Raw genomic sequence first — 115,343 nt, 5'->3', positions numbered from 1 at the left:
TGACCTGCTGGCTGATACTGGCTGAATTATTAAGCGAGTCATCCCACCAATCAGGAAGCAACTTTGAAAGGCCTTCAGCCAGACGAGCGTCAAGAGCGCTAACCCGGCGTAAAAAAGTATTAAGAGGTTTCTGATGTGTAGTTACAGTCATCTCATCCCCTCCTTTATTGTTCATTTTGATAGTTCGTTATGTGCACAGTATAACCGTAGCTTTTTCGCACCACACGCATTTTCTGGGAATCATTGCTACCATGCAGTTATCCATTATAACCTTCAGCGCACGCTCGTATCCCCATCACGCCTGCCCGCTTTGTGTAGTGGTTTTCACGCACCTGCATGAGATATGAAAAATCCTGCAAAAATGGGTGTAAAGACGGATAATGATCAGCGTTAATCTCAATAGATAGGATTTTCTGCTGCTTGGATACGAGTCAGGGAGATATTCATGATAAAAGACTACCTGATTGTGGCGTACCTGACGGCAATTGTCGCTTGGCCATTCACACTGGTGTTAATTGGTCTTTCTGCTGGAGCTGCACTCTATATGAGGCGCAGAGTGCTGTGCGTTGCCCTCGTCGTTCTGTTCATGCTGGTGGTCATCGCTGCGTGGCAGTTTGAACGCTACATGTAAAATCATACCGCCCTATGAAAATGCCTATATCTTATTTATAGGCAGAAACGGTGTGTGCTGGCTATGTATAAGCACAGGTGATGAGCTTTACCTATGAGTGAGTAAGACGCTACCACAGATATACGGCATGCTCGTGCTGACCTGTTCCCCGTTGATTAACACACCAAAAAGTCATTCATTATACGAGACGATGCAATCGAAAGAGCTTTTCGAAAAAGTCGGAGATCCTCGGCGCAGCACCGTCCCCGACCAACTCGTTCGCCCCAAATCGATAGATTTCATATCCAGCGAGACGTAACTCGCGATCAGCCGACACCATGTCTGCATACACCTTTAATGACGGATGATCGTTTTCCGTGAAATGGTGCTTTCCATCCACCTCTATCACGATACGCTGACACCCTGGGAGCAGTAGCAAAAAGTCCATGCGTTGACGCGGAAGAGGTAAGCGATGGCGCAGGGTTTTCATGACAGCAGGGTCATAATGAAGGTAGACCTGTGGAAGGAGCGCGGGCAGCGTCTCGCCAAGGACGTTTCTATAGGCCTTAAAATAAGTGGCAAAGAGCTTTCGCTCAGCATCTGAGGCCAGAGACTCTTGAAGTCGTGCTCCAAGGTTTGCAGCATTGCCCTCTGGGGAGATATCGTTCCACCAAGCGACAAGCTCGGACCAGAGAAGGCCGTTTGAGCCAATTGGCCGGTCATAGACCAAACAACTTTCTTCATTGGATAGAATGACGATGTCGTTGTTGATGGCGTCGGCGAAACCAATCTCCGGCTTCGGTCCCCGCGAGGCAAAGATCAGGTTCTTAGGTCGCCCTTCAACCCCACGCACGATAGGGCGAAACCCAAAGATTGGATGACCAGAGAGTTCACATTCCTCCGCTAGCTCATATCCGTCGCGCGCAAGGATCTCGTTAAGGGCAGTGACAGTCTGCAACTGTTCGTCTCCCGACCGGGAGAGAGGGTGAACAGCTTCTTCGAGCAATGCTCCAAACCTAGCAATGGAGCAAGTGAATGCGCCGATCTTACTAAATAGGTGTTCCACCGACCAGTCGCCGGGATTGACATCCATGTGCTGAGCGACTTGATCTCGTAAACTTCGGCCATTGCTTCCAAAAAGGTTTTCAAAAGGCGAGGAAAGGGGGAAATATCGTTCGACCACCTCTACCGTGCCACGTTCACCAGCGAGATCATCTCCGAACGCCCGAGCGATGTCTCGTCGTGTGATGTGGGACAAAGGCTGGTCACCGGCCTCAAGTACCCTACGGCCCAACTCATCGAGTGCGACATCTCCACGATGCGCGGCGAATTTAAGTGCGAAACGCGCCAATTCCGCCTGTGTAAGGTTTGCCAGCGCCAAGTCGATACGCTCTCGCTTTGAAAGGCCCTCACCATTTGCGACCACCAATCCGGCGATCTGCTGCGGTGCCTCACTAAGCTCTCTATGAGTCATCGTCTGCAGAATACGGGCAATCTGCCCGTAAAGATCACTAGCCACAGCTCGTTACCTCTTCCTTTGACACGACTGAAGCGAGCAAGCCGCCGTAGTCGTAGCTGGTAATACATTTTCTTCCTCTAACAAAGGGACGTGATTCTGGGCTATTACCCTCAGTTAGAACATACTTTCCTTCCAGTATTATGCATCAGCAGGTGGCCAGCGGAGCTTTCCGCGGCCAATTCGCAATACGTCCACCAGCCTGGTGTTGCCGGGCACGCGGCCCGAGAACAGGCTGGGCTTGGGGTCAACCGCCGACTTTTTGAATGCGGCAATCCGCGAATAGTCTGGCGTCGCCAGCCAAGTCCGTCCGTCCCCCTCGTCAGTGACGATCCGATAAAGACCAGCAATAGGGGCAGTCTCGGTATCAAGCAGACGCTTATAATGTTCAACAGACCATTTTTGAATGCCTGCTCTGAGGGCTTCGGTTCGGAAATGTGCCCATAGCGAGGCCGTGTCAGGTGTTGGCCAGTCGCCTGCGACGGTATAGGCCGTAATCTCGTCGGATTCAAGCCAAGCTCGCATCTCAAAAGGAGTTACAAATACAGGATTGGCACACTTGATCGCTGCCATAGCCGCGCGCCGTGATGGAAGGCCTGCACGGATCAACATCGCCATCATGAATTGCGGGACGCCTGTTTCAACAACTGCTGCCGCGCCACCAACCACCGTTTCCGGCGACCAGCCGAGAGACATTCGTCGGACACGGACAGCTTCTAATGCCCAAACCAAACGATAGGTGAAAGCCTCTTCAACGACCCGCATGTTCTGCGGTCCGATGTTAACAACATCTTCGCCAGACACCCAACTACGTAGGATGGCCTTCCAATTCGTCGGCAGCGCGTTCGCATTGTCGGGAACAAAGGGTCTCATGAACAGCAGACGTTCACCAAGGCCACCGAGGGTTTCGACAAGTTCGTTGACGTCACCGTTCAACGCAGCAGCGTCGGCACGATCGAGGAGATCAGCTAACTCGTCAGCCATGGCGTCAATGGTGAGACCAGCCTCAAGTCCAACGCCCATGGCAAAATGCCCCCGTCGCGCCTGAGCCGTGGTGGTCTTCCAGATGAGAGCGGCACGCGCTTCAAACACCTTCTTATGCAGTGGGATTACGTCCTCATCCTCGCGGGCGATCTGACGGGCCCAAAGTGAGCCTCTGAGTGCGTCATCCAAGAGTTTTGGAAGGTCGTTGCGATCAGCATCAAGCGCCTCGAGCAGACCGAACACGGTTGCATCGAGACGTTCGACGATCTGCGAGAGCGGCTCCTCGTCAATGGTTTCTTCCTTATCATCATCGCTATCAGCGCCTTCATCGTCGTCACCAGCTTCGTATTCGCCCCCAGCAGCTAGGCGTTCAGCGACAGCGGTTTCTTCTACGGGAGATCGCCAAGCCTCACGGGCGTTGGCGAGGTATTCCCAAGCATCATCTCGACCTAGGACACCTTCGCGAGACAGCCGAACAAGGATCTCGGCGACAATCTGGATGAGTCCGCTCTTCAGTGTGCGGGCCTTCGCAGAGACGACCAGCTCTCTCCATTCTTCCTTTCGCCAATTTATCTTGTCGAACATTACATGGACGATGAGGCCCTCGACGTCCACGAAGGCGCGACCAGCGCGCCCGGCCACATTCGCGAATTCCTCGCCTTTAATCTTCTCAGATGCACGATATAATGTTGGTACTAACAAGACAGCGGCGTTGAGATTGAGTCCCTGCGACAGTGTCGGCGACGCGACGATGACCTTCAGCACCCCCTCTGATAGTAAAACTTCCACCTCACGCAGGAACGGGCTCGGCAGCCGCCCGTGGTGGATTGCAACACCGACCCTCAAGCAGGCAACGGCGGGATGGTCTTCGCCCAACCATTCCTTACCGACCTCCAAAGCGCGTGCGATCAACGCATTATCCCCCAACAGCGAGTCCAGATAGCCACGCCTACATAGGTCCACTACCTGTTTGCCGTAGCTCTCGACCCAATTTGCTTGGGTGGAAAAGATCAGGGTTCGCTTGCCCTGTCCAGCGAATTCCCACGCCACGAACAAGGCGAGATGCGAATTCTTGCGCGGATAGGGCTTCCTCTCCCGACCCCGCGCCGGTTTTCGTACGACGAATTGGTCGAGGAACGGACCATTGTCATCGAGGTCAAGCCGGAGCAGCGCATCCTCGCCCCTCCATATTAGCGCGCCAAACCTCTGCCGTGTGGGGCGCCAGTCGGAACGCACAGGTTCACCCGGTTCGTCGGAGCGTATCCATGCGGTGAGATCATCGAGTTCGTCGCCACTCGGCAGAATAGCGGAGAGACAAACAATCCGACGTTCGCCCGCATCCGCGCGTCGAAGCAGACGTTGCACTAACGTTTCGTAGCGGATTTCGCGCTCGCTCGGGCCGATCATGTGCCCTTCATCGAGGACGATCAGACCGACATCATCGATCAGGGATGGGTCACTTCGCAGGGCGAAGTCGAGCTTCTCTGGTGTTGCGATGACGATTTCGCGGGAACGCAGGGCATCTTCATCGCCAGTTGAAAGGCCGCTGGCACCGTAAAGCGAGGAAACACTAAAACCGAGGGGCGCGAAGGTCTTTCTGAAGGATCGCTCGGTCTGGGCGGACAAAGCACGCAATGGCGTGACGATCAACACCCGCCGTTCTGAAGACAAAGTCATCAGCACGGCAATCTCGGCCACCCGCGTCTTGCCTGCGCTGGTCGGCAAAGCGACGACCAAATCGTCGGTGAGGTCCGTGGAACGCTGGGCCGCTTCCAATTGAGACGGCCATAGCTCCACCTCGGAAGTCTTGCGCGCATAGAGCGACGAGATAAACAGTTGACGCAGGTCTGGGTATTTGTCCTCTGCCCCCTCTGGCGGCTCGGTCGGCAGATTCTGATGTAGCGAATGCTGCCAAAGGTCATCAATCAGGTGGCGACAGAGGTTCGAGATCCACCACAAAGGAACATTCTCCGAATTATCTGCCAGACTAACCGCTACGGCGAGCAGTGCCCGTGCTTTCTCAATCGGCTCAGATTCACCTGTCTCGAGTGCGAAGTCAAAATGGGCCAAGGCTCTGCAGATTGTAGTATTGAGGATGGTCGCTAACACCTCATCAATGTCCCCGTTTTCTCCCCGTAGCACTTCGGCAATCTGTTCATCGTCGTGAGTCTCGTCGTCCAACCACCCGCGAACAAAAGTGCGTAATTGGCCTAGATCGCGCAGGATTAGATGTCGAATAGCCATCTCACCCGGTGATGCATTGAGATCCTGTGACATCTCGTTGAAAAGCGAATAAGCGACGGCAGAAAAGCCAGCCAAGTGATAGGCCGCGGCGGCGATAGTGCGGTGGAACCCGCGGCCTGGAGCCTCTGGATCACCATTGCGAATAAGAGCCTCGAAAGCATTGGCTGCGCGTTCGAATGCCTTACTCGTCAGATTCGAAGCCCCAGCCTGAGCACGCAGGGCCATCGCGCCCCGCAGCAGGGCGAAGCCATGTTCAGCAAGATCGGTTTCGATTGTCGCGCCGAACTGCGGCGCATTCGGTGGTAGTACGCCTTCCCTGCGCATCAACGACCAAGCCGTACCACGATAGAGGAGACGGCTAAGGATGCCATCGGCGGTTGCGGCCGCAAGGAATGAGGTCAGTTCGTCAATCGTCTCCAAGGTCTTCCGCCTCTTGATACATGGCTGCGATGAAATCCTGGTGATCTTCGATATGGATATTCACGACGTAATGGTCTCGATTGGTGCTCGTGGCATCGAGATCCTTTTTTAGTGACGCGTGGGGCCCGTTGCCCGACATAGTAAAGAGCATGTGATCAATACGGTCGGCGGGAAGCAACTTCAGGCCTACTTCGTCACGGAGACTGCGGCCTAGCTCGTTGTCATCAGGGTCTTGACTCTCCAACAGCCTATTGGCAACAAATAACAGAGAATCAGGCGTGCAACGACCATTATCGCGGTTGAGTACCTTGCGAGCGCTCGTGACCGTAGCTTTACCCAGCACCCTGTTACTTTTAGCTTCGCCTTTAAGAAGCCAGAGCTTCTCGCCATTACCGTCATATCCGGCACCAATAAAGTCGTCGCCGCGCATAGCCATGTTGCGGCCGTCCTTATAGCGGAGACGGCGTACAGGAACACGCAGGCCGATCTCTTCCTCAACCAACTCTGTCGCAAGAATCTCGCCAAGATCGCCTGAGCGACTTCTGGACGTCTGAGGCATAGCTTCGCTGAGGATTTTTGCGGCTACCTTGTATCCGAGCCGACTTACGTCCTCGACGATACGTTCGAGTCGGTCGTAATGGGAACGGATAATCTCAGCAAGGTCATCGCGGATATCGTCGCGGCCACCATCCTTTTCGACATAGATCCAGTAATACTTGCGCTGTTCCTGTTCTTTGGTTGAGTCACACCACTTCTCGTATAGCCCCACTATGCTCCCCCTAAAGTTTCCATGATTTACCGCGTGATTCACTTGACCTACGATACTCACACATCGCTATCAGTACCAAGAAAAACACCGCATTTTCAATGCAACAGTTTATCCTCAATCCACCTGATCGTTGGCCGATACCTCTCAATACCCCGGCAGATATGTCTCAGCGTCATAACCTGATAGCCAACTGAATAGCGTGATGACACTGTAATGACACGGAACTCTGAACACGCCCTCTTTCTCCAGCAACACTGCATTGTTGTAGCAGTCGATCCCATTAACTCCGCTATAAAAATTAAAAAGACAGGCTCACCTGTTCACCTTTAAATTTTTCTTATTTGTTTTCATTGGATTAAGTGATGATGGCTTCATCTTCAAGCTTTCACTACTGTTCACCTTAACACTTCACCTTATTAGATAATAAGGAATAAGGAATAAGGTGAACAGGTGAATATTTAATGAATAGTTAATAAAAAATATTCATCCGTTAACTCACTATTATTAATAGATTTTCAACAGGATGAATAGTGGTGAACACTTCACCTATAAACTTTATTTTGAGTCGAGTCACATGAGGGCATCCATTCTTTCGAGTCTTCGTTCAACATAACGTTTGACCGCAATCCTTGTTTTGTCCTGTGCCTCTGGTACGTCTTGTCATATTCCGCCATTGCTCCCGGCATATCTGTACCGAACCTGGTAAGCGATATCGGCTTGCTAAGCCCATTGGCCCGCATATAGGTAAGGTAAGCGTGGTACAGGTAACGACGTGGGTTAGACGGCATAATTTCAGCGTTCCCAATAAACATGCCGTCACAGACAACTGATGTTATCAGGTAGCCGCAAAAGTCCACCAGTGAATCCCCTTCACGTTTAATAACCAAAGCTTCCTCAGATTTCTGTTGTTCATACAGTAACCGCTTTGCTTCATCTTGATCAGCAAACTTGAACAGTAGATAACGAATTACGATCGCCAACTCGGCTTCTATTTTTTTGACCAGCATCGGATCACGTTCATTTTCCGGCACAACTTCGGAAAAATTGAAAATCACCCGGCGCCGGGAAATACCTCCGCTGCGATCGCTAAATGACATAGCATTATTGTTGACTGCCAGTACTACCGCAGAGATGCGAGTGGAGTACGGTGCCTTATGTTTCGGATCGATAGATACCTTGTCCCCGCCGGTTATCGCCTTGATGCCCGCGCCATCACCGGCATAACGCGTCATATCTGGCAGGATAATCAGCGAGTAACCAACCACCAGCGCACGATCCCGCGAATCCTCAAGCGCCTTCATACCAGCTGAAACCGTGTTGACTTTTCCCGCCAGCATTGTGCATATTTCCGCGAAAACGCTCTTACCACTACCCCCAGGACCAGTAACCTCAAGAAAAAGTTGCCAGTCGTAACGATTAGCCAGCACCATAAACAGCGCCGCTAATACGCGATCCGCTTTCCGGTTGTTGTTACCGACAGAACGACTCAACCATTTCCAGAGGTTTGGGGCATGGGTATCCAGCCTTTCACCTTCCACCTGAGCACTGAATGGTAATTCGCTTGCAATCAGAAGCCAGTCATCCTTGTTGTGCTCACGAAATTGAGCGGAACGGGTATCAAATACCCCATTACTGAACCCAATGAGATTACGGGCTGTAATCCCCATAACAGGTAGGCTTAACTTCATGGTTTCGACCGCTGACTTAATACCGTTCTGCGAATAGGCAGTTTTCGCATCAATAAAGATCTGCGCCATTGTTCGTTGTAGCTCTTTATCAGACACAGGCCCCCATACCACGCCGTTATAACAGTGAACGATATCGGAATCGGCATGTATCGCCAACGCGTCGTTGTAACGTGCCATGAGCACTTCTCCGCGCTGGCTTGCTCCCATACGAGAGAGGTCGGTAACTGCCATTCTCAACCATTCTTCAGGCGATGTGGACAAGGTATCCGGCAATATTGTAGAAGCGGGAAACACCCGGTTAATCCGGGGGGCGTCGCACAATAGAACCTTCAGGTTGTCGGGGCCGATGATATTGGCTACCAGTGCCATGCGATATTCGCGCTGTTTTCTGGTATCCGTTGCCAATAGTCCCTTATCGCATAACCACTCGTAAGTAGTTTGGTTGCTATCCACTAGTCGGTAAAGTTCCTTTGTCAACTGACCATACCGGGTAGTGGAGTCCTGATGTTGTTTCATCGCCAGTTCGGCATCTTCCCGTTCAACCTGATGGCCATTCACCCAGCGATATAGGCAGCTGTAAAGCGCATCAGACATAACTTCCTGCATTTGCATCTCTGCTGTCATGCTTGAGGTCTCCTGGTCATGGTGAACTTACCGATCAGAGGGTGGAACCAGTATTTACTACCGTATTTTCGCTTTGCCTCGCGAATGACGTTCAGTGCTGCCTCCCTGAATTTGACTTCATGGACAATAACTCCGGCCTTTTGCCGAAGCATCATTACGCCACTGTTCTGTGCTAATGCTTCTGCCTTGCTGGTGGATATCCCTATTTCTGTTGCCAGCATGATTAAAGGAGCCATCCCTTCAGGGATGGCCTCTCTGTTTTGCATGGCTGCTAATGCAAGCTCCAGCGATTTTACGCGTTTCACCAACTCATCATGTTGCGATAGGCTTACATGAATAGCTTCCAGGAAGTCTCTTTGAGCCGTAGGCGACTCCCCTTGATGTAGTTTTTGGGCGTGAGCGTGCCACGGCCCGATATCGTGCCTATTTAATTTGTTCATAATTAAATCTGGGAAAATAGTTTAGAAATGATAACGAGTTATGAGCTGACGTTTATATCCGCAAGAGGATGGGAATTATCCCCATCCCTGCCTATAACGTTTCATTTACTGACCAGTTTCTCTAAGTCCGACAACCTCCAGCGCAGGCGATTACCAATTCTTACTGGGCTTATCGGTCCTTTGCCATAGCACGCCCAGCAACGTAGCGTCTGCGGTTTCAGCCCTAGGAAGTCGGCGGCTTCATTAGTTGTTAATATCTGGCGTGTTGCAAATGCTTCTTGAGGTTGTAATGAGTCTGGCATCGTTCAGAGTTCCTTACTGTTGGGAAGTATTGAGAGCGATGTGAGTAGACAATGAGAACCATGGGTGGAGTAAACCCTGGACCATGGGTAGACTTTTTTATTAATTGATTTTTATACAGTTATTAATGGAGAAAGTTAAATCTACCCAGATATACGGGATTAAACCACCATGGATAAGGTAACAATTTGAGGTAGGGAAAACGCCAGAATAGCGTTGATTGACATACGGCGCGGGTGCTTACAAAGTGCTTACATGAAAGAAATAGTTAATGAAATTAACGAGAGGATTTATCGTAACTTATTGATTTAATGGTGCCGATAATAGGAGTCGAACCTACGACCTTCGATTCCAATGACGTGTTTCACAAGTCATTGATTCTTCGAACCGAATGCGCTGCTCCTGAAAGGCAAAACTGACACAACTGATCACAGTTGCCCCTGAATAATAGATCGGGGGAAAGATGAAATACAAGCCTAATGCGTATCTTGTTAAGGAAAACTCTTCGGTGTACTCCGTTAAAGTCACCATCCCGCCTTATATGCGCTCCTTGTTTGGGAATCGAACAGCGTTTATGCGTACAACTGGCACGTCCGATATTAGGGAAGCCAGGATCATTCGTGACAGAATCATGCACGAATTTTTCACTCTGCGTGAGCAACTCAAGCCTAAGCCGCAAGGAAATTGCGTTGATCGCGTGCTGAAAGAACTACGCTCAATTCACCAGTATGTAAACCAGAATGCGGGAATCGACTTTGCAACGGCTCGTGTTTGTCCTTCACTTGTCCAGTTACGTGATGAATTTATCGTTCAGCATAATGACAGGCGCAAGCTGTCTACGCTCAGTAAGTACATTAAAGCGGTTGAAGTTTTTACGGCTCATTTCCGATGCAAAGATTTTCGCTTGCACGACATCAACAGAACAATGGTCACAGACTGGCTCGACAGGGCAAAACAGGAGAAAGCTAGTCAAACGCTGGCTAATTATCTTGGTTGCCTGTCCCAGCTTGTGGCACTGGCTCAGAACCGCTATCACGATGCGCCGAAGGAGAATGTTTTTACAGGCCATAAGCTGGATGTACGCCATGATCGGGAAAGCTACGAACCCTTTAGCGGTGACGAACTGGCTAAGGTGTATGCGATGCTTGATGAAGAGATGAAAGCCGTTGCGATAGTGGGAATGCATAGCGGGATGCGCCTCAATGAAATTTGCTCTTTGCAAATCAGCAATATCAAAACAGTTGAGGGGATTTGGTGTTTCGAGGTGACGGAGGGTAAGACTCGCAATGCGGCTCGCTTGGTTCCGATTCATAGCCGATTGACGACACTAGTTAAAGACCTCATCCAGAACAACCACAACGGCTTTCTGTTCTACCATGCCAGCATTACAGAACGTGCAGACGGCAAGCGCTCAACGTGGCATACGCAGCGATTTACACGGGCTAAGCGTAAAGCTTTAGGAGAGCAGGGGACAGAGCGTAAGGTGTTTCATAGTCTCCGGGGAATGTTCGTCAGCCAACTTGATCGAAAGGGTGTACCTGAAGACAGGATCGCGTTGATTGTAGGCCATGAGAGAGGGAAAACGGAGAGTTTCAGAACCTACAGCAAAGGTGCAGGGATGAAGGAGCTATCAGAGTATATGGAGTTAGTAAGTTACGGTAGTATTCACTGAGTATAAGGGGCGCTATCCCCTTCACTTTGAAGGAGTGCAGGAACATGGATTTACAGGCATGGGATAACGTCATATCTATTGCTTCGAATGCTGTAACAGGTTTAAGCGTGCTTGGTGGCGTCATCTTCAGTGGGTTTAAACTTCAGGAGATGGTGAAAAACAAGAAAATGGAGCAAGCGTTCGCATCTGCGATAGCGCTTAAAGATGAGATCGATGCTACGAGGGGTCGTTATAATCGTATGCGTTTCGACCTTACGCGCATAATGACTTTTATCGACACGCTCGCACAGACAGGCCAAAGAGTCGATCAAGAGAGTTACTATCAGATTCAAGGTTCCTTAAGAAATATGGCGGAAAGCACTTTTCTTATTGGTAGCTGTTTCGTCAAAGTTAGGCACTATAACGTTGCTATCAAACAACCAGCCTGGGAACCATTCAACGCTCTTCTACACTCTGCTGGTGAAACGCAAAAAGCTATATCGAAATTAGTAAACCTCATCACGCAAGCCTTGCTTAAAGAGCAAATAACAGTGGAGGAATTCGAGACAATTCGTAAACTTTACGATGAACATGGTGAATGGATGAAAGGTGTCAATAACGCGATTGCCGGAATAGATATTATTAAGTTTGACGATTTCTTTGACTTCAGCAAAGTTAATAAATAAAGCCGGCATTAACCCGGCTCTTATATTTTTAGCTTTCGTTCATTAATGTAATACCATACAGCGCTTATCACTGACCAAGAATGCTTTGGTTAATCTGGAAGTTCTGATCATCAAATGCCCACTCAATGCGCTTATCAGCTACCGCCTCCACCATCACTCCAAATTCAGGAGATGGATTTACGGTAAGATTAAAATCAGCTTTTAAATCCGGGATAACAGGTTGATAACTCATAGCTGGCGTTGCTGGCATCATTTGATTATACCAACCACCATTTTGCACCTGTGATGCAACAGAAGAATCAGAACCAGAACTAACTATATTTTTAATCCGGCTTGCCATATCTAAAACACCCGGTGGCAGCAGTGATTCCCCAACAAATGTTGCGCCTTGCTGAAAAACATTCTGCTCTTCTGGTTTATCAGTTCCGAGAAGTCTATTTTTCCATTCAGTGATAATAGAAAGGACATCGAGCAAATCCTTAAAACCTTTCACAGTCTGAGCCGTCCCCATTCCTAAATCCTTCACCAAAGGCACCAATGAACCCATTTCAGAGGAAAGATTCTGTGTATTGATTCCAAGGTCTTCCAGTCCTTTACTAAACGAAGCGGCAAACTGATCACCTAATGATTCTTTAGCTTGGTTAAATACTGCTGACATCTCAGTCAGATTATTGATGGATTTCTGTTGAGCGGTCGTTAGTGCTAAATGAGAATCAACCAATTCATTTTGAATCTTGAGAAGATTTTCACCACCACTTGAAACAGAGTTCAATACATAGCTCATATCGTTAATTCGTTCACCAAAGTTAACAAATTCTTGTTGAGTTACTTTACCTGCATCTCTGAGACCACGCATAAATACAGCAAACTCAACTGGCGTTTTAAATGAGTTTAATTTGGCGACTGCCCCTTGATTGGTATATCCAAGACGTTGACGCATTACGTTAACGAGGTCTGATAGTTCCCCACCACCGGTAAAGTTGCCATTTTTATCCGTGTTACCAAAGGATAAATCACCCTGTTTATCTAACCAATCTTTGCTGATATCAGCATATTTTTCACGGGAGATGTCAAAACCTGTGGTAGCGAGAGAGGCACGGCGCAAACTCATATATTCAAGATCATTTCCGCCAAAACTTTGGATCATCTTCCTGCCCTGGTTCCGTTCAATGGCTCCCGCCAGTGTTCCAGAGATGATTTGATACGCCTGCTGTCCTAGGAATGCGGCTGCTGTCGGTCCTAACAACTGATCAACAGGAAGGATTGCAGATGCATTGCGTGCAACCCAACCAGATGAACCCTTCCTATGTGGTTGACCTGACTGTTTAGCCTGTCTCCGCTGTTGTCTTGCCAGTGCCTTTTGCTGGGTCATATGGATCGCCATTTGTTGGTTCATATCCCGGAGGGAGATAGCCCCTTGCTGGTACTGGCTCACCAGATTCTGCGCGTGGCGGGCAGCGGTAAATCTCTGAGCACCGTTTAACCCCTCAATTCTTCCAATGTCAAATAATGCCTTGCGCTCTTTTAATCGGGCATTTTCTGCTACTGAGGCTTGTTTCTGCTGTTGCTGCATCTGGATTTTAGCCGCTTTGCTCTGGGCTGCTGCCAGCTTTTTTTGCTCATTGGCTTTTGCTTTAGCATCTACAGCAGCCTGTTTTGCTGCTTGCTTCTGTTGTTTATCAATATCACGCTGTTGTTTTAATTGCTGTTGATGTACTTGTTTATCTGCTGCCTGTTTGGCCTTAGCTACCTGATTGTTTGATTTAGAAAATTCCTGTTGAAGCTTCTTCATGTCATTTCTGACTTTTTTCAGGCTGTTTAGGTCTGTTCGGTAAACTATTTTATTTACCAGAGTGCTGGCAGTAATCTGTGTTCCACTCATGTTTATTTACTCCATAAAGTAAAAAAGCCTCAACCCCGTAAAGGGCGAGGCTTTAGATTAATATCATCTTTATTTGTTTAATGCTGTTACCAGACTTCGAAATGGGCCATCGGGGTATTGTCTACATACCCTGGCACTCAGCGTATGTTTATTCAAGCAAACCTTATCCGCCAATTTTGTAATATTAAAAAGTCGAAACATTTCGCCGTCTGTGACTTCCAGAGAAAAAGTATTTCCCTGAGAATCTGTTAGTTCTATTCTTGCCATTTGTTTAATCTCCAGAGAAATATTAATAGGATATGGGCTGGTATTTGCTGCTGACCAACCCAATATTCAACAAGCAGCATTATTAGCGCTGCTGTGAAGATCATTAATTGGCAGTGATAATCAGACTGAAATTAGTACCGTGATTGACAGGTAATACCGACGCCTCTGATACTAGCTCCAATTCCCCGCGCTCTTTCTCGTACTGATAGGAGAAATATTCTTGAGTAATGCCAGACGCCGCTAAATTAGTATCAACTGAGGCAGGACCATACAGATGTTGATAAACGTTCGTGTTGCTCTGGAATACTGGCAACATGACCGCTGTACCGTCAGCGATAAACGGAGTCAGGAGCGGATCCGTAACCTTGATTACGTCGATGCTCAGTCCTGGCAAGGTGAAGGTTTGCACATTTGGCAAAACCTCTTTGCGCTGATAGACAATATTCATTTCGCTAAACGGGTCAACGTACTGGTAGGCGCTTTTCATGGAGGCGTGGAAACGCAAACTATTATAGAAACTTGCAGAGGCAAAACAGACGACACGGCGAACATCCGTCCACAAACCATCTGTTGCAGTGCTAATTTTATCCAGGAACCCGTTAAACACCTCTAGTGCATCGGTAGAGCCGTTGGACAGGGTAATAGTATCCGTCATCATCGGAGCATCGAAACTGTCCGCATAATCAATAACTGGCGCTTCCTGAGTGTACGGGGTCTGAACCAGCCCACGAAACAGAGCATCACCGTACGCAGCCTCGATATACCGTTTATAGGCTTTAGCATGTTTGAGGGTGTAATCGGCGACGATATCGAGCATGGTTTCCTGAACATCTGTCCCCGGTTTGCGTCCGGCTTTCTGGAAATCAACAGCGCTCACAGTATCCTCGCGGTGCAGATGCAGAAGCTCTACAGGGAAGCTGTTAGCAGGAGTCCGAGCCGTTGCGTCGTGTTCAAAACTGTAACGTTTTTTCGGTTGGTTCAGGAGAGTTTTGTTATCCTCAATCAGTCGGTCGAGCATAACGTAAATACCATTGCTCGAAGACTTATCGAAAATATTCAAATTCTGTAGCAGATAACCCTCGCTAGGGGCGACTTCAAAAATCGGGGCGAGGTCAACCATTTTATAGGCATCATATGAAAACATATTATTTTTCCTTTATTATTTTAGTTTGTGGATTATTTTAATCAGGTAGTCGGCAGATCATTGCCAGTGCTGAAATAAACAGCAGGATCAGCAGAAAGGAGTTCTTTAGCTTTTGCTACATCATCACAAACCAAACTGAAATCCTTAATATGGATATTCGTATTTGCTACCAGAACAGCGACAGGCGTAGCGTCAGCATCTTTATATTCAAGCACAACGTTTGCAGAGGTAGAAGCCGAACCGACAATTTCGCCACTATCATCAATTACAGTACCAGGGACACAATCTGGAATTTTGGGAAAAACTTTTACTTTTCGGCTATAGCCATTTAATTCACGGCTTAGAACGTCGCAGACGCTGAGATTAGGTTGTGGGAATTTAATTAATGCCATCAGGGACTCCTTTATTTTTAATAATCTGTTTTAGTTTATCTTGAGTAGTTTTATTTTTAGATTTATTTAAATCTTCGTCCTGTTCTACTACAGGAACATTTGCAGTTTTAGCGAGCTTGATTAGCTCGTTTGCCGTTTCGACGTCATCAACTAACAGTGTAACGGGGATTTTCCCGTCAAACGTTTTGACGCCTTTTGTAATTGTAACCATAAACTTAATTCCTTTTACTTTGCAAAGTATAAAAGAAAGGCCACAGAAATAGTGGCCTTGATACAGAAGAGAACATTGATTAACTCGAATTGAACTTTTGGAGGAACAATTCACAATATACACTCACGAAAAATATATATTGAGAATTGCCCCATTATCTATTGTGGTGGGTGAATGAGGCCCGGAGCAATAATGAGGATTCCCGAAAGTAAGCGAAATGCCAATAACGCCTATGTCTCTGTAGTATACAATATTCTAAGTATAGCATCCGTTGATTATTGTCTACATATTTATAATAACATTAAAACATTATTTTGTCAATAAATAGAGACTCTAAATAGAGACATTTTTAATATTTTTTAATTTTATTTATTTCTCTAAACCATTCCTGCAGTGTCTGGAGTTTAATATTATCCAAAGTTCCACTTCGATATTCTCTGTATTCATTTACACTATACCCTAATGTAACTAAACACTCCGCCATTTTTGCCAGATGGTCAGGTGATGTATTCGGATATTCATCCAGAAGAATTTCTAAAATGGAGTCTGCTGAATGGTGTTCCAGTTCCTCACCTGTTAAAACTCTAATGCTGTTTTCATCATATTTCAATCTATCCTCCAGTGTGTTCAAATATGCCTCTCAGAGCACCTGTATCGCATTCTGAGAGGTTTTTATATTTAGGTGATAGTTTATGGAGAAACTTGTTCAAACACGTTATGAATGGTTCTGGTGATAACAATCAGTTCCATCAGGTTAATATACAAAGCTGCATCAGCTTCCAGTAACCACTCCAAGAAGAAATCTGGATGCTCAGGCAGTTTATTCATCGCTTCTAGTAGCATCTGGTAGTTTGAATAATAGGCATCTGGGTCAATATAGCTATCAACCATCAGACTATGCGCCAGCGGGTAGTGCTGTTCTACAAATTCTTCTACTATATTTTTGTGTTGTTCAAAATCGATCATCTTTACTTCCTTTATTATTATTGTTTTTAGTCGGTGATGCCTGGTGCATCAAAATCTAATCCAAGATCATTTCCCGTAAAGTTTTCATTTTCCAAGCGGTTAAACTCAAGCCAACCTTCATACTCATTGATGTTATCAAATAAACATTCAAATTTGAGCGGCTCTCTATTGAATTTAAAACCTATATACCTCTGACGTGGTTTCCACGTCACACCATCCATAGAGTTAATTGTTTCTTGTTCTTCTGGTGTCAGTAGTGCAGATTCTTCGTAGAGTTTGATTATTTTTAGAGGTTTTAACTTCTTAGGGATTTTTACTTTTTTTGTTCTGCTGTTAAATCCGATTTCTGTTGATTCCTCAAATACTGTATTTCTAGCTAATGCCAACATTCCTCCCATTTTATTATTTACCTCCCCAGAGTGTTGGGGAGTTGAATCATTTAAGCTGCTTCATCACCGAGATGAAATGCGAGGATCTCGCTGTCTGTTCTGCCACGTTTCATTCCATCAAAAACGATAAATTGAACGTGATAATACTCGTCAAGGTCTGTTTCCTTAACATTTCTCGCACCTGCAATTTTCTTCACGAGAGAGTTAAATCTAACTTTATCTTTCGCAGCAACATCAAAGCCTTTATAACCAGTTTGTGCTAACCTGAGTTTGTAAACTTCGTTAGATTTATTTTCTATCTGGTGACGCTGGAAGTTGTATTGCCAGAGGATTTTGCAGACCTTTTCTACAGTCACAAAATAACGTCTAATTTTTCTACCCTGCTCACCGGGTGTTAACATCGCAATTGTTTTTGCATCTTCAATGGTAACGAAGGTTTCCTTTTTCTTTGTCTTTCCAGTAGGCACCATTCGACTAAAAGGCTCGTTATCAATTTCTTTTAATACTGACTCAACCCACTGATTAAACTTATTGCGTTTATATTGTTTTTCCTGCTGTGTTGAACGAGATTTTACGCTACCCGAAAGTTCGGGTATCGTTCCTGGCTTCTCTAACCCGTCCGGATTTTCGGACGGCTTTCCGGGTGGTGTATAATACGGTGTATCTAATGCTTCCCAAAGTTGATCTAAGCTTACAAGAACATTTTCTTCATCTTCAATCAAGAATGGAAATTGCTTCTTATAGTCCTCAATTACTTTTACTTGTTCGGCTGGTAGGTCTAAACGTTTTAATGCGGCGGGTAAGTTGTTAATGCTGACCTCAAAAGTTTTCTTTTTATTCAATGTTCCTCCTTTATTTTGAAAATGATGGGATATCACCATCATCATCTGATACAACAGAGTGCTGTATTGTAGGTGTTGCCTGTGCTTCTTTAGCCTCGCGCGGAATACCTTCTAAAATTTGCTCGACGGTTTTCACCTGGTATAGATTTGATGTTCCGTTTCTCGATGTTTTTGAGATCCATCCCAGAGATTCGAGCAGCGAGATGCATCTCCCAACAACCTGTCGGGAACCAATACCCAATTTGTTACCTATTTTTGTTTGTTCTGGATAAACCTCCTCGCATGTTTTGGAGAACCCCAGGAGATAACAATAAACTAGTTTGAGTTTGAGAATTGTGCTGCTATCGATGGTTTTTTCGTTGACGTCTGTTTTAATATCTAACGCCAGGATACGGTAATCAATTGCCAGAAATGGTGGTTCTTTTTCGTTCATTTAGTTCCTCATTGTTTAGGATGGTTTTTAGAAGTTGGCAGACAAGCGCCGGAATACTCGTCCCGGTTCGTTTGGCTTCTGCCAATAGCTGTTGGTATAACTCTGGTTCGAATCGAATATTCATCATTTTTTGCTCTCCTCTTTCCATCGTTCGAAAAGTTCAATTGCTGTTTTAAAAAGTGCCTCGCGTTCAGCATAGCCGCGTGATGCTGCAACATATTGGTTTTGTCGAATCTGATATAGTGTGGCGTTGCCAGTTTTCAGTGCTTCTACTACCTGTTCTACGGTAAAATATTTCAATGATCCTCCTTTAGACATAATAAAAATACACCTTGCAGCCATAGAATGGCTCAAAGTGCTTTGCGTTTTAGGTTTTTGCTTTCCTATATCTTTATATTACACGAACTAACGTTAGATGTCAATACATTCTTAGCATAGATTTTTACAAATGGAATAGTATCAAATTCCCTGTCCTGGTGTCAACCAGATTTACCAGCAATCTCATAACCCCCTCTAAAACGCGATACAACGCGTTCTGAGAGGTTTTCTCATCTCAGATGTACCATTTATCATTTTTATCATTTAAATCGCTTAGAGAGCGTTTATACAGGGTCTGTATTTGACATCAGTAAGCTGTGCTAAAGCGTAGATTAAATTTGAGGTACAAAATGAAATTGCGGAAGGGACACTATGTACCTCACTATTTTTCCCCTGCCGGGAATACAAAACTAACTTATGATCTAGTTTATAGACTAACTTATGATTATATATATATTATTAATTATAAATAATTAATATGATTTAGATCACTTTGTAAATTCTGACTTTTGGAACTTGTGATCTGATCTTCTCCCTGCGGGAGGTTTACCACGAATCAGAAAGTAAGAGATTAAAATAGGTTTATCATTTTTAATTGATTAGTTTCTGTATATGAGTGTTAAGAGTTTATCATATTAACAGGTTTATCGTTAATGTGGTAAAGTCTGTTACACCTGTGTCTGCATCACGAATGAAATGAAATGTAATGAAGTGAAGACACAAGTTATAGTCCCCGCGATATCAGCCAGAAATCATCTTTCGGGGACTAATACTATCCACGCGATAGCGGGAAGTTCTTAACTTATTAACTATAACTAGAGATAAAAGATATGATCTTATAAAGATTCTTATAGTTAATCTTATAATTATTCTTATTGTGTATCAGCGTTAATACACCCCCTGTATTACTGTTAATACACCCCCTGTATCGATGGTGATACAGGTACCTGTATCAGTGTTAATACACCCTATGGAACGGGGAATAAATCCCTATGGTGTGATAGGTAGGTTGTCTAACAGGGTAATAAAAATCTATTACCCCATTTATACAATTTCAATCTTAATCCTCTATTCTGGCTATATTCTTCATTAACGTGATCAGTATATGCCTAAAGTGTTGTTTATAATTGTGACTCTCCAGAGGAGTATCAACATCACTAAATTTATCATCAGGGCCAATTGAGAAGGAATAACGATATTCATCACTTAAATATTCTCGAGAGTAATTATCTGTCTCAAGCAATTGCAAATCAACAACAATAAATTTAATTCTATTTTTAATGGTTAATTGAAATTTTATATCTTGGTATACCTCGAATATTAGTTTACCACAGCCTTCATCATCTGCATGTATGACATTTATATCAACCCTAAAATTATCAAGCATTTTTTTAGCTTCTTGATAATAATAATTTTTACGCGTCTGGATGTTGCCACAATCATCGACAAGATCACGCATGCGGCCTTCGCTACGTCTAAAATCATTAATATCCATTATGGCCTCTTGTGTTGTGTGTGTAGTTCACGTTTAAAGTTAACTTTTAAATGTTAAAAGTAAATTGCTCAAACATTGAAATGTGATCATAACGACAGGTGAAGCAAAACAACTATTGCATATACTGCATATACATCACCGTAAACCAAATTTCGCTTGTTTTAGTTAACGGTTAATTTGCTAAACAACATTATCTCTTCTCTCATTGTTATAATGTAACAATTATAAAAATATCAATTATTGAATAAATTTTTCCTGTATAAATGATCAGTGCTTTAGGTGAGAATAATTCTTGATTGAGCGGTGATCAGAGAGGGTAATCTTGCTAATAGAATCGCGGGATTATGAGGATTATTACGTGGTGATCAGAGTGGTTAGATTACAATTTAGCAAACAGTAATCTAAGTTTATATGAATAAAACACTTTAAAATCAATTACTTACATGGTGTAACAGCTATCAAACAGGCGGTTGACCTGTTATATGCATGGTGTATTCAGTTCTTATGCAAGTAGTTATCATGCGGCATCATGATATTTTGAAATTATTAGCGTGGTAATCAATAATCGGATTGGCTTGCTTAGAAGCTCGGAAATAGAGCAAAAAACAACCAATTTTAATCGAATTAAATAGGTGTTAATTAGCGTTTAATTCCCTATAAATCCATCTGATATTTTTAGCCAGTTAGAGGGTAACCCCGTCCCCCGTTTCTAGGTGGGCAGGGCTAAAAGTGGGGGGAGAATAAAACCAAAGTAAAAGCAATCTAACTTTTAAACTAACCACTTGAAAATGATCTAAAAGTGATCAATCATAATCTTCATTATGTAATCTAGATTAGAGGGTGGTAATCATGTCTAAGACATCGGCAGTATCGCCAGAACAGGCTAAACAAATCGAGGCTGTATTGCGTCAGCGTAGCGAGGTTGCAGCAGATGCCTGGAAGCTAAACCTACAACTTGCATTGCGTATCAGCGACCTATTGTCGGTTAGGTATGATGATGTACAAGGGAAATTTCTCAGGCTCAAGGAGGGGAAGACGGGCAAACAGCGCGAGTTAGTCCTGAACACTGAGGCGCTAAAGGTGCTCAAGCGTCGCCGGAAACTGAATCCAGAGGATGTTTTTGTATTCCAGTCAAAATCCAATCGCGTGAAAGGGCAGGAGCCTAAACCAGTATCACGTGTATTTGTAGCTCAAGCCATAAAGGAGGCATCACAGGGGATTGTAGAGCCGGGGATTAGTGTCGCTACCCATTCAGCAAGAAAAACTCGCGCAAGAGCGCTATTGAAGGCTGGAACGCCTGTCGAAGTCATCTCACGGATGCTAAACCACAGCAGCCCGGCGGTTACTATGACCTACTTAGATATCACGCAGGATGAGGTTAATCTCACCTATCAGATGGTGATCTAAGTTCCTCACAGATAACGCAAGATAATTGTTAACTATATGTTGCATGTCTCCGCAAAACAGGACTGAGGTCAGCCCCTGCGCTTATGATGATTGCGCGGCATCACCCGCTTAATTAGTTCTACCGATGAAGAAATCAGCACTCGATCAAATTTTCATTTTTTTTTCTGATTTATTGACATCTTCTCCAGGCCTTATGCGGCGCGGGTTGGATGATTATTAACCTTCTGAAACCTCAATTTAACGTTAAAATCAACCCTTGTACTCAAGAGATTCCTTAATAGAATATTGCTTATGTAGTAGGTAGTCATGTTGATGCCACTACATGTAGTACCATTGCCTAAATTGCAGGCATAAAAAAACCGGGTTCATTTTCACAAACCCGGCTTGCATTGCATGACCAATAGGAGTCGCCAAACTCGTATGAATCTGTGCCTTGCCTTCATTTCTGACGGCTTGATTGTGCCAGGCAAAGAGGATCATGTAAACCCTAAAATAAACGCTCATAAGGAGCATTGCATGACCATTTGTAAACAGTCACACCGTTACAACACGCTTTTCATCAGCTTACCTCACGATCAAGGTGGCGAGGGCCGCCACAAATGTTGTGGATGCGCTTACGATCAGGGGTATCGAGCAGGCCTGGCTCGTACAGGGCAGCCCTGGGTTGATTTGGCGGCTCTTCCTGATAGTCAGGCGGGAACTGTTCGTCATAAAAGTCCTCAAGCCGCATTTGCTGAAGGTTACCGTAACGGTGTGCGTGATTCATACCTCATTGCGATGTAAAAGAAATAACTCTGAAACGAAGGGGAGATTCTCCTTCATTTCATGGTTATTAACATTCCTTGCTATTTGAAAGGTGCCATATGAATCATACTGTTATTCAAGGACATAATCGTCCTCAAAAAGAAGTCAGTGGGAATGAAATAATACATGGATTGTATCAAGGTGCTGTAAACGTGGTAAATGGTGAACTAACTATTGCTGGTATGCTGCAAGGCTCCTTACATGTTTCCACAGGAAGTAAGGTTATAATTATCGGTACACATCAGGGGTCAATAAGCGTTGAAAGCGGAGCATTAGTGATCGTTGAAGGTGGCCTCCAAGGCTCATCTCATGTGCATCGTAATGCAACGATAATCGTTGAACCTACTGGCCATTTACTTGGCTCTCTTAATAATCAAGGCACATTAGTTGTGCGCGGTATGATTGGTGGAGAAAGGAGTGGTCATGGTACGATTACTTTTGAAGGGCAGGGTTATATAATGCAGCCCCGGATAGAGAATGGTACCCACTATTACGATGTATAGTTTTATTCAGGCTGGGGGAGGTCCCCAGCCTTTTAAAGATATCGTTAAATGACCCCAAGTATCAATTGGAAAACTATATAAATCTCCTAGCCTCCAGGAGTATTTTCAACTCAGCCTCTTCTGCCTTCTTCCGTTCTAACCAGACTTTGCCCTCTGGTGTTACCAGAAACTTACGAGCATGGATTTTGCGATTGTTGCCGCTGATTTGTTCATGATATGGCTACGTGATGCATAGGAATGATACGAGGGGGCGTAATGCCCCCTTGCTTGTTAAGGAACTGGCACTACAGCAATAACAGAGAATCCAGCTACCGCCGTTGTCCCTGGTTTTGGGGAGCTAAGTCTTGCAGTATCTCTTCTTACTGCATCGTATATTTCATCTTGTGTTGGTTCGTTGTCAGATTGAAGTAACACTTCTTCCGATCTGGTTTCGTTACCGTCTCTGTGTTCGTAAGTGATTTTATACGTAACGCTCATCTTTTTTTCTCCGACTAGTATGTTCTTAAGTTTAAACAATAGCAGCCATAAAGCCCCGTTGGTGATACAGAAACAAGCGGAGCGTAGCGACGTCATCAGATTGTCAGAGTGATCACACTTATCAGGATAACCGTGTACCGTTAGGAGCGTGGCTGAAACGCTGATAGAGCTTGCATCTGGTTTGCAAGTACCAATATCACCATAAACCTGTTTATCCCTCAGTGAGGGGCATCGGGCTTAAATGCGTGTGATCAATCTGTTTCGGGATGGTTTAGAGACGTTGGCAGCGTCATTAGCTTCGAGTTGATAGCGGTTCGTGTAGACTGTTCACGCTTTGTACCTGTTCGAGCTTTACAACTACAGGCCGCTACGTGCTAACATCCCTGAATAGCCACTGTTAACCATAGCGGCAACTGTTGGTCATAGAATCCCTTAAAAGAAGATCGTAACTTGAGAAAGAAACACTCTTTAAGTGGTTGTTTTTAATGGATTTTGTTGTGTGAGTGCCGATAATAGGAGTCGAACCTACGACCTTCGCATTACGAATGCGCTGCTCTACCAACTGAGCTATATCGGCCCTGCAAGACGTGCTGACGAGCGTAAGCACGGGATAGAAGGTTAAAACTAAGTGGGTGATGCGTCAATGCCCTTGCGAATCAAACGGCTACTTTTGCATCACCCAATTAGCATTAAGCACGAATGGTATCGTCGCCGAAACCAATCCACTTATAGGTCGTCAGGGCTTCCAGGCCCATCGGGCCACGCGCGTGCAGCTTCTGGGTGCTGACCGCCACTTCCGCGCCGAGGCCAAACTGGCCGCCGTCGGTAAAGCGGGTAGAGGCGTTGACGTACACCGCCGAGGAATCCACCTCGTTGATAAAGCGGTTCGCGTTGCCCAGGGTGCGCGTCAGGATGGCGTCGGAATGCTGGGTGCCGTGCTCGCGAATATGCGCTACCGCTTCATCCTGATCGGCCACCACCTTCACGTTCAGATCCAGCGACAGATACTCATTGTCATACTGCTCCGCTTTCACCGGCTCTACGCTGGCCGGGCCGTTTTGCAGCGCGGGCAGGGAGGCCGCATCGGCGTGCAGGCTGACGCCGCTTTCCGCCATCTGCTTGCTCAGCGCGGGCAGGAAGCGTTCGGCGATATCCTGATGCACCAGCAGCGTTTCGACCGAGTTACAGGCGCTCGGGCGCTGCACTTTGGCGTTAACGATAACCTTCAGCGCTTCGGCCACGTCGGCGGAGTGGTCGATATAAATATGGCAGACGCCGATACCGCCGGTGATCACCGGGATCGTCGACTGCTCGCGGCACAGCTTATGCAAACCTGCGCCGCCGCGCGGGATCAGCATATCGATATACTTATCCATCTTGAGCATCTCGCCGACCAGCGCGCGATCCGGGCTCTCAATCGCCTGCACGGTGGCCGCCGGTAAGCCGCACTCCTGCAGCGCCTGCTGAATCACTTTCACCGTGGCGGCGTTGGTGCGCCAGGTCTCTTTACCGCCGCGCAGAATCGCCGCGTTGCCGGTTTTCAGGCACAAAGAGGCGACGTCGACGGTCACGTTCGGACGGGCTTCATAAATTACGCCCACCACGCCCAGCGGCACGCGGCGACGCTCAATGCGCAGGCCGCTGTCCAGCAGGCCGCCGTCGATCACCTGACCGACCGGGTCCGCCAGGCTGCAGACCTGACGAACATCGTTAGCAATCCCGCTCAGGCGCGCCGGGTTGAGCGCCAGGCGGTCAAGCAGCGCTTCGCTCAAACCGTTGGCGCGCGCTTCCGCCAGATCCTCAGCGTTAGCCCGCAGGATCGCGTCGGTCTGCGCTTCAAGATAGTCGGCAATCTTTTCCAGCACCCGGTTCTTTTCGCGGCTGGAAAGCTGCGCGAGTTTGTACGAGGCCGCTTTGGCAGCAATGCCCATTTGTTCCAGCATTTTCAGCTCCTTAACGGATAATCATGTCGTCACGGTGGACGGCGACCGGGCCGTATTCATAGCCCAGAATGGCATCGATCTGCTGCGAGTGCTGCCCGGCGATGCGGCGCAGCGCATCGCTGTTATAGCGGCTGACGCCGTGGGCGATATCGCGGCCTTCAAGGCTGCGAATGCGGATCACTTCGCCGCGCGAGAAGTTGCCGGTGATGGTTTTAATCCCTTTCGGCAGCAGGGAGCTGCCGCGTTCGAGAATTGCCTGGGTCGCGCCGGCGTCCACGGTAATTTCGCCCGCCGGCGGCGCGCCGAAAATCCAGCGCTTACGGTTTTCCAGCGGCGACTCCTGGGCGTGGAAGCGGGTCCCGACGGAGATTCGCTCCATCACGTCGCCAATCACCCCCGGACGGCTACCGGCGGCGATGATGGTATCGATGCCCGCGCGGCAGGCGACGTCGGCGGCCTGCAGCTTGGTGCCCATACCGCCGGTACCTAAACCGGACACGCTATCGCCCGCGACGGCGCGCAGGGCGTCATCGATGCCGTAAACGTCTTTAATCAGCTCGGCCTGCGGGTTGTTGCGCGGGTCGGCGGTAAACAGGCCCTGCTGATCGGTCAGCAGCAGCAGTTTATCGGCGCCGGCGAGGATTGCCGCCAGCGCCGAAAGATTATCGTTATCGCCGACTTTAATTTCAGCGGTCGCCACGGCGTCATTTTCATTAATGACCGGCACGATATTGTTATCCAGCAGCGCGCGCAGGGTATCGCGGGCGTTGAGAAAACGCTCGCGGTCTTCCATATCGGCGCGGGTCAGCAGCATCTGGCCGACGTGAATACCATAAATAGAAAACAGCTGTTCCCACAGCTGGATAAGACGGCTCTGGCCGACCGCCGCCAGCAGCTGTTTCGACGCAATGGTCGCGGGCAGTTCCGGGTAGCCGAGGTGCTCACGTCCGGCGGCGATCGCCCCGGAGGTGACTATCACAATTCGATGACCCATCGCGTGCAGCTGCGCGCACTGGCGCACTAATTCAACGATATGGGCGCGGTTCAGGCGGCGGGATCCGCCCGTTAAAACACTGGTGCCCAGTTTTACCACCAGCGTCTGGCTATCACTCATGATTCTCTGCCGTTCAAAAAGGAGTTTCGATATCGAGTTGATGTTGTAACAGGAGTCAGCCCGCTTGCCAACACCTGGCGTGGTGGACGAACCACTTCATTGCGCGGATCGGGCATTCTGGCGGGGAAGTGTGACATATTCATGACGGAAATAATTTAATACCCTTTTTTAGAAAAAGTTCCATATTGTCATAAATTTTTAATATTAGAGCGTTAAAAAACCTGCAGTTTTTGACGGGGCTTCCGCCCGGAATTGATTAGCGCGTATAAATAAATCACCAGGACTGAATAATGAAAAAGAGCTCACTGGCATTAATGATGATGGGTCTTATTGCTTCTTCGGCTACGCAGGCGGCAGAAGTTTATAATAAAAACGGCAATAAACTGGACGTCTACGGCAAAGTCAAAGCGATGCACTATATGAGCGACTATGACAGCAAAGATGGCGACCAGACCTACGTTCGTTTCGGCATCAAAGGCGAAACGCAGATTAACGACGATCTGACCGGCTACGGCCGCTGGGAATCGGAGTTCTCCGGCAACAAAACTGAAAGCGACTCTTCGCAGAAAACGCGTCTGGCGTTCGCCGGCGTGAAAGTCAAAAACTACGGTTCATTTGACTATGGTCGTAACCTCGGCGCGCTGTACGACGTCGAAGCCTGGACCGATATGTTCCCGGAATTCGGCGGCGACTCTTCCGCGCAGACCGATAACTTTATGACCAAACGCGCCAGCGGCCTGGCAACCTACCGCAATACCGACTTCTTCGGCGTGGTGGATGGCCTGGATCTGACCCTGCAATATCAGGGTAAAAACGAAGGCCGTGAAGCCAAGAAACAGAACGGCGACGGCTTCGGTACCGCCTTAAGCTACGACTTCGGCGGCAGCGACTTCGCCGTCAGCGCGGCCTACACCAGCTCCGATCGCACGAACGATCAGAACCTGCTGGCCCGCGGCACGGGTAAAAAAGCGGAAGCCTGGGCGACCGGCCTGAAATATGACGCCAATAATATCTACCTGGCGACCATGTACTCCGAAACCCGCAAAATGACGCCAATCAGCGGCGGTTTTGCCAATAAAGCGCAGAACTTTGAAGCCGTGGCGCAGTACCAGTTCGATTTCGGCCTGCGTCCGTCCCTGGGCTACGTGCTGTCAAAAGGCAAGGATATTGAGGGCGTGGGGAGCGAAGACCTGGTCAACTACATTGACGTTGGCGTGACCTATTACTTCAACAAAAACATGAACGCCTTTGTGGATTACAAAATCAACCAGCTGAAGAGCGATAATAAGCTCGGGATCAACGATGACGATATCGTCGCTGTCGGTATGACCTACCAGTTCTAAGCCGTCGCCGGTAAAAAACAATAAAGCCGCCGTGGTGACAGGGCGGCTTTATTCTTGCTGATTAACGGTTTTTCGCCAGATGCAGATTATCGTTATTCATCGTGATCTGCGCGTTATATTCCTTCGGCAGGCGGCGCGCCTGATAAAATACCGATTGCCAGTACGGATTATCCAGCGAAGAGCGCATCACGCCCTGGCTGGTGGAGGCATGAAGGAAATTACGGTCGGTATCATAGAAGCCGACGTGCATGCCGCCTTTAATACGGAAGAAAACCAAATCTCCCGGCCGCAGCTGCCGCGGGCTCACGCGTTCTCCCATATGCAGCAGTTCGCGGGTGGTGATGCGCTCCATCGGCAGGTTGAAGCGATCTTTGAGCGTACGCCAGACAAACCCGGAGCAGTCGACCCCGCTTTGCTCCGTCCCGCCCCATTCGTAGGGCGTTCCCTCCCAGGTATGCATCTGATCGTGCAGCGCGGCGATCACCGGGATCAGATCGTCAGAACCTCCGTCGATGGTCGCGTGGCTACTCTGGGCGGCGGTTTTATGCGGTTTCGATGAGGATGAACATCCTGCCAAAAGCAAAAAAGGAACAAATAATAGCGCGTGAGAGAGTCTGGGCTTCATATCATTGTTTTTCGTCACTGAAAACGGGCCGTGATATTTTATAGCCGATTCGCTACGGCCTCAGAATGACCAAAAGCAAAATTTACGAAACCTTACGTAAATAATATAGGTTGGATACGCGGTGAACATCGGCGGCCTTTATTTTCGCCGGGACCGTCTCATCTTCCATTAATAAATTTTTTCTCTGTGAAACAATATTTCACAAATATCCGCGTGTCGCGCGTCTGTTCCGTTTCAGCGCAAGGTGAAAGATCCTCATCATCCCGCCATTGCGCCGCCAGGCTGCCCTCCAGTACTTTTGTAGACTAAAAGAGAGAGTGGGGCGGGCTAATGCATCTGGATTTTCGCCAACTGCGCAACTTTGTCGCGTTAGTTGAATACGGCAGTTTTAATCGCGCGGCGGAGGCGGTGTGCCTGTCGCAGTCGGCGTTCAGCCGCAGCATTCAGGCGCTGGAGCAGAGCGTCGGTCATCCGTTATTCGATCGCCAGAGCAAGCTACCGACGCTCACCCTGCACGGGCAAAAGCTGCTGCCCTACGCCCGCCGCTTTCAGGAGCTGAACGTGGAGCTCAGCAGCCAGCTGCGCGAAGCGGACGATGCGCAAAACGGCGAGGTCGCTTTTGGCTGCGGCCCGGCCCCTGCCGCAAGGCTGATTCCGGCCGCCGTCGGCGAGTTTCATCGCCTTTTGCCGCAGGCGAGGGTGCGCTTTCAGATTGATAACTGGCTGGCGCTGCATCAGGCGCTGACCTCTCAGCTCTACCCTTTTGTGGTCGCCGACAGCTGGCAGGCCGAGCTCGACCCGCAGCTGCGCGTGCAGCCGCTCAGCCCGCAGCGCTGCTTTTTCGTCTGCCATGCCGATCATCCGCTGGCCAAACAGGGGCCGGTCTCTATCCAGGCGATGCTGCGCTACCCCTTTGCCGCCCCCTATCTGCCGCCGGGCGTGCGCAAGGTGCTGGCGACCCTCAGCCAGCAGCAGGACTTTACCCCGGCGATTCAGTGCGATCATATCTACGCGCTACTTGCCACCCTCGCGCAGACCAACGCGATTAGCTTCGCCAGCGAGGACGGCTTCGCGCTATGCCAGCACAGCCATCGTCTGGTTAAGCTGGAGCTCAGCGATCTGCCTGAGGAGTGGCGGCTGATGCAGACCCGGTTTGCCATTATCTCTCCGGTTCACGCGGCCCAGCCGCCGCTGGTGGAGAAGCTGATTGAGATTATCCTTCATACCGATCGTCAGCATCAGCTTCAGCTGCTGGCGCAGGAGGAGAGGGGTTAACCGGCGTTTTTCGCCTGGCCTTTGGCATCGTACTGCGGCCAGCGGTTTTCCAGCCCCTGGGCTTTCAGCGCCTGCTCGACAAACTGGCCGTCTACCCACTGGCTGACGTCAAAAGCGCTGCGGATTAGCCGCCCGGATTTAGCCTGTTCGACGCTATTGCTAAAGCTGTCGGTCAGGAACGGATCGATACGCGGCGAGGTGGTAAAGTTCAGATCCTGCGGCTGCAGCTCTTCGAGAAACAGCGCCTGCGGGATCTGGCTCTGCTGCGCCATCTCGGCGGACCAGGCGTCGCGATTGGCCGGGTCGCTGATTTCCGCGGCGTTCTTCACCAACACGTTAACGATCTGCTGGGTCGCCTGCGGCCAGGCGTCTATAAACGTCTGCGTGCCGAGGAACCCGGCCTGAGTGGTGTTCTGGCGGCCGGAGTCACCGCTTTTGACGACCACATCAATCTTATCGCCGCGCAGCGCCAGCAGCGAAACGCCGCCCCACACCGCATCGACGCGACCGGCCGCCAGCGCCGCTTTGCCGGCGTTCCAGTCAAGGTTGATCGTCTGCAAACTGCGCTCATTGAGGCCGACGGTTTGCAGCGCCCGGTCAAAGGCCAGCTGGTCCGCCGTGCCGCGATATACCGCGACCCGTTTGCCTTTCAGATCGGCCAGCGTTTTAATCCCCGAGGCTTTGGTTACCGCGAGCCAGGATTCCGAGCCGCGGCTGCCCAGCAGCAGGCGCGTCGGCAGCCCGTTGGCTTTACCGATGATCGCCGCCAGATCGCCGAGGTAGACAAAATCCAGCTGGCGGTTGGCTAAGGCTTCATTTACCGCCGGGCCCGCGCCTTTGAAAAACTGCCACTGCACTTCCACGCCCTGCGGCTTAAACACCTCTTCCAGCTGATGGCGGATAAACGCCATGCCGACCGGCCCCTCAATAAAGGGTTTACTGCCCGCGCTCTGGTCCGGTACGCCGATGCGAATGGTACGCAGCGCTTCGGCCTGCGCGCTGGCCGCCAGGCCGATAACCGCCACCAGCGCCAGCACGGTGCGGCTAAAAAATGCTTTCATCATAACGTGTTGCTCTCCTGAGTTTTTTCTCACCCTAAAGAGCCAACGGGCTGCGTGTTAAATGCTTTTATTCGCCAAGCTTGGGTGAAAAAAAGCTAAATCAAACGCCGCGCGCCCGGCAGGCTGAAATGCATTCGATGCATCGGGATTATTCGCCTTACGCAATGGCGGCGAAGGAGAAGTCACGTTTTGATAGCGGCATAACTTGCCGAAAAGTGGACCGATATGTCGCAGATGATCTTAAGAACCGATGCCCCAGGCAGGCCGGGCTTCAGGCTTAACGGCTGGCCGTGGCTGCTGCCTGCGTTACTGCTGCTGCTGTGGGTCATCGCCGCCCGCGAACGATGGATGCCGGAGCAAATTTTGCCCGCGCCGTCGGTGGTTGCCGATACCGCGCTATCGCTGCTGAGCGGGGATCTGCTGGCGCAATGGGGATTCAGCCTTCAGCATCTGGCGCTTGGCCTGCTGCTGGGCGCCATTGCTGGGACGCTGCTCGGCGCGCTGTTCGGCCTGGTGCCGGCCGCCGCGCAGCGGGTTGAACCGCTGTTCTACGCGCTGGCGCAAATCCCGACGCTCGGCTGGATCCCGCTGTTTATGGTGCTGTTCGGGATTGATAACGGCCTCAAGCTGGCGGTTATCATCAAAACCACCGTAGTGCCGATGACCATTAACACGCAGCAGGCGGTGGCCGGCGTGCCGCAGGCCCTGAGCGAAGCCGCAAAGGTGATGAACTTTTCCCGCTGGCAGCGGCTGCGCTGGCTGGTGATCCCCGCAAGCCTGCCGGGCTGGTTTACCGGCCTGCGTCTGGCGCTGTCCCAGGCCTGGGTGTCGCTTATCGTCGTCGAACTGCTGGCTTCTTCGGAAGGCATTGGCTACCTGATGGTCTGGGGTCGCCAGCTGTTTCAGCTGGATATCGTCTTCGTCACCATTGCGGTGGTTGGCCTGAGCGGCATGCTGATGGAGTGGGCGGCGAACCGCGCCTGTGCTCGTCTGGTGTTCTGGCCGCAGCCTGCCGCCGGACGCCTGGCGTGGAAACCGCAGGCCAGCTGGCGGGCGCTGCAGCTGCCGCTGGTCCTGCTGGCGCTGTGGCAGCTGGCAAGCTCGTGGGGCTGGATCGATGGCGCGCTGTTCTCTTCGCCGCTGGCGGTGGCGACGCGTTTTATTCAGGGCGCCCTGAGTGGGGAGCTGACCGCGGCGATGCTCGCAAGCCTCGGGCGAGCCTTTGTCGGCGGCGCGCTGGGGATTGCGGGGGGCCTGCTCTGCGGACTGCTGCTGGCGCTGCGCCCGCGCGCCGGGCAAATCTTCACGCCCACGCTCAACGTGCTGCGCCATATCGCCCTGTTTGCCTGGCTGCCGCTGCTGACCGCATGGGTGGGCAACGATAACGGCGGCAAAATCGTGTTTATCGCGCTGGCGTCGTTCTTTCCGATGTTCTTCAGCACCCTGCAGGCCGTGCTTCAGCGTAACCCGCAGCTCGACGAAGTCGCCAGGGTACTGCGCCTGGGCGAGTTAGCGCGCCTGCGCAGGGTTATTCTTCCCGGCGCGGCGCCGGGGATCTTCGCCGGTCTGCGGCTGGCGCTGATTTACGCCTGGCTTGGCAATATCGGCGCGGAATATTTCATGTCCTCCGGCGTCGGCATCGGCAGCCTGATGATCAATGCCCAGCAGCTGCTGGATATGCCCACCATTCTCTGCGGCATGGTGCTGGTCGGTATCACCGGCGCGGCGCTGGATAAAGCCGGACGTTTACTGGAAATGCGCGCCACCCGCTGGCGTCAACAGGAGCAGCTATGACCTCTTCAACCCTGGTCTCTTTTCGCCACGTGCGTAAATCCTGGCAACAGGTGACGGCGCTACAGAATTTCAGCCTGGATATCGCCGCCGGTGAACTGGTGGCGCTGGTGGGCAGCAGCGGCTGCGGTAAATCGACGCTGCTGCGGATGCTGGTAGGCCTTGAATCAGCGACCCAGGGCGATATTTGCATTAATGGCGAGCCGGTCACCGGCGTGGGCAAAGAGCGCGGCATTGTGTTTCAGGAGCCGCGCCTGTTTCCCTGGCTTAACGTGCTCGACAACGTGATGCTCGGCCTGGCGGATGAAAAGCTCAGCCGGGCGGCGAAGCGCCAGCGGGCGCTGGAAATGCTGGAGCGCGTGCAGCTCAGCGAATTCGTCAACGCGCTGCCCGCGCAGCTCTCCGGCGGCATGGCCCAGCGGGTGGCCATTGCCCGCGGCCTGGTGGCCCGTCCGCAGATCCTGATGCTCGACGAGCCTTTCGGCGCGCTGGATGCCCTGACGCGCCACACCCTGCAGCAGGAACTTTTACAGATCCACCAGCGCGCGGGAACCACCACGCTGCTGGTGACGCACGATGTGGAAGAAGCCGTCGCCCTGGCCGATCGCGTCGTCGTGCTTTCGCCGCGTCCGGGGCGGATACGGGAAGTGGTAAGCCTGGCGCTGCCCCATCCGCGCCAGCGCGATGATGCCGCGTTTATCGCAGCCTGCCGCCAGATTCGCAACCTGATTACTTCTGCCTGATTCTATTATTTAAGGAGCAACATATGGGACATCCTTCCGTCTACCCGACCGGCGCCACCCTCTACGATCCGCAGCGCGCCTGGAGCGGCTATACCCTTTTCCAGGCCACCGAACACGGCGCGGTGCTGGTGGACATGAACGGCCACGTGGTGCGCGAATGGCCTGAACTGCACGGGTTTCCCAATAAAATCCTGCCCGGCGGCGCAATCCTTGGCCACAGCGGCGAGCGCGACCCGCGCTACGGCATGCAGGATATGCTCGATCTGATCCAGGTGGACTGGGAAGGCAACGTCACCTGGAAATTCGACCGCTACGAGCAGGTGAGCGATCCCGGCAACGCCACGCGCTGGATGGCGCGCGCGCATCATGACTATCAGCGGGCGGGCAACCCGGTGGGCTATTACGCACCGGGGCTGGAGCCGCAGGTGGATGGCGGCAATACCCTGATCCTCGCCCACACCAATCTGGTGAATGAAGCGATCTCCGACAAGCTGCTGCTGGACGACACCATCATTGAAGTCGACTGGCAGGGTAACGTGGTGTGGGAGTGGCGCTGCAGCGACCATTTTCACGAGCTGGGCTTCGACGATGCGGCGCGCACCGCGCTCTACAACAATCCGAATATGCGCGCCAGCGGCGGCGGAATGGGCGACTGGATGCATATCAACTCGATGTCGGCGCTGGGGCCGAATAAGTGGTACGACGCCGGCGATACGCGTTTTCATCCCGACAACATTATCTGGGACGCCCGCGAATCCAACATTATTGCCATTATCGACAAACAGAGCGGCAAGATCGTCTGGCAGCTGGGCCCGGACTACAGCAAACCGGAGCTGAAACATATCGGCTGGATCATCGGCCAGCACCATGCGCATATGATCCCGCAGGGGCTGCCGGGCGCGGGTAATATCCTGATTTTCGATAACGGCGGCTGGGCCGGATACGGCGCGCCGAATCCGGCGTCGGCGGACGGGGTGAAAAACGCCTGGCGCGATTATTCACGGATCCTGGAGATCAACCCGCTGACCCTCGATATCGAATGGCGCTACTCGCCCTATGAAGCGGATCTGCCGCAGCCAACCGATTCGTACCGCTTTTACAGTCCCTACATCAGCAATATGCAGCGCCTGGAAAACGGCAATACCCTGATTAACGAAGGATCGAACGGGCGCATTTTCGAAGTGACCCGCGACCACGAAATTGTCTGGGAATATATTTCGCCGTTCTGGGGCAAGACCCTGAACAACAATATGGTCTATCGCGCCTACCGCATTCCCTACGGCTGGATCCCGCAGCTGGCGCAGCCGCAGGAGACGCCGATTGCGGCGGTGGACGTGCGTACTCTGCGCCAGCCCGGCGCGGCGGCGGCCGGTCCGGCGCAGAGCGTGGTGCGGGTGGCGGGCGTACAGCCGTACAGTAAAAGCGCTGATGCGCTGTGCGTGGCGACCGATAACGATACCCTGCGCCGCAGTCCGAAGCTGTTCCGCGTCGCGGAAAGCGCGTTCACGCCGATAAGCGCGGCGGGCGAGCTGGAGAGCGAACGGCCCGTGCTGCTGTTCGTCGGCGCGGAACGCTGCGTGCACTGCCGCAAGCTCTGGCAGCTGCTGGCGCATGAAAAGCTCAGCCCGCGGCTTGCTCAGCTGGATACGCGCTATCTGGATGCCGACCGGCATCAGGATCTGGCGAGCGACCTCGGCGTGCGCGGCCTGCCGACGCTGCTGCTGATTAAACCGGGGCAGCCAGCATCCCGCGCGCCTGCTCAGCTCTCGGTGGACGCGCTGCTCGACTGGCTGCATCGCGCAGCCGGGTAATCCGCGACTACGGCGGGCTGGCGTGTGCCGGTCCGCCGTTTATCTGGCGGATAAACGCCATCGGCGAATAGCCCATCGCTTTGCGGAACATCGCGGTAAAGGCGGCCGGATACTCATAGCCCAGACTGAGCGCGACTTCGGTAACCGAACGCCCCTCACGCAGCGCCGTCATGGCGTACATCAGGCATGCCTGCTGGCGCCAGTCGCAAAACGCCATCCCGGTCTCCCGGCGAAACAGACGATTAAACGTGCGTACGCTTTTACTCAGTTTTTGCGCCCACTGCTGCGGCGTACTGCGGATGCTCGGCTGGCGCTGAAAATCGCCGCATAGCGCCGCGAGGTGGCTGTTCTGCGGAAGCGGCGTAAACATCGGCAGCGGCGCGGCGGCGCGCAGTTCATGGAGCAGCAGCGCAATCAGGGCGGCATCGCGCCCGCTCTCGTCATACAGCAGCGGTAGCTGACAGGCGGCCAGCAGCAGCTGATGGGTCAGCGGAGAAACCTGTAAGACTTCGCAGCGTTCGCTTTCCCGCGGGGCGTCCCGCGCGTCAATATACAGGCTGTGGGTGCTGACGCCGGGCATCCAGACGCGATGCGGTTTCGTCGCCGGGATCCAGACCCCGCTGAACGGCGGCACCAGCCACTGGCCGTCGTCCGTTTCGACCTTCATTAATCCGTGCATGGCGTACAGAAACTGCGCCCGGCGGTGGCTATGTCGCTCCAGAAGCGTGTTGGGCGGATAGTCGCTGCCCAGCGCCAGCACCCGGCGAGGAAGATGGTCGACGTCATTAATCGCAACGTTGCGCATGAAGATAGCCCTGGCTGAAATTCGTAATAGATTGGCTTTAAAGCGTAAGCCGGCCACGGCGTTATTCTATATCGTTACCTCCTTTTGTGGAGGAGTGCGAATGAGCGACTGGCTTTTTCTGTGCGGCATACTATCGGGCGTGACCACCTGGCTCTTTGGCTTCGGCGGCGGTTTCGTTACCGTCCCGCTGCTCTATTTCCTGGTGACCGGCGCGTGGGGCGCGCAAAGCGTCGTCGGGCAACAGGCGATGCACATCGCCGTCGCCACCTCGGCGCTGGTCATGCTTTGCTCCGCGCTGCTGGCGAGCTGGCGACACGCGCGTACCGGTACCCTCCGCTGGCGCCGCTTATGGGCCATGCTCATCGGCATTGCCGTTGGCGGAACGGCGGGCGCGCTGCTGGCGCTTGAGGCGAGCGGGGCGTGGATCCGCTGGCTGTTCGTTATCTACCTGCTGGCAACTGTTGCCGATTGCTACCTTCGCGCCGGATTTATGACCCCGCCATCCCGCCGGGTGATACCGACGGTGCCGCATGAGCTAACGGTAGGGGGGATCATTGGCCTGATCGCCTCTTTTCTCGGCGTGGGTGGAAGCGTGATGACCGTCCCTCTGATGCGCCGTCGCGGCGTGCTGATGGCTGAAGCTGCGGGGATGGCCAATGTATTGACGCTGCCGCTGGCGGCAACGGCGACGCTAACCTGGCTGTTGATGGCCTGGCTGTCGCCGGTGGCGTTACCGAATGGGTTTGTCGGCAATATCTGGCTGTCGGCGGCGGCGCAGCTGGTGGCGGGAAGCTGGCTGGGGTTAAAAATCGCCTCCCGCTGGCTGGCGCGTTTACCGGACCGCTGGCATGTGCGAATTTATCCGCTATTGCTGATTGCCGTGCTGCTGGTGATGAGCGTGTGGGGATAATGAGGGACGCGGCGCTGCGCATCCATCCGAGAGTAGCCCGGGTCATTCTGCTGTCATTTTTCTTGCGCATGCTCTCGCCAGACGCCGTGGCCGATAAAGGAAAATAAACGATGGGTAAAACGCTGACCATTTTCGATCTGGATAATACGTTAATTAAGGGCGACAGCAGTACGCTGTGGAGCCGCTTTATGGTGCGCGAAGGCTGGGTAAACGATCCCGATTACCTGGCGCGGGAAACGATGCTGATGGACGACTACGACCGCGGCGAAATGAATATCGCCGATTATGTGGCTCTGATTCAGGCGCCGCTGATTGGCGTCGCAAAGCGGGAGGTGGACGCGCTGCTGGCGCGCTGCGTGCGCGACGAGATTATGCCGCGCGTGTATCCCCAGGCGTGGGATCTGATTCGGACTTTACAGGCTAAAGGCGAGCAGATGCTGGTGATCTCGGCCTCGGTCAGCCTGCTGGTGCAGGCGGTGGCGGCGCAGCTGGGTATCGAACAGGCGCTGGGGATTGACGTTGAGATGGCCGACGGCGGCTATAGCGGCGTGATTGCCGGTACGCCGAGCTATCAGCAGGGGAAGGTGGTGCGCCTGGCGCAGTGGCAACAGGCGCATCCTGAATACTCGGGGGAGGTGACCTTCTACACCGACTCGATCAACGACCTGCCGCTGTGCCTGCATGCCGACCGCGTACGGCTGGTCAATCCGTGCCCGCAGCTGGCGGCGGCGAACGCGCAGCACCAGTGGCCGGTGCTGGCGTGGCGGCTGTGATTTTTCCCCCGGGTCGCGGCGTAAACGCCTTACCCGGGCTACTTTTCGTGCCGTTTGGGTAGCCCGGACAGGTGCGCAGCACCGCCTCCGGGAAAAAACTAATCAGCTTTAAACAGCGGCACCGCGCTGCCGCCGATATAGCGGCGGCGCAGCCAGGCGGACAGCGTATCCATCGCCATCACCACCGCCACCAGCAGCAGGGTAATAAACATCACTACGTCCCAGTTCCACAGACGCATATTTTCCGCATAAATCAGGCCAATGCCTCCCGCGCCGACAAAGCCGAGCACCGCGGCGGAACGGGTATTCGATTCAATCTGATACAGGCTCAGCGCCAGGAACGTCGGGAAAGACTGGGTAAAAATGCTGAAACGGTGCTTCTGCAAACCGTTCGCCCCCACCGCCGTCAGGCCGCGTCCCGGCGAGCGGTCAACCGCCTCGTGTCCCTCTGCGTACAGTCGGCCCAGCAGCCCGGTATCCTGCATAATTATCGCCAGCACCCCGGCCAGCGGCCCGAGCCCCACGGCGCGGACAAAAATCAGCCCCCAGATAGCCATATCGATACCGCGCAGCACGTCGAACAACCGGCGCATCAGCAGGGCGATCGTTCCCGGAATCACGCCGCGCATAATATTCCGCGCCGCCAGAAACGAGAGCAGCAGGGCGATGACCGTCGCGGTAAGCGTCCCGGCGAAAACAATCGCCAGGGTAATGGCGATTTGCGTGAAGTAATAGCGAAACGGCCAGTTGAAAAAGTCGTGCCAGACGAACATCCGTAGCAGATAGCGGCTGATTTGCTGCAGCCCCGTGGCGAGCTGCTCGCCGCTGATGCCGAACTGCATAAAGAACCAGACATAGTAGAGGGCGCTGGCCAGCGTCAGCAGGCCGACGTAGCGCAGATAGCGCCCCTGGGCCTGGTATAAATGCCGATGCTGGCGACGGCTGGCGGCGATATCCGGTTGATTTTGCCACTGACTCATTTTTTCCCCTCCAGAACCCACTGCCGCAGGCGGCCGGATAGCATATCCAGCAGCGATACCACGATAATAATCAACAGCAGCGTGATGCTGACCTGATCGTACCGGTCCAGTTTGATATTGGTCATCAGCTCCTGGCCGATGCCGCCCGCGCCCACCAGCCCGAGGATCGTTGAGGAGCGGAAGTTAATTTCGAGGCGCATAAAGCCGTAGGAGAGAAAGATGGGTTTCACCTGCGGCCACAGGGCAAAGCGGATACGCTGCAGATGCGACGCGCCGCAGGCGGCCAGGCCGCGTACCGGTTTATCCTGGGCGCTCTCTACCGCTTCATAGAACAGCTTGGTCAGGCTGCCGATGGTGTGGAGCATTAATGCCAGAAAGCCGGGGATCGCCCCGATACCAAAAGCCATCACGAAGATCACCGCCCACGCCAGCTCCGGCATGGTGCGCAGAAAAGCCACCAGCACGCGGACGGCAAAACGCAGCGGGGCAGGGGACCATGCGTTGTTGGCCGCAACGAACGCCAGCAGGGTGGCAATCGCCACCGCCACCAGCGTGGACGCCAGCGCCAGCTGCAGCGTTTCCCAGATAAGCGGCAGCTGAATGGGCAGACGATAGCCCCAGTAAGCCAGAGAGCCTTTAGTGTGCGAATCGGCAAACAGGTCGGCGACGTGCAGCGTCGGCAGCGTCTCAAACATGTAATCGAGAAAATTGGGCAGCGCGTGCCAGATAGTAAAGAGATTAAACTCGGCCATACTGCCGGCGGCAAAATAGAGCGCCAGCAGCAGCAGGGACCAGCTAAAGGTGTCGCGCTTTTGCCGCGAGCGGACCTGCTGGTAATAGCGTTCGAATTCGGTATGGGTATTATTCATGCGTCGCTGTGTCTTCAACGAGTCGCCGCCGCCCGCGAGACTGGCCGGGCGACGGCGTCAGGGCGGGATTAACGCGCGGTAACCAGTTCGCGTTTCATATCAATGATCTGCTGGAAATCGGCTACGCTGCCCGGGCCGATATGCTGCGTACCGCCCATCGCTTTGATAAAGCAGGCGTGATCGTCGGTATCCAGCTTTTTAATCGCGGTGACGACTTTGGCCTTAAAGTCAGCAGGCAGGGAATTGCTGACCAGGATTGGGCCGTTCGGGATCAGCGGCGATTGCCATATAATGCGGATTTGCTTCATCAAATCCGGGTGATCCATGCGAATCAGTCGGTTGAAGGCGCCGACGCTGTAGCCGCTATTATAATCACCCACCATCGAGGTCCAGGTCACCGCGCCGGCAAACTGACCGTTCAGCACGCCCAGAATATCCTGCTCGTGGCCGCCGGAGAAGGTCACGCTGGAGAAGAAGTTATTATATTTATTATCCGACGTGCCGCCGAACTGCTGTTTAAAGGCGTGGTTGGGAATTAAAAAGCCGGAAGTGGAGTCCGGATCGGCGAAGCCAAACGCTTTGCCTTTCAGATCTTCTAACTTTTTATATGGACTGTCGGCTTTGACAATCACCACCGAGTGATAGCCGCGGGACTGATCTTTATCATCTACGGCAATCCCGACAATATCGACGGCTTTAGGATTGTTAATATAAACGGAAGCGTATGATGACGGCGACATACTTAAGACCACGTCAACTTTTCCGCCCAGCAATCCCTGAATCACGCCGGAATAGTCGGAAGAGTTACGTAATTTTGTATCGACCTTCAGCTCCTTATCAAGAAACTGTTTAACGCACTGGTTATCACCAATTTGTTGGGTTGCGTTCTGACCGCCAAGGATGCCAAGATTTAATTCCTTAGGCTGTTCAGCAGCGCTTGCCTGCCACGCCATCATAATGCCTGCAACCGCTGCGGATAAACGAACTGCGCCAGTGATGTACTTTTTCATTATTTTGCCCGTGTGAGTGAAATTTAATGCAATTGGCTAATTTCATCGCCGTACAGCCGATGCAGAATATCCTGATTCAGCTGCGTGGGATGATCGTCAAAAATAATCTTGCCCTTGGCTACACCGATGACCCGCGTGCAATATTCACGCACCAGCTCCACCGAATGCAGGTTTACCATCACGCTGATACCCTGTTCGCTAATTTCGCGAAGGACATTCATAATCCGCTGCGTATTTTTCGGGTCGAGAGAAGCGACCGGTTCATCGGCCAGCAAAATACCCGGGTTTTGCATCAGCGCCCGGCAAATCGCCACGCGCTGCATCTGCCCGCCGGAGAGGTTTTCCGCCCGCTGTAGCGCATGCGGCAGCATATTCATCCATTCCAGCAGGGAGATGGCGCGGGCGCGGTCCGCGTCGGGGAAAACTTTGAATAATGATTTCAGGGTGGAGGTCTGGCGCAGGCGACCCAGCAGCACGTTGGTCAAAACGTCGAGACGCGGGACCAGGCAGAAATCCTGAAAGATCATGCCGCACTGGCTGCGCCAGGCGTTTAGCGCGCGGCCCGACAGCTTTGATACGTCCTGCGGCGTACCCACTTCCGGATAGCTGAGGATCTCGCCGCCGCTGGAGCTGTGGGTACCGTTCAGTACGTGCAGAAGCGTTGACTTTCCGGCGCCGGAGCGGCCAATGACGCCAACCAGCTCGCCCGCATGAAGATCGAAACTGATGCCGTCCAGTACGGTTTGCTGCGCGCTGTAGGATTTGCTCAGGTTGCGTACGCTCAGGACCTTACGCTGCCTGTCGATAAAGGGCGGCGTAAACGGTTGATAATCGGTTTCTGCCACCGCAGCCAGGGAACTGTTCATAAATGCGTCCAGGTTCGTCAGTAAACTGGGCACTATTAATGGTGTTTTATATGACTGCCGGATGACAGTAAGGCGAACAAATAGTGAACGGATGCGAAAGCTGGCCTATTTGTTGGAAAAAAAGTTCGTCATAGATCACACTTTTGCATCAGCAATCGGGCATCTGAGAATACTCTGCCTACCTTTAATACGCGATAGCGCATGAGATTAATAATGATACGTATTTCATCTGATAAAGATGACGCGTTTTATGCGACATTAGCCGGGTAATGCTATCGCCGCGGGTACAACGGGACGACTCTGGACGCTCGTGCAATTCTTATATCTGAGTCGGTTTAACCGAGTAGATAATCTTCAGGTACTGGATTACGATTCGCGGCGGAAAATTTTTAGTCGGTGACTATCCCTTTTGTGCGGCGTGTAATTCCATTATTTACGCTAATTAATGAAATTAACCACTGATTTTGTGTTGTTTATTGGTTTTATGTTCTTATTTTTTGAATTTATTCGGTTTTTTCGCTTTTTTAAATAAAAGTGAGGTTAAGAATAGTCTTAACAACTAATGGCTAAGATCCTGGAACATATAATATTCACTTAAGAATCTACGCATATCCCACCAATAACCGTATGAAAACCAATGATTTTTGTGTTTAACTCAATATCCTTATTTTTATTCTTCTGACTTAAATTGACCTGGTCGGTAATTAGCCCTTTGCGCACTTATTGACACACATGGAGAAAAATCCTAAATTTGGTAACACAAGAAACAAGCAAGTCATTTAGTGCTCTTTATCTCTAGCAATACTATTTTGAATTTTGATTGAATATATTAAAGAGGGAATTTGCTGACTTAGACTTTGCAGGCCTGGGCTATCAGCAGTGTTGTGATACGTTCAAGATTTCCAGGACTATGGGGTTTAACTTTATATGGATTATAAATATTCTTTGGACCAGTGCATCTGGCCAGCGCATGACAGCTATTTTTTAAAAGGACTCGCTGAGCTAATTATTGATATTGATGACCTGATTTACCTGTCGCTTGAAAAGGTACGCCGGGAGTTTGTATTTATTAATCTTAGCGCCAGTTCGCTGAATTATTTTATCCGCCGCGATAGCGAGTGGCTGGCTGAAATGAAAGGCAAGCAAATTGTATTAATTGCCGCGAGGCGCTCGGAAGCGCTGGCCAACTACTGGTATTACAATGGTGCTATTCGTGGCGTGGTCTATGTGGACTTAGCCAAGGATATTCGTCAGGAGCTGGCATACGTTATCAACGGCCGTTTTCTACGTAAAGATATAAAGAAAGACAAAATTACCAACAGGGAAATGCAAATAATTCGGATGACGGCACAGGGAATGCACCCGAAATCTATTGCCAAGATTGAAAATTGTAGTGTGAAAACGGTTTATACCCATCGGCGAAATGCCGAGGCAAAACTGTATTCAAAGATATATAAGTTAGCGCTGTAATTAGTAATAAACGTTGTTTTTAAAATTGTGCACCAGGTCGTAACACCCAAAATAATTTGCGTCGCAGATAATAATGATGCGGCCTGAACTATGGCGGGAATGCACACAGACGTGGGACATCAGGTCCCTTAATAAACTCAGGATGAAAAAGCTATGAAAAAAAAGGTTCTTGCAATTGCTCTGGTAACCGCGTTTGCCGGTATGGGTGTCGCTCAGGCAGCTGACGTTACTGCTCAGGCAGTCGCTACCTGGTCCGCAACCGCCAAAAAAGACACTACCAGCAAGCTGGTGGTGACTCCGCTGGGCAGCCTGGCTTTCCAGTATGCCGAAGGGATTAAAGGCTTTAACTCACAGAAAGGCCTGTTTGATGTGGCTATCGAAGGCGACGCCACCGCGACCGCATTCAAACTGACCTCTCGTCTGATCACCAACACCCTGACTCAGCTGGATACCTCTGGTTCCACCCTGAGCGTGGGCGTTGACTACAACGGCGCTGCGGTCGAAAAAACGGCTGACACCACCATGATCGACACCGCGGCGGGCATCCTGGGCGGCAACCTCAGCGCGCTGTCTAACGGCTATAACGTCGCGGGTCGTACTACCGCTCAGGACGGCTTCACGTTCTCCATCATCAGCGGCACCACCGATGGCACAGCTGCTGTTACTGACTACAGCTCCCTGCCGGAAGGTATCTGGAGCGGTGACGTCAGCGTACAGTTCGACGCGACCTGGACCAGCTGATCCTCTCGTAGCACCAGGCAGGGGGGCTCCCCCTGCCTTATTTCACGGATTGAATTCATATGAAAAAACACATTCTGGCCATCGGCCTGTTGCTCAGCACAATGACGCCAGCCCTGGCGCTGGATGTGGGCGATATCTCTTCATTTATGAACAGCGGCAGCAGCACGCTGAGCAAAGAGATCAAGAACACGACCGACAGCGGTCGCTTAATTAACATCCATATGGAACGCCTCTCTTCGCCGCTGGACGGTGGCAAGGTGATCCCGATGGATAAGCAGGACGAGATTTTACTGACCCCCGCCAGTCTGCTGCTGCCCGCGAAGGCCAGCGACGTGATCCGCTTTTTCTACAAAGGCCCGGCGGACGATAAAGAACGCTATTACCGCATTGTCTGGTTCGATCAGGCGCTCAGCGATGCTCAGCGCAATGGCTCGACCCGCAGCGCGGTAGCGACGGCCTCGGCGCGGATCGGCACCATCCTGGTGGTCGCGCCAAGAAAAGCCAACTTCCGCTATCAGTACGCCAACGGCACGCTGGTCAATACCGGTAACGCGACGTTGCGCATTCTTGCCTACGGCCCGTGTCTGAAGCCGGCTGACGGTAAAGAGTGCAAGGAAAATTATTTCCTGATGCCGGGAAAAGAACGGCGCTTCACGCGCGTGAATGTGGCGGATAAAAAAGGACGGGTCGCGCTCTGGCAGGGCGAGCAGTTTGTTCCCGTGAAATAGACATTTCTTCTGACGGATCAACATTATGGCTCTACCAGGGAACGCTCCAGGATTAAAAACACTCCTTGCCTCCGGCATGGTCATTTTGCTGGTTCCGTTTAGCGTCACTGCCGCCACCGACAAAGTACAGCAAATCGGCGGCGTGATTATCCCTCAGGCCTTCAGCCAGGCGCTGCAGGACGGAATGAGCATCCCACTGTTTATTCATCTTGAAGGCAGCACCGGTACCCAGGACGATCAGCGGATCGGCAATGCCTTTATCTGGCTGGATAATGGCGTTCTGCGCGTTCGGCAGATTCAGCTGGAAGAAAACGATAATAACGCCACCGTCAGCGAGCAGACCCGCAAACAGCTGACCGCGCTGGCCAATGAAGCTTTCAGCAAAGATCTTAACATTAGCCTGACGGATGACGCCCGGCTACAGCTCAGCCTGCGCCAGCTGCTTCTGCAGCTGGTGGTAAAAAAAGAGGCGCTGGGTACGGTGCTGCGCTCGCGCAGCGAAGATATCGGTCAGTCCAGCGTCAACACCCTTAGCAGCACCCTGAACTATAACCTCGGGGTCTATAACAACCAGATGCGCAACGGCGGCAATAATACCTCCAGCTATCTGTCGCTGAACAACGTTACCGCGCTGCGCGAGCACCACGTGGTGCTGGACGGCTCGCTTTACGGTATTGGCTCCGGCAATCAGGACAGCGACGTCTATAAAGCGATGTATGAACGCGACTTTGCCGGTCACCGCTTTGCGGGCGGGATGCTGGATACCTGGAATTTACAGTCCCTTGGCCCGATGACCGCCGTTTCGGCAGGGAAGATCTACGGCGCTTCCTGGGGCAACCAGGCCAGTTCGACGGTGTTCGATAACACCCAGTCGGCTACGCCGGTGGTCGCCTTTTTACCCGCCGCCGGGGAAGTCCATCTGACCCGCGACGGACGCCTGATGAGCGTGCAGAACTTTGCCATGGGTAACCATGAAGTCGACACCCGCGGCCTGCCGTACGGGATTTATGATGTCGATGTTGAAGTGATTGTGAACGGCCGGGTGGTCAGCAAACGCACCCAGCGGGTCAATAAATTGTTCAGCCGCGGACGCGGCGCCGGCGCGCCGCTGGCCTGGCAATTCTGGGGCGGCAGCTTCCATATGGATCGCTGGTCCGAAAGCGGTAAAAAAACGCTTTCGGCAAAAGATAGCTGGCTGGCGGGGGCCTCGGCCTCCGGGTCGTTCAGCACCTTAAGCTGGGCGGCCACCGGCTACGGCTATGATAACAACGCCGTCGCCGAGACGCGCCTGACCCTGCCGATCACCGAGTCCATTAACGTGAACCTGCAGAATATGCTGGCCAGCGACAGCTCCTGGAGCAGCATCGGCAGCATCAGCGCCACGCTGCCCGGCGGCTTTAGTTCGGTGTGGGTCAACCAGGAAAAAACGCAGATTGGCGACCGGATACGGCGCAGTAATGCCGACAACCGGGCTATCGGCGGCACGCTGAACCTCAATTCACTCTGGTCAAAGCTGGGTACCTTCAGCATCAGCTATAACGACGACCGCCGCTATAACAGCCATTACTACACGGCGGATTACTACCAGACGCTTTACACCGGCTCATGGGGATCGCTGGGCCTGCGCGCGGGCGTACAGCGCTTTAATAACGGCGACAGCAGCGCCAGCACCGGGAAATATATTGCGCTCGATTTCTCGCTGCCGCTCGGCAACTGGTTCAGCGCCGGGATGACGCACCAGAACGGTTACACCATGGCCAACCTGTCGGCGCGTAAACAGTTTGATGAAGGCAGTATTCGCACCATCGGCGCGAACGTTTCGCGCGCCATTTCCGGCGATACCGGCGATGACAAAACCCTCAGCGGCGGCGCGTATGCTCAGTTTGATACCCGCTACTCCACCGGCACGCTGAATGTGAACAGCGGCGTGGATGGCTATGTGAACACCAACCTGACCGCCAACGGCAGCGTGGGCTGGCAGGGGAAAAATATCGCCGCCAGCGGCCGCACCGATGGCAACGCCGGGGTGATTTTCAAAACCGGCCTTGAGGATGACGGCAAGCTTAGCGCCAAGGTTAACGGCCGCATTGTGCAGCTCTCCGGCAACCGTAATTACCTGCCGCTGTCGCCGTACAGCCGTTATGAAGTGGAGCTGCAGAACAGTAAAAACTCGCTCGATAGCTACGATATCGTGACCGGGCGTAAGAGCCAGTTGACCCTTTATCCGGGCAACGTGGCGGTGATTGAGCCGGAAGTGAAGCAGATGGTGACGGTCTCCGGGCGTATCCGCGCGGAAGACGGCACGCTGCTGGCTAACGCGCGGATTAATAACCATATCGGTCGTACCCGCACCGATGAGAACGGTGAGTTTGTGATGGACGTGGATAAAAAATATCCCACCATCGATTTCAGTTACGGTAAAAACCAGAGCTGCGAAGTGGCGCTGGAGCTGAGCCAGGCGCGCGGCGCGGTGTGGGTGGGCGATGTGGTCTGTAGCGGCCTCTCCACCTATGCCCGCACGCAGCAGACAGGAGAAGGTAATGAAAGCTAAATGGCTGGCATGTTTAGTGATGTTCACGGCGGCGCTGTGCGTGACGCGGGTCAACGCCGCGGTCACCAAAACCACCTGGCCGGATGCGGCGACTATGCAGTTTGTTTTCGTGGAAAACAACTCGGACGATAACTTCTTTGTCACCCCGGGCGGCGGGCTGGACCCGCGCATGACCGGGGCTAACCGCTGGACCGGGCTGAAATATAACGGCTCGGGCACCATTTATCAGCAGAGCCTGGGCTATATCGACAATGGCTATAACACCGGTCTGTACGCCAACTGGTTCTTCGATATGTGGCTGGATAACTCTCCCGCATCTCATCCGTTACAGGGGCTGCGCTGTATCAACTGGTATGCGGGCTGCGATATGGCCACCAGCCTGATTCTGCCGCAAACCAGCGATGCCAGCGGCTTCTACGGCGCGACGGTGACCCCCGGCGGACAAAAGTGGATGCACGGCATGATGTCCGACGCTTTCTACCAGTATCTGCAGCAGATGTCGGTGGGCAGCAGCTTCTCGATGACCATCAACTCCTGCATGACGTCGGTGAGCTACGACGCCAGCAGCGGCGCGCGCTGTAAAGATCAGGCTTCAGGTTACTGGTACGTGCGCAAAGTCACCCATACTAAAGCGGCAAACCTGAAGCTGATTAACACCCATGCGCTGGCGGAAGTCTTTATCAACAGCGACGGGGTCCCGACGCTGGGCGAGGGGAACGCCGACTGCCGCACCCAGACTATCGGCTCCCGTTCCGGTCTGAGCTGCAAAATGGTGAACTATAATTTGCAGCACAATGGCCTGAGTAATACCTCAATTCATATTTTTCCGGCAATCAGCAACTCGGCGCTGGCTTCCGCGGTCGGAAGTTATGATATGCAGTTCAGCCTGGATGGGAATTCATGGAAGCCGGTGAGCGGCATCTCCCAGTACTATACGTTTAATGAGATGAAATCATCTGACTCGGTTTACGTATTTTTCTCGAGCAACTTTTTTAAGCAGATGGTCACGCTGGGCATCAGCGACGTGAACACCAAAGACCTGTTTAATTTCCGTTTCTATAACACCACCTCGCCGGAGTCAGGCTGGTACGAGTTTTCGACCTCCAACACCCTGATTATTAAACCGCGCGACTTCAGCATCAGCATTATTTCCGATGAGTACATTTCGGCGCCGACGCGCGAAGGCTACGTGGGCAGCGGCGAGCCGTCGCTGGACTTTGGCTATATTGTCACCACCAGCGGCAAAACCGCCGCCGATGAAGTGCTCATTAAAGTGACCGGGCCAACGCAGGCGATCGGCGGACGTTCATACTGTATTTTTAGTTCACCCGACGGCACGTCGAGAGTACCGTTCCCGGCGACGCTGGCGTTTACCACCCAGACCGGGACCATCAAAACCTACGATGCCGGATGCGATGATACCTGGCGCGATATGACCGACGCCCTGTGGTTAACCACGCCGTGGACGGATATTTCCGGCGACGTCGGGCAGATGGACAAAACGACGGTGACGTTTTCCATTCCGATGGATAACCCGATATCGCTGCGCACGGTGGAAGATAACGGCTGGTTTGGTGAAGTGAGTGCTTCAGGAGAAATTCATGTTCAGGCGACGTGGCGTAACATTAACTAATTTGCTGCGGATGCTTATCTGCCTGCTGTCGCTCGGCTTCGCGACCGCGGCGCAGGCCATCTCGGTGGGTAATTTAACTTTCTCGCTGGCGGCGGAAGATAACTTCGCGTCTAAACGGGTGATTAATAACAATAAAAGCGCCCGACTGTATCGGGTTTCTATTGTCGCTATCGACCGCCCCGGCGGCAAAGAGGTGCGTTCTCGCCCGGCGGACGGCGAGCTGCTGTTTGCCCCGCGTCAGCTTACCCTGCAGGCGGGGGAGAGCGAGTATTTTAAGTTTTACTACCACGGCCCGAAAGATGACCGTGAGCGCTATTACCGGGTCTCCTTTCGTGAAATACCCACCCGCAATTACGTGATGCGCAATAAAAGCGGTACCGAGGTGAGTATGGATCCGGTGGTGGTGATGGACACGATTCTGGTTGTGCGCCCGCGCGAGGTACGGTTCAAGTGGGCCTACGATCGGGCGGCGGGCACCGTCAGCAATACCGGGAATACCTGGTTTAAGCTGCTGATCAAGCCCGGGTGCGATACGACGGAAGAGGAAGGGGATGCATGGTATTTACGGCCCGGGGACGTTGTTCGCCAGGCCTCGCTGCGCCAACCGGGGAACCACTACATCATCTATAACGATAAATTTATAAAAATGACCAAAGACTGCCCGGTGAACTAACCGGGCAGCTTTTTTCGCGCTTCGTCGCTAAACCGTACGCCCGGCATAGCGGCGGTTCGCCAGCAGGCTCAGGCCGCAGCACAGCAGATAATAAACCGCGCCGGTAAAGACAAATATCGCCAGCGGGTAAATCTGCACCCGGTTATTGACCTGCCCGGCGACGGTGGTCAGTTCCGGCACGTTGACGATAAACGCCAGCGACGTGTCTTTGAGCAGCCCGATAAATATCCCTACCAGCGAGGGCTGAACGTTGCGCAGAGCCTGCGGCAGCAGAATAAGGCGCAGCGTCTGTCCGGGGGCAAAACCCTGGGTCAGCGCCGCTTCGTACTGCCTGCGGGGCAGCGATTGCAGGCCCGCCAGCACCGAGTGCATCACCGACGCGGCGGTAAACCACGCCAGCGCCACCGTGACGGTGACCGCGCCCGGCAGGTCGCTGCCGGTGAGCATGGGGAGCAGATACCACAGCCAGAAAATGACGAAGATCAGCGGGATGCCGCGAATAATCTCCGCCCACAGGAAGAGCAGCCGCCGCACGATCCCGTCGTAGCGCCAGGCGATGGCCGCCAGCAGCACGCCCCCCGGCAGCGCCAGCGCGGCGGCGCCGATAGCCATCAGCAGCGTCAGCACCACGCCGCCGGGAATACCGTCCGCCAGCCGTCCCCACAGCAGATAATCGAGGTTATCAACGATAACCGCCAGGTTAGCGTTCATAGCCGGCTCTCCTTTGCTGATCCCTTCCCGGACCGAGACGCGTCAGCGCCACGCCCATGAGCACCCCAAGCGCCAGATACAGCGCGGTGCCGACGGCAAACGCCTCCAGCGCATGCGCGTTGTAGCTCTCGATTTGCCGCACCTGATAGGTCAGTTCGGCGAAGCCGATACCGCTCGCCAGCGAGGAGAGCTTCATCAGGTTCAGATACTGGCCGATAATCGGCTGCCAGGCGTTAGCCAGCCCCTGCGGCAGCAGAATGTGGCGCAGCTCCTGCCACGGCGTAAACCCCTGCGACAGCGCCGCTTCCCGCTGGCCGTGGCTAACGGCGCGCAGCCCGGAGGCGATCTCTTCGATCAGAAACGCCGAAGTAAAGACCCCGAGTCCCCACATTGAGCAGAGAAACTCCGGCGTCAGCCACCAGACGTTGCCCGGCAGAATCGACCAGCTGTGGTCGTCGTTGATAAAATCTCGCGCCCCCAGCGGCAGCAGATTCCAGGCGGCAAAATACCAGAACAGCAGCTGGACCAGCAGCGGCGTATTGCGGAACAGTGAAACCCAGGCCGCCACCAGCCAGCGGCCGGGCCTTCCGCCCCCGAGACGCAGCGCCAGCAGCAGGACGGCCAGCACGGTCGCCAGAATCATCCCCGCGACGCTGACCCAGACGGTGGTGAGAAAACCGGAGATGATCCACTGCAGCGGCTGCCCGCTCAGCACGCCATGCCAGTCGAGATGTGGGATCACGCCTCACTCTCCTGGTGCAGCGGATCGAGCACCTTCTGCAGGAAACGGCGGGTGCGGGCGTGCTGCGGCCGGGCGAAAAACTCGGCCGGCGGCGCGACTTCGAGAATATCGCCGCCGTCGATAAACACCACCCGATCGGCAATCTCGCGGGCGAACTGCATCTCGTGGGTCACCACCACCATGGTGATCCCGCTGTGGGCGAGGGTTTTCATGACCTGCAGCACTTCGCCGATCATCTCCGGGTCCAGCGCCGACGTGGGTTCATCGAACAGAATGATTTGCGGCGAGGAGGCGAGGGCGCGGGCGATCGCCACCCGCTGCTGCTGACCGCCCGAGAGCTGGGCAGGCATCTGCCGGGCTTTATCCGCCAGGCCAACCTGGCTGAGCAGCGCCAGCGAGCGCTCGCGGGCGGCGCTTTTGCTCCAGCCGTGAACGCGTTCCAGCGCGAGGGTAATATTCTCCTGCGCCGTCAGGTGGGCGTAGAGATTAAACTGCTGAAAAACGAAGCCGACCCGGCTGCGCAGCTGGCGCAGGGCGCTGCCGGTAAGCTGGCGCGTCGGTTTGCCGTCGATCAGAATCTCGCCGCCGCTAAGGGATTCCAGCTGATTGATCAGGCGGATCAGGGTTGATTTGCCCGATCCCGAAGGGCCGAGGATCGCCACTACTTCGCCGGGTTCAACCTGTAAATTTACGCCGTTCAGCACCCGATGGTCGCCGTAGCTTTTGGCGACATCGCGAAACTCAATGCTGGCGCGCTGCAGATGCGAAAAATCCGCGGACGATGCCGCGGAGCGTGAAAATAGAGCCGATAACATCATCTTTCTCTGCTTATTTCGCTTCGATAGTAAAGGCGCGCGGCTGCGGGGTTTTGGTGCTCGGGCCAAACCAGACGTCGTAAATTTTGGCCGCTTCACCGGATTTCTCCAGCTTGACCAGCTCGTCATTGACCGCTTTCAGCAGGGCCGGTTCGCCTTTCTTCACGCCGACGCCAATCTCTTCTTTGCTCAGCAGGTCGGGGATGATTTTGAAGTTAGCCTTGTCCGGCGCTTCCGCCAGCAGTCCGGCGAGGATGGTGCTGTCCTGGGTGATGGCCTGCACGTTGCCGTTACGCAGGGCGGTCAGCGCCAGCGGAATATCGTCATAAGAGAGCACGCGCGACTGCGGGAAACGCTGATGCAGCGCCTGTTCGCCGGTGGTGCCTTTTACCGCGCCGATGCGCGCTTTGCTGTAATCATCGAGCTTATCCGGCGATTTTGCCGGGACGAGGAACTGCTGGCCGGTCACGAAGTAAGGCGTTGAGAAATCAATGACCTGGGCGCGTTCCGGGGTGATGGTAATATCGGCTACGATCAGGTCGGCCTTACCGGACTGCAGCAGCGGAATGCGGTTGGCCGGGTTGGTGGCGACCAGCTCCAGCTTGACGCCGAGCGATTTTGCCAGCGCTTCGGCGAAGTCCACGTCGTAGCCGACGATTTTATGCGTTTTCGGGTCTACCGAGCCGAACGGCGGGTTGGCGTCGAAGGTGGCGACTTTGACCACGCCGGCGGCTTTGATATCGGCTAGTTGATCGGCCTGAGCCTGCGCGGCGAGCACCAGCATGCCCAGCGCCAGCGCGATTTTTGTTTTTGCAATGCGCATTGTTATTCCCCTGAATCCCTGTTTTGTTTTGTGTTTATCACGCTCCCACAAATCGCCCGTCGGCGGCAAAGAAGAAAAAGTTCTTATCTATAACGAAAAAGATCTTAACAAAGTTGTGGATATTGTTTACCCGGCTCTGTGCTACCAAACTGGGGAGACATTCCGTCAGCTATTGGTATCTTTCTGAAATCACAAGACTCGCAGCGATGCCCTGGTGCCCGCTGAAATCGGCGAACCGGAGGTCGGAAGACAAGGGCTGGCCGCCAGGGATGGCGGCCAGAGGCGAATCGAGACAGTGATGTCGAGTTGAGCCGACCGCAGGCTGAGGACCGGGAGGTGAGCGCAGTGCGCAGCACCGATTTCTTTGCGGGACCGCGGGGATTGTAAAGGGGGAGACGGTTTTCTCCCCCTTTACCCGTTCACGGGTAGCGGTGAGGCATTTTCTGCAGATTGCGAGTGAACGGAACCCTTGCGCATAGAATTACAAATCAGGCTCCGGCAAACGCAGCGGGTCCTTCCCAGCCTGCGCTGCGCTGCGCTTGGCTGGGCTACGGGGCCTCAGTTGTCTGGGGTCGCGTAGCCCGGATAAGACGTTTACGTCGCAATCCGGGAAAGGCCCCAATATGCATCCCACAGAATTACAAATCCGGAATTGATATTTCCCGCCCGCCGTCAACTGTGGTTGAAATAGACACAGGCAAAAATGCTTCCCGACGGAGGAGAAAAATGAAAGTGGCGCTGTGGCAACGCATAACGGGCTGGCTGGCTTCTTTATCTGGATCCGGCGGTGAAGCCGGTCAGCAGGATACCCAACGCATCATGGAGGCAATATTACCGGTCGCCAGTCTCTACGGAATTGAGCTCGGCAACGTTGAAACAAGGTGGTTTCGCCATGATAAAACATACTGAGCGGCGCAGGACGCGTGAAGCCTACTGGAACGAGGTGTGCTTTGTGTAGCGCGAGGCTGTTTGCGGTTGCGGCGACGCAGGAAGCGAAGCCGCAGCCCTGAACAGCTTTATCCCCCCAGATACATCCGTTTGATTTCCGGATTCGCCAGCACCTCCGGCGCCGGACCAGAGAGCATAATCTTCCCATTCTCCAGCACATAGGCGCGATCGGCGATGGTCAACGCCGCCGTGGCGTTCTGCTCTACCAGCAGCACGGTAATATTCTCTTCCCGCAGCTGCTTAATCGTCGCAAACAGCTCCCCGACAATTTTCGGCGCCAGGCCGAGGCTTGGCTCATCGAGCATCAGCAGTACCGGCTCGCTCATCAACGCTCTGGCGATCGCCAGCATCTGCTGCTCGCCGCCGCTCATGGTTCCCGCCATCTGGCTGCGCCGCTCTTTCAGCCGGGGAAACAGGCTGTACATGCGATCGCGCAGGCGGGTAAAGCCGGCGAGATTGTTGTAGGCCCCCATGCGCAGATTTTCTTCGATGGTCAGGTTGGTAAAGATGCGCCGTCCTTCTGGCACCAGCGCCAGCCCCTTACGCACAATCTGATGCGTCTGGCTGCGGGAAATATCCTCGTTGAGAAAATTGACCCGTCCCGTGGAACGCACCAGGTTGACGATCCCGTTGAGGGTGGAGGTTTTCCCGGCACCGTTGCTGCCGATAAGGGTCACAATCTCCCGGTCGTGAATATCAATGTCCACCCCTTTCAGCCCCTGAATCACGCCGTAAAACACTTTTAACTCGCGCGCGCTAAGCATAACGAACGTCCCCCAGGTAGGCGGAAATCACGTCCGGATCCTGAATGGCTTCGGACATCAGGCCGCTAAACAGCGGTTTGCCGTACTCCAGCACCATCACCCGCTCGCACAGCTTGTTGACGAACGGCATATCGTGCTCGATCAGCAGTACGCTGAGCTGATAATCGTTACGCATGCGGAAGATCAGATCCGCCAGATCCTCCGTCTCTTTCGGGTTCATCCCGGCGGCGGGCTCGTCGAGCAGCAGCAATTTTGGCGACGTCGCCAGCGCGCGGGCGATCTCCACCTTGCGCTGGTTGCCGTAGCTGAGGTTGGTGGCCTGCACGTCGGCGAAATGGGCGATACCGATATCGTCCAGAATCGCCATCGCTTTGGCCTTTGCCGCCCGCTCGGCGGGAAAGTAGCGGCCAATATGCAGCGCCGCTTCCAGCAGCGAATAGCGGCTGGCGCTGTCGAGGCCGACCATCACGTTTTCTAATACCGTCATCGAGTTGAACAGGCGGATATTCTGAAAGGTGCGGGCGATCCCGGCGTTGACCACCCGGTTCGGCTTCAGCCCCTTCAGCGACTTTCCCGCCAGGGTCACGCTGCCGCTGGTCGGCTTATAGTTGGCGGTGATGACGTTGAACATCGTGGTTTTGCCCGCGCCGTTGGGGCCAATCAGGCCAAAAATTTCCGCTTCGTCGACGTGGAAACTGACGCTGTCGATGGCCCGCAGGCCGCCGAACTGCATGGTCACGTCCTGCACCTGTAAAATGACCTTATTTTGCGCCATAGCCGCGGCCCCTTTTGCCCACTTGCCAAATCTCTTTTTTGCCCAGCAGACCTTCGCGGGCGAACAGCATGATGATCAGCAGCAGCAGCGAGAACACCACCATCCGCAGGCCCGGATACGCGCCGAGATCGTGACCGAAGAACTGGAGCGGCTGGTCGAGAAAGCGCAGCCACTCGCCGCTGCCGACCACCAGTACGGTGCCGAGCAGCGCGCCGGTGGTGCTGCCCAGGCCGCCGAGCACGATAATAATCAGCAGCTGGAAGGTGAGCATAAAGTCGAACAGACCCGGCGAGATGGTGGTCAGCAGCGAGGCCAGCAGGCCGCCGCCGATCCCTTCGAAGAAGGCGCTGGTGGCGAAGGCGCAGGTTTTAATGCGAAACGTGTTCACGCCCATGGCGATAGCTGCGTCTTCGTCGTCGCGCACCGCTTTCATCATTCGCCCGTACTTCGACCATACCAGCTGCAAAATCATCCCGGTCGCCAGCAGGGCGAACAGCCCGCACCAGAACAGCAGATGCGGCTGCTGCGGAATATCGTTGAGGCCAATGGCGCCGTTGGTGATCTGCGGATTGTTGATAGCGAGGATTTTAATGATAAAGCCGAAGCCGAGGGTCACAATCGCCAGGTAGTCGCCGCGCACGCGGAAGACCGGCAGGGCAAGGCAAACCGCCAGCGCCGCCGCGCACAGGCCGCTAATGAGCAGTGCGGGCAGGAACCCGGCGTGCAGCACGAGGATCCACGGGCTGGGCGAGGCCATCTCAAACATATCCAGCTTGCTGTCGCTGGGGAGGATCAGCAGGGCGGTGACGTAAGCGCCGACCGCCACAAAGCCGTTGGGCTCCAGCGACAGCTGGCCGGTCACGCCGTTGATCAGGTTATAGCTGACCGCGAGGATCATAAAGACGAAAATGGTGCTGATGACGCGAATAATGTAGTCGTTGAAGACGACGTTGATCCCGGCCAGCAGCGCGACGCAGAGAGCAATAATGACCAGGTTGCGCAGCTGCGCCCCGGCGGTAGTCGTAGCGTTGAGCATCAGAAACGGCTCCTTTCCAGACGTTCATCGCCCATAATGCCAACCGGGCGGAATAAGAGGACCAGAATCAAGAACATAAAGGCAAAGGCGTCTTTGTAACCGCCCAGCTCGGGAAAAAGAGCGACCGCCACCACCTCGGTAAAGCCGAGAATAAAGCCGCCGAGCACCGCGCCGGTGACGCTGCCGATTCCGCCGAGCACCGCGGCGGCGAAGGCCTTCAGGCCGATCAGCACGCCCATCAGCGGGTCGATGGTCGGGTAGCTGATGGAGTAGAACACCCCGCCCAGCGCCGCGAGGCTGCTGCCGAGGGCGAACACCAGCGAGATAATGCGGTTGGCGTCGATGCCCATCAGGCGCACGGTATTAACGTCGAAGGCCACCGCGCGGATCGCCATCCCGTAGCGGGTGCGGTACAGCAGCCAGAGGATCGCCAGCAGCAGCAGGACGGTGATCAGCGGCACGATCCACGCCACGTTGGTGATAATCACGTCACCAAAGGCGCGGGTGTTGTTGAAAAATTCCGGTGCGGAAAAGAAGCGCGAGCTGCCGCCAAACAGCACGTTGAACAGGTTTTCGAGGAAGAAGCTGACGCCGATGGCGGTGATCAGCATGGAGATTTTTGATGCCTGACGCAGCGGGCGATAGGCCACCCGGTCGATCAGCATGCCGAACAGGCCGCACAGCGCGAGGGTCAGGAAAACGGCTACCCCGAAGGGTAGCCCAATGGAAGAAAACAAAAACAGGGTGGTAAACGCCCCGACCATCATTACGTCCGCATGGGCGAAGTTGATCAGGCGCAGCACCCCATAAACCATCGTATAACCGATGGCAATCAGGGCGTACATGCCCCCAAGGCTCATTCCATTGACCACTTGCTGGAGAAAAATGGCACCATCCATCTGATATCCCTTATAAAACCTTAAGGATTAACCACGGTACGAAACGCCAGCTTGCCATCCTTCACTTCGTTGATGACCGCGCTGCGGATAGCGTCGCCGTTTTGTAACGTCAGCGTGCCGGTTACGCCCTGGAAGTCCTTAGTGGCGCGAATTTTTTCGTTAACGCAAACCCGATCGTGCGGGTCGCTGCACTGGTTCATGGCGTTGATAATGACGTTATAGGCGTCCGCCGCCATCGCGCCCCAGGTGTGGGTCGGCTGCTGGTATTTGGCTTCCCAGGCTTTGATAAACACCTCGCCCGCCGGCGTTTGCTCTTTGGCGTTCGGCGAGTAGTAGTCGGTGGTCATATAGCCGTTGACCGCGTCTTTGCCGACGTCAAAAAAGACCTGATCCGCCGCCAGCCCGTCGCCGCCGACCACCGGCTTGCTCAGCCCCAGCTGCTTCGCCTGTACGGCGATCAGCGCCCCTTCGGTGTAGTAGATCGGCATATAGATCATGTCGACGTTCTTCGCCTTCACGCTGGCCAGCTGGGCCTTAAAGTCTTTGCTGCCGCCGGGAGCCTGAACTTCGATAGGAATGGTGCCGCCGTTTTTCAGGAACTGCGTGCGAAAGGCCTTCGCCAGGCCGACGGAGTAGTCGTTGCTGCTGTCGAAGACGATGGCGGCGGTTTTGGCTTTCAGATCGCGCGAGGCGAGGTTAGCGCCGACCACGCCCTGGAAGCTGTCGGAGAAGCAGACCCGGCTGACGTAAGGGTGGTTGCGGGTAACGCGGTCGTTGGTCGCGGTTGAGGAGACCAGCGGCGTTTTGCTGTCGTCGGCGATTTTGGTCATCGCCAGGGTATTGGAGGAGGTGACTTCGCCGATCACCGCATCGACTTTATCGCTGGAAACCAGGCGCTGCATGGCGTTAGCGGCTTCGACCTTATCGCTCTTATCGTCGATCACGATAAGCTTCACGGTGTCGCCGTTTTTTAACGTCGGCGTAATGCTCTGGATAATATCCAGCCCTTTTTGCGAAGGCTGACCGTAGCCGCTCAGCGCGCCGCTCAGCGGCAAGACCACGCCGATTTTAATTTCAGCCGCCTGCGCGCTGCTGGCACCGACCCACGCGGCAACCAGCGTGGCCATTAAAGACGCTTTCCCGGAAAACTTGTTCATTGTTACCTCACCGTCGGTCGATTATTTATACCCTTCATACTTCAAGTTGCTTGTGCGTTGGCTTTCCTCGCTCACCCCAGTCACTTACTTCAGTAAGCTCCTGGGGATTCACTGCGTCGCCGCGTGATTCGCCCCTACGGGACTCACCCTTTCAGGGCCAGCGCAAGCGCTGTTCAAAACGGTTAACCGTTTTGTCCTGCAACTCGAATTATTTTGGGTATATCTTTAACTATCAATGACTGCATAACATCGAGACATAATTCACCAGGATATCCGGCGAATTATTGGCTGTTATGTTGAATAGATAACGAGATATATTTAATGCGCAGAATTACCTTACAACGTCCGTTTCGTTTTTACTCATGCAATATTCTTATTACCTGCAGGAAAGGGCATAAGGCTGATGTAAATACTGTTTTTGGTACGGTTAACGCATTTTGCCAGGTGGCGGCTGACGCCTTACCCGGCCTGGAAAGCCCGCAATTTTAGCGCGCACCCGAATATAATATTCAGGTGCGCTCGATAATATTAAAAATCTATTCTGCTGCCCGCGTTACTTATTATTTTAACTGGCTCAACGGTTTTATTTTTCCATGCAGCGCCGGATTATCGCTTTCGTCTTTCAGGCGCACTCCGGTAAGCCGCCGCAAAAAGGCCTGCTCCAGTAGCCAGGCCAGTTTAAATGCGGCGGCATCAAAGCTCAGTCCTTCCGGACGGATATTAGAAATACAGTTGCGCTCCGACTCCAGCCGCTGACGATGCGGCTGCCAGGTTAAATACACCCCGAGGCTATCCGGCGAGGAGAGCCCGGGCCTTTCGCCAATCAATATCGCCACCGCTCTGGCCTTCAGCGTTTCGCCTATATCATCGCCCAGCGCGACCCGCGACTGGTGCGCCAGCACCACCGGGGCCAGGCTCAGGCCGAGGGTTTCCAGATAGGGCAGCAGGGCGCGAATCAGCGGCACCGCCTGGCGCTGCACGGCGTATGACGACAGCCCGTCGCCAATCACCAGCAGCAGGTCGGCGGGGCGCGCGCCGCTGGCGGCGAGGTCGGCGCGGCTCTCTTCGTTCAGCTGTCGCCCCAGATCCGGGCGATTCAGATAGACATGGCGATCGCTGGCGGCGCTGCGGACGGTCAGCGTCGACAGCCCCAGCTCCGCCAGCGGCTGGACTAACTGGTCGCTGGCGAAAGGCTGGTGAATGGCATCGCGCGCCCGGGCGTGGGCGAGGCCGAAATTCAGCACTTCGCGGGTCGGCAGGCTGGCGCCGCTGCGCCCCAGCGCAATCCGCGCATCGGTAAACTCACGCAGCGGGTTCCAGGCGTCGGGAGGATTCATACCGGTTCTCCTTGCGGCAGGACGGAAAGCAGCGGATGGCGGGCATCGGTCAGACGCAGCGCGCCGTGACGGTCAATAATTTGCATCTTCGTCAGCCAGTCGGCGAACTCAGGCGCATGCTGTAAACCCAGCAGTCGGCGGGCGTAAAGGGCATCGTGGAACGAGGTGCTTTGGTAGTTGAGCATAATATCGTCAGCCCCCGGAACGCCGATCAAAAAGGTCAGCCCGGCCGCGCAGAGCAGCGTCAGCAGGGTATCCATATCGTCCTGATCCGCTTCGGCGTGATTGGTGTAGCAAACGTCGCAGCCGATGGGCAGCCCCATCAGCTTGCCGCAGAAGTGATCTTCCAGCCCGGCGCGGATAATCTGCTTACCATCGTACAGATACTCCGGGCCGATAAAGCCCACCACCGTATTGACCAGCAGCGGCTCAAAATGGCGGGCGACGGCATAGGCCCGGGCTTCGCAGGTCTGCTGATCAACGCCGTGGTGGGCGTTGGCGGAAAGACAGCTGCCCTGGCCGGTTTCAAAATACATCACGTTGTTGCCCAGCGTGCCGCGGTTCAGGCTAAGCGCCGCTTCCCGCGCTTCCTGCAGCAGCGCCAGATTAATGCCGAAACCGCTGTTGGCGGCTTCGGTACCGGCCACCGACTGGAACACCAGATCCACCGGCGCGCCGCGCTCAATCAGCTGCAGGGTGTTGGTGACGTGGGTCAAAATGCACGACTGGGTGGGGATGGCGAAGCGCTGAATAATATCGTCAAGCATATGGTTCAGCTGCGCCAGCACCGGCAGGCTGTCGCTGGCCGGATTGATGCCGATCACCGCGTCCCCGGCGCCGTACAGCAGGCCGTCGAGCATGCTGGCGGCGATGCCTTTCATATCATCGGTCGGATGATTGGGCTGCAGGCGCACGCTCAGGCGCCCCGGCAGGCCGATGGTATTGCGAAAACGGGTGACGACCCGGCATTTGCTGGCGGCGAGGATCAGATCCTGATTGCGCATCAGCTTGCTGACCGCGGCGGCCATCTCCGGGGTTATCGCGCGGGCGACCTGGCGCAGCGCCGCTTCATCGGTGGCGTCGTCGAGCAGCCAGTCGCGAAAATCGCCGACCGTAAGATGGCGAATCGCCGCGAAGCCCCGGGCGTCGTGGGTATCGAGGATCAGCCGGGTCACCTCATCCTGCTCGTAGGGAATCAGCGGATTATCGAGAATCTCCGTGAGCGGAACCTCCGCCAGCGCCATTTTTGCCGCCATCCGCTCTTCGGCGGAGCCGGCGATAACGCCCGCCAGCGCGTCGCCGGAACGCGCAGGGGAGGCCTTCGCCATCAAGGTTTTCAGACTATCAAAGCGCCATACCTGGCCCGATAGCGTGGTTTTATACATGTGTCGCCTCCTCAGGAGACCGTACGCAGCTGCGGATCCACCGCCGCGCGCTGGCGGGCCGCTGCGGTCTTGCGAAACCACAGGTAGCCGCCGAGCATCATGGCGGCGAAAATCAGCGCCAGCAGCGTGTTGTACCAGACCATCGCCACCAGGCAGAGTACCGCCATGGCCAGCGCGAAGGCCGGCGCCCACGGATAGAGCGGTGCGCGGAACGGTCGAATCAGCTTCGGCTCGCTGCGGCGCAGTTTAAACAGCGCTGCCATCGAGGTGATATACATAACAATAGCGCCAAATACCGACATCGTGACGATACAGGCGGTCAGCGGCATCCCGCTAATGGTGATCAGCGAATCGGAGAAAATGGCGGCGATGCCCACCACGCCCCCGGCGAGGATCGCCAGATGCGGCGTGCGGGTGCGGCGGTTCAGCGTCGCCAGGCTGGCGGGGAGATAGCCCGCGCGCGCCAGCGAGTAAATCTGCCGCGAGTAGCCCATGATAATCCCGTGGAACGAGGCCACCAGGCCGAAGAGCCCCAGCCACACCAGCATATGCAGCCAGCCGCTGCTGTTGCCGACCACCATTTTCATCGCCTGCGGCAGCGGGTCGTTAATATTGGCCAGGGTTCGCCAGTCGCCCACGCCGCCGGCAAAAATCATCACGCCAATCGCCAGCACGGTCAGGGTCAGGATGCCGCCGCCCAGCGCCCGGGGAATGGTGCGCTGCGGATCCTTCGCCTCTTCGGCGGCCATCGATGCGCCTTCAATCGCCAGAAAGAACCAGATAGCGAACGGGATGGCGGCAAACATCCCCGGCAGCGCCAGGCCGCTGAAGCTCTCCGCGCCCGCCCAGCCGTTAGCAGTAAAGTGGCTCCAGGAGAAGCCCGGCGCGACAACGCCCATAAACACCAGCAGTTCGAAAATCGCTAATAACGTCACCACCAGCTCAAAGGTCGCGGCGATACCCACGCCGAGAATATTCAGCGTCATAAAGATGATGTAGGCGCCGCAGGCCACCCATTTGGGGTCGAGCGCCGGAAACTGCACGTTAAGATAGGCGCCGATGGCCATGGCGATGGCGGGCGGGGCGAAGACGAATTCAATCAGGGTCGCGAAGCCGGCGATAAACCCGCCGGTCGGGCCAAAGGCGCGGTAGGCGTAGGCAAAAGGCCCGCCCGCATGCGGAATGGCGGTGGTCAGCTCGGTAAAGCTAAAAATAAAGGCGCAATACATCGCGGCGATGGCCAGCGCGACGATCATAAAGCCCAGCGTCCCGGCCTGGGACCAGCCGTAGCTCCAGCCAAAATACTCTCCGGAAATAACCAGCCCAACGGCGATCCCCCATAAGCGGAAACTGCCGAGCGTTCTTTTTAGCGTTGTGGTTTGCTCTGTCATGTTCGTTGCCTCGCCAGATAAAGATATCGGGAGGGTTGCAAAGAGAATGCCAGGGCATACCACCGATAAACGCGGCGGTTTACGCCAACGAGGATCAAAAAAGGTGCAGACCGCGCCAGGCGGGAGAGTCGCGGTGGTGCAGCTGCCCGCAAATGTGGCGTTACTGGTGCATGAGGGCGCCAGCGTCTTTTTTGCGCCATCGCGCCCGGCCGCTTTGCAATTTGGCGATAGGCGGGGTATAAGGAATCTCTTATCTGGATGTTTAGATGTCTATACGCCCATGAGGTCAAATGCAAACAACACAACAACAAGGTGGGCAGCTTAAGCGCACCATGAAGACCCGCCACCTGATTATGCTGTCGCTGGGTGGCGTTATTGGCACAGGGCTATTTTTTAATACCGGCTATATCATCTCCACCACCGGAGCGGCGGGTACGCTGCTGGCCTATCTGATTGGCGCGCTGGTGGTCTGGCTGGTGATGCAGTGTCTGGGCGAACTCTCGGTGGCGATGCCGGAAACCGGGGCGTTTCACGTCTACGCCGCCCGCTATCTCGGCCCGGCGACCGGGTACACCGTCGCCTGGCTCTACTGGCTTACCTGGACCGTCGCGCTTGGCTCAAGCTTCACCGCCGCCGGATTCTGCATGCAGTACTGGTTCCCGCAGGTGCCGGTATGGGTCTGGTGCGTGGTGTTCTGCGCGGTGATTTTCGCCCTCAACGTTATCTCCACCCGCTTCTTTGCCGAAGGTGAATTCTGGTTCTCGCTGGTGAAGGTGGTCACCATTATTGCCTTTATTATTCTCGGCGGGGCGGCGATCTTCGGCATCATTCCGATGCAGGATGGCTCCCCGGCGCCGGGGTTGCGCAATATCACCGCCGAAGGCTGGTTCCCGCACGGCGGTCTGCCGATCCTGATGACCATGGTGGCGGTTAACTTCGCTTTCTCCGGCACCGAGCTTATCGGCATCGCGGCGGGGGAAACGGAGAATCCGCACAAAGTCATTCCGGTGGCCATTCGCACCACCATCGCCCGGCTGATTATCTTTTTTATCGGCACCGTCTTCGTGCTGGCGGCGCTGATCCCGATGCAGCAGGCGGGAGTCGAGAAAAGCCCGTTTGTGCTGGTGTTCGAAAAGGTGGGGATCCCTTACGCGGCGGATATCTTTAACTTTGTGATCCTGACGGCGATTCTGTCGGCGGCCAACTCTGGCCTCTACGCCTCCGGGCGGATGCTGTGGTCGCTCTCCAATGAAAAAACGCTGCCGGCCTGTTTTACTAAATTAACTAAAAACGGCGTGCCGCTGACGGCGATTTCGGTGAGCATGCTCGGCGGCGTGCTGGCGCTCTTCTCCAGCGTCGTGGCCCCGGATACGGTGTTTGTCGCGCTGTCGGCGATTTCCGGCTTCGCGGTGGTGGCGGTATGGCTGAGCATCTGCGCCTCGCACTTTATGTTCCGCCGTCGCCATCTGCAGCAGGGGAAGGCGCTAAGCGAACTGCACTACCGCGCGCCGTGGTATCCGCTGGTGCCGGCGCTGGGATTTGTGCTTTGCCTGGTGGCCTGCGTGGGTCTGGCGTTTGACCCGAGTCAGAGGATTGCGCTGTGGTGCGGGATCCCGTTCGTGGCACTGTGTTATGGTGCGTATTATCTGACTCGTTCACGGAAACTCACCCAGGAGCCTCAACATGTCGCAGAATAATCCGTTAACCGCCCTCCTTGACGCAAAGCCCTTTATCCTGCTGGACGGCGCGATGGCGACGGAGCTGGAAGCGCGCGGCTGCAATCTTGCCGACAGCCTGTGGTCGGCGAAAGTGCTGGTCGACAACCCGGAGCTTATCCGCGAAGTTCACCTCGACTATTTCCGCGCCGGCGCGCAGGTGGCGATCACCGCCAGCTATCAGGCGACGCCGGCGGGCTTTGCCGCCCGCGGCCTCGATGAAGCGCAGTCGAAAGCGCTGATCGGCAAAAGCGTTGAGCTGGCCCGCAAGGCGCGGGAGGCGTATCTGGCGGAAAACCCGCAGGCGGGCGCGCTGCTGGTTGCCGGTTCGGTCGGGCCGTACGGCGCCTTCCTGGCGGACGGTTCGGAGTATCGCGGCGATTATGTCCGCAGCCGTGAGGAATTTCAGGCGTTTCATCGTCCGCGCGTGGAAGCGCTGCTCGACGCCGGGGCCGATCTGCTGGCCTGCGAAACGATGCCGAATTTCGCCGAGATGAAGGCGCTGGCGGAGCTGCTGACCGCCTATCCGCGCGCGCGGGCGTGGTTCTCGTTTACCCTGCGCGATGCGCAGCATCTCAGCGACGGCACGCCGCTGCGGGAAGTGGTTGGTGTGCTGGCAAACTATCCGCAGGTGGTGGCGCTGGGCATTAACTGTATCGCGCTGGAGAACACCACCGCCGCGCTGGCGCATCTGCATAGCCTGACGGCTCTGCCGCTGGTGGTTTATCCTAACTCCGGGGAGCACTATGACGCGGTATCCAAGACCTGGCATCACCACGGCGAAGCCTGTGCAACGCTGGCGGAATATTTACCCCAGTGGCTGGCGGCGGGGGCGAAGCTGATTGGCGGCTGCTGCCGCACGACGCCGAAGGATATTGCCGAACTGAACGCCCGGCGTTGAGTTTGCGCCGGGTGGCGGCTGATGCCTTACCCGGCCGACAACGTGCACGAATCGTAGGCCGGGTAAGCGTAAGCGCTACCCGGCATCAATCATCCGGCATCCGCTAACACAAACATCCCGTACGGGTGGATTTCGAGATAGTAATGCTCGCCGACGTCCGGCTGCAGCCGCGTCGCGTTCACCTGCAGCAAAATTTCCTGCCCGTGCCACTCTACCGTCACCTCGTACTGTGGCCCCATATAGGCCACGTGGCGAATCGTGCAGCGCTGGCTCTCCTCGCCGCGATCGCTCAGGGTGATCGCCTCCGGGCGGACGCCGACGCTGCCCTCGCCGTGGGCGGCAAAATGCGGCGGCCTCGGCAGCCGATAGCCATAAATATCGACGAACCCCTCGCTGAAGGCGGCCGGGAACAGGTTGGCATCGCCCATAAAGCTCGCCATAAAGCGCGACGCGGGCTGGCGGTAAAGATCCTGCGGCGAGCCGATCTGCATGATATGCCCCTTATTCATCACCAGCACGGTATCGGAAACCGCAAAGGCTTCACTCTGATCGTGGGTCACGTACAGCGAGGTGATATCAAACTGCTTTTGCAGTTCGCGGATCTTATCGCGCATGCTGCGCCGCAGGTTGGCGTCGAGGTTGCTTAAGGGCTCATCAAACAGCAGCACCTTTGGCTTGAGGATCAGGGCGCGCGCCAGCGCTACGCGCTGCTGCTGGCCGCCGGAGATCTGATCGACATAGCGGTCTTCGAAGCCCTCCAGATCCACCATCGCCAGCGCCTCCTTCACCCGCGCTTTCACATCGCTGCGCGACGCGCCGAGCATCTTCAGACCGTAGCCGACGTTGTCCCCCAGCGACATATGCGGAAACAGGGCGTAAGACTGAAACACCATACAGATGTCGCGCTGCTGAATGGAGCGATGGGTCACGTCTTCGCCATCGATGAAAATCTGCCCTTCGCTCGGTTTTTCCAGCCCGGCGACCAGGCGCAGAATGGTGGTCTTACCGCAGCCGGAAGGGCCGAGCAGGGTCACCATTTGCCCCTGCGGGATGGTGAGATTGATATTGTCGATAACCGTGTTGCTGCCGAATCGCTTGGTGACGTTGCGCAGTTCAACAAAATTTTTCTGACTCATAGTGCGCTCCATTACGCCTGGTTTTTGGCTTTTGACCGGGAGATACGCGCTTCCCCGATCAGCCAGTCAAAGATAAAAATAATCGCCAGCATCACTACGATCAGAATCGATCCGTAGGCGATCGCCACGCCGTATTCGCCGTCTTCCACCCGGTTGAGGATATAGGCGGTAGCGACGCGGGTGTCCGGCGTCACGAGGAACACAATGGCGCTGACGGTGGTAATGGCGCGCACAAAGCTGTAGATCAGCGCCGAGAGGATCGCCGGGCGCAGCAGCGGCAGCAGGATATGCGTAATGGTGCGCAGGGAACCCGCGCGCAGGCTGAGCGAGGCTTCGTCGAGCGATTTGTCGATCTGGCCTAAACCGGCAATGCCCGCCCGGATGCCCACCGGCACGTTACGCATCACCATCGAGATAATCACAATCGCCGCCGTTCCGGTGAGGTACACCGGCGCGCTGTTAAAGGCGAGAATATAGGAGACGCCCGCCACGGTGCCCGGTACCGCGAAGCACAGCATGGTGGTGAACTCGATGGTCTTTTTGCCTTTAAACTGCTGACGCACCACGATCCAGGCGATCAGCAGGCCGAAGGCGGCGGTGATCGGCGCGGCGATCCCGGCGTAGAGCAGGGTATCGAGCAGCGAAGGCCAGGCGCCGTCGCTCATCCCCTGGCCGAACAGCTTGATAAAGTTATCCAGCGTCAGGGTGTAGTCCACGCCCCAGTTAACGGTAAAGCTGCCGTAGAAAATGCTGCCGTAGAGCAGGGCGTTGAAGGCGATCCACACCGCCAGAATGGCGATCGCGCTCCACACCAGGGTCACCGGCAGCGGCTGCACGTCGCCGCGATAGGACTTACCGGAAACCGTGACGTACGAGCGCTTGCCGATCCACATATACTGAATGCAGAACACCAGCAGCGAGAACAGCAGCAGGAACGCGCCGAGGGTACTGGCGGCCTGATAATCGAGCTGCGAACCGGTGATATAGAAGTAGATTTGCGTCGCCAGCACGTCGAAGTTGCCGCCGAGCACCAGCGGGTTGCTGAAGTCGGCCAGCGACTGGACGATGACAATTAAAAACGCGTTCGCCAGCGCCGGTTTCAGCAGCGGGACGAAGACGCCGTTAAAGGTTTGCCAGCGGCTGGCGCGCAGGGTGTACGACGCCTCCTCCAGCGACGGATGAATGGTTTTAATCGCGCCGTCGAGGATCATAAACGCCATCGGAGTGAACGCCAGCACCTGCGCCAGCCAGATGCCGGTAAACCCGTACAGCCAGTTGGTGTTGGTTAAGCCGAACCAGTCGACCATCAGCTCGGTGACGTAGCCGGAACGGCCCATCATCAGGGTAACGCCGAGGCCGACGACAAACGGCGGGGTGACGATCGGCAGAATCGAGAAAATGCGGCCAATAATCGCGCTGCGCTTTGCGATGCGGGTGGTGTAAATCGCCAGCACCAGGCCAAAGAAGGTGCAGCCGATGCCTACCGCAATCGACAGGGCGATGGAGTTGAGGATCACCTGGACAATATGCGCCTGCGACAGCACGGCCATAAACGCCAGCGGGGCAAACTCGCCGGCGTCGTTGGTGAACATCGGGATGAAAATGGCGATGCTCGGCCAGACGATAAAGACGCCGATTAACGCCACGATGGTGACCAGCGAACCAATCACAAAGCGGTCGCCGCCCAGCCATTCCAGGCGGGTGAGCGCCAGGGTCATGATGGCGCCCAGCGCGACAAACAGCACGAGGGTGGCGTAGCCTAACCCGCGGCCTTCCACGGTGGCGCTGACGACGATAAACGCCATACAGAGGAGCGCCCAGCCGGCGTCGAGGTAGTGGCGGCTGCGCTGCTCCCGGCTGGCTTCCTGCCATGGACGAATCAGCAGCAGGCTCGGCAGGAGATACCACAGCCAGCTGATATTGAACTGTGACCAGCCGTAGGCCGCGAGAATTTCATCTTGTGTGGACTCCAGCAGACCGTAATCCAGGCTCCAGCTCGGCAGCAGGGCGAACGCCAGCCAGCCGAATAAAACCCAAAGGAATATCGCATCCCGCTTTTTCACGGGATGGAGTGCAAGTGTGTGTGACATAAGTTTTCCGGTGTCGTAGGCCGGGTAGGGCGTTGATGCCGCCACCCGGCAAATGAACGCAGTGCGGGCTTATTTACCCATCTTCACTTCGCTAACCCATTTATTGATGAGCGCTTTACGCACGTCCGTTGAGCCGTATTTATCCATGTCGTAGTTGATAAGCTTCAGGTCGTCGAGCTTCAGCGAGTTCGGCGAAGTTTCGGCGGTGGTGTTGGTCAGGATCTGATAAGACTTGCCTTTCTTCCACGCCAGCTCCTGGGCCTCTTTCGACAGCACCCAGTCGACAAACAGTTTGGCGTTGTCGAGGTTGCGTGCGCCCTTCAGAATGCTCACGCCACCAATTTCGTAGCCGGTGCCTTCGCACGGCGAGATCAGCTCCAGCGGCGCGCCCTGTTCTTTTTCCAGCGAATAGTCGTGCAGGAAGCCGATGCCGATGGCCGTTTCGCCGCGGGCGGCGTTGCGCGCCGGGGCGATCCCGGATTTCGTGTACTGGGAGACGTTAGCGTTGAGCTGTTTAAGATAATCGAAAGCCTGATCGTCTCCCCACAGCTGGGCGAAGGTCGCCAGCGCGGTGTAGGCGGTGCCGGAACTCTGCGGGTCGGCGATCTGGATTTCGCCTTTGTATTCCGGTTTGGTCAAATCCTTCCAGCATTTTGGCACCGGCAGATTTTTCTCTTTCAGGCGCTGGGTGTTCACGCCGAAGCCGAGAATGCCGACGTACACCGCCGAGGAGTAGTTGCCTTTCAGTTTCGCCGGATCGCGGAACTGCTCCATCACCTGCGTAAGATTCGGCGATTTATAGGGCTGCAGCAGGCCCATTTCGCCGGCCTGGGACTGCGGGTCGAGGGTGCCGCCGTACCAGACATCCGCCTGCGGGTTTTTCTTCTCGGCATCGACCTTCGCCAGCGTGCTGCCGGAGCCGTTGCGAATAAACGAGGTTTTTACGTCATATTTTTCGCCGAAGGCTTTAGTTTCCGCCTCACACATTTCGTTGGTGGCGCTGCAATAGACCACCAGACGACCTTTGGCGTGCGCCGCGCCGCTTAACGTCGCCAGCGCAATGCCGGAAGCAATCAGGGTAGTGACCAGCGTTTTTTTCATTATTTTATCCTTTGAGCAGCAGAGGTAGTAATGCTCGCCATCAGCAGCGGCATCAGCAATAAACCCATCAGAACTGCGGCGACCGAGAGTAAACTGAACATCCCCGACCAGCCGTAGCGTTCAATGACCAGCGATAGAGGCCAGCCCGCCAGCGCTGCCCCCAGATAGGCGAACAGGCCGAGAAATCCGCTGATTGACCCCGCCGCCGCTTTGTGTCCGCACTCCACCGCCGCGAGGCCAATCAGCATTTGCGGGCCAAAAACGAAGAAGCCCACCGTAAAGAAACACACCGCCAGCAGCGCGTAGTGGTGTACCGGCGCCAGCCAGAGCGCGGCGACGGAGACCATCAGCCCCAGCGTGAACAGTAAAATCATCGGCGCCCGCTGGCCGCTGAACAGCAGATCCGAGCCCCATCCGGCGAACAGCGCGCCGAGCAGGCCGCCCGCTTCAAACAGCATCACCGTGGCGTTGGCGCTGAGCAGATTGACGCCGTGGCTCTCCGTCAGCCAGATGTTGCCCCAGTCGTTGAGCGCGATGCGGATCAGGTAGACCAGCACATAAGAGACGCCCAGCAGCCAGATCATCGGGTTCTTCAGCATCGTGGTACGCAGCATCTGCCACAGCCCCATCGGCGGGCTTTGCCGCTCCTGGCGCAGCTCCAGCGGGTCGTTACGCCAGGTGCCCACCGACGGCAATCCCTCTTCGCGGGGCGTTCCTTTCAGGTGCAGCGTTAACCAGATGCCTGATGCCATGCTGATCATCCCCGGTGCCAGCATCGCCGCCTGCCAGCCCCACCAGTGGGCGGCAAAGGCGCTAATCAGCGGGATAATAGCCCCGCCGATGTTGATCGACATATTCCAGCAGCCCCACCAGAAGCCGCGTTCGTTGCGCGAGTACCAGTGGGTTAGCAGGCGGGCGCAGGGAGGCCAGCCCCAGCCCTGAAAAAATCCGTTCAGCGTCCAGACCGCCAGCAGCAGCGTCAGCGACTCGCCGAAGGCGAACACCACGTTCAGCAGACCGGTGGCGAACAGGCCCGCGCCCATAAACCAGCGCTGCCCGTGGCTGTCGTGCCACAGCCCGGCGGTAAACTTCGACAGGCCGTAGGTCAGGTAAAACAGCGACCCCAGCAGGCCAATATCGCCTTTATCCAGGCCCAGATCCGTTTGCAGCGCCGGCAGAACGTAGTTGACGCTTTTGCGCGTCAGGTAAAACGCCGCATACCCGATGACCATGTACATCAGCAGCTGCGGACGCAGCGTCCTGTAACGTTGATTAATGTCGGTTGCTGAGCGCATAGCCGTCTCCGTTTTGCTGACTATATGAAAGTGAAATCGAAAGGGGATGAGAGAAAGTCCGGAGTGACTAAGACTTTTTCCTGGTTAGCCGGCTGTTTGTTGCAAATTTGTGGGCAAGTTAACAATTACGCGTGTGCCGCGCTGCGACTCCAGCGTCAGCTCTCCGCCCAGGGCGCTGACCCGCTCACGCATGCCCTGAATGCCGAAGCCGGCCATTTTGTCGGGGCTGATGCCGATACCGTTGTCCTTCACCTCCAGGCGCAGCAGCGTCCCCTGCTGATACAGGGCAATGGCGACCTCGCTGGCGTCGGCGTGCTTACAGACGTTATTAAGCAGTTCCTGTAGCAGCCGATAGAGGGTGAAGCGCACCGTTTCGCTCTCCGGCGTGGCGATGAGCCGGTAGTCAAAGCGACAGCGGATACCGCGCTCGGCAAAGGCAAACTCATTGAGCAAATGGTGTAGCGCCTCTTTAAACGACAGCTCATCGAGGGCCGGCGGGCGTAGCTGGCGCAGCAGCTGGCGGGTGGAGTGGTGAATACGCCGGGCGAGATCGTTAATCTGGCTGGCGGCGGCCTGGGTTTGCGCCGGATCGCGCGCCCGCTTCACCAGCTGCGACTGGATCTGAATGGCGGTAATATTCTGGCCGATTTCGTCGTGCAGCTCGCGCGCCAGGCTTTTGCGCGTATCCTCTTCGGTATGGATCAGCTTTTCGGCCAGCGCCCGCCGGGCCGCCAGCTCCGCCTCCAGCCGCTGGCGATAGTGGTGCAGGTTTTGCGCCAGGTGCTGCTGGCGGCTGATGGCAATGCCCAGCCCGATGCCGAGCAGCGCCTGAGTGGCCAGAAAAATCTCCAGCTCCACCAGGTTGCTGAATCCAACGCCAACCTGGCGGGCGATGGTGATCATCATGCTACCCAGCAGGCCGGAAAGGACGCCGCCCTGCCAGCCGAACTTCCACGCCATCACCACGTTGGGCAGAAACACCACAATTAACAGCAGGCGCTCGATTTCCGGCGACAGTACCATCTGGGTGCCGATGCCGATGATAAAGAACAGGCTGCACCAGATGATCAGCGAGGTGCGCAGCGGTGGATTATTGGTATCCAGCCCCAGCAGATGGTAGCGGTGCTGCTGGCGCAGGAATTCAAAAATCAGATAGACAAACGGCGTCAGCAGCACCCCGCCGGTAAACGAGGCCAGGCCGAGCATCATCGCCGGGCTTTTCACAAACGGCGAGAGCAGCGCGGTGTTGAGCAGCGCGCTGGCGGTGACCGTAGCCAGCAGCAGCGTCAGCCGCTGCCAGTAAAGGGGAAAGCGGTGCCAGAACTGTTGGGCGATGCCGGCGGGAAGCAGGCCGATCAACGGCGCGGCCAGCAGAATATAGCCGTTCAGCAGCTGTTCGCCGTGCAGCCAGAGCAGCATCAGCACCGGAGGCAGCACCAGCGCGGGCCAGTAGCGGCGCGAAAGCAGGATCAGCAGCGCCAGATAGACGCCGTGCGGCAGGAACAGCGCCGCCTGCTGGCCGTTATGGGTCAGGTAAAACCCGAGCGTCCACAGCATCAGCCAGCCGCTTCCCCAGGCCAGCACGATGAACAGCGAGATGACGCTGTGGCGAAGGCTGCGCGACATTAATGACCCGCCAGCAGCTGGTGGTCGAGGGCGAAATGGACCAGATCAATGGTGCTGTGACACTGTAGTTTGCCCAGCACGTTGGCGCGATGGACGTGAACCGTTTTGTGGCTGAGCTCGAGCTTAAAGGCGATCTCCTTGACGCTGTCGCCTTTAACTAGCAAATCAAAGATTTCGCGTTCACGCGGGGTGAGCACTTCCAGCACCTGCGCCGGTTGTTCTCCGCCGCGCAGCGCCCGCAGCGCATCGGCGCACAGGTAGTGTCCGCCCATACCGACGGAACGCACCGCCTGGACCAACTCTTCCGGGCCGCAGCGTTTGGTCAGATAGCCGCTGGCGCCGGCATCGAGCGCGCTCTGCACGAAGGTGGGGGTGTCGTAAATACTGAGAATAATGGCGCGGAACTGCGGCTTTTGCGCGCGCAGGCGCTTTAGCAGGCTCAGGCCGTTCTCATCCGGCATGGCGATATCCATGACCGCCACGTCGACGTCGTCGCGCAGCAGCGCCGGCCAGGCTTCCGCCGCGCGGCTGAACTGGCCAACCACCTCGAGATCTTCTTCGAGGCTGAGTAACTGCGCAAAGCCTGAACGCACCACCACATGGTCATCGACCAGCACCACTCGAATCATGTTTCTTCTCTCTCAGCGCATCATGGTTCTATGATGCCTGCCGCCGCTGCGCTGGCAATCAATCAGGCGCAGTTATGCAATGAATGTAACAAAATCGCAATACACTTCATCCTTCAAGCTGCCTCTTTGTTGGCTTCGTTTGCCCGCCCCGGTCACTGACTTATGTCAGCTCCCGGGGACGAACAACCTTGCCGCCTCGATGCAGCATGAATGATTTTGTGTATAAGCATTGCCGATTTTTTTCTAAAAACGCTTTGTTCTTAGCAAGAATTTTTAATTACTTCATCAAACGCATCGCGCCGGAAATACTGCACCCATAACAACTATGGGAAGCAGACACTATGGCACTAAAATCGCGTATCACACTCATTGCCGCGCTGGCGCTGGCGGCGTTCCAGGCCCAGGCGGTGAACGTCACCGTGGCGTATCAGACCTCCGCCGAGCCGGCGAAAGTCGCCCAGGCGGACAATACCTTCGCCAAAGCGAGCGGGGCGACCGTCGACTGGCGCAAGTTTGACAGCGGCGCGAGCATCGTGCGGGCGCTGGCTTCCGGCGACGTGCAGATCGGCAACCTCGGCTCCAGCCCGCTGGCGGTCGCCGCCACCCAGCAGGTGCCGATTGAAGTCTTTCTGCTGGCCTCAAAGCTCGGTAACTCCGAAGCGCTGGTAGTGAAGAAGAGCATCACCAAACCGCAGGACCTGATCGGCAAACGCATCGCCGTGCCATTTATCTCCACCACCCACTACAGCCTGCTGTCGGCGCTGAAGCACTGGGGGATTAAACCGGGGCAGGTGCAGATCCTCAACCTGCAGCCGCCGGCGATTATTGCCGCCTGGCAGCGTGGCGACATTGACGGCGCCTACGTCTGGGCGCCGGCGGTTAACGCGCTGGAAAAAGACGGCACGGTTCTCACCGACTCGTCGCAGGTGGGCGAGTGGGGCGCGCCGACGCTGGACGTGTGGGTGGTACGCAAAGACTTTGCCGAAAAGCATCCTGACATCGTCAAAGCCTTCGCCAAAAGCGCCATTGACGCGCAGCAGCCCTATATCGCCAACCCGGATGAGTGGCTGAAGCAGCCGGAGAACATCAGCAAGCTGGCGCGCTTAAGCGGCGTACCGGAAGCCGACGTCCCGGGGCTGGTGAAAGGCAATACCTACCTGACCGCCGCCCAGCAGGCGCAGGAGCTGAACGGGCCGGTGAATAAAGCCATCATCGACACCGCTAAATTCCTGAAAGAGCAGGGCAAAGTGCCCGCCGCCGGTAGCGACTACAGCCAGTACGTCACCGACCGTTTTGTGAAGTAAAGGAGGTCATGATGCTGCAAATCTCGCATCTTTCCGCCGATTACGGCGGTAAACCGGCGCTGGCGGATATCAACCTGACGCTGGACAGCGGCGAACTGCTGGTGGTCCTGGGGCCCTCCGGCTGCGGTAAAACCACGCTGCTGAACCTGATTGCCGGATTCGTGCCTTATCAGCACGGCAGCATCACCCTTGAAGGCCAGCGGGTTGAAGGGCCGGGCGCCGATCGCGGCGTGGTGTTTCAGCACGAAGGGCTGCTGCCGTGGCGCAACGTGCAGGAAAACGTTGCGCTCGGGCTGCAGCTGGCCGGGGTCGACAAAACGCAGCGCCGGGCAACCGCCGCGCAGATGCTGAAAAAAGTGGGCCTCGAAGGGGCGGAAAAGCGCTTTATCTGGCAGCTCTCCGGCGGCCAGCGTCAGCGGGTAGGCATTGCCCGCGCGCTGGCGGCCAACCCGCAGCTGCTGCTGCTCGACGAGCCGTTTGGCGCGCTGGATGCCTTTACCCGCGAGCAGATGCAAACCCTGTTGCTCAGCCTGTGGCATGAGACCGGTAAGAAGGTGCTGCTGATTACCCACGATATCGAAGAGGCGGTGTTTATGGCCACCGAACTGGTACTGCTCTCGCCGGGGCCGGGCCGCGTGCTCGAACGGCTGCCGCTCGATTTTGGCCGCCGCTTCGTCGCCGGTGAATCCTGCCGCAGCATTAAATCGGACCCGCGGTTTATCGAACAGCGCGAATACGTCCTCAGCCGGGTATTTGAACAACGGGAGGCTTTCTCATGCGCGTGGTCATCAATGACAAACCGCGTCAGCGGGGGCTGAAGTGGCGCTGGCCGCTCTCGCGTCAGCTCAGCCTGAGCGTGGCGACCCTGGCGGTACTGCTGGCTATCTGGTGGGCCGTTGCCGCCCTGCAGCTGATTAGTCCGCTGTTTCTGCCGCCCCCGGGACAGGTATTGCAGAAACTTATCACTATTGCCGGTCCGCAGGGTTTTATGGACGCCACCCTCTGGCAGCACCTGGCGGCGAGCCTGACGCGTATCGTTATCGCGCTGCTGGCGGCGGTACTGCTCGGCGTGCCGGTGGGGATCGCCATGGGGCTGAGCCCCACGGTACGCGGGATCCTCGACCCGCTGATCGAGCTTTATCGCCCGGTGCCGCCGCTGGCCTATTTACCGCTGATGGTGATCTGGTTCGGCATCGGCGAGACCTCGAAGATCCTGTTGATCTACCTGGCGATATTCGCGCCGGTGGCGATGTCGGCGCTGGCGGGCGTAAAGAGCGCCCAGCAGGTGCGCATTCGCGCCGCGCAATCTTTAGGGGCCAGCCGGGCGCAGGTGCTGTGGCTGGTGATCCTGCCCGGCGCGCTGCCGGAGATCCTCACCGGCCTGCGCATTGGGCTCGGCGTGGGTTGGTCGACGCTGGTGGCCGCGGAGCTGATTGCCGCCACCCGCGGGTTAGGTTTTATGGTGCAGTCCGCCGGTGAGTTCCTCGCCACCGACGTGGTGCTGGCCGGGATCGCGGTGATTGCCATCATCGCCTTTTTACTGGAACTGGGGCTGCGCGCGCTGCAGCGTCGCCTGACGCCCTGGCATGGAGAAGTACAATGAGCGAACGTTTAAGCATTACCCCGCTGGGGCCGTATATTGGCGCGCAGGTATCCGGGGTCGACATCACCCGCCCGCTGAGCGACAACCAGTTTGAGCAGCTGTATCACGCGGTGCTGCGTCACCAGGTGGTGTTCCTGCGTGAGCAAAACATCACTCCCGAGCAGCAGCGGGATCTCGCCCTGCGCTTTGGCGACCTGCATATTCATCCGGTCTATCCGCACGCGCCCGGCGTGGATGAGATTATCGTGCTTGATACCCATGACGATAATCCGCCGGATAATGATAACTGGCACACCGATGTCACCTTTATTGAGACGCCGCCCGCCGGGGCGATCCTCGCGGCAAAAGAGCTGCCGTCAACCGGCGGCGATACCCTGTGGACTAGCGGCATTGCGGCCTATGAGGCGCTCTCCGCGCCTTTGCGCCAGCTGTTAAGCGGCCTGCGCGCGGAGCATGATTTTCGCAAATCGTTTCAGGAGTACAAATACCGTAAAAGCGAAGAGGAGCATCAGCGCTGGCTGGAGGCGGTCGCGAAAAATCCGCCGCTGCTGCATCCGGTGGTGCGCACCCATCCGGTGACCGGGAAGCAGGCGCTGTTTGTCAATGAGGGCTTTACCACCCGCATCGTTGACGTCACGGAGAAAGAGAGCGAGGCGCTGCTCGGCTTCCTGTTTGCTCACGTTACTAAACCGGACTTCCAGGTGCGCTGGCGCTGGCAGCCGAACGACGTGGCGATTTGGGATAACCGCGTCACCCAGCACTACGCCAACGCCGATTACCTGCCGCAGCGGCGCATTATGCACCGGGCGACGATTCTCGGGGATAAACCCTATTACCGGGCGGGGTAATGCTTGTAGCCCAGCCGCGCGCCGTGGAGAACATCGGAAGCGGTATTGCACGTGGCTTCCCGGAGGCGGCGCTTAACGCGCCTTGTCCGGGCTACTGGTCCGCAGAAAGCGGTAAACCCGTAGCCCGGCTAAGGCGCAATGCGCCGCAAGCCGGGAAACAACCTACGATAAACGCGCCGCCTCCGGGAAAAGGCTTTTATGCCGATTTTTGCGCGTCCAGATGTACCCCAATATAGCGCTGATAGCGGTTCGCCTTCAGGTAGGTCAAGTCCACCAGCACCAGACCATCAACGCAGTTGTTGAAATCCGGGTCGCTGCCGAAATCGATAAACTGTACGCCGCCCGGCTCGCAAACTTCCGAGTACTGTTTATACAGCGGCGGGATCGCGCAGCCGAGATTGCCGAGCAGGGACTTCAGCCGCGCCAGATCGTCGTTGTAATCTTCTCCGCCAAACTGCGCCAGCACATCGGGCAGCGAGGCCGGATAAGGGCGACGCGACTCCGCCAGCGGATGCGTCGCCGGGAACCACAGTCGATAGAACGCGACCAGCAGATCGCGCGCCGACGGCGGCAGCCCGCCGGAAATCGACACCGGGCCGAACAGATAGCGATAGTGCGGATAGCGCGCCAGATACGCGCCGATGCCGGACCACAGGTAGTCCAGTCCGCGGCGGCCCCAGTAGCGCGGCTGGATAAAGCTGCGCCCCAGCTCAATCCCGTGCTGCAGAATATCGTCCATGCGCGCGTCGTAATGGAACAAGCTGTAGCTATAGACGCCGTTCAGGCCGCGCTTTTCCAGCTGCATCGCGGTCGGCATAAAGCGGTAAGCGCCGACGATTTCCAGGTCTTCTTCATCCCACAGAATCAGATGCAGATAGTCGTCGTCGTAACCGTCAACGTCGCGACGTTTGCCGCTGCCTTCGCCCACCGCGCGGAAGGCGATTTCCCGCAGGCGGCCCAGTTCGCGCAGCACTGGCGCATCTTCCTGGCCGCGGCGCTGCCAGAGATAAATCACTTTGCCATCCGCCGTGCGCCCCAGCGTTTCCGCCCGTCCCAGTTCGCGCTTGAGCAGGGCGCGGTCTTCGGGCCGGGCGATAGCGCTTTCGCTTTTAAATACGCCGGGCTGCCCTTTTGCCAGCAGCTCCAGGTGGCAATAGCAGCGTTCGGTCAGCTCGCGAACAGAGCGCTGAGGATCGAACCAGCTTGACCAGGCAATCTGTTGGCCGAAATTAACCGGCAGGCTACCGTTGCGGCGGCGAAACATTTGCTGCATCAGCAGCAGCAGCGGCAGGCTATCGGAAATCAGCGTGCTGGCGTAAAACAGCGCGCTGTTGCGCGCGCGGATCCACGCCGGCAGCAGCGGGGCGCGGTATTTCGCCGCCAGCTTAATAAATCCGGAGTGCCATTTTTTATCGCGAATACCGCGCCGGGTGAGGCGTGAAACTTCACCCGCCGGGAAGAAAATCAGCACGCCGCCGTTTTGCAGCTGCTGGTCCATCTGCTGCAGCGCCGCTTTGGCGGTTCGGCCGTTGATATTATCGACCGGAATAAACAGCGAGCTCAGCGGTTCAAGGTGGGTCAGCATGCGGTTGGTGACCACTTTGACGTCGCGACGCACGCGGGACACCGCGTAGAGCAGGGCCAGGCCGTCAAGCGTACCGGTGGGGTGGTTGGCGATAATGACCAGCGGGCCATGTTCAGGGATTTGTTCGAGATCGTGCGCCGGGATAGCGCAGCGGATATTAAGATGTTCGAGCACCTGTTCGACCGTATCCAGTCCTTTCAGGTGATGATGACGCGCGGCAAACTGCTGAAACTCTTCCTCATGCAGGAGCTTTTTCAGCACCTTTTTCTGCCAGAGCGCTGGCTTTGCCTGAGGCCACAGGTCATCGATGACATTGTCGAGACTAAACATAGCGGCACCTCCTCCGTCCTGCCCAGACAGTAGAAGGCGCAGATGTCGCTCAGATTACAGTTGAGTGAAGATTTGGGATATTTCCCCGGGTTGCGGCTGGCGCCTTACCCGGGCTACCGGCCCACAGACGGTGGTGAACCCGTAGCCCCGGTAAGCGCAGCGCGACCGGGGGAAGCCTGGCAATGAACCCGGCAACCGGAGCAGATCGTAGCCCCGGTAAGCGTAGCGCGACCGGGGGTTTACTGGCGTTCGCCGCACAAAAAATCGTGAATTTCGCCACCCCAATTATCGGGATATAACCCGCGGCGTACATCCCGGTGAAAGGTTGAAAAAGGCCAATCACAAACCTGTCGTACCCAACCGTGTTTTACAGGATTAATGTAGGTGTAATCGATATGCCGGCGGTAGTCTTCTTCATCGCGGATTGCATGTTCCCAGAAACGCGGTTGCCAGACATTTTCTTGTTTTAATGCTTTGCTAAAGCAACCTTTTATGTCCCGCCATCTGGCGGAGAAATCGCTATCGTCTCCGGGTAATGTCCAGATGCAATGAAGATGTTCAGGAAGGATAACCCATGCATCAATGTAAAAGGGTTTTCGCCGTTTGATGGTGAGGATGGCGTGACGTAAAGTTCCGATGTGCTCGGTCAGAAGTCTGCTTTTTCGGTTTCGCAAATTAACTGTAAAAAACCAGGTTCCACCCTTCAGGTAATAACGACGGTAGGCCACCATGCAGCGCTCCTTTGCAAAAGATAACGTCTTAAGCGGCAGGGTAGAGTCGGGGTAACAGTCTGGCAAGAATCCAAAGATAATGGTGGAAAGAGTCTCGCAACTTTTTGCAGCAGAGAAATTCCCCGGGTTGCGGCTGACGCCTTACCCGGGCTACCGGAGCAGGTTTGTAGCCCCGGTAAGCGTAGCGCGACCGGGGAACGGTAATAGCCGAATTAACGCAGGATTTTCTTTTCGGCGAGATCGAGGGCGAAGTAGCTGAAGATCAGATCCGCGCCGGCGCGCTTGATTGCGCCGAGGCTTTCCAGCACCACTTTCTCTTCATCGATAGCGCCGGCCTGGGCGGCGAACTTAATCATCGCGTATTCACCGCTCACCTGGTACGCGCCGAGCGGCAGGTTGGTGCGCTCGCGCAGATCGCGCAGGATATCGAGATAGGGACCGGCCGGTTTGACCATCAGGCAGTCGGCGCCCTGGGCTTCGTCCAGCAGCGATTCGCGAATCGCTTCGCGGCGGTTCATCGGGCTCATCTGATAGGTTTTACGATCGCCTTTCAGCGCGGTACCCGCGGCTTCGCGGAACGGACCATAGAACGATGAAGCGAACTTGGTGGAATAGGACATAATCGCCGTATCGGTAAATCCGGCGGCGTCCAGCGCCTGGCGAATGGCCTGCACCTGGCCGTCCATCGCGGCGGACGGGGCGATAAAATCCGCGCCTGCAGCAGCGGCGACCACCGCCTGCTTACCGAGGTTGGTAAGGGTTAAATCGTTATCGACACCGTGGTCGCACAGCACGCCGCAGTGGCCGTGGGAGGTGTATTCGCAGAAACAGGTGTCGGACATTACGATCATCTCCGGCACCGCCTCTTTACAGATGCGGGACATGCGCGCCACCAGGCCGTTTTCGTTCCAGGTATCGCTGCCAACGGCATCGGTATGATGGGAAATGCCGAAGGTCATCACCGAACGGATACCGGCGTTGGCAATGCGCTCGATTTCGCGCGCCAGGTGTCTTTCCGGAATACGCATCACGCCGGGCATCGCTTCGATGGCTTTGTAATCGTCGATTTCTTCTTCAACAAAGATCGGCAACACCAGGTCGTTCAAACTCAGTGTTGTCTCTTCAAACATGGCACGTAGCGAAGCGGACTTGCGCAGTCGGCGCGGGCGAGTGATTAAATCTGTCATGGTTTGCCTGATTTTGTGAAATGAAAAAAGCGAGTTTACCTCAATTGGCGGCGGGATGTTTCGCCAAAACGATCCTTATCTATCGTCGGCAAAACATCCCAACAGGTTACTGGCTGGCGGTCTCAATCCCGGGGCGGTCGCCGCTTAATTCGCTGACCAGCTCGTTGACGCCATCGCTCATGTTGTTGAAACGCGTCAATGAAGAGCGGGTGACCACCACGAAGGCGCCGACGTTAGCCTGCGGGTTCATCGCCATGTAGGTGATAAAACCGCCGCCGCCGCCGGTCTTCTGAATAATGCCCGGCTGGCCGTTTTTCGGCTTCATGTAGACCCAGCCGAGACCCAGCGCATCGGCTTTGCCCGGCACGTCCATCCCGATCACCCTCGTCAGCTGGCTGCGTTGATAAATGAGCGTCTGCATCCGGTCCGCCTGCTGCCCGCGGGTGAAGAAATCGGAAGAGAGGAACTGCTGCATCCAGCGCATCATATCGCCAGGCGTGGAGTAAACGCCGCCGCTGCCGATGGCCGCCAGCGTATTGTTGCACGGGCTGGCCCCTTTCTCCGGGATCATCAGGCGCCGGCACTGATCGGGCGAAGGCGTAAAGGTGGTGTCTTTCATCCCCAGCGGACGGGTAATCTGCTCTTCAAACAGCTGCGGCCAGGGCTTGCCCGCGGCGGTAGAGAGCGCATCGGCCAGTAAATCGAACGCCAGATTGGAATAGGCGGCCTGGGAACCCGGCGCGGCTTTTAACGTTGCCGTGGAGAGCCAGTTCCAGCGCTGCTGGCGCGTTGGCCAGACGAACACCGGACGATGCGCCGCGCCCCCTGGCTGCTCGCGCGGCAGGGCGCTGGTATGGGTCGCCAGATTCACCAGCGTAATGGGCGCTCCCTGATATGTCGGCACGCGCGCGCCCGGCGGGGCGTATTTGCTCAGCGGATCGTTGAGCTTCACCACGCCCTGGTCGAGAAGTTTGACCAGCATTTCGCTGGTCATCAGCTTGCTCAGGGAGGCGATGCGAATCACCGAATCGAGCTGCGGGTGCTCATTATTGCCCGGGCGCGTCTCGCCGAAGCTGCGGAATACGCGCTGGTTACCATCGATAACCACCAGCGCCATGCCGATCGCGCCGCTGCCGTAGTAGATATGGTTAGCGTAACGGTCGACAACATCCGCAGCGAATTCCGGGTCGACGCTCGGCTGCGCGGCCTGGGCCGATGTCAACGACGCCGCGCACAGCGCAGCAAAAATGAGCAGACTACGTTTCAACGGGGGCATCCATCATGGTGAAGAAAAATATAGAGCGTATTTATACTACGAAGCGCCGCCGAGCAAAGCGCTAATAACGCCATTCTGTGCGGAAAAACGTAACCTGGCGTAAAAAATCCTTTTTTTGCTTTCGGATAGCGGCTTTCGCCTGCGGGCGCGTATGATATTCGTTTTGGCTAAACATGGGTGGCAAGAGACGATGGCGGCGAAACGGGTAGTGATGGTAGTGGATATGCAAAACGGCGTTTTCGCGACGCCGCGTATTGAACGCGAGCGCTGCGCGGCGCAAATTAACCGCCTGATAAACGCCGCGGATACCGTTATCTTCATTCAGCACTGCGAAGAGGGCGGTCTGGAAGAGGGGAGCGAAGGTTTTGCTTTGCTGCCTGAACTGCACCAGCCGGCAGGCGCGTTGTTCGTGACCAAGACCGCCTGCGACGCCTTCTACCGCACCCGCCTGGAAGAGGTGCTGCGCGAACATCACATCACGCAGTTTGTGATTTGCGGCTGCGCCACCGACTACTGCGTAGATACCACCATCAAAAACGGCGCCAGCCGGGGCTATGCGATTACCGTCGCTGAAGATGCCCATACCACAGCCAACCGCCCGGCGGCGCAGGCCGTCACGCTGATCGCCCACTACAACGAGGTGTGGCGTACGCTGACCGTTCCGGGCAATCCTTTACAGGTGAAATCGACAGAAACAATTCTGAACGGATGGTCGGCGAACTAAGCTGCTGATATCCGGTCTCATCATCCGCCCACTTTGCTTCGCTGCGACGGCTTTGCGGCGGGCGTCTTTGTGGTACACAGCACAGCAAAACGAAAAAGAAGTTAGCAGGAGAGCATGATGTTTAAATCCTTTTTCCCCAAACCGGGGCCGTTTTTTATTTCTGCCTTTATCTGGTCGCTGCTGGCGGTGATCTTTTGGCAGGCGGGCGGCGGCGACTGGCTGCTGCGGGTCACCGGCGCATCTCAGGATGTGGCGATTAGCGCGGCGCGCTTTTGGTCGCTCAACTACCTGGTGTTCTACGCGTTCTACGTATTCTGCGTGGGCGTTTTCGCCCTCTTTTGGTTTATTTACAGCCCCCACCGCTGGCAGTACTGGTCGATCCTCGGCACCTCGCTGATTATTTTCGTCACCTGGTTTCTGGTCGAGGTCGGGGTGGCGATAAACGCCTGGTACGCCCCGTTCTACGATCTTATTCAGGCCGCGCTGGCGACGCCGCATAAGGTCAGCATTAACCAGTTTTATCAGGAGATTGGCATCTTTCTCGGCATCGCGCTTATCGCGGTGGTCATCGGGGTGATGAACAACTTCTTCGTCAGCCACTACGTTTTCCGCTGGCGTACCGCCATGAACGAACACTATATGGCGCACTGGCAGCATCTGCGCCATATCGAAGGCGCCGCGCAGCGTGTGCAGGAAGATACCATGCGCTTTGCTTCCACCCTGGAGAGCATGGGCGTCAGCTTCCTTAATGCGGTGATGACCCTTATCGCCTTCCTGCCGGTGCTGGTGACGCTCTCCGCGCACGTCCCGGATTTACCGATTGTCGGCCACCTGCCTTACGGCCTGGTGATTGCCGCCATCATCTGGTCGTTAATGGGTACCGGCCTGCTGGCGGTGGTGGGGATCAAGCTGCCCGGCCTGGAGTTCAAAAACCAGCGCGTTGAGGCCGCCTATCGTAAAGAGCTGGTGTACGGCGAAGATGACGCCAACCGCGCGACGCCGCCGACGGTGCGTGAGCTCTTTGGCGCCGTGCGCCGCAACTATTTCCGCCTCTATTTCCACTACATGTATTTCAATATCGCCCGTATTCTGTATCTGCAGGTGGATAACGTTTTCGGTTTGTTCCTGCTGTTTCCGTCGATTGTTGCCGGTACGATTACGCTGGGCCTGATGACCCAGATCACCAACGTCTTTGGCCAGGTCCGCGGTTCATTCCAGTATCTGATTAGCTCATGGACTACACTGGTTGAGCTGATGTCTATCTACAAACGTCTGCGCAGCTTCGAGCGCGAGCTGGATGGCAAAGAGCTGCAGACCGTGACGCAAACATTAAGTTGATCAACGCAAGGATGAACCATGCCGGTAGCGCAATCCAGAATCACTTCTCTCACCCTGACGCTACTGGCAGGGATTGTCCTAAGCGCCTGCTCCAGCAAGCCGGAGCCGGAGCTGAAAAAGGGCGAAAAGGCGATTGATGTTGCCGCGGTGGTGCGGCAGAAAATGCCCGCCAGCGTGAAAGATCGCGAGGCATGGGCGCAGGCCATCGCCAAAACCTTTGCCAGCCAGAAGCTGGCGCCGACGGAAGAGAACGTCTGTTCGGTGCTGGCGGTGGCGCAGCAGGAGTCCAACTATCAGGCCGACCCGGCGGTGCCGGGGCTGAATAAAATCGCCTGGCAGGAGATTGACCGCCGGGCGGAGAAAATGCATATCCCGGTTTTTCTGGTGCATACCGCGCTGAAAATCAAATCGCCCAACGGCAAAAGCTATAGCGAACGCCTCGATAGCGTGAAAACCGAAAAGCAGCTGAGCGCGATTTTCGATGATTTTATCGGCATGGTGCCGATGGGGCAGAAGCTGTTCGGCTCGCTGAACCCGGTGCATACCGGCGGCCCGATGCAGGTCAGCATCGCCTTCGCCGAGCAGCATACCGACGGCTACCCGTGGAAAATCGACGGTACCGTGCGCCAGGAGGTGTTCAGCCTGCGCGGCGGTCTGTGGTTCGGCACCTATCATCTGTTGAACTATCCGGCGAACTACAGCGTACCGCTGTACCGTTTTGCCGATTTCAACGCCGGATGGTACGCCAGCCGCAACGCCGCGTTCCAGAACGCCGTCGCAAAAGCGACGGGCGTGAAGCTGGCGCTGGATGGCGATTTGATTCGCTACGATAGCGATGAGGCCGGAACCACCGAACTGGCGGTGCGCCGGTTATCCTCACAGCTGGCAATGAGCGATGATGATATCCATCGTCAGTTAAAGAAGGGCGATACCCTGGCGTTTGAAGAGAGCGATCTCTATAAGCAGGTGTTTCGCATTGCCGATAAGAAAGCCGGCAAAACGCTCCCGCGGGAGGTGCTGCCGGGCATTCAGCTTGAGAGCCCGAAAATCACCCGTAACCTGACGACCGCCTGGTTTGCCAAACGCGTTGACGACCGGCGGGCCAGCTGTATGGCGCGCCGTTAGCGGCGGCTGCGCCAGCGGAATATCAGCCCAGGAATACCAATGAGCACGCAGCCCGCCAGGAAGGGAATCAGGCCGAACAGGGTACCGACCACCAGGCTAATCTCGACCCGCGGGCGGCTGCTGTCCTGCATTTGAATCAGATGCTCAAAAACGCCGGGCGCGTGGATCAGCATACTCAGCATTTGCGCACCGGCCCAGAAGCAAAACAGCACAAACAGAGCGTAAGCGATGTTGCTGCCGGTGAGAGAGCCCCTCTTTTTGCCGCCGTTGACGGTCTTTGCAAAGGTGAACTCTGCCATCTTGACCTCCGTACTTCACTTTCTTGCCGTTTTTTCCACGGCGACGTAGAGGGTAATTCTGGCAACGAAGGGGGGATTTCAGTATCAGATTGCTGGTAATTTCCGCCCAGGAATATTCCTGATTTCATCGGGTTGTGAGTTTGCTACAAATTTGTGAAATTTAGACCGATATCGCAATGTGCGACAATTCTCAACGCCGCTACAGACCCGCGGTGGCGGCTATGCGAAGATGCTTTTTTTGTTGTCGGAGTGGTTATGAAACTCACGGAAAAAATCCGCCGCGATTGGCACTACTACGCGGTAGCGCTGGGGTTAATTTTTATTATGAATGGCGTGGTCGGGCTGCTCGGGTATGAAACCGAAGGCTGGCGTTCTTACGCGGTTGGGCTGGTGACGTGGGTCATTAGCTTCTGGATTGCCGGGTTTATTATTCGCCGCCGCCCGGCAGAGGAAGCGTGAACCGGAGGTGGTGAACCCGTAGCCCGGCTAAGCGCAGCGCGAGCCGGGAAGATGCCGGGCTGATACATCAACCCCGGCGCACTCCCCGGGTCGCGGCGTAAACGCTTACTCGGGCTTAATTCATCGATGTTTTCAGCGCCCGATCGGCGGCGTGACGCTCAAGCGCCAGCTCAATCAGGCGGCTAATCAGGCTGGTATAGTCCAGACCGCTGGCCTGCCAGAGCTTCGGATACATGCTGATATTGGTGAAGCCAGGCAGCGTATTGATTTCGTTAATCACCACGTCGTTATCGGCGGTCAGGAACACATCGACGCGCGCCATCCCGCTGCAGCCGAGGGTCTGGTAGGCGCGAACGGCGATCTCGCGAATTTTATCGTTTACATCGCTGTCGATGGCCGCCGGAACCACCACCTTCGCGCCCTGATCGTCAATGTACTTGGTGTCATAGGCGTAGAATTCGCTGTTGAGGACGATTTCACCGCAGGTGCTGGCCTGGGGATTATCGTTGCCCAATACCGCGCACTCGATCTCACGCCCTTTAATCCCTTGTTCAACCACCACTTTATGGTCAAATTCGAAGGCCAGGGCCACGGCCTGCTGATACTGCTCTTCGCTGTTGACCTTGCTGACACCCACCGAGGAGCCCTGGTTCGCCGGTTTGACGAACAGCGGCAGGCCCAGCTTCGCCTGCACTTCGGCAAAGCTCACCTGATGACGGTTGGCGCGGGTCAGGGTAATAAAAGGCGCAATTGACAGCCCGGCATCGCGCAGCAGACGCTTGGTCACGTCTTTGTCCATGCAGGCGGCGGAGCCGAGGACGTCGGAGCCGACGAAGGGCAGGTTAGCCATCCGCAGCATACCCTGCAGAGAACCATCTTCCCCAAGGGTGCCGTGAACAATCGGGAAAATGACGTCGATGGCCGCCAGCGGCTGGCCGCTATCGGCGTTAATCAGCTGCTGGGCTTCGCGTCCGGGAATTTGCGCCAGGGTAATATCGGATGGGCGCAGGGCAATATGGGCGGGGTCCTGCGGATTGAGCAGATAGTTGCTGGCGTCGTTGATATGCCACTGCCCCTGCTTATCAATCCCCAGCAAAACGACGTCGAAGCGCGTTTTGTCGATGGCTTCCACGATATTTTTCGCTGACTGTAGCGATACTTCATGTTCTGCCGACTTACCGCCGAAAACGATCCCAACCCTCATCTTAGCCATTTCAACTTCCATCATGATTACATCAAAGGGCATAACATAGCATGTGAAACGGCCGCCTGGCTGCCATAATATTCACCGGGTAAAGCATTGGGAGGCAGCGCGTGAAAGGAAAAGGGCTTATCGTTCTGTTGGCGCTGCTGGCGGCCGGATATTACGGCTATCGTTATCTTCCCGCGCACTATAACCCGCTGGCGCCGCTGCGTCTGGAGGATCCGCCGGGGTTCATCACCCACTATAAGCTGCGGCGATTGACGCCCGGACAGTGCGCCAACCTGCTGAAGGAAGCGAATCAGCGAAATCTCATCACCAGCCGGGCGGTGGCCGATAGCGGGGGAGAGTGCCCCCTGCAAAACGTGGTTCGGGTACGCGATTTTGGCGCGGTAAAGCTCAGCAGCAGCTTCCTCGCCAGCTGCCCGCTGGCGTTAAGCAGCGCGCTGTATCTGCAACAGCAGGCGAAACCGCTGACTCGGCGGATGCTGGGGCAAGAGCTCCGCCAGGTCGACCATTTTGGCAGCTATGCCTGCCGTAATATTTACCATCGTCAGAACGCGCGGCGCAGCGAGCACGCTACCGCGGAGGCGCTGGATATCAGCGGCTTTCGTTTGGCCGATGGCCGACGCATCAGCGTGCTGAAAGGGTGGCCCGATGCGCAGTATCACCCCTGGCTGCAGGCGTTACTGGCCGGCGGTTGCAGCTATTACGGCAACGCTTTAGGGCCGGACTATAACGCGGCCCATGCGAACCATTTTCACCTCGGTATGCGCGGCCAGGGGTTCTGTTTCTGAGCATAACTCGCTGTATACCACGCTTTTCACCATGAAATTATTCGCAACAGGGCAATCTGGTGTCATAAAACACTAAACTCGCCGTCAGCGCATCTCTGGTAGTACGTCGGACAGGGGAAATTGCTAAGCTAGTTAATAATTGCCAAAAAATTAATGAATACGCGTAGTTATGGAATCCTGGAAGGTTAATCTTATCTCCGTCTGGTTTGGCTGTTTTTTTACCGGCCTGGCCATCAGCCAAATTCTTCCCTTTTTGCCGCTGTACGTTTCCCAACTGGGCGTGACCTCGCATGAAGCGTTATCCATGTGGTCGGGCCTGACGTTTAGCGTCACTTTTCTGGTGTCGGCGATTGTCTCGCCGATGTGGGGGAGCCTCGCCGACCGCAAAGGGCGCAAGCTGATGCTGCTGCGCGCCTCGCTGGGGATGGCCATCGCCATTTTACTTCAGGCGTTCGCCACCAACGTCTGGCAGCTGTTTATCCTGCGCGCGGTGATGGGACTGACTTCCGGCTATATTCCCAACGCCATGGCGCTGGTGGCGTCTCAGGTTCCGCGCGAGCGTAGCGGCTGGGCGCTGAGCACGCTGTCGACGGCGCAGATCAGCGGCGTGATTGGCGGGCCGCTGCTCGGCGGTTTCCTGGCCGACCACGTCGGTTTGCGCGCCGTATTTATCATCACCGCGATTTTGCTGACCGTAAGCTTCCTGGTGACGCTGTTTCTGATTAAAGAGGGCGCCCGGCCGCAGGTCACGAGGGCGGAGCGGCTGAGCGGCAAGGCGGTATTTGCCTCGCTGCCCTATCCGGGACTGGTGATCAGCCTGTTTTTCACCACTCTGGTGATCCAACTGTGCAACGGCTCAATCGGCCCGATTCTGGCGCTGTTTATCAAGTCGATGGCGCCGGATAGCAATAACATCGCCTTTCTCGCCGGCATGATCGCCGCCGTGCCGGGCGTGTCGGCGCTGATTTCGGCTCCACGTCTGGGGAAACTGGGCGACAGGATCGGCACCTCGCGGATCCTGCTGGCGACGCTGTGCTGCGCGGTGGTGATGTTCTTTGCCATGTCGTTCGTCACGACCCCATTCCAGCTTGGCGTCCTGCGGTTCCTGCTCGGTTTTGCCGATGGGGCGATGCTGCCGGCGGTGCAAACCCTTCTGCTCAAATACTGCAGCGACAGCGTCACCGGGCGTATTTTCGGCTATAACCAGTCGTTTATGTATCTCGGTAACGTGGCCGGGCCGCTGATCGGCGCGTCGGTCTCGGCCATGGCCGGCTTCCGCTGGGTGTTCATCGCCACGGCGGTTATTGTCCTGATCAATATCTGGCAGCTGGCCATCATGCTGCGCCGCAGCCGCCGTCCTGCGGCTTAATTCCGCTCTTTCTCCTCGGCCGCGATGGATGCGACAGCGTCAGTAGCGGCCTCGGTGTTCCCGAAGCTTTAAATGTATCACCGATCACAAAACGATCATTTTACCCTCTCATCCTCTTCTATTCCTGACTGTTACGCGTATACAGTTACGCGTAACAGTTATTGAAAAAGAGGTTTTATGCGAAATTTATTTGATTTGTCAGGGAAGCGCGCGCTGATCACCGGATCCGCTCAGGGGATTGGCCATCTGCTGGCCGGCGGCCTCGCCGAGTACGGCGCGGAGATCATCATCAACGACCGCACCCAGGCGCGCGCGGACCAGGCGGCGCAGGCGCTGGTGGCGCAGGGTTTTCATGCGGTAGGGGTCGCCTTTGATGTCACCCGGGCGGCGCAGGTCGAGCAGGCGATAGCCCGCATCGAAGAGGAGATCGGCGCCATTGATATTTTAATTAATAACGCCGGGATCCAGCGGCGTTTCCCTTTTACCGAATTTCCGGAGGAGGAGTGGGATAACGTTATTGAGGTCAATCAGAAGGGCGTTTTCCTGGTTTCACAGCAGGTGGCGAAATATATGATGGGCCGCCGCGCGGGGAAAATAATTAATATTTGCTCAATGCAGAGCGAGCTGGGGCGTAAAACCATTACGCCTTATGCGGCCTCGAAAGGGGCGGTTAAAATGCTGACTCGCGGCATGTGCGTTGAGCTGGCCGAATATAATATTCAGGTTAATGGTATCGCGCCGGGATATTTTGCCACCGACATGACGGCCGCCCTGGTCAACGATGAGGCGTTTTCCGCCTGGCTGTACCAGCGTACCCCGGCGGCGCGCTGGGGAAAACCGGAAGAACTGATTGGTGCCGCGGTATATCTGGCCTCGTCGGCGGCAAACTTTGTTAACGGTCATTTGCTGTTTGTGGACGGCGGAATGCTTGCCGCTGTCTGAATCACTTCGCGTCCTTCGGGCAGCAGCGTGCCCGCACTACCTGAAGGACAGAGTATTAAACCCGTGTGATGATATTGATATCTGAGGAGTGCTTATGCACATGCTCGCGAAATTACCCGCGCGTCGCTGGTGGTATTTAATGCCGATTATATTTATTACCTATAGTCTGGCCTACCTTGACCGTGCGAATTATGGTTTTGCCGCTGCGGCGGGAATTGAAAGCGATTTGGGTATTACCAAAGGAACGGCATCGCTTATTGGCGCGCTATTTTTTCTCGGCTATTTCTTTTTCCAGGTACCCGGCGCGATATATGCGGTAAAACGCAGCGTGCGAAAAATGATTTTCTTTAGCCTGATTTTATGGGGATTCTGCGCGGCGGCGACCGGGTTCGTCAGCAATATTCCGATGCTGATGGCGATTCGCTTTACCCTTGGCGTGGTTGAGGCGGCGGTGATGCCGGCGATGCTGATTTATATCAGCAACTGGTTTACGAAAACCGAGCGTTCGCGCGCCAACACGTTCCTGATCCTCGGAAACCCGGTAACGGTGCTGTGGATGTCCATCGTTTCCGGCTACCTGATTCAGGCGTGGGGCTGGCGCGAAATGTTTATCATCGAAGGCATTCCGGCGGTACTGTGGGCGGTATGCTGGTGGATACTGGTGCGCGATAAACCGTCCGAGGTTTCCTGGCTGAACGAGCAGGAAAAAGAGACCCTGCAGAAGGTGATGGACAGCGAGCAGAGTCATATCAAGCCGGTGCGCAACTACGGTGAAGCGCTGCGCTCGCGCAATGTGATCATGCTCTGCGCCGTGCACGCGCTGTGGAGCATCGGCGTGTACGGCTTCATGATGTGGATGCCGTCGATTCTGAAGAACGCCGCGCAGATGGATATCGTGGCGGTGGGCTGGCTGGCGGCGGTGCCGTACCTGGCGGCAATTATCCTGATGCTGACGGTCTCCTGGCTGTCGGATAAGTTCCAGAATCGTAAACTGTTTATTTGGCCGTTATTGCTGATTGCCGCTATCGCTTTCTTTGGCTCCTGGCTGGTGGGCAACCAGGCGTTCTGGCTCTCCTATGCGCTACTGGTCATTGCCGCGGCCTGCATGTATGCGCCGTATGGGCCGTTCTTCGCGCTTATTCCTGAACTGCTGCCGCGCAACGTTTCCGGCGTATCGATGGGCTTAATCAACAGCTTTGGCGCGCTCGGCGCTTTCCTCGGCGCGTGGCTGGTGGGGTACCTCAACGGGATTACCGGCGGGCCGGGGGTTTCCTATACCTTTATGGCTGTCGCGCTGCTGTCCTCCGTCGTGCTGATGTACAACGTGCGCGCTAACCCGCAACCCGTCTCCCCGGTGACGGCAAAAAAGGTTGCCGGCTAACATAAACCGCCGCTGCTGTGGTAAGGTTCTCTGCGAGCATAAAAGTCGCTTGTCGTAGAGAACCTGATGAAAAACAACCGGATGACATTGCAGGATATCGCCAACCTGGCGGGGCTGAATAAAATGACGGTCAGCCGTTATTTACGTGACCCCGGCCAGGTTTCTGAGCGCAGCCGTGAGCTGATTTCAAAGGTCATGGAAGAGAATAACTATATCCCTAACCGCGCCCCGGAAATCCTGCTTAACGCCCGGAGTAAAACGATTGGCGTGCTTATTCCCTCCTTCCGCAACCAGATTTTTGCCGATGTGCTGGCCGGCATTGAGTCGGTGACCTCCGCGCACCAGTATCAGACCCTGATTGCCAACTACGAATATGACCCGCAGCGCGAAGAGCGCGAAGTGCTCAATCTGCTCTCTTATAATATCGATGGGCTGATTTTGACCGGGAAGCAGCACAGCGATCGCATGGTGCAGTACGTGCGCGCCAGCGGTATCCCCGTCGCTGAACTGATGGACTACGGCGGCCAGCAGCTGGATATCCAGGTGGGGTTCGATAACGAAAAGGCGGCGTGGGATATGACCCATGCTTTTCTTGAGAGCGGCAAACGGGCGATCGCCTTTTTTGGTTCAATGGACGATCCCCGCGATTTAAGCCGCTTCCGCGGCACCGAGCTGGCGCTGGCGGAGCACGGCCTGAAGGCGTATCACATGGCGCCGCGGACCATCTCCTCGGTTGCGCTTGGCCGGCAGATGTTCCTGCAGATGCAGCAGACGCGCCCGGATATTGACGCCATTTTTTGTACCAACGACGATCTGGCGGTGGGGGTGCTGCTCGAGTGCCAGGCGCAGGGGAAAGCCGTTCCGCAGGAGATCGCCATCGCCGGTTTTCACGGGCTGGAAATTGGCCGTGCGCGATTGCAAAAAATAGCCAGCGTCATTACCCCACGTTATGAAATCGGTAAAACGGCGAGCGAAATACTTATTGCGCGCCTGGCCGGTAAAGACGCGCCGGACAGCGTGAATCTGGCCTACCAGATATATTATGGCGATACGTTATAGTTATCGATAGAATAGCGATATTCCATTTTATTCTTATTTGTTAAAGTTGGTTATGATGCTTATTAATCCGCATTGAGTAAATTCCTGGCGGGTGGCATGCAAAGAGCAAAACGTTTCGCTTGTTATTCACCGGCGTGGCGAACTTTTTTAAAAAATAATAGTGGCAACCGACGGCTAATGTATGACATAAATAGCAGACTACGGACCTCGCATAAGGATAAAGTGCTGTGAAGAATCTCATTGCTGAGCTACTGGTAAAACTCGCCCAAAAGGAAGAAGAATCGAAGGAGCTGACGGCCCAGGTTGAGGCGCTGGAAGTGGTGGTGACCGCTCTGCTACGTCATATGGAGCAGGACGCCCAGCAGGCGCTCATCACCGATATTGAGCAGGCAATCGATGAGGCCAGCCCCGGCCCGCTGGTGGATGACCGCGATACCCAGCTCCTGCAGCAATATATAAAGAAGCTGTTACGGCATCCTCGTAGTTAGTTTTGTGACAGGGTATGGATGCTGTCATTTTACTGTCACATCGCTTTTATACAGTCTCCCTCGTTTTGTTTTTTAAAGTATTTTTTACATGGAGACGATAAAAGTGAAATTAAGCGCCCTGTTTATTGCCCTGCTGCCTCTGCTGGGCTCCCCGATTATTCACGCAGAAACAACAACCGCACCGGTTCTGGAAAATCGTGCCGCGCAGGGCGATATCACCACGCCGGGCGGCGCGCGTCGTTTAAGCGGTGACCAGACCGAGGCGCTGCGCGCTTCGTTAATCAATAAACCGGCTAAAAATATTATTTTGCTGATTGGCGACGGAATGGGCGATTCTGAAATCACCGCCGCGCGAAATTATGCAGAAGGGGCGGGCGGCTTCTTTAAAGGCATTGACGCGCTGCCGCTGACCGGCCAGTACACCCATTATTCTCTGGATAAGAAAACCGGCAAGCCGGATTATGTCACCGACTCCGCCGCTTCCGCAACGGCCTGGACCACCGGCGTGAAAAGCTATAACGGCGCGCTGGGCGTGGATATCCATGAAAAAGATCATCAGACCATCCTTGAGCTGGCGAAAGCGGCGGGCTTAGCCACCGGTAACGTCTCCACGGCGGAACTGCAGGACGCCACTCCCGCTGCGCTGGTGGCGCATGTGACGTCGCGTAAATGCTACGGCCCGAGCGTGACCAGCGAAAAATGCGCCAGCAACGCGCTGGAAAAGGGCGGTAAAGGTTCGATTACCGAACAGCTGCTGAACGCCCGTCCCGACGTAACACTGGGCGGCGGCGCGAAAACCTTCGCGGAAAGCGCGACGGCCGGTGAATGGCAGGGCAAAACGCTGCACGATCAGGCGGTAGCCCGCGGCTACCAGATCGTCACCGACGCCAGCTCGCTGGCCGCCATTAGCCAGGCCAATCAGGACAAACCCCTGCTCGGTCTCTTCGCGGAAGGCAATATGCCGGTGCGTTGGGAAGGCCCAAAGGCGTCTTATCACGGCAATATCGATAAGGCGGCGGTGACCTGTACGCCGAACCCGAAACGCGATGCATCGGTGCCGACGCTGGCGCAGATGACCGAAAAAGCCATCGATCTGCTGAGCAGCAATGAGAAGGGGTTCTTCCTGCAGGTGGAAGGCGCTTCTATCGATAAACAGGATCACGCGGCGAATCCGTGCGGTCAGATTGGCGAGACCGTCGATCTGGACGAAGCGGTACAGAAGGCGCTGGAATTTGCCAAAAAAGAGGGCAATACCCTGGTTATCGTCACCGCCGACCACGCTCACGCCAGCCAGATTATCCCGGCAGATACCAAAGCGCCGGGCCTGACGCAGGCGCTGAACACCAAAGATGGTTCGGTGATGGTGATGAGCTACGGCAACTCTGAAGAAGAGTCGATGGAACATACCGGCACCCAGCTGCGTATTGCCGCCTACGGCCCGCACGCGGCCAACGTGGTGGGTTTAACCGACCAGACGGACCTGTTCTACACCATGAAAGCCGCACTTAATCTGAAATAACCGGGCGCCGGTGATGAATTTTCGTTACCGGCTGGTTTTTTCTCCATCAGCGACCAGACTTACAGAGATCCACTCATAGAGGATGGTGCGATGAAAATAACATTACTTGTGACCCTACTTTTTGGCCTGGTATTTATGACAGCGGTGAGTGCCGCGGAAAAAGAGTTGACCCCTCAGCAGCAAAAGATGAGCGTCTGCAATAAAGAAGCGTCATCGAAGTCGCTGAAAGGGGATGAGCGTAAAACGTTTATGAGTAGCTGCCTGAAGAAAGATGGCGCCGCGCAGGACGGTAAGGGGCTAACGCCTCAGCAGCAGAAAATGCGCGAGTGTAACGCTCAGGCGACCCAGCAGTCCCTGAAAGGGGACGATCGCAGCAAATTTATGAGCGCCTGCCTGAAAAAACAGGTGTAAGAAATGGGCGGGTGAGGGAAACCTCACCCGCTATTCGCTATTGCAATCAGGAACGGCTCAGCTTCTCTGATTTCTCCATGCATTTCACCATCGCTTCGATGACGGCGGAACGGAAGCCTTTCTCTTCCAGCACGCGCACGGCTTCGATGGTGGTGCCGCCGGGCGAACACACCATATCCTTCAGCGTTCCCGGATGCTCGCCGCTTTCGAGTACCATTTTGGCCGAGCCCATCACCGCCTGCGCCGCGAATTTATAAGCCTGCGCGCGGGGCATTCCGCCAAGCACAGCGGCGTCGGCCATCGCTTCGATAAACATAAAGACGTAAGCCGGCGCGGAGCCGCTGACGCCGACCACCGGATGAATCATCGGCTCAGCAATGATTTCCGCCTGACCAAAGCAGCGGAATATGGTCAGGATCTCCGCGGTTTCTTCGGCGCTGACCAGCGCATTCGGCGTGACCGACGTCATCCCCGCGTTGACCAGCGAAGGCGTGTTGGGCATCGCGCGGACTATTTTGCGGTCATGGCCTAAGGCGCGCGCCAGCTGGTCGAGCGTCACGCCCGCGGCGATAGAAACCACCAGAGAGTCTTTATTCAGGCTGGAGGCGACGTCGCTGAGCACTTTTACCATCACGCCCGGCTTTACGGCGCCAAAAACGATATCCGCCACCTGAGCCACTTCCTGCGCGCTTTGCGCCGCATTAATGCCGTATTGGTCGTGCAGGGCCGCCACTTTTTCCGGCGACGGGGTATAGACCCAGATTTGACCCGGCTGCACCTGCCCGCTGGCGATCAGGCCGCCCAGGATGGCCTTGCCCATGTTGCCGCAGCCGATAAAGCCGATTTTCTTCTCCATCACCAATCCCCTTTGTTTGTTTTATCGTTAGCGATATAGCTTAACATCTTGTTGCTTTCGCGGAAGGCAAAAGCAGGCGACAATACGGCATCTCTTTTTCATCGACAGGAGCCGCAATGGCTATTTGGGTTGATGCGGACGCGTGTCCGAACGTCATTAAAGATATTTTGTTCCGCGCCGCCGAGCGCGCGCAAATCTCGCTGACGCTGGTTGCTAACCAGCCTCTGCGCGTCCCGCCGTCGCGCTTTATCCGCACGCTGCGCGTGGCGCAGGGGTTTGACGTGGCGGATAACGAAATCGTACGTTTATGCGAGCCGGGAGATCTGGTGATTACCGCCGATATCCCGCTGGCGGCGGAAGTGCTGGAGAAAGGCGGGGCGGCGCTGAATCCACGCGGTGAACGCTACAGCGAGGCGACCATTCGCGAACGCCTGACGATGCGCGACTTTATGGAAACGATGCGGGCCAGCGGCGTGCAGACCGGCGGCCCGGATAGCTTATCCCAGCGCGATCGGCAGCAGTTTGCCGCCGCGCTGGAGAAATGGCTGTTAGACGTTAAGCGCCAGCAGGGTTAAACCCAGCTGTCGTCGTCGCTGCCGAAATCATCATTGCCGAAACCGGCGTCAAAGTCGGCGTCATAATCGTTGTTGTCGGCGAGGAACTGCCCGTCATCCTGGCGGAAGGTATCGTCAGCGACGCTATTGTCCTGCGCCTGGCTGAGATCCGGCTGCGGTTTCTCTTCGATGATATTGACGATCTCCTGCGGATGCGAGCCGCTAAACATATTGGTCAACATGTTTCCCAGCACCACGCCGCCCGCGACGCCTGCCGCCGTTTGCAGCGCGCCGGCCATAAAACCGCCGCCGCTGCGCGACGCCTGAGGGGCGTAGTTCTGCTGCTGCGCCTGCGGAGCATACTGAGGCTGGGCGCCGGCCTGCGGTCGGCCATACTGCTCGGCGCCAGGAATCGGGTCGGAACCGCGCGACTGACCGCCGCCAAACAGGCCTGAGAGAAACCCGCCGCTGCTCGGCTTCGCGGCCTGAAGCTGGGTCACCTGGCTCTCCAGCGCCTGAATGCGGTCGTTGAGCTGTTTGATCGCCGCTTCCTGAATCAGAATCGTTTGCGCCATATAGTAAGGGGCGAACGGCTGCTCTTTAATGTGCCCGGCAATCCGCTCCTCAGCGCTGGTATCCCGTGATGCGCTGTGGCTCTCGGCCTCTTTTAATCGGGAAAACAGTCCATCGATAAGGCGTTGCTCTTCAGATTGCATACTACATACCTCTGTCATACTGATTGATTAGCTTCAGATTCGCTCCGAAGCACGCATCTTGTAAATATGCGGCAGCGTAAAGCTGTGCAGAAATGTGTTACTGTTTACGCCAGACTGCGAACAAAAAATAACTTCTGTACAAAAGTAAAGCTGGCATAACACCAAATGCAATGATAAGTTTACATTAAATGTCCTTTCTAATACTAAGGTAAAAGGGTTTGCAGATGGTGTGTAACGTTTATTTTACGATTTGCGTCGGGTAAGTTTGCGGTACCATTGTTTCTCTTTTCGCTTTCATTTATCCGCAAAATGCGGAACCAAGGGGTCTTCGGTAATGACACAGCTAATATTTCTTGTCGGGCCTCGCGGCTGCGGTAAAACGACCATCGGACACGCGCTGGCGAAAGCTCGCAGCTTTAAGTTCGCCGACACGGACCATGAGCTGCAGGAGCATGAGCAGCGCACGGTAGCGGCTATCGTCCAGCAGGAAGGCTGGGAACGCTTTCGTGCGCTGGAAACGCAGGCTTTAGAACGCGTCGCTCAACCCGCGACGATCATCGCCACCGGCGGCGGCATTATCCTCAGCGAATACAACCGACAGTTTATGCGGGAAAATGGCATCGTTATCTATCTCGAAGCCTCGGTTTCCGCGCTGATTGACCGCCTTGAAGCCTATCCGAAGGCGGAACAGCGCCCGACGCTGACCGGAAAGCCCATCCGCGATGAAGTGGGTGAGGTGCTGGCGCAGAGGGAAGCGCTGTATCGCGCGGCCGCGCATCATATTATTAATGCGACCGCCACGCCGGATGAGGTCGTAGAACAGATTATGACCACCGTCTGCGGCGAGACCTATACCAGTTAAGACTTTGCCTGGGGTAAACGGATCGGCAGCGCCTATACTTTAAAGCTCTTAAGGTAAAAAAAGGAAACGCTATGCCGACCAGACCTCCATATCCAAGGGAAGCGCGTGTTGTCGCCGTTGAAAAGGGCCCGCAGGGCCAAACGGTCACCTGGTATGAACTGCGCGCCGATCACCCGACGCCAAACTCACTCATCAGCGAACATCCTACAGAACAGGAAGCGCTGGACGCCAAACGGCGTTACGAAGATCCTGATAAGTCTTAATTCCTCTTAAATGTCCGGGATTCGTTCTGAAAAGATCGCTACCGGACATGTATCACATTTTTAATCTATTAACGGTACTAATGATTACCTAAGGTACGGATTTTCAGGAGCGTTTTTGACGCTTCTGGAATCTTTACATTCCATATCAGCCGTAACCTGCTACGCTTCTCGACGGTTGCTTTGGGTCACCAGGGGGCAGAAGTTGTAAATAAAAGCCTGTTTTGAAACAGCGGTTGTGAAAAGGTAAACGATATGAGTAGTGCATCGATGGCAATCTTGACCATTGGGGTCGTACCCGTGGCGGAGATGCTGCCGCTTTTAACTGAACATATCAGGGAAGACGAGATCGCCCACATTAGCCTGCTCGGCAAAATGACGCGCGAAGACGTTATGCGGGACTACAGCATAGAGCCCGGCGATGAGATGCTATTGACCTTGCTTAACGATAATCAAATTGCGCAGGTCTCACGGCAGAAGGTTGAGCGTGATTTACGTAGCGTCATTGCGATGCTCGATAAACAAAATTACGACCTTATTTTACTCATGAGCACTCATCCCTTTAGCGGATTTACGGCGAATAATGCGATCCTGCTTGAGCCGCAAAGAATTATTCCGCCGCTGGTCGCGTCGATTGTCGACGGCCATCAGGTGGGGGTGATTGTTCCGGTTGAAGAGATTTTGCCGCTGCAGCGGAATAAATGGCAGGTATTAGAAAATACTCCGTTTTACGCCATTTCCAATCCGGTGAGCGGCGGTAAAGAGGAGTTAATCGCCGCGGGCAGGGAGTTGATTGAACAGGGCGCAGACGTATTAATGCTGGATTGCCTTTGCTACCACCAGCAGCATCGCGACATATTACAAAAGGCGCTGGATATTCCGGTTCTGTTGTCAAATGTGCTGGTTTCACGGCTGGCGGCAGAACTATTAGTTTAACCTGATGTAACGCGTTAATTTTACGTGACAGGGGCAAGGAGCGCCCCCTATATTGTGCCTTCAACACAAGATCATAAGGGCGAGTTTATGCTTCAAAGCAATGAATACTTTGACGGAAAAGTAAAATCAATCGGCTTCACCAGCAGCAGCACCGGTCGTGCGAGCGTGGGCGTGATGGCGGAAGGGGAATATACCTTTGGTACCGCGCAGCCGGAAGAGATGACCGTAGTCAGCGGCGCGCTGAACGTACTTTTGCCGGGAGAGACCGAGTGGAAAGTCTATGCCGCCGGGGAAGTATTCAACGTTCCGGGGAATAGCGAGTTTAATCTGCAGGTGGCTGAGCCGACCTCTTATCTGTGCCGCTACCTGTAATGTTCGTTTCCTTCCTGCGCTGGCAGGAAGGAATTCACGAGATTAGCGCTGCGCTTCGCCGCCTAACCCTTCCACCAGATTCTGAATCAGCGCGGCCAGCTCGCCGGTCATCAGAATAAAGTCCGCGTCAAAACGCTGGGCGAAATCTTCCCGATCGATATCTTCATTCCGATCGCGCAGTTCGTCGCAGAACTTCAGGCGTTTAATCGAACCATCATCGCACATTAAGAACTGAATGCGCTGCTGCCAGTCGAGCGCCAGCTTGGTGACGACCTTACCGGCTTCAATGTGCACGGCGATCTCGTCGCTCACCAGATCCTGTTTTTTCGCGCGGATCACGCCGCCGTCTTCCAGCATCGCTTTCAGCTCGGCTTCATCCAGCAGCTGGAAGCCCTGAGCCACGGTACCGGAACGCACCCACTCGGTCAGCGTCAGTTCGATCGGGGTTTCCAGCGCCAGCGGAACAACCGGCAGCGAGCCTAGGGTTTTACGCAGCAGCGCCAGCGTATCTTCCGCTTTTTTGGCGCTGGCGCAGTCCACCATGATCAGTCCGTTGACGGTATCGATCCACATCATGGTCTGGCTGAAGCGGCTGAAGGCGCGCGGCAGCAGGGAATGCAGCACTTCATCTTTCAGAGAATCTTTTTCGGTTTTTTTCAGCTTACGGCCCTGCTCGGCTTCCAGCTTGAAGATCTTTGCTTCCAGCGCCTGTTTGATCACCGGAGACGGCAGGATCTTCTCTTCTTTACGCGCGCAGATAACGATCTGGCCATTTGCCGTATGCGTCAGCGCATCGCTGTGCGATCCCATCGGCGGTACCCAACCGGTTTTGGCCATATCCTGGCTGCCGCAAGGGGTAAAGGTCAGCTCGGCCAGCTGTTTTTCCATCTCCTCGGCGCGCAGGGAAATGTCGCGGCTGAGACGATAAACCATTAAATTTTTGAACCACAGCATGATAATTTCCACGGCTTAGTCGTTAAATCCAGCGGGCATGATAGCGAATTGTCGCTATGCTTGCATTGTTAATCGGGAGAGGAATTCACAGTGCGCATTGGCATTGATTTAGGCGGAACCAAAACGGAAGTCATCGCGCTGAGCGACCAGGGAGCGCAGCTATTTCGTCATCGCCTGCCTACGCCAGGGGGTGATTATCGCCAGACGATAGAGACGATAGCCTCGCTGGTCGAGATGGCCGAGCAGGCTACCGGGCAGAGCGGCACGGTCGGCATCGGCATCCCCGGGTCGATTTCGCCCTATACCGGCGTGGTCAAAAACGCTAACTCAACCTGGCTCAACGGTCAGCCGTTTGATAAAGACCTTAGCCAGCGTCTGCAACGGGAAGTGCGTCTGGCCAACGATGCCAACTGCCTCGCGGTGTCGGAAGCGGTAGACGGCGCGGCGGCCGGGGCGCAAACGGTATTTGCGGTGATTATCGGCACCGGCTGCGGTTCAGGCGTGGCCCTTAACGGACGCGCCCATATTGGCGGCAACGGTACGGCGGGCGAGTGGGGGCACAACCCGCTGCCGTGGATGGATGAAGATGAACTTCGCTATCGCGCTGAAGTACCGTGCTACTGCGGCAAGCAGGGCTGTATTGAAACCTTTATCTCCGGTACCGGCTTTGCGACCGATTATCGGCGGTTAAGCGGTCATTCGCTAAAAGGCAGCGAGATTATGCAGCGCGTGGGCGAGCGGGATCCGGTGGCGGAGCTGGCGCTGAGCCGCTATGAGCTGCGGCTGGCGAAGTCGTTGGCTCACGTGGTTAACATCCTCGATCCGGACGTTATTGTGCTTGGCGGCGGAATGAGCAACGTTGACCGTCTCTACCAGACGGTGCCGAATCTGCTAAAACCATGGGTATTCGGCGGTGAATGCGAGACGCCGATTCGCCGGGCGGCGCACGGGGACTCCAGCGGCGTGCGCGGCGCGGCCTGGCTGTGGCCGCTGTAATCATCAACCGCTGCGCGGCCTGAACGGCGCAGCGGGTACCCCGCGGATTACCGGTCCGGGATCTCCTCCAGGCTGTAGTAAATCGGCAGCCCCCTTTTTTTGCCCTCCTCAATATCCAGATCCGCTCCCCGGGATTCGCCCGGCATGCGCAATATAGCGTCGCAGCGGCTAATGACACGGTGAGCGACCGGATAGAGATATTCCTCGCTAATCGCATCGCCAATTTCCGTTGAACCCGCAGCTTTGGCGATGGGCAGAGCCAGCCATTCGCCGACCACGGGGATATGCCCTTTCTGGTAAACGCGTAGCGCAACCTGGGCCATATTGTTCAGGTTAGCGTCGATAAGTTCCGCGCGATTGTGGGTGCCGCTGCGTACCGGGCCGGCAATCAAAATAAGTAAGCTTTTCATGGTTAAGACCTTCTTAATGGGCCAGAGGGGATGGGACGATGCTGCCGGAGGCAGCAGCACGCCCTCAGAAAAAGTTATGAATGCACGTTTTTGCACGAAATGATGTGGTTAAAATAATAATCACGAATTTTATGCATGATTTCGCCTGAGGCTCATCGTTAAAGCAATGAGTTTAAACTTATCATGCAAATTCGTGCAATATCAAGATTTATCGTGAATGCTGAGCCCGGGCAACGGCGCGACCTCTCCCGTGGGGGAGAGGCTTGAAGACAGGTGCGGAGGGGGAAATTTATTCGACGGCGAAAGCTTTATCGAGACGGCTATAGCCCAGCCCGTTGATTTTTTTAACTTTAATTTGCACAGGAATGCGCTCTTTCATCGCCTCAACGTGGCTGATGACGCCGATAATCTTGCCGCTGGCGTTGAGCGCGTCCAGCGCATCCAGCGCGGTATCCAGGGTTTCGCTGTCCAGAGTGCCGAAGCCCTCATCGAGAAACAGCGAGTCTATCCGCGTTTTATGGCTCACCAGATCGGAGAGCGCCAGCGCCAGCGCGAGGCTCACGAGGAAGCTCTCGCCGCCGGACAGCGTCCGGGTGTCGCGCACCGCGTCCGCCTGCCAGGTATCGACCACTTCCAGCTCCAGGGCGTCGCTGGCTTTGCGTTGCAGCAGATAGCGGCCGTGCAGGCGGTTGAGCTGATGGTTGGCCAGCCACACCAGGTTATCCAGCGTCAGGCCTTGCGCAAACTTACGGAATTTATCGCCCTCTCTGGAGCCGATAAGCGCGTTCAGCCATCCCCAGTCTTCCACTTCCTGCGCAGCGCGTTCCATCTGCTGGCGTAACGACTGCTGACGCTGCTGGTTTTCTGCATTCTGCTTCAGCTGCTGGCGAATCTCTCCCTGACGGGCGCTGTTTTCCCGCAGCAGCGTCGTCAGCTGCTGAAGCTGTTCCTGTACCCGCTCAAGAGGCTGGCTGATATCCGTTTCCGCCGGCGGCTGCTGGCGGTGGCTATCCAGCGCCTCGCGGGCCCGCATCGCCAGCGCCTGATTCTGCTGTAGCGTACTTTCCAGCGTCTGCTTCAGGCGTTCAAGGCGCCGGCGCGTCTCCTCATCGAGCAGCGCGGCGAGAAACGCCTGCTGGTCAGCGAACGGGCTGGCGGCCAGCGCCGCGCTGAACTGCGCTTCGCTCTCTTTCAACTGAGCCTGCTGCTGGCTCTCCTGCTGCCCCAGGGTTTGCCACTGGCTCTGAAGCGCGAGGCAGTCGTCGTGCACCTGGCGCCAGCCGTCCAGCGGCGCGGGTTCCGCCGCTAAGTCCGTTTCCGGCAAGGACTCCAGCAGCGGGGTCAACTGCTGAAGCTGTTCCTGCAGGGCGATCAGTTCGTTCTGTTTGGCCTGCCAGCCGCGGGTCTCGTCTTCCCGCTGCGCCAGCCAGCCTGCGGCCTGCTCTGCTGCCGGTAAATTCAGCGCAAATGCGGCCAGTTCAGCCGCCAGCGCGGCGCTGCGCTGCGCTTGTTCCTGCTGGAGCTGCTGGAGCTGCTGCTGGCACTCCTGCTGCTGGGCCTGCCAGGCCAGACGCTGCTGATGCTGATACAGCCGCTGTTCATGCTCCTGCTGCGCGTTTAGCCAGCCGGGAATGTCATCCTTTGGCGTCAGGTCGATATTTAATCCGGCGATCGTCGCCTGCCAGCGTGAGGTAAGCGCTTGCTCCTGCTGCAGAAGCGATGCTTTCTCGGTGGCCTCTTTTTGCTGCTGCTTAAGCAGGGCGTCCAGCTCGCCGCGCACCAGGGCGCCGGCCTCCGCCAGCTGTTTGACTTCGCGCTCAAGCGCATCGCGCCGCGCCTGATTTACGCCGGGAACCAGCGCCTGATACTCGGCGACGGCCGGATGCTGCGCGGAACCGCAGAGCGGACAGGGGGAACCGGGCTGCAGGCGGGCTCGCTCGGCCTCCAGGCCGGCAATGCGCGCTTCCATTTCGCACAGGGCTTTGACATCGCTAAACTGCTGATTTTTCTCTTTATAGGCCTGACGGCGCTGGGCCAGGGTGGTTTCCAGCCGCTCCTGCTCCTGCTTACTGGCCTGCCCGGCGGCATGAAGCTGGGATAAACGCTGGCTCAGCGGCTGCAGCTGGCCATGCAGGGCCGCGAGCTGCTGGCGCAGAGCGCGCGCCGCGGCGTGCTGCGCGAGGCTGGCGCTGACCTGCTCAGCATCCAGCGCCAGCCCGTCGGGCGGCAGTTCGCCCAGCCGGCGGCTGGTTTCCGCCAGACGCTGCTGCAGAGCGGCTTGCTGCTGCGTATCGCGGGCCTGCTGCTGGAAAGCGGCCCGCCAGCCCGCCAGCGCATTGCCCCATCGCTGGTAGCGGTCGTGCTCTTTTAGCCATGCGGCGAGCGTTTGCTGGTGGTTCTGCAGGCGTTCAGATTGCTGCCGGGCGGCGAGGCGAATCCCCGCCCGCAGCCGCAGTCGTTCATGTAAGCGAGTATTTACTTCTTCTCTCAGATTGCGGGTTTGCGCCAGCGCGGTGATTTGCTCCTGTTGACGCGTCCACTGCGGGCGTAGCTGCTCCGCGGGCTGGGCATTCAGCAATACGGTAAGCTGCGGTTGCGCCTGCTCCAGCGCAGCCTGCGCTTCGCGTAGCGCGGTTTGAGCCTGCCGATCTTCTGCCGTCAGCTCTGCGCCGCGTACCAGCCACTGACGGGCATTTTGCAGGCGGGTTTGTTCGCTAACCTGCTGTTTTTCTTCATCAGTAAGCGCTTGCAAACTTTGTTGGAGCGCCTGCTGCTGTTCGTCGCTCAGCAGCAGCACGCCGGAGGCCTGGGCCTGAATTTTCTCCAGCTCGACGCGGGCCTGCTTATGCTTTTCAAAGACCTGTGCCGAAATCTGGCCGTAAATCTCGGTGCCGGTCAGCTCCTCCAGCAGCTCGGCGCGCTCTTTCGGTTTCGCATTCAGGAAGGCGGCGAACTGCCCCTGCGACAGCAGCATCGAGCGGGTGAAGCGGCCATAGTCCAGGCCGGTGAGCGAGGCGGTCAGTTCCAGCTTATCTTTGACCTTATCGGCGAGGATCTTGCCGTCCTCGCAGCGCGCCAGCTCGACGCGCGGAACCTGCAGGTTGCCGTCCGGCTGGTTTCGCGCCCGGTTCTGGCTCCAGAAGGCGCGGTAGGCGATGCCTTTTACCTCAAACTCCACTTCCGCCAGGCATTCGGCGGTGTCGCGGGTCATCAGATCGTTCTGCGATTGCGACACGCTGCTCAGGCGCGGGGTTTCGTGATACAGCGCCAGACAGATTGCATCCAGCAGGGTGGTTTTTCCGGCGCCGGTTGGCCCGGTAATCGCGAACAGTCCGTTGCTGGCGAAGGGCTCAGCGGTGAAATCAATTTTCCATTCGCCTTTGAGTGAGTTGAGGTTTTTCAGGCGTAAGCTGAGTATTTTCACAGGCGATCCTCACCGTTCAGACTATGCAGCGTTTCATTAAAGAGCTGTTCCAGGCGCTGCTGCTGCGTTGCTTCCAGCGTTTCCAGCGCCAGACGGCGGGCGAAGACGTCCTCCACCTGCAGTTCGCTGAGGGTCTCGCGCTGAGCGCCGGCCAGAATGCGATCGCGCTGGGCGCGGCTGCGGCGCACCAGCAGCACTTCTACCGGCAGCGTTTCGGTCTGCGCCTGGATTTTACGTTGGATATCATGCATATATTCGTCGCTGGTGACTTCGATATCCAGCCACGCTGAGGGCTGCTGGTCGTTATTCTGCCATTGGTTTAGCTGTGCGCTAATGCTGGCGAAATCGCCCTTCAGGACCGCCAGCGGCTGGGTGACGGGGACGATAAGCGGCGTGACGTCCGTCAGGCAGCCGTTAGCGAAAGTGACCAGATTGACGCTCTTATTTTTCCCGGTTTCGTCAAAGCTCAGCGGGATGGGCGAACCGCTGTAGCGGATATGTTCGCAGCCGCCGACCACCTGCGCCCGGTGAATGTGGCCGAGCGCGATATAGTCGGCGGGCGGAAAACGGCTCGCCGGGAAGGCGTCCAGCGTACCGATATAGATTTCGCGAACCGCGTCGCTTTTGCTGGCGCCGACGGTGGTTAAATGGCCGCTGGCGATAATCGGCAGCGCCCGGTCGCCGCGCAGTTCGCAGGCCAGCTGGTACTGCTGCTGGTAGTAGTCGCTGATGGCGCTGAGCAGCAGCTGCTGCTTTTCGCCGCCAGAGTGCCCGGCCTGGCTGGTCACCAGCTCACGCGGGCGCAGGAACGGTACCGGACAAAAAATCGCCCCCGGCGTACCGTCGCGCAGCGGCAGGATAAAAGGGGCGTGGCCGGCATTGGCCACCACCGTCGTATTCAGGAAGGCGAGAATGTCTCGCGACTCGTTGAGGGTGGCAACCGAATCGTGGTTTCCCGCCAGCACCACCAGCCGGCAGCGGGTCTGCTGCAGCTGAACGACAAAGCGGTTATACAGCTCGCGCGCGTAGCTCGGCGGTGAGCCGGTATCAAAAATATCGCCCGCAACAATAATGGCATCGACATCATGTTCCTGCGCGCTGGCCAGCAGCCAGTCGAGAAACGCCTGATGTTCGGCGGCGCGACTTTTGCTGTAAAAATTTTGCCCAAGGTGCCAGTCAGAGGTGTGAAGGATGCGCATAGTTGTTCCCTGGAGAAAAAGCGTAAGCGGCATTATATACCCGTCATCCTTCAAGTTGCTTATGCGTTGGCTACGTCCAGCCACCTGGTTACCTGTACTTGTGGGGAGTGAAACCTGAATTATTGAGGGGATAACGCTGCTTTTGGGTGAGTTAAGTCCGTGTCACAATTCGAAATCCGCGTTCATCTGGCGGTCATTTTTTTCATAAATCTGTCATAAATCTGACGCATAATGGCCGCGCACTTCTATACTGATGGCTAAAAAATACAGGGTAAATAATGGCGAGAAGAATTCTGGTCGTTGAAGATGAAGCTCCAATCCGCGAAATGGTTTGCTTTGTTCTGGAGCAAAACGGCTTTCAGCCCGTCGAGGCGGAAGATTTTGACAGCGCGGTCGATCAGCTCAATGAACCCTGGCCTGATTTGATCCTCCTTGACTGGATGCTGCCGGGCGGGTCGGGTCTGCAGTTTATTAAACAGCTCAAGCGTGAAGCGATGACCCGTGATATTCCGGTGGTGATGCTGACCGCCCGCGGCGAAGAGGAAGATCGCGTCCGCGGCCTGGAGACCGGCGCCGATGACTACATCACTAAGCCGTTTTCCCCGAAAGAGCTGGTGGCGCGAATTAAAGCCGTGATGCGGCGCATTTCGCCGATGGCGGTGGAGGAGGTGATTGAAATGCAGGGGCTGAGCCTCGACCCCTCTTCGCATCGCGTCATGACCGGCGAAAATCCGCTGGATATGGGGCCTACGGAGTTTAAATTACTCCACTTCTTCATGACGCACCCGGAGCGAGTCTATAGCCGCGAACAGCTGCTGAATCACGTCTGGGGAACCAACGTTTATGTCGAAGACAGAACGGTAGACGTGCATATTCGCCGTCTGCGCAAAGCGCTGGAACATAGCGGCCATGACCGGATGGTACAAACGGTTCGCGGTACGGGATATCGTTTCTCCGCCCGTTTCTGAATGCTGACAGGAGTGTGAACCGTGCTGGAACGGCTGTCATGGAAAAGGCTGGCGCTTGAGCTTTTCTTGTGTTGTATCCCGGCCCTGATCCTCGGGGCGTTTTTAGGTTACCTGCCGTGGTTTTTATTGGCGGCAGTGACCGGTCTTCTTGTCTGGCATTTCTGGAATCTGATGCGCCTGTCGTGGTGGCTGTGGGTTGATCGCAGCATGACGCCGCCGCCGGGCAGCGGCAGCTGGGAGCCGCTGCTTTACGGACTGCACCAGATGCAGATGCGTAATAAAAAGCGCCGCCGTGAGCTGGGAAGCCTGATTAAGCGCTTTCGCAGCGGGGCGGAGTCTCTGCCGGATGCGGTGGTGCTGACCACCGAAGAAGGGGTGATGTTCTGGTGCAACGGTCTGGCCCAGCAGATCCTGAATCTGCGCTGGCCTGACGATAACGGGCAGAACATCCTTAACCTCTTGCGCTACCCTGAATTTGCCAATTATCTGAAATACCGCGATTTTTCCAAACCGCTCAATCTGGTGCTGAATAACGGCCGTCATCTTGAAATTCGCGTGATGCCCTATAGCGATAAACAGCTGCTGATGGTGGCGCGCGATGTCACGCAGATGCACCAGCTGGAAGGGGCGCGGCGAAACTTTTTCGCCAACGTCAGCCACGAACTGCGTACGCCGTTGACGGTGCTGCAGGGGTATCTGGAGATGATGCAGGAGCAGGTGCTGGAAGGGGGAACGCGCGAAAAAGCATTGCACACCATGCGTGAACAAACCCAGCGCATGGAAGGCCTGGTTAAGCAACTGCTGACGCTGTCGCGAATCGAAGCCGCGCCGGTACTGGCGATGAACGATAAAATCGATGTGCCGATGATGCTGCGGGTGGTCGAGCGCGAGGCGCAAACGCTAAGCCAGCAGAGGCAGGTGCTGCATTTTTCGGTCGATGAATCGCTGAAAGTACTGGGTAATGAAGAACAGCTGCGCAGCGCCATTTCCAACCTGGTCTATAACGCGGTCAACCATACGCCGCCGGGAACGGACATTACCGTAAGCTGGCAGCGCGCGCCGCACGGAGCGTTGTTCAGCGTCGAAGATAACGGGCCGGGCATCGCGCCGGAACATATTCCGCGTCTGACCGAGCGTTTCTACCGGGTGGATAAAGCGCGTTCAAGACAGACCGGCGGCAGCGGTCTGGGGCTGGCGATCGTCAAACACGCCGTCAGCCATCACGATAGCCGCCTCGAAATTGAGAGTACGCTGGGGAAAGGCACCCGCTTTAGCTTCCTGTTACCGGAACGTTTAATTGCCAAAAATTGAGCCCGAGCGGCCGGGTGTCAGAATAACTTGCCAATGACCAGCTTCGGCTGGTCATTTTCCTTTGCAGCGCAATCACAGCTGCGTAATTAACGAACGCTCGCTGCTTTTTTGTTCGCATGATAAGCCAGATGTTTTCTATCCATCAGGTAAATAATTCTACGCATCAAAATAGAGTTAGCATAATCATCTGCTTTTGCGATCCCTCCTTGCTTTAAAACGTTATAAGCGTTTAAATTGCCCCCCTACGGTCGCAGACAGACTGTTTTTGCGTGGTAATTCAAAAAACAATTCTTTTCCACGCCGCTTTGGGAGCATATCCCGCTGAGTTTACTGACAATGGCCGCTGTATCATCCCCAGGGGAAAGGCGCGGTATTTATCCGTTTTTACAACACCACATCCACAGGCTGTAATGAATTTATGACCCATCAGTTAAAATCTCGCGACATCATAGCGTTGGGCTTTATGACCTTCGCGCTGTTTGTCGGCGCAGGCAATATTATCTTCCCCCCAATGGTTGGCTTACAGGCCGGCGAACACGTCTGGAGCGCGGCCATTGGCTTTCTGATTACCGCCGTGGGTCTGCCGGTGCTAACGGTCGTGGCGCTGGCAAAAGTCGGCGGCGGCGTAGAGAGCCTGAGCACGCCGATTGGTAAAGTCGCCGGTATCCTGCTGGCGGTCGTCTGCTATCTGGCCGTAGGGCCGCTGTTCGCGACCCCGCGTACCGCGACCGTCTCTTTTGAGGTGGGGATTGCGCCGCTGACCGGCGACGGCCCGCTGCCGCTGCTGATTTACAGCATTATCTATTTTGCGCTGGTGATCCTCGTTTCGCTCTACCCGGGCAAGCTGCTGGACACCGTGGGGAATTTCCTCGCGCCGCTGAAAATTATCGCCCTGATTATTCTCGCCGTGGCGGCAATCGTCTGGCCTGCCGGTCCGCTGAGCCACGCGATGGAAGCCTACCGCACCGCGCCGTTCTCTAACGGCTTCGTCAACGGCTATCTGACCATGGACACCCTCGGGGCAATGGTCTTTGGTATCGTGATTGTTAACGCCGCGCGTTCTCGCGGCGTCACCGAAGCCCGCCTGCTGACCCGCTACACCGTCTGGGCTGGCCTGATGGCCGGCGTGGGCCTGACGCTGCTGTACCTGGCGCTGTTCCGTTTAGGTTCCGATAGCGGCACGCTGGTGGAGCAGTCCGCTAACGGCGCGGCGATTCTGCATGCTTACGTCCAGCACACCTTCGGCGGCGCGGGAAGCTTCCTGCTGGCGGCGCTGATCTTTATCGCCTGTCTGGTGACGGCGGTGGGCTTGACCTGCGCCTGCGCGGAGTTCTTTGCCCAGTACCTGCCGTTCTCCTACCGTACGCTGGTGTTTATCCTCGGCCTGTTTTCGATGGCGGTCTCCAACCTCGGCCTGAGCCACCTGATTCAGATTTCGATTCCGGTGCTGACGGCTATCTATCCGCCGTGTATCGCACTGGTTGTATTAAGCTTTACCCGCGGTTGGTGGCATAATTCGTCCCGCGTTATCGCCCCGGCAATGTTTATCAGCCTGATGTTTGGTATCATTGACGGCATTAAAGCGTCGGCGTTTGCAGAGATGATGCCGTCCTGGACCGCGCGTCTGCCGCTGGCGGAGCAGGGCCTGGCCTGGCTGATGCCAACCGCCGTTATGGTGGTGCTGGCGGTTATCTGGGATCGCGCAGCGGGACGTCAGGTGACATCCAGCGCGCACTAACCGACGCTTTACACAGGTGTTTAACCACGGGACTTCAGGTCCCGTGGTTTTTTGTTTTTTTGGTCACCCTCCTTTGTTCTTTGCCCTCGCGAAGGCCAGAGGAGAAAAACGGCATGGAACACGATGGAAAGTAGTAACAAGCTTAAGCGCGGGCTAAGTACCCGGCATATTCGCTTTATGGCGCTGGGGTCGGCAATCGGTACCGGCCTTTTCTATGGTTCGGCTGACGCGATTAAAATGGCGGGTCCGAGCGTTCTGTTGGCTTATATTATCGGCGGCGTCGCGGCCTACATTATCATGCGCGCGCTGGGCGAGATGTCGGTGCATAACCCGGCCGCCAGTTCATTCTCGCGCTACGCGCAGGATTATCTTGGCCCGCTGGCGGGCTATATCACCGGCTGGACCTACTGTTTCGAAATTCTGATTGTCGCCATCGCCGACGTCACGGCCTTCGGTATCTATATGGGCGTCTGGTTCCCGGCGGTACCGCACTGGATTTGGGTACTCAGCGTGGTGCTGATTATCTGCGCCGTCAACCTGATGAGCGTGAAGGTCTTCGGCGAGCTGGAGTTCTGGTTCTCCTTCTTCAAAGTCGCCACGATTATCATCATGATCCTCGCCGGTTTCGGCATCATTATCTGGGGGATTGGCAACGGCGGGCAGCCGACGGGTATCCACAACCTCTGGAGCAACGGCGGCTTCTTCAGCAACGGCTGGCTGGGGATGGTGATGTCGCTGCAGATGGTAATGTTCGCCTACGGTGGGATCGAAATCATCGGTATCACCGCCGGCGAAGCGAAAGATCCGGAGAAATCCATTCCGCGCGCCATTAACTCGGTGCCGATGCGTATCCTGGTGTTTTACGTCGGGACGCTGTTTGTGATTATGTCTATCTATCCGTGGAACCAGGTCGGGACCAACGGCAGCCCGTTCGTCTTAACCTTCCAGCATCTCGGCATCACTTTTGCCGCCAGCATCCTGAACTTTGTGGTGCTGACCGCTTCGCTGTCGGCCATTAACTCCGACGTCTTTGGCGTGGGGCGTATGCTGCACGGCATGGCGGAGCAGGGCAGCGCGCCGAAAATGTTCGCGAAAACCTCCCGTCGCGGGGTGCCGTGGGTGACGGTGATGGTGATGACCATCGCGCTGCTGTTCGCGGTCTATCTTAACTATATTATGCCGGAGAACGTTTTCCTGGTGATCGCCTCGCTGGCCACTTTCGCCACCGTCTGGGTGTGGATTATGATCCTGCTGTCGCAGATCGCCTTCCGCCGCCGTCTGCCGCCGGAAGAGGCGAAGGCGCTTAAGTTCAGGGTGCCTGGCGGTGTCGCGACCACGGTGATTGGCCTGCTGTTCCTGGTCTTTATTATCGGTCTGATCGGCTACCATCCTGATACCCGCATCTCGCTGTACGTTGGCTTTGCGTGGATTCTCCTGCTGCTGATTGGCTGGCAGTTTAAAACCCGCCGCGAGCGAAAACTGGCGAAAGCCTAGTCATTTTCGTTCTCTTCTTGCCGGATACGCACGGGCTATCCGGCAAGCTATCCCTCCACCCCCGCCATCCTCCCCCAATAATTCTGCCGATGATGAGTCATACGCCAGTACGCTGTGGCAAGGTGTGCCCATTCTGCAAAGAGAGGAATAATGATGTTGAAGGCATGGCACCTCCCGGTTGCTCCGTTTATTAAGGAACAGCAGGAACGACTGATTATTACGCTATGGTTAAGCGGCGACGATCTGCCGCCGCGGGTCACGCTGCGCGCGGAAGAGGATAACGAAGAGCTGTCGCTGCCGATGCACCGCCTGCGGCAGGAGCCGCATCCGGGCGTGGTGGCGTGGCGCGGGGAAATCAGCCTCGTTAACGGGCAGCCGCGTCGCCGCTACAGCTTCAAGCTGCTGTGGGCCGACCGCCAGCTGTGGTTCACGCCGCAGGGGTTCAACCGCTTTCCGCCAGCGAGGCTGGAGCAGTTTGCGGTCGATCTGCCGGACAGCGGACCGCAGTGGGTAGCCGATCAGGTATTTTATCAAATCTTCCCTGACCGTTTTGCCCGCAGCGAGTCTCGCGAAGCGGGACAGGATGCGATTTATTACCATCACGCCGCCGGTCACGACATCGTACGCAAAGCGTGGGATGAACCGCTAACCGCCGAGGCGGGCGGCTCCACCTTTTACGGCGGCGATCTCGATGGTATCAGCGAGCGGCTGCCGTACCTGAAGCAGCTTGGCGTAACGGCGCTGTACCTGAATCCGGTATTTGTCGCCCCCAGCGTGCATAAATATGATACCGAGGATTATCGTCGCGTTGATCCGCAGTTTGGCGGCGATGCGGCGCTGCTGCGCCTGCGCCACCATACGCAAAAAGAGGGAATGCGTCTGATCCTCGATGGCGTGTTCAACCATAGCGGCGATTCGCATGCCTGGTTCGACCGCCACCAGCGCGGTAGCGGCGGCGCCTGCCATAACGCCGATTCGCCGTGGCGTGACTGGTATAATTTTTCCCCCGAGGGCGTTGCCCACGACTGGTTGGGATACGCCAGCTTGCCTAAGCTGGACTACCGGTCGTCGACGCTGATCGATGAAATCTATGGCGGGGAAGATAGTATCGTGCGCCACTGGCTGAAAGCGCCATGGAGCATGGACGGCTGGCGCCTGGATGTGGTGCATATGCTGGGCGAAGAGGGCGGGGCGCGCAATAACCTGCGCCATATCGCCGGCATTACCCAGGCGGCGAAGCTGGAGCGGCCGGACGCTTTCGTGTTCGGTGAGCATTTCGGCGACGCGCGCCAGTGGCTACAGGCCGACGTTGAAGACTCGGCGATGAACTACCGCGGCTTTACCTTTCCGCTGTGGGGCTTTCTCGCGAACACCGATATCTCCTACGATCCTCAGAAAATCGATGCGCAGACCTGTATGGCGTGGATGGATAACTATCGTGCCGGACTGTCGCACCAGCAGCAGCTGCGGATGTTTAACCAGCTGGATAGCCACGATACCGCGCGCTTTAAGTCTCTGCTCGGCAAAGATGTTGCCCGCCTGCCGCTGGCGGTGGTGTGGCTATTTAGCTGGCCGGGCGTGCCGTGCATTTACTACGGCGATGAAGTGGGCGTGGATGGCAATAACGATCCGTTCTGCCGTAAGCCGTTCCCGTGGGATCCGGCTTTGCAGGATGGCGCTCTGCTTGAACTGTACAAGCGGATGAGCAAGCTGCGTAAGGCCAATCAGGCGCTGCGCTACGGCGGCTGTCAGGTGATTTATGCCGAAGATAACGTGGTGGTGTTCGTGCGCGTCTATAAGCAGCAGCGCGTGCTGGTGGCGATCAACCGCGGCGAAGCCTGCGAGGTGGTGGTGGAGGATTCGCCGCTGCTCGACGTCAACGGCTGGCAGCTGAAAGAGGGCGCCGGGGCGCTACACGACGGCGTGCTGACGCTACCGGCGATCTCCGCCAGCGTCTGGTTTAGCCGCTAGTCGTAGAGCTGGCTCAGGCTTTCACTTTGCAAAATGGCCTCGCGCCACCAGCGCTGGGCCAGCCCGTCGTTGCCGCTGCGCCAGGCCATATAGGTGATATCTTTCTCGCGGCAGGAGATGACGGCCTTTTCGACCAGCTCGCCTTTTTCCAGCCACGGCCGGGCAATGTGGCGCGGTAAAAAGCCGCAGCCCAGCCCGGCGCGCAAGAGTTCGACTTTACTGGCGAAATCATCGACGCGGATTTGCGGCTGCTCGTCGAGCAGGTTGCTGTTGAGCGGATGGCAGTAGCGGGCGCTGTCGCTGATAACCACCGCGCGATGCAGGCTGAGCTGCTTATTGGTCAGCGGTTGGGTTGTTTCCGCCAGCGGATGCCCTGGCGCGATGACGAAAATATTGTCCATGGCGCCGAGCATTTTCCACGACCATTCGGCGGAGGTCGGCGGTTCATTGATCGCCCCGAGAATAATATCCGCGCCGTTGTGGGTGAGCTCTTCCCACGAGCCCGCAAGAGTATGGTGGGTAAAGTTAAGGCGGGTTTGCGGATGCTGGGCGTAGAACGCGTCGATCAGCGGCAGCAGCGCGCTAAACGGGAAAGAGTCATCCAGGGCGATTGCCAGATCCCGTTCCCAACCGGCGCTGAGCTGCACCGCCTGCTTTTCCAGATCTTTGGCGGCATTCAGCAGCAATCGGCCTTTCTCCAGCATCATTCTGCCCGTATCGGTAAATTTTGCCCGGTGCCCGGAGCGATCCAATAGAGTGATATTCAGATCGTTTTCCAGCTTTTGAATCATGTAGCTCAGCGCGGCAGGGGTTTTAAATAGCGATTCTGCGGCGGTGGCAAAAGAGCCATGTTTGTCCAGCGCGTCGAGAATCAACAGGACATCAAGGTTCAGGCGCATGCGTCAGCTTCCGGTAAAAAAGAGTGCCCCCGTTTTACCGGAGCGCCCTGTTCAATTCCAGTGAATAATTTAGAACGGTTAACCGTAAAAATTTGATAAACATAATTTCGCCCATCTTGTAATGGTTAATCGAATAGTCATAACTTTCGCTTTGGAAATAAATCAGAAAAAAATCTTTAATAACTCGTTAGAAATTACTGACTATACTCACCATGCTTTATCAGTCAGGATCCAGACAGCACAACGGAAACGGTAGTATCTTTTTAACTCATTGATTAACAGGATATGTTATGTCTATTCGTGAACTGATCGATCCCTCAAACTCAGCGCTTATTTTTATTGACCACCAGCCGCAAATGTCTTTTGGCGTGGCCAATATTGACCGTCAGACCCTGAAAAATAATACGGTGGCCTTAGCCAAAGCGGGCAAAATTTTTAATGTTCCGGTGATTTATACCTCAGTAGAAACCAAAAGCTTCAGCGGCTATATCTGGCCGGAACTGCTGGCCGTACATCCTGATGTGAAACCTATTGAACGTACCTCAATGAATTCCTGGGAAGACGCGGCTTTTGTTGAAGCGGTAAAGGCGACCGGACGCAAGAAACTGATTATTTCCGCACTGTGGACGGAAGTCTGCCTGACTTTCCCGGCGCTGATGGCGCTGGATGCGGGCTATGAAGTTTACGTAGTGACCGATACCTCCGGCGGCACCTCGGTTGATGCCCACGAACGCTCCATTGACCGTATGGTGCAGGCCGGCGCGGTGCCGGTAACCTGGCAGCAGGTGCTGCTGGAGTACCAGCGCGACTGGTCGCGTAAAGAGACGTATGACGCGGTGATGGACCTGGTGCGCGAGCACAGCGGCGCCTACGGGATGGGCGTGGATTACGCTTATACCATGGTGCACGGTGCGCCAGAGCGTAAAGCTTAAATACACTTCATCCTTCAAGCTGCCTCTTTGTTGGCTTCGTTTGCCCGCCCCGGTCACTGACT

107 protein-coding genes, 1 tRNA gene and 1 pseudogene (1 of these 109 running past the window's edge) are annotated in these 115,343 nt (G+C 55.7%); 51 read left to right on the top strand and 58 right to left on the bottom strand.

What is annotated here, in order from left to right:
- On the bottom strand, positions 1-151 hold the beginning of the coding sequence (locus ABLV30_RS21840) for an ImmA/IrrE family metallo-endopeptidase (RefSeq protein WP_020323938.1). The gene continues 869 nt to the left of window position 1, outside the view; 151 of the gene's 1,020 nt are visible here — the first part of the coding sequence; the start codon lies at positions 149-151; its stop codon lies beyond the left edge, outside the window.
- Between the two features lie 294 nt (positions 152-445).
- On the opposite strand from ABLV30_RS21840, the gene ABLV30_RS21835 reads away from it, so the two are divergent.
- Entirely contained in the window at positions 446-631 is a 186-nt protein-coding gene (locus ABLV30_RS21835) for a hypothetical protein (protein WP_020323937.1), read from the top strand.
- Between the two features lie 178 nt (positions 632-809).
- On the opposite strand, the gene ABLV30_RS21830 is transcribed toward ABLV30_RS21835, so the two are convergent.
- The 5 genes from ABLV30_RS21830 to ABLV30_RS21810 all read right to left on the bottom strand — a co-directional run bounded on the left by ABLV30_RS21830 (position 810) and on the right by ABLV30_RS21810 (position 9,121).
- Positions 810-2,129, bottom strand: coding sequence for a hypothetical protein (locus tag ABLV30_RS21830; protein ID WP_020323941.1), 1,320 nt, complete (start codon positions 2,127-2,129; stop codon positions 810-812).
- A gap of 138 nt (positions 2,130-2,267) precedes the next feature.
- The gene (locus tag ABLV30_RS21825) at positions 2,268-5,774 is read right to left on the bottom strand and encodes a DEAD/DEAH box helicase (RefSeq protein WP_020323939.1); all 3,507 of its coding nucleotides are present in this window, start codon (positions 5,772-5,774) and stop codon (positions 2,268-2,270) included.
- Entirely contained in the window at positions 5,761-6,543 is a 783-nt protein-coding gene (locus ABLV30_RS21820) for a DUF1837 domain-containing protein (RefSeq protein WP_020323947.1), read from the bottom strand. The genes ABLV30_RS21825 and ABLV30_RS21820 overlap by 14 nt, the downstream gene beginning before the upstream one ends.
- A gap of 542 nt (positions 6,544-7,085) precedes the next feature.
- A complete protein-coding gene (locus tag ABLV30_RS21815) occupies positions 7,086-8,855 on the bottom strand; it encodes a DUF5906 domain-containing protein (protein WP_020323953.1) in 1,770 nt (589 codons plus the stop codon).
- Positions 8,852-9,121, bottom strand: a complete 270-nt coding sequence (locus tag ABLV30_RS21810) for a hypothetical protein (protein WP_223178539.1) — start codon at positions 9,119-9,121, stop codon at positions 8,852-8,854. The genes ABLV30_RS21815 and ABLV30_RS21810 overlap by 4 nt, the downstream gene beginning before the upstream one ends.
- Positions 9,122-10,058: 937 nt before the next feature.
- On the opposite strand from ABLV30_RS21810, the gene ABLV30_RS21805 reads away from it, so the two are divergent.
- The gene (locus ABLV30_RS21805) at positions 10,059-11,267 is read left to right on the top strand and encodes a site-specific integrase (protein WP_348865672.1); all 1,209 of its coding nucleotides are present in this window, start codon (positions 10,059-10,061) and stop codon (positions 11,265-11,267) included.
- Positions 11,268-11,311: 44 nt separating this feature from the next.
- Positions 11,312-11,932: a hypothetical protein gene (locus ABLV30_RS21800; protein WP_348865671.1), complete on the top strand. Its 621-nt coding sequence runs from the start codon at positions 11,312-11,314 to the stop codon at positions 11,930-11,932.
- 67 nt (positions 11,933-11,999) lie between these two features.
- On the opposite strand, the gene ABLV30_RS21795 is transcribed toward ABLV30_RS21800, so the two are convergent.
- From ABLV30_RS21795 to ABLV30_RS21745, 11 genes are all read right to left on the bottom strand, one after another.
- Positions 12,000-13,814: a hypothetical protein gene (locus ABLV30_RS21795; RefSeq protein ID WP_348865670.1), complete on the bottom strand. Its 1,815-nt coding sequence runs from the start codon at positions 13,812-13,814 to the stop codon at positions 12,000-12,002.
- Positions 13,815-14,184: 370 nt separating this feature from the next.
- Positions 14,185-15,225: a major capsid protein gene (locus ABLV30_RS21790; RefSeq protein ID WP_348865669.1), complete on the bottom strand. Its 1,041-nt coding sequence runs from the start codon at positions 15,223-15,225 to the stop codon at positions 14,185-14,187.
- A 41-nt stretch (positions 15,226-15,266) separates the two neighbouring features.
- The gene (locus ABLV30_RS21785) at positions 15,267-15,617 is read right to left on the bottom strand and encodes a hypothetical protein (RefSeq protein ID WP_142367766.1); all 351 of its coding nucleotides are present in this window, start codon (positions 15,615-15,617) and stop codon (positions 15,267-15,269) included.
- Positions 15,604-15,828, bottom strand: coding sequence for a hypothetical protein (locus ABLV30_RS21780; protein WP_348865668.1), 225 nt, complete (start codon positions 15,826-15,828; stop codon positions 15,604-15,606). Before ABLV30_RS21780 ends, ABLV30_RS21785 begins: the two co-directional genes overlap by 14 nt.
- 349 nt (positions 15,829-16,177) lie before the next feature.
- Positions 16,178-16,438 carry a hypothetical protein gene (locus ABLV30_RS21775; protein WP_348865667.1) on the bottom strand — a complete coding sequence of 87 codons (261 nt, stop codon included), beginning with the start codon at positions 16,436-16,438 and terminating at the stop codon, positions 16,178-16,180.
- Positions 16,439-16,518: 80 nt separating this feature from the next.
- Positions 16,519-16,794 carry a hypothetical protein gene (locus ABLV30_RS21770; protein WP_348865666.1) on the bottom strand — a complete coding sequence of 92 codons (276 nt, stop codon included), beginning with the start codon at positions 16,792-16,794 and terminating at the stop codon, positions 16,519-16,521.
- A gap of 26 nt (positions 16,795-16,820) precedes the next feature.
- Positions 16,821-17,192 (bottom strand): hypothetical protein, encoded by a 372-nt coding sequence (locus ABLV30_RS21765; RefSeq protein WP_348865665.1) that lies wholly within the window; start codon positions 17,190-17,192, stop codon positions 16,821-16,823.
- 41 nt (positions 17,193-17,233) lie between these two features.
- Positions 17,234-18,025, bottom strand: a complete 792-nt coding sequence (locus ABLV30_RS21760) for a hypothetical protein (RefSeq protein ID WP_348865664.1) — start codon at positions 18,023-18,025, stop codon at positions 17,234-17,236.
- Between the two features lie 10 nt (positions 18,026-18,035).
- Complete coding sequence (locus ABLV30_RS21755) at positions 18,036-18,458, bottom strand: hypothetical protein (protein ID WP_348865663.1); 423 nt, start codon at positions 18,456-18,458, stop codon at positions 18,036-18,038.
- 123 nt (positions 18,459-18,581) lie between these two features.
- The gene (locus tag ABLV30_RS21750; protein ID WP_348865662.1) at positions 18,582-18,776 is read right to left on the bottom strand and encodes a hypothetical protein; all 195 of its coding nucleotides are present in this window, start codon (positions 18,774-18,776) and stop codon (positions 18,582-18,584) included.
- A gap of 1,060 nt (positions 18,777-19,836) precedes the next feature.
- Positions 19,837-20,271: a hypothetical protein gene (locus tag ABLV30_RS21745; RefSeq protein WP_094089207.1), complete on the bottom strand. Its 435-nt coding sequence runs from the start codon at positions 20,269-20,271 to the stop codon at positions 19,837-19,839.
- Between the two features lie 849 nt (positions 20,272-21,120).
- Between ABLV30_RS21745 and ABLV30_RS21740 the strand changes: the two genes are divergently transcribed.
- The 3 genes from ABLV30_RS21740 to ABLV30_RS21730 all read left to right on the top strand — a co-directional run bounded on the left by ABLV30_RS21740 (position 21,121) and on the right by ABLV30_RS21730 (position 22,985).
- Positions 21,121-21,678 carry a tyrosine-type recombinase/integrase gene (locus ABLV30_RS21740; protein WP_348865661.1) on the top strand — a complete coding sequence of 186 codons (558 nt, stop codon included), beginning with the start codon at positions 21,121-21,123 and terminating at the stop codon, positions 21,676-21,678.
- Positions 21,679-22,194: 516 nt separating this feature from the next.
- On the top strand, positions 22,195-22,461 hold the full coding sequence (locus ABLV30_RS21735; protein WP_348865660.1) for a hypothetical protein: 267 nt from the start codon (positions 22,195-22,197) through the stop codon (positions 22,459-22,461).
- An 80-nt stretch (positions 22,462-22,541) separates the two neighbouring features.
- Positions 22,542-22,985: a hypothetical protein gene (locus ABLV30_RS21730; protein ID WP_348865659.1), complete on the top strand. Its 444-nt coding sequence runs from the start codon at positions 22,542-22,544 to the stop codon at positions 22,983-22,985.
- A gap of 981 nt (positions 22,986-23,966) precedes the next feature.
- On the opposite strand, the gene ABLV30_RS21725 is transcribed toward ABLV30_RS21730, so the two are convergent.
- From ABLV30_RS21725 to proB, 3 genes are all read right to left on the bottom strand, one after another.
- Positions 23,967-24,039, bottom strand: a tRNA-Thr gene (locus ABLV30_RS21725).
- Between the two features lie 112 nt (positions 24,040-24,151).
- The gene (gene proA / locus ABLV30_RS21720; RefSeq protein ID WP_014228088.1) at positions 24,152-25,405 is read right to left on the bottom strand and encodes a glutamate-5-semialdehyde dehydrogenase; all 1,254 of its coding nucleotides are present in this window, start codon (positions 25,403-25,405) and stop codon (positions 24,152-24,154) included.
- A 10-nt stretch (positions 25,406-25,415) separates the two neighbouring features.
- Complete coding sequence (proB, locus tag ABLV30_RS21715; protein WP_265800672.1) at positions 25,416-26,519, bottom strand: glutamate 5-kinase; 1,104 nt, start codon at positions 26,517-26,519, stop codon at positions 25,416-25,418.
- Between the two features lie 290 nt (positions 26,520-26,809).
- Here proB and phoE point away from each other — a divergent pair, with 290 nt between their 5' ends.
- Positions 26,810-27,862, top strand: coding sequence for a phosphoporin PhoE (gene phoE / locus ABLV30_RS21710; RefSeq protein ID WP_004129421.1), 1,053 nt, complete (start codon positions 26,810-26,812; stop codon positions 27,860-27,862).
- A gap of 61 nt (positions 27,863-27,923) precedes the next feature.
- On the opposite strand, the gene ABLV30_RS21705 is transcribed toward phoE, so the two are convergent.
- Entirely contained in the window at positions 27,924-28,487 is a 564-nt protein-coding gene (locus tag ABLV30_RS21705) for an NlpC/P60 family protein (protein WP_025107227.1), read from the bottom strand.
- A gap of 330 nt (positions 28,488-28,817) precedes the next feature.
- Between ABLV30_RS21705 and ABLV30_RS21700 the strand changes: the two genes are divergently transcribed.
- On the top strand, positions 28,818-29,762 hold the full coding sequence (locus ABLV30_RS21700) for a LysR family transcriptional regulator (RefSeq protein ID WP_048261336.1): 945 nt from the start codon (positions 28,818-28,820) through the stop codon (positions 29,760-29,762).
- Here the strand turns inward: ABLV30_RS21700 and ABLV30_RS21695 are convergent.
- Positions 29,759-30,826: an ABC transporter substrate-binding protein gene (locus ABLV30_RS21695; protein WP_265800669.1), complete on the bottom strand. Its 1,068-nt coding sequence runs from the start codon at positions 30,824-30,826 to the stop codon at positions 29,759-29,761. The genes ABLV30_RS21700 and ABLV30_RS21695 overlap by 4 nt on opposite strands.
- A gap of 222 nt (positions 30,827-31,048) precedes the next feature.
- On the opposite strand from ABLV30_RS21695, the gene ABLV30_RS21690 reads away from it, so the two are divergent.
- Genes ABLV30_RS21690 through ABLV30_RS21680 form a run of 3 tightly spaced genes read left to right on the top strand, consistent with a single transcriptional unit; the run spans position 31,049 to position 35,168 of the window.
- Positions 31,049-32,617 (top strand): ABC transporter permease, encoded by a 1,569-nt coding sequence (locus tag ABLV30_RS21690; protein ID WP_064358633.1) that lies wholly within the window; start codon positions 31,049-31,051, stop codon positions 32,615-32,617.
- Positions 32,614-33,357 (top strand): ABC transporter ATP-binding protein, encoded by a 744-nt coding sequence (locus tag ABLV30_RS21685; protein WP_032718975.1) that lies wholly within the window; start codon positions 32,614-32,616, stop codon positions 33,355-33,357. Before ABLV30_RS21690 ends, ABLV30_RS21685 begins: the two co-directional genes overlap by 4 nt.
- Positions 33,358-33,380: 23 nt before the next feature.
- The gene (locus ABLV30_RS21680) at positions 33,381-35,168 is read left to right on the top strand and encodes an aryl-sulfate sulfotransferase (protein WP_163586121.1); all 1,788 of its coding nucleotides are present in this window, start codon (positions 33,381-33,383) and stop codon (positions 35,166-35,168) included.
- Between the two features lie 7 nt (positions 35,169-35,175).
- Here ABLV30_RS21680 and ABLV30_RS21675 read toward each other — a convergent pair whose 3' ends face one another.
- Positions 35,176-35,973: a helix-turn-helix transcriptional regulator gene (locus ABLV30_RS21675; RefSeq protein WP_025107222.1), complete on the bottom strand. Its 798-nt coding sequence runs from the start codon at positions 35,971-35,973 to the stop codon at positions 35,176-35,178.
- A gap of 100 nt (positions 35,974-36,073) precedes the next feature.
- On the opposite strand from ABLV30_RS21675, the gene ABLV30_RS21670 reads away from it, so the two are divergent.
- Positions 36,074-36,883, top strand: coding sequence for a sulfite exporter TauE/SafE family protein (locus ABLV30_RS21670; RefSeq protein ID WP_025107221.1), 810 nt, complete (start codon positions 36,074-36,076; stop codon positions 36,881-36,883).
- 110 nt (positions 36,884-36,993) lie between these two features.
- Positions 36,994-37,656 carry an HAD family hydrolase gene (locus ABLV30_RS21665; RefSeq protein WP_163586122.1) on the top strand — a complete coding sequence of 221 codons (663 nt, stop codon included), beginning with the start codon at positions 36,994-36,996 and terminating at the stop codon, positions 37,654-37,656.
- Positions 37,657-37,754: 98 nt separating this feature from the next.
- Here the strand turns inward: ABLV30_RS21665 and phnE (ABLV30_RS21660) are convergent, their stop codons facing one another.
- From phnE (ABLV30_RS21660) to phnC, 4 genes are all read right to left on the bottom strand, one after another.
- On the bottom strand, positions 37,755-38,636 hold the full coding sequence (gene phnE / locus ABLV30_RS21660; RefSeq protein ID WP_032748154.1) for a phosphonate ABC transporter, permease protein PhnE: 882 nt from the start codon (positions 38,634-38,636) through the stop codon (positions 37,755-37,757).
- A complete protein-coding gene (gene phnE / locus ABLV30_RS21655; RefSeq protein WP_134899161.1) occupies positions 38,633-39,505 on the bottom strand; it encodes a phosphonate ABC transporter, permease protein PhnE in 873 nt (290 codons plus the stop codon). Before phnE (ABLV30_RS21655) ends, phnE (ABLV30_RS21660) begins: the two co-directional genes overlap by 4 nt.
- Before the next feature lie 68 nt (positions 39,506-39,573).
- Positions 39,574-40,515 (bottom strand): phosphonate ABC transporter substrate-binding protein, encoded by a 942-nt coding sequence (gene phnD / locus ABLV30_RS21650; RefSeq protein WP_009654530.1) that lies wholly within the window; start codon positions 40,513-40,515, stop codon positions 39,574-39,576.
- 23 nt (positions 40,516-40,538) lie between these two features.
- On the bottom strand, positions 40,539-41,381 hold the full coding sequence (gene phnC / locus ABLV30_RS21645; protein ID WP_265800662.1) for a phosphonate ABC transporter ATP-binding protein: 843 nt from the start codon (positions 41,379-41,381) through the stop codon (positions 40,539-40,541).
- Positions 41,382-42,308: 927 nt separating this feature from the next.
- On the opposite strand from phnC, the gene ABLV30_RS21640 reads away from it, so the two are divergent.
- The 6 genes from ABLV30_RS21640 (at position 42,309) to ABLV30_RS21615 (ending at position 49,177) form a co-directional block, all read left to right on the top strand.
- Positions 42,309-42,851: a helix-turn-helix transcriptional regulator gene (locus tag ABLV30_RS21640; RefSeq protein WP_014228101.1), complete on the top strand. Its 543-nt coding sequence runs from the start codon at positions 42,309-42,311 to the stop codon at positions 42,849-42,851.
- Positions 42,852-43,004: 153 nt separating this feature from the next.
- Positions 43,005-43,592: a common pilus major fimbrillin subunit EcpA gene (locus tag ABLV30_RS21635; protein WP_049082470.1), complete on the top strand. Its 588-nt coding sequence runs from the start codon at positions 43,005-43,007 to the stop codon at positions 43,590-43,592.
- Positions 43,593-43,651: 59 nt separating this feature from the next.
- Positions 43,652-44,320: a hypothetical protein gene (locus ABLV30_RS21630; RefSeq protein WP_014228103.1), complete on the top strand. Its 669-nt coding sequence runs from the start codon at positions 43,652-43,654 to the stop codon at positions 44,318-44,320.
- Positions 44,321-44,345: 25 nt separating this feature from the next.
- On the top strand, positions 44,346-46,871 hold the full coding sequence (locus ABLV30_RS21625; protein WP_025107215.1) for a fimbrial biogenesis outer membrane usher protein: 2,526 nt from the start codon (positions 44,346-44,348) through the stop codon (positions 46,869-46,871).
- A gap of 19 nt (positions 46,872-46,890) precedes the next feature.
- Positions 46,891-48,504: a hypothetical protein gene (locus ABLV30_RS21620; RefSeq protein WP_217076745.1), complete on the top strand. Its 1,614-nt coding sequence runs from the start codon at positions 46,891-46,893 to the stop codon at positions 48,502-48,504.
- Positions 48,473-49,177 carry a fimbria/pilus periplasmic chaperone gene (locus ABLV30_RS21615; RefSeq protein WP_014837540.1) on the top strand — a complete coding sequence of 235 codons (705 nt, stop codon included), beginning with the start codon at positions 48,473-48,475 and terminating at the stop codon, positions 49,175-49,177. Before ABLV30_RS21620 ends, ABLV30_RS21615 begins: the two co-directional genes overlap by 32 nt.
- Before the next feature lie 27 nt (positions 49,178-49,204).
- On the opposite strand, the gene ABLV30_RS21610 is transcribed toward ABLV30_RS21615, so the two are convergent.
- From ABLV30_RS21610 to ABLV30_RS21595, 4 genes are read right to left on the bottom strand one after another with little or no spacing between them, the layout of a single operon-like run.
- Positions 49,205-49,888, bottom strand: a complete 684-nt coding sequence (locus ABLV30_RS21610; RefSeq protein ID WP_348865658.1) for an amino acid ABC transporter permease — start codon at positions 49,886-49,888, stop codon at positions 49,205-49,207.
- On the bottom strand, positions 49,878-50,630 hold the full coding sequence (locus tag ABLV30_RS21605; RefSeq protein ID WP_014228108.1) for an amino acid ABC transporter permease: 753 nt from the start codon (positions 50,628-50,630) through the stop codon (positions 49,878-49,880). The genes ABLV30_RS21610 and ABLV30_RS21605 overlap by 11 nt, the downstream gene beginning before the upstream one ends.
- Positions 50,627-51,445, bottom strand: a complete 819-nt coding sequence (locus tag ABLV30_RS21600) for an amino acid ABC transporter ATP-binding protein (RefSeq protein WP_014837542.1) — start codon at positions 51,443-51,445, stop codon at positions 50,627-50,629. The genes ABLV30_RS21605 and ABLV30_RS21600 overlap by 4 nt, the downstream gene beginning before the upstream one ends.
- Positions 51,446-51,458: 13 nt before the next feature.
- The gene (locus tag ABLV30_RS21595; protein WP_004099328.1) at positions 51,459-52,268 is read right to left on the bottom strand and encodes an ABC transporter substrate-binding protein; all 810 of its coding nucleotides are present in this window, start codon (positions 52,266-52,268) and stop codon (positions 51,459-51,461) included.
- A 726-nt stretch (positions 52,269-52,994) separates the two neighbouring features.
- Here ABLV30_RS21595 and ABLV30_RS21590 point away from each other — a divergent pair.
- Positions 52,995-53,177, top strand: a complete 183-nt coding sequence (locus ABLV30_RS21590; protein ID WP_004129481.1) for a hypothetical protein — start codon at positions 52,995-52,997, stop codon at positions 53,175-53,177.
- 107 nt (positions 53,178-53,284) lie between these two features.
- Here the strand turns inward: ABLV30_RS21590 and ABLV30_RS21585 are convergent, their stop codons facing one another.
- Genes ABLV30_RS21585 through ABLV30_RS21565 form a run of 5 tightly spaced genes read right to left on the bottom strand, consistent with a single transcriptional unit; the run spans position 53,285 to position 57,817 of the window.
- Positions 53,285-53,980 (bottom strand): ABC transporter ATP-binding protein, encoded by a 696-nt coding sequence (locus ABLV30_RS21585; protein WP_004848112.1) that lies wholly within the window; start codon positions 53,978-53,980, stop codon positions 53,285-53,287.
- Positions 53,973-54,755 carry an ABC transporter ATP-binding protein gene (locus ABLV30_RS21580; protein WP_014228113.1) on the bottom strand — a complete coding sequence of 261 codons (783 nt, stop codon included), beginning with the start codon at positions 54,753-54,755 and terminating at the stop codon, positions 53,973-53,975. The genes ABLV30_RS21585 and ABLV30_RS21580 overlap by 8 nt, the downstream gene beginning before the upstream one ends.
- On the bottom strand, positions 54,742-55,791 hold the full coding sequence (locus ABLV30_RS21575; RefSeq protein WP_047724335.1) for a branched-chain amino acid ABC transporter permease: 1,050 nt from the start codon (positions 55,789-55,791) through the stop codon (positions 54,742-54,744). Before ABLV30_RS21575 ends, ABLV30_RS21580 begins: the two co-directional genes overlap by 14 nt.
- Positions 55,791-56,690: a branched-chain amino acid ABC transporter permease gene (locus ABLV30_RS21570; RefSeq protein ID WP_004099333.1), complete on the bottom strand. Its 900-nt coding sequence runs from the start codon at positions 56,688-56,690 to the stop codon at positions 55,791-55,793. The genes ABLV30_RS21575 and ABLV30_RS21570 overlap by 1 nt, the downstream gene beginning before the upstream one ends.
- 20 nt (positions 56,691-56,710) lie before the next feature.
- Positions 56,711-57,817, bottom strand: a complete 1,107-nt coding sequence (locus ABLV30_RS21565; RefSeq protein ID WP_024359092.1) for an ABC transporter substrate-binding protein — start codon at positions 57,815-57,817, stop codon at positions 56,711-56,713.
- A 249-nt stretch (positions 57,818-58,066) separates the two neighbouring features.
- On the opposite strand from ABLV30_RS21565, the pseudogene ABLV30_RS21560 reads away from it, so the two are divergent.
- Positions 58,067-58,147, top strand: a pseudogene (locus ABLV30_RS21560) (hypothetical protein); the annotation flags it as partial.
- A gap of 260 nt (positions 58,148-58,407) precedes the next feature.
- Here ABLV30_RS21560 and eutC read toward each other — a convergent pair.
- The 3 genes from eutC to eat are packed head-to-tail and all read right to left on the bottom strand — an operon-like array spanning position 58,408 to position 61,960.
- Positions 58,408-59,184: an ethanolamine ammonia-lyase subunit EutC gene (eutC, locus tag ABLV30_RS21555; protein WP_109240991.1), complete on the bottom strand. Its 777-nt coding sequence runs from the start codon at positions 59,182-59,184 to the stop codon at positions 58,408-58,410.
- On the bottom strand, positions 59,181-60,569 hold the full coding sequence (locus ABLV30_RS21550) for an ethanolamine ammonia-lyase subunit EutB (RefSeq protein WP_004133738.1): 1,389 nt from the start codon (positions 60,567-60,569) through the stop codon (positions 59,181-59,183). Before ABLV30_RS21550 ends, eutC begins: the two co-directional genes overlap by 4 nt.
- Before the next feature lie 11 nt (positions 60,570-60,580).
- A complete protein-coding gene (eat, locus tag ABLV30_RS21545) occupies positions 60,581-61,960 on the bottom strand; it encodes an ethanolamine permease (RefSeq protein ID WP_004129501.1) in 1,380 nt (459 codons plus the stop codon).
- 290 nt (positions 61,961-62,250) lie between these two features.
- Between eat and mmuP the strand changes: the two genes are divergently transcribed.
- Positions 62,251-63,657 carry an S-methylmethionine permease gene (gene mmuP / locus ABLV30_RS21540; RefSeq protein ID WP_032748168.1) on the top strand — a complete coding sequence of 469 codons (1,407 nt, stop codon included), beginning with the start codon at positions 62,251-62,253 and terminating at the stop codon, positions 63,655-63,657.
- Entirely contained in the window at positions 63,644-64,576 is a 933-nt protein-coding gene (gene mmuM / locus ABLV30_RS21535; protein WP_048261368.1) for a homocysteine S-methyltransferase, read from the top strand. Before mmuP ends, mmuM begins: the two co-directional genes overlap by 14 nt.
- An 89-nt stretch (positions 64,577-64,665) precedes the next feature.
- Here the strand turns inward: mmuM and fbpC are convergent, their stop codons facing one another.
- From fbpC to ABLV30_RS21505, 6 genes are all read right to left on the bottom strand, one after another.
- A complete protein-coding gene (fbpC, locus tag ABLV30_RS21530; RefSeq protein WP_025107208.1) occupies positions 64,666-65,712 on the bottom strand; it encodes a ferric ABC transporter ATP-binding protein in 1,047 nt (348 codons plus the stop codon).
- Between the two features lie 11 nt (positions 65,713-65,723).
- On the bottom strand, positions 65,724-67,802 hold the full coding sequence (locus ABLV30_RS21525) for an iron ABC transporter permease (RefSeq protein ID WP_265800656.1): 2,079 nt from the start codon (positions 67,800-67,802) through the stop codon (positions 65,724-65,726).
- A gap of 69 nt (positions 67,803-67,871) precedes the next feature.
- Positions 67,872-68,903 (bottom strand): ABC transporter substrate-binding protein, encoded by a 1,032-nt coding sequence (locus tag ABLV30_RS21520; protein ID WP_004133724.1) that lies wholly within the window; start codon positions 68,901-68,903, stop codon positions 67,872-67,874.
- On the bottom strand, positions 68,903-70,222 hold the full coding sequence (gene uhpC, locus ABLV30_RS21515) for an MFS transporter family glucose-6-phosphate receptor UhpC (RefSeq protein ID WP_224266094.1): 1,320 nt from the start codon (positions 70,220-70,222) through the stop codon (positions 68,903-68,905). Before uhpC ends, ABLV30_RS21520 begins: the two co-directional genes overlap by 1 nt.
- A 60-nt stretch (positions 70,223-70,282) precedes the next feature.
- Positions 70,283-71,824: an MASE1 domain-containing protein gene (locus tag ABLV30_RS21510; RefSeq protein WP_064405121.1), complete on the bottom strand. Its 1,542-nt coding sequence runs from the start codon at positions 71,822-71,824 to the stop codon at positions 70,283-70,285.
- Entirely contained in the window at positions 71,824-72,453 is a 630-nt protein-coding gene (locus ABLV30_RS21505) for a response regulator transcription factor (protein ID WP_064358642.1), read from the bottom strand. The genes ABLV30_RS21510 and ABLV30_RS21505 overlap by 1 nt, the downstream gene beginning before the upstream one ends.
- 341 nt (positions 72,454-72,794) lie before the next feature.
- Here ABLV30_RS21505 and tauA point away from each other — a divergent pair, with 341 nt between their 5' ends.
- The 4 genes from tauA to tauD are packed head-to-tail and all read left to right on the top strand — an operon-like array spanning position 72,795 to position 76,208.
- A complete protein-coding gene (gene tauA / locus ABLV30_RS21500; protein ID WP_032748188.1) occupies positions 72,795-73,757 on the top strand; it encodes a taurine ABC transporter substrate-binding protein in 963 nt (320 codons plus the stop codon).
- Between the two features lie 11 nt (positions 73,758-73,768).
- The gene (gene tauB / locus ABLV30_RS21495) at positions 73,769-74,575 is read left to right on the top strand and encodes a taurine ABC transporter ATP-binding subunit (protein ID WP_265800753.1); all 807 of its coding nucleotides are present in this window, start codon (positions 73,769-73,771) and stop codon (positions 74,573-74,575) included.
- A complete protein-coding gene (tauC, locus tag ABLV30_RS21490) occupies positions 74,533-75,360 on the top strand; it encodes a taurine ABC transporter permease TauC (RefSeq protein ID WP_265800653.1) in 828 nt (275 codons plus the stop codon). The genes tauB and tauC overlap by 43 nt, the downstream gene beginning before the upstream one ends.
- A complete protein-coding gene (tauD, locus tag ABLV30_RS21485; RefSeq protein WP_032694131.1) occupies positions 75,357-76,208 on the top strand; it encodes a taurine dioxygenase in 852 nt (283 codons plus the stop codon). Before tauC ends, tauD begins: the two co-directional genes overlap by 4 nt.
- A 196-nt stretch (positions 76,209-76,404) precedes the next feature.
- Here tauD and ABLV30_RS21480 read toward each other — a convergent pair whose 3' ends face one another.
- The 4 genes from ABLV30_RS21480 to ampH all read right to left on the bottom strand — a co-directional run bounded on the left by ABLV30_RS21480 (position 76,405) and on the right by ampH (position 81,308).
- Entirely contained in the window at positions 76,405-78,123 is a 1,719-nt protein-coding gene (locus ABLV30_RS21480) for a lysophospholipid acyltransferase family protein (protein ID WP_049079349.1), read from the bottom strand.
- 239 nt (positions 78,124-78,362) lie between these two features.
- A complete protein-coding gene (locus ABLV30_RS21475) occupies positions 78,363-78,854 on the bottom strand; it encodes a transposase (RefSeq protein ID WP_032748194.1) in 492 nt (163 codons plus the stop codon).
- Positions 78,855-79,066: 212 nt separating this feature from the next.
- A complete protein-coding gene (gene hemB, locus ABLV30_RS21470) occupies positions 79,067-80,041 on the bottom strand; it encodes a porphobilinogen synthase (RefSeq protein ID WP_004848143.1) in 975 nt (324 codons plus the stop codon).
- 106 nt (positions 80,042-80,147) lie between these two features.
- Positions 80,148-81,308, bottom strand: coding sequence for a D-alanyl-D-alanine-carboxypeptidase/endopeptidase AmpH (gene ampH, locus ABLV30_RS21465; protein ID WP_014837555.1), 1,161 nt, complete (start codon positions 81,306-81,308; stop codon positions 80,148-80,150).
- A gap of 220 nt (positions 81,309-81,528) precedes the next feature.
- Here ampH and ABLV30_RS21460 point away from each other — a divergent pair, with 220 nt between their 5' ends.
- The 3 genes from ABLV30_RS21460 (at position 81,529) to ABLV30_RS21450 (ending at position 84,504) form a co-directional block, all read left to right on the top strand.
- The gene (locus tag ABLV30_RS21460) at positions 81,529-82,041 is read left to right on the top strand and encodes an isochorismatase family protein (RefSeq protein WP_160741885.1); all 513 of its coding nucleotides are present in this window, start codon (positions 81,529-81,531) and stop codon (positions 82,039-82,041) included.
- A 117-nt stretch (positions 82,042-82,158) separates the two neighbouring features.
- Positions 82,159-83,379, top strand: coding sequence for a peptide antibiotic transporter SbmA (gene sbmA, locus ABLV30_RS21455; RefSeq protein WP_025107199.1), 1,221 nt, complete (start codon positions 82,159-82,161; stop codon positions 83,377-83,379).
- An 18-nt stretch (positions 83,380-83,397) separates the two neighbouring features.
- Positions 83,398-84,504 (top strand): DUF1615 domain-containing protein, encoded by a 1,107-nt coding sequence (locus ABLV30_RS21450; protein WP_049083009.1) that lies wholly within the window; start codon positions 83,398-83,400, stop codon positions 84,502-84,504.
- Here ABLV30_RS21450 and ABLV30_RS21445 read toward each other — a convergent pair.
- Positions 84,501-84,803, bottom strand: coding sequence for a DUF2755 family protein (locus tag ABLV30_RS21445; RefSeq protein ID WP_009653569.1), 303 nt, complete (start codon positions 84,801-84,803; stop codon positions 84,501-84,503). The two genes, ABLV30_RS21450 and ABLV30_RS21445, sit on opposite strands and share 4 nt — an antisense overlap.
- Before the next feature lie 255 nt (positions 84,804-85,058).
- Between ABLV30_RS21445 and ABLV30_RS21440 the strand changes: the two genes are divergently transcribed.
- Entirely contained in the window at positions 85,059-85,262 is a 204-nt protein-coding gene (locus tag ABLV30_RS21440) for a DUF2754 family protein (protein WP_004132489.1), read from the top strand.
- Between the two features lie 115 nt (positions 85,263-85,377).
- Here ABLV30_RS21440 and ddlA read toward each other — a convergent pair whose 3' ends face one another.
- On the bottom strand, positions 85,378-86,475 hold the full coding sequence (gene ddlA / locus ABLV30_RS21435; protein ID WP_102803672.1) for a D-alanine--D-alanine ligase: 1,098 nt from the start codon (positions 86,473-86,475) through the stop codon (positions 85,378-85,380).
- A gap of 101 nt (positions 86,476-86,576) precedes the next feature.
- Between ddlA and ABLV30_RS21430 the strand changes: the two genes are divergently transcribed.
- The 8 genes from ABLV30_RS21430 to psiF all read left to right on the top strand — a co-directional run bounded on the left by ABLV30_RS21430 (position 86,577) and on the right by psiF (position 94,429).
- Positions 86,577-87,260 carry an extensin family protein gene (locus ABLV30_RS21430; protein ID WP_014228135.1) on the top strand — a complete coding sequence of 228 codons (684 nt, stop codon included), beginning with the start codon at positions 86,577-86,579 and terminating at the stop codon, positions 87,258-87,260.
- 169 nt (positions 87,261-87,429) lie between these two features.
- A complete protein-coding gene (locus ABLV30_RS21425; protein ID WP_014228136.1) occupies positions 87,430-88,629 on the top strand; it encodes a multidrug efflux MFS transporter in 1,200 nt (399 codons plus the stop codon).
- A 177-nt stretch (positions 88,630-88,806) separates the two neighbouring features.
- Positions 88,807-89,571: a gluconate 5-dehydrogenase gene (gene idnO, locus ABLV30_RS21420; RefSeq protein WP_014228137.1), complete on the top strand. Its 765-nt coding sequence runs from the start codon at positions 88,807-88,809 to the stop codon at positions 89,569-89,571.
- A gap of 94 nt (positions 89,572-89,665) precedes the next feature.
- Positions 89,666-90,952: an MFS transporter gene (locus tag ABLV30_RS21415; RefSeq protein ID WP_004848153.1), complete on the top strand. Its 1,287-nt coding sequence runs from the start codon at positions 89,666-89,668 to the stop codon at positions 90,950-90,952.
- 66 nt (positions 90,953-91,018) lie between these two features.
- Complete coding sequence (locus tag ABLV30_RS21410; protein WP_014837560.1) at positions 91,019-92,011, top strand: substrate-binding domain-containing protein; 993 nt, start codon at positions 91,019-91,021, stop codon at positions 92,009-92,011.
- A gap of 227 nt (positions 92,012-92,238) precedes the next feature.
- Positions 92,239-92,499, top strand: coding sequence for an anti-adapter protein IraP (iraP, locus tag ABLV30_RS21405; protein ID WP_004848155.1), 261 nt, complete (start codon positions 92,239-92,241; stop codon positions 92,497-92,499).
- Between the two features lie 88 nt (positions 92,500-92,587).
- Positions 92,588-94,018: an alkaline phosphatase gene (gene phoA / locus ABLV30_RS21400; protein WP_025107196.1), complete on the top strand. Its 1,431-nt coding sequence runs from the start codon at positions 92,588-92,590 to the stop codon at positions 94,016-94,018.
- A gap of 90 nt (positions 94,019-94,108) precedes the next feature.
- A complete protein-coding gene (gene psiF, locus ABLV30_RS21395) occupies positions 94,109-94,429 on the top strand; it encodes a phosphate starvation-inducible protein PsiF (RefSeq protein ID WP_004132478.1) in 321 nt (106 codons plus the stop codon).
- A gap of 46 nt (positions 94,430-94,475) precedes the next feature.
- Here the strand turns inward: psiF and proC are convergent, their stop codons facing one another.
- On the bottom strand, positions 94,476-95,285 hold the full coding sequence (gene proC, locus ABLV30_RS21390) for a pyrroline-5-carboxylate reductase (protein WP_102803661.1): 810 nt from the start codon (positions 95,283-95,285) through the stop codon (positions 94,476-94,478).
- Between the two features lie 116 nt (positions 95,286-95,401).
- On the opposite strand from proC, the gene ABLV30_RS21385 reads away from it, so the two are divergent.
- Positions 95,402-95,860 (top strand): YaiI/YqxD family protein, encoded by a 459-nt coding sequence (locus ABLV30_RS21385; RefSeq protein WP_009653579.1) that lies wholly within the window; start codon positions 95,402-95,404, stop codon positions 95,858-95,860.
- Here ABLV30_RS21385 and ABLV30_RS21380 read toward each other — a convergent pair.
- Entirely contained in the window at positions 95,857-96,555 is a 699-nt protein-coding gene (locus ABLV30_RS21380; protein ID WP_048261381.1) for a DUF2076 domain-containing protein, read from the bottom strand. The two genes, ABLV30_RS21385 and ABLV30_RS21380, sit on opposite strands and share 4 nt — an antisense overlap.
- 334 nt (positions 96,556-96,889) lie before the next feature.
- On the opposite strand from ABLV30_RS21380, the gene aroL reads away from it, so the two are divergent.
- The 4 genes from aroL to ppnP all read left to right on the top strand — a co-directional run bounded on the left by aroL (position 96,890) and on the right by ppnP (position 98,985).
- A complete protein-coding gene (gene aroL / locus ABLV30_RS21375) occupies positions 96,890-97,417 on the top strand; it encodes a shikimate kinase AroL (RefSeq protein WP_004848163.1) in 528 nt (175 codons plus the stop codon).
- 71 nt (positions 97,418-97,488) lie between these two features.
- On the top strand, positions 97,489-97,680 hold the full coding sequence (locus tag ABLV30_RS21370; RefSeq protein WP_004129622.1) for a YaiA family protein: 192 nt from the start codon (positions 97,489-97,491) through the stop codon (positions 97,678-97,680).
- Positions 97,681-97,932: 252 nt separating this feature from the next.
- Positions 97,933-98,613: an AroM family protein gene (locus ABLV30_RS21365; RefSeq protein ID WP_165795123.1), complete on the top strand. Its 681-nt coding sequence runs from the start codon at positions 97,933-97,935 to the stop codon at positions 98,611-98,613.
- 87 nt (positions 98,614-98,700) lie between these two features.
- Entirely contained in the window at positions 98,701-98,985 is a 285-nt protein-coding gene (gene ppnP, locus ABLV30_RS21360) for a pyrimidine/purine nucleoside phosphorylase (RefSeq protein WP_004099395.1), read from the top strand.
- Positions 98,986-99,027: 42 nt separating this feature from the next.
- Here ppnP and rdgC read toward each other — a convergent pair whose 3' ends face one another.
- A complete protein-coding gene (gene rdgC, locus ABLV30_RS21355; RefSeq protein ID WP_004848166.1) occupies positions 99,028-99,939 on the bottom strand; it encodes a recombination-associated protein RdgC in 912 nt (303 codons plus the stop codon).
- A gap of 90 nt (positions 99,940-100,029) precedes the next feature.
- Here rdgC and mak point away from each other — a divergent pair, with 90 nt between their 5' ends.
- Positions 100,030-100,935, top strand: coding sequence for a fructokinase (mak, locus tag ABLV30_RS21350; protein WP_025107194.1), 906 nt, complete (start codon positions 100,030-100,032; stop codon positions 100,933-100,935).
- A gap of 47 nt (positions 100,936-100,982) precedes the next feature.
- Here the strand turns inward: mak and ABLV30_RS21345 are convergent, their stop codons facing one another.
- The 3 genes from ABLV30_RS21345 to sbcD form a co-directional block, all read right to left on the bottom strand.
- On the bottom strand, positions 100,983-101,345 hold the full coding sequence (locus ABLV30_RS21345; RefSeq protein WP_025107193.1) for an NUDIX hydrolase: 363 nt from the start codon (positions 101,343-101,345) through the stop codon (positions 100,983-100,985).
- A gap of 289 nt (positions 101,346-101,634) precedes the next feature.
- Positions 101,635-104,769: an exonuclease subunit SbcC gene (gene sbcC, locus ABLV30_RS21340; protein WP_265800646.1), complete on the bottom strand. Its 3,135-nt coding sequence runs from the start codon at positions 104,767-104,769 to the stop codon at positions 101,635-101,637.
- Positions 104,766-105,968, bottom strand: a complete 1,203-nt coding sequence (sbcD, locus tag ABLV30_RS21335; protein ID WP_014228147.1) for an exonuclease subunit SbcD — start codon at positions 105,966-105,968, stop codon at positions 104,766-104,768. Before sbcD ends, sbcC begins: the two co-directional genes overlap by 4 nt.
- Positions 105,969-106,246: 278 nt before the next feature.
- Here sbcD and phoB point away from each other — a divergent pair, with 278 nt between their 5' ends.
- The 5 genes from phoB (at position 106,247) to malZ (ending at position 113,450) form a co-directional block, all read left to right on the top strand.
- Entirely contained in the window at positions 106,247-106,936 is a 690-nt protein-coding gene (gene phoB / locus ABLV30_RS21330) for a phosphate response regulator transcription factor PhoB (RefSeq protein WP_265800644.1), read from the top strand.
- A 21-nt stretch (positions 106,937-106,957) separates the two neighbouring features.
- On the top strand, positions 106,958-108,247 hold the full coding sequence (phoR, locus tag ABLV30_RS21325) for a phosphate regulon sensor histidine kinase PhoR (RefSeq protein WP_004848171.1): 1,290 nt from the start codon (positions 106,958-106,960) through the stop codon (positions 108,245-108,247).
- Positions 108,248-108,665: 418 nt separating this feature from the next.
- Positions 108,666-109,985, top strand: coding sequence for a branched-chain amino acid transporter carrier protein BrnQ (brnQ, locus tag ABLV30_RS21320; RefSeq protein WP_025107191.1), 1,320 nt, complete (start codon positions 108,666-108,668; stop codon positions 109,983-109,985).
- A gap of 123 nt (positions 109,986-110,108) precedes the next feature.
- Complete coding sequence (gene proY, locus ABLV30_RS21315; RefSeq protein ID WP_122116967.1) at positions 110,109-111,479, top strand: proline-specific permease ProY; 1,371 nt, start codon at positions 110,109-110,111, stop codon at positions 111,477-111,479.
- A gap of 153 nt (positions 111,480-111,632) precedes the next feature.
- Positions 111,633-113,450 carry a maltodextrin glucosidase gene (gene malZ, locus ABLV30_RS21310; RefSeq protein WP_025107190.1) on the top strand — a complete coding sequence of 606 codons (1,818 nt, stop codon included), beginning with the start codon at positions 111,633-111,635 and terminating at the stop codon, positions 113,448-113,450.
- On the opposite strand, the gene ABLV30_RS21305 is transcribed toward malZ, so the two are convergent.
- A complete protein-coding gene (locus ABLV30_RS21305; RefSeq protein ID WP_014228151.1) occupies positions 113,447-114,349 on the bottom strand; it encodes a LysR family transcriptional regulator in 903 nt (300 codons plus the stop codon). The two genes, malZ and ABLV30_RS21305, sit on opposite strands and share 4 nt — an antisense overlap.
- A gap of 290 nt (positions 114,350-114,639) precedes the next feature.
- On the opposite strand from ABLV30_RS21305, the gene ABLV30_RS21300 reads away from it, so the two are divergent.
- Complete coding sequence (locus ABLV30_RS21300; protein WP_004848179.1) at positions 114,640-115,281, top strand: hydrolase; 642 nt, start codon at positions 114,640-114,642, stop codon at positions 115,279-115,281.
- Positions 115,282-115,343: the final 62 nt, after the last annotated feature.

Source organism: Klebsiella sp. CN_Kp113, from assembly GCF_040064585.1.
GTDB classification, from domain to species: Bacteria; Pseudomonadota; Gammaproteobacteria; order Enterobacterales; family Enterobacteriaceae; genus Klebsiella; species Klebsiella michiganensis.
This window is presented reverse-complemented; position numbering and strand designations above follow the sequence as displayed.

Coding starts and splice junctions, on each gene's coding strand:
- ABLV30_RS21835 (WP_020323937.1), top strand. CDS start 446: ATGATAAAAGACTACCTGATTGTGGCGTACCTGACGGCAATTGTCGCT.
- ABLV30_RS21815 (WP_020323953.1), bottom strand. CDS start 8,855: ATGACAGCAGAGATGCAAATGCAGGAAGTTATGTCTGATGCGCTTTAC.
- ABLV30_RS21810 (WP_223178539.1), bottom strand. CDS start 9,121: ATGCAAAACAGAGAGGCCATCCCTGAAGGGATGGCTCCTTTAATCATG.
- ABLV30_RS21805 (WP_348865672.1), top strand. CDS start 10,059: ATGAAATACAAGCCTAATGCGTATCTTGTTAAGGAAAACTCTTCGGTG.
- ABLV30_RS21800 (WP_348865671.1), top strand. CDS start 11,312: ATGGATTTACAGGCATGGGATAACGTCATATCTATTGCTTCGAATGCT.
- ABLV30_RS21795 (WP_348865670.1), bottom strand. CDS start 13,814: ATGAGTGGAACACAGATTACTGCCAGCACTCTGGTAAATAAAATAGTT.
- ABLV30_RS21790 (WP_348865669.1), bottom strand. CDS start 15,225: ATGTTTTCATATGATGCCTATAAAATGGTTGACCTCGCCCCGATTTTT.
- ABLV30_RS21785 (WP_142367766.1), bottom strand. CDS start 15,617: ATGGCATTAATTAAATTCCCACAACCTAATCTCAGCGTCTGCGACGTT.
- ABLV30_RS21780 (WP_348865668.1), bottom strand. CDS start 15,828: ATGGTTACAATTACAAAAGGCGTCAAAACGTTTGACGGGAAAATCCCC.
- ABLV30_RS21770 (WP_348865666.1), bottom strand. CDS start 16,794: ATGATCGATTTTGAACAACACAAAAATATAGTAGAAGAATTTGTAGAA.
- ABLV30_RS21765 (WP_348865665.1), bottom strand. CDS start 17,192: ATGGGAGGAATGTTGGCATTAGCTAGAAATACAGTATTTGAGGAATCA.
- ABLV30_RS21755 (WP_348865663.1), bottom strand. CDS start 18,458: ATGAACGAAAAAGAACCACCATTTCTGGCAATTGATTACCGTATCCTG.
- ABLV30_RS21750 (WP_348865662.1), bottom strand. CDS start 18,776: ATGTCTAAAGGAGGATCATTGAAATATTTTACCGTAGAACAGGTAGTA.
- ABLV30_RS21745 (WP_094089207.1), bottom strand. CDS start 20,271: ATGGATATTAATGATTTTAGACGTAGCGAAGGCCGCATGCGTGATCTT.
- ABLV30_RS21740 (WP_348865661.1), top strand. CDS start 21,121: ATGTCTAAGACATCGGCAGTATCGCCAGAACAGGCTAAACAAATCGAG.
- ABLV30_RS21735 (WP_348865660.1), top strand. CDS start 22,195: ATGACCATTTGTAAACAGTCACACCGTTACAACACGCTTTTCATCAGC.
- ABLV30_RS21730 (WP_348865659.1), top strand. CDS start 22,542: ATGAATCATACTGTTATTCAAGGACATAATCGTCCTCAAAAAGAAGTC.
- proA (WP_014228088.1), bottom strand. CDS start 25,405: ATGCTGGAACAAATGGGCATTGCTGCCAAAGCGGCCTCGTACAAACTC.
- proB (WP_265800672.1), bottom strand. CDS start 26,519: ATGAGTGATAGCCAGACGCTGGTGGTAAAACTGGGCACCAGTGTTTTA.
- phoE (WP_004129421.1), top strand. CDS start 26,810: ATGAAAAAGAGCTCACTGGCATTAATGATGATGGGTCTTATTGCTTCT.
- ABLV30_RS21705 (WP_025107227.1), bottom strand. CDS start 28,487: ATGAAGCCCAGACTCTCTCACGCGCTATTATTTGTTCCTTTTTTGCTT.
- ABLV30_RS21700 (WP_048261336.1), top strand. CDS start 28,818: ATGCATCTGGATTTTCGCCAACTGCGCAACTTTGTCGCGTTAGTTGAA.
- ABLV30_RS21695 (WP_265800669.1), bottom strand. CDS start 30,826: ATGATGAAAGCATTTTTTAGCCGCACCGTGCTGGCGCTGGTGGCGGTT.
- ABLV30_RS21690 (WP_064358633.1), top strand. CDS start 31,049: ATGTCGCAGATGATCTTAAGAACCGATGCCCCAGGCAGGCCGGGCTTC.
- ABLV30_RS21685 (WP_032718975.1), top strand. CDS start 32,614: ATGACCTCTTCAACCCTGGTCTCTTTTCGCCACGTGCGTAAATCCTGG.
- ABLV30_RS21680 (WP_163586121.1), top strand. CDS start 33,381: ATGGGACATCCTTCCGTCTACCCGACCGGCGCCACCCTCTACGATCCG.
- ABLV30_RS21675 (WP_025107222.1), bottom strand. CDS start 35,973: ATGCGCAACGTTGCGATTAATGACGTCGACCATCTTCCTCGCCGGGTG.
- ABLV30_RS21670 (WP_025107221.1), top strand. CDS start 36,074: ATGAGCGACTGGCTTTTTCTGTGCGGCATACTATCGGGCGTGACCACC.
- ABLV30_RS21665 (WP_163586122.1), top strand. CDS start 36,994: ATGGGTAAAACGCTGACCATTTTCGATCTGGATAATACGTTAATTAAG.
- phnE (WP_032748154.1), bottom strand. CDS start 38,636: ATGAGTCAGTGGCAAAATCAACCGGATATCGCCGCCAGCCGTCGCCAG.
- phnE (WP_134899161.1), bottom strand. CDS start 39,505: ATGAATAATACCCATACCGAATTCGAACGCTATTACCAGCAGGTCCGC.
- phnD (WP_009654530.1), bottom strand. CDS start 40,515: ATGAAAAAGTACATCACTGGCGCAGTTCGTTTATCCGCAGCGGTTGCA.
- phnC (WP_265800662.1), bottom strand. CDS start 41,381: ATGAACAGTTCCCTGGCTGCGGTGGCAGAAACCGATTATCAACCGTTT.
- ABLV30_RS21640 (WP_014228101.1), top strand. CDS start 42,309: ATGGATTATAAATATTCTTTGGACCAGTGCATCTGGCCAGCGCATGAC.
- ABLV30_RS21635 (WP_049082470.1), top strand. CDS start 43,005: ATGAAAAAAAAGGTTCTTGCAATTGCTCTGGTAACCGCGTTTGCCGGT.
- ABLV30_RS21630 (WP_014228103.1), top strand. CDS start 43,652: ATGAAAAAACACATTCTGGCCATCGGCCTGTTGCTCAGCACAATGACG.
- ABLV30_RS21625 (WP_025107215.1), top strand. CDS start 44,346: ATGGCTCTACCAGGGAACGCTCCAGGATTAAAAACACTCCTTGCCTCC.
- ABLV30_RS21620 (WP_217076745.1), top strand. CDS start 46,891: ATGTTCACGGCGGCGCTGTGCGTGACGCGGGTCAACGCCGCGGTCACC.
- ABLV30_RS21615 (WP_014837540.1), top strand. CDS start 48,473: ATGTTCAGGCGACGTGGCGTAACATTAACTAATTTGCTGCGGATGCTT.
- ABLV30_RS21610 (WP_348865658.1), bottom strand. CDS start 49,888: ATGAACGCTAACCTGGCGGTTATCGTTGATAACCTCGATTATCTGCTG.
- ABLV30_RS21600 (WP_014837542.1), bottom strand. CDS start 51,445: ATGTTATCGGCTCTATTTTCACGCTCCGCGGCATCGTCCGCGGATTTT.
- ABLV30_RS21595 (WP_004099328.1), bottom strand. CDS start 52,268: ATGCGCATTGCAAAAACAAAAATCGCGCTGGCGCTGGGCATGCTGGTG.
- ABLV30_RS21590 (WP_004129481.1), top strand. CDS start 52,995: ATGAAAGTGGCGCTGTGGCAACGCATAACGGGCTGGCTGGCTTCTTTA.
- ABLV30_RS21585 (WP_004848112.1), bottom strand. CDS start 53,980: ATGCTTAGCGCGCGCGAGTTAAAAGTGTTTTACGGCGTGATTCAGGGG.
- ABLV30_RS21580 (WP_014228113.1), bottom strand. CDS start 54,755: ATGGCGCAAAATAAGGTCATTTTACAGGTGCAGGACGTGACCATGCAG.
- ABLV30_RS21575 (WP_047724335.1), bottom strand. CDS start 55,791: ATGCTCAACGCTACGACTACCGCCGGGGCGCAGCTGCGCAACCTGGTC.
- ABLV30_RS21570 (WP_004099333.1), bottom strand. CDS start 56,690: ATGGATGGTGCCATTTTTCTCCAGCAAGTGGTCAATGGAATGAGCCTT.
- ABLV30_RS21565 (WP_024359092.1), bottom strand. CDS start 57,817: ATGGCCACGCTGGTTGCCGCGTGGGTCGGTGCCAGCAGCGCGCAGGCG.
- eutC (WP_109240991.1), bottom strand. CDS start 59,184: ATGAATCCTCCCGACGCCTGGAACCCGCTGCGTGAGTTTACCGATGCG.
- ABLV30_RS21550 (WP_004133738.1), bottom strand. CDS start 60,569: ATGTATAAAACCACGCTATCGGGCCAGGTATGGCGCTTTGATAGTCTG.
- eat (WP_004129501.1), bottom strand. CDS start 61,960: ATGACAGAGCAAACCACAACGCTAAAAAGAACGCTCGGCAGTTTCCGC.
- mmuP (WP_032748168.1), top strand. CDS start 62,251: ATGCAAACAACACAACAACAAGGTGGGCAGCTTAAGCGCACCATGAAG.
- mmuM (WP_048261368.1), top strand. CDS start 63,644: ATGTCGCAGAATAATCCGTTAACCGCCCTCCTTGACGCAAAGCCCTTT.
- fbpC (WP_025107208.1), bottom strand. CDS start 65,712: ATGAGTCAGAAAAATTTTGTTGAACTGCGCAACGTCACCAAGCGATTC.
- ABLV30_RS21525 (WP_265800656.1), bottom strand. CDS start 67,802: ATGTCACACACACTTGCACTCCATCCCGTGAAAAAGCGGGATGCGATA.
- ABLV30_RS21520 (WP_004133724.1), bottom strand. CDS start 68,903: ATGAAAAAAACGCTGGTCACTACCCTGATTGCTTCCGGCATTGCGCTG.
- ABLV30_RS21510 (WP_064405121.1), bottom strand. CDS start 71,824: ATGTCGCGCAGCCTTCGCCACAGCGTCATCTCGCTGTTCATCGTGCTG.
- ABLV30_RS21505 (WP_064358642.1), bottom strand. CDS start 72,453: ATGATTCGAGTGGTGCTGGTCGATGACCATGTGGTGGTGCGTTCAGGC.
- tauA (WP_032748188.1), top strand. CDS start 72,795: ATGGCACTAAAATCGCGTATCACACTCATTGCCGCGCTGGCGCTGGCG.
- tauB (WP_265800753.1), top strand. CDS start 73,769: ATGCTGCAAATCTCGCATCTTTCCGCCGATTACGGCGGTAAACCGGCG.
- tauC (WP_265800653.1), top strand. CDS start 74,533: ATGCGCGTGGTCATCAATGACAAACCGCGTCAGCGGGGGCTGAAGTGG.
- tauD (WP_032694131.1), top strand. CDS start 75,357: ATGAGCGAACGTTTAAGCATTACCCCGCTGGGGCCGTATATTGGCGCG.
- ABLV30_RS21480 (WP_049079349.1), bottom strand. CDS start 78,123: ATGTTTAGTCTCGACAATGTCATCGATGACCTGTGGCCTCAGGCAAAG.
- ABLV30_RS21475 (WP_032748194.1), bottom strand. CDS start 78,854: ATGGTGGCCTACCGTCGTTATTACCTGAAGGGTGGAACCTGGTTTTTT.
- hemB (WP_004848143.1), bottom strand. CDS start 80,041: ATGACAGATTTAATCACTCGCCCGCGCCGACTGCGCAAGTCCGCTTCG.
- ABLV30_RS21460 (WP_160741885.1), top strand. CDS start 81,529: ATGGTAGTGGATATGCAAAACGGCGTTTTCGCGACGCCGCGTATTGAA.
- sbmA (WP_025107199.1), top strand. CDS start 82,159: ATGTTTAAATCCTTTTTCCCCAAACCGGGGCCGTTTTTTATTTCTGCC.
- ABLV30_RS21450 (WP_049083009.1), top strand. CDS start 83,398: ATGCCGGTAGCGCAATCCAGAATCACTTCTCTCACCCTGACGCTACTG.
- ABLV30_RS21445 (WP_009653569.1), bottom strand. CDS start 84,803: ATGGCAGAGTTCACCTTTGCAAAGACCGTCAACGGCGGCAAAAAGAGG.
- ABLV30_RS21440 (WP_004132489.1), top strand. CDS start 85,059: ATGAAACTCACGGAAAAAATCCGCCGCGATTGGCACTACTACGCGGTA.
- ddlA (WP_102803672.1), bottom strand. CDS start 86,475: ATGGCTAAGATGAGGGTTGGGATCGTTTTCGGCGGTAAGTCGGCAGAA.
- ABLV30_RS21425 (WP_014228136.1), top strand. CDS start 87,430: ATGGAATCCTGGAAGGTTAATCTTATCTCCGTCTGGTTTGGCTGTTTT.
- idnO (WP_014228137.1), top strand. CDS start 88,807: ATGCGAAATTTATTTGATTTGTCAGGGAAGCGCGCGCTGATCACCGGA.
- ABLV30_RS21415 (WP_004848153.1), top strand. CDS start 89,666: ATGCACATGCTCGCGAAATTACCCGCGCGTCGCTGGTGGTATTTAATG.
- ABLV30_RS21410 (WP_014837560.1), top strand. CDS start 91,019: ATGAAAAACAACCGGATGACATTGCAGGATATCGCCAACCTGGCGGGG.
- phoA (WP_025107196.1), top strand. CDS start 92,588: ATGGAGACGATAAAAGTGAAATTAAGCGCCCTGTTTATTGCCCTGCTG.
- psiF (WP_004132478.1), top strand. CDS start 94,109: ATGAAAATAACATTACTTGTGACCCTACTTTTTGGCCTGGTATTTATG.
- proC (WP_102803661.1), bottom strand. CDS start 95,285: ATGGAGAAGAAAATCGGCTTTATCGGCTGCGGCAACATGGGCAAGGCC.
- ABLV30_RS21385 (WP_009653579.1), top strand. CDS start 95,402: ATGGCTATTTGGGTTGATGCGGACGCGTGTCCGAACGTCATTAAAGAT.
- ABLV30_RS21380 (WP_048261381.1), bottom strand. CDS start 96,555: ATGCAATCTGAAGAGCAACGCCTTATCGATGGACTGTTTTCCCGATTA.
- aroL (WP_004848163.1), top strand. CDS start 96,890: ATGACACAGCTAATATTTCTTGTCGGGCCTCGCGGCTGCGGTAAAACG.
- ABLV30_RS21370 (WP_004129622.1), top strand. CDS start 97,489: ATGCCGACCAGACCTCCATATCCAAGGGAAGCGCGTGTTGTCGCCGTT.
- ABLV30_RS21365 (WP_165795123.1), top strand. CDS start 97,933: ATGAGTAGTGCATCGATGGCAATCTTGACCATTGGGGTCGTACCCGTG.
- ppnP (WP_004099395.1), top strand. CDS start 98,701: ATGCTTCAAAGCAATGAATACTTTGACGGAAAAGTAAAATCAATCGGC.
- rdgC (WP_004848166.1), bottom strand. CDS start 99,939: ATGCTGTGGTTCAAAAATTTAATGGTTTATCGTCTCAGCCGCGACATT.
- ABLV30_RS21345 (WP_025107193.1), bottom strand. CDS start 101,345: ATGAAAAGCTTACTTATTTTGATTGCCGGCCCGGTACGCAGCGGCACC.
- sbcD (WP_014228147.1), bottom strand. CDS start 105,968: ATGCGCATCCTTCACACCTCTGACTGGCACCTTGGGCAAAATTTTTAC.
- phoB (WP_265800644.1), top strand. CDS start 106,247: ATGGCGAGAAGAATTCTGGTCGTTGAAGATGAAGCTCCAATCCGCGAA.
- brnQ (WP_025107191.1), top strand. CDS start 108,666: ATGACCCATCAGTTAAAATCTCGCGACATCATAGCGTTGGGCTTTATG.
- proY (WP_122116967.1), top strand. CDS start 110,109: ATGGAAAGTAGTAACAAGCTTAAGCGCGGGCTAAGTACCCGGCATATT.
- malZ (WP_025107190.1), top strand. CDS start 111,633: ATGTTGAAGGCATGGCACCTCCCGGTTGCTCCGTTTATTAAGGAACAG.
- ABLV30_RS21305 (WP_014228151.1), bottom strand. CDS start 114,349: ATGCGCCTGAACCTTGATGTCCTGTTGATTCTCGACGCGCTGGACAAA.
- ABLV30_RS21300 (WP_004848179.1), top strand. CDS start 114,640: ATGTCTATTCGTGAACTGATCGATCCCTCAAACTCAGCGCTTATTTTT.